Annotated in this window: 90 protein-coding genes and 1 pseudogene (1 of these 91 running past the window's edge); 46 read left to right on the top strand and 45 right to left on the bottom strand. The window is 69.9% G+C overall.

Translation table 11 applies throughout. The features are described from left to right. Positions 1-398: 398 nt before the first annotated feature. The gene (locus ACFLIM_RS18145) at positions 399-806 is read left to right on the top strand and encodes a winged helix-turn-helix transcriptional regulator (protein WP_393166798.1); all 408 of its coding nucleotides are present in this window, start codon (positions 399-401) and stop codon (positions 804-806) included. 198 nt (positions 807-1,004) lie between these two features. On the opposite strand, the gene ACFLIM_RS18140 is transcribed toward ACFLIM_RS18145, so the two are convergent. Then, positions 1,005-2,003: a helix-turn-helix transcriptional regulator gene (locus ACFLIM_RS18140; protein ID WP_393166796.1), complete on the bottom strand. Its 999-nt coding sequence runs from the start codon at positions 2,001-2,003 to the stop codon at positions 1,005-1,007. Positions 2,004-2,063: 60 nt separating this feature from the next. Between ACFLIM_RS18140 and ACFLIM_RS18135 the strand changes: the two genes are divergently transcribed. Continuing rightward, entirely contained in the window at positions 2,064-2,651 is a 588-nt protein-coding gene (locus ACFLIM_RS18135) for a DinB family protein (RefSeq protein ID WP_393166795.1), read from the top strand. Further along, positions 2,648-3,109 (top strand): VOC family protein, encoded by a 462-nt coding sequence (locus ACFLIM_RS18130; protein WP_393166793.1) that lies wholly within the window; start codon positions 2,648-2,650, stop codon positions 3,107-3,109. The genes ACFLIM_RS18135 and ACFLIM_RS18130 overlap by 4 nt, the downstream gene beginning before the upstream one ends. Before the next feature lie 348 nt (positions 3,110-3,457). Here ACFLIM_RS18130 and ACFLIM_RS18125 read toward each other — a convergent pair whose 3' ends face one another. After that, the gene (locus tag ACFLIM_RS18125) at positions 3,458-3,934 is read right to left on the bottom strand and encodes a MarR family winged helix-turn-helix transcriptional regulator (protein WP_393166791.1); all 477 of its coding nucleotides are present in this window, start codon (positions 3,932-3,934) and stop codon (positions 3,458-3,460) included. A gap of 313 nt (positions 3,935-4,247) precedes the next feature. Here ACFLIM_RS18125 and ACFLIM_RS18120 point away from each other — a divergent pair, with 313 nt between their 5' ends. The 4 genes from ACFLIM_RS18120 to ACFLIM_RS18105 all read left to right on the top strand — a co-directional run bounded on the left by ACFLIM_RS18120 (position 4,248) and on the right by ACFLIM_RS18105 (position 7,676). Beyond that, positions 4,248-4,907, top strand: a complete 660-nt coding sequence (locus tag ACFLIM_RS18120; protein WP_393166788.1) for an FMN-dependent NADH-azoreductase — start codon at positions 4,248-4,250, stop codon at positions 4,905-4,907. Between the two features lie 466 nt (positions 4,908-5,373). Then, on the top strand, positions 5,374-6,333 hold the full coding sequence (locus tag ACFLIM_RS18115; RefSeq protein WP_393166785.1) for a fibronectin type III domain-containing protein: 960 nt from the start codon (positions 5,374-5,376) through the stop codon (positions 6,331-6,333). Between the two features lie 202 nt (positions 6,334-6,535). Beyond that, positions 6,536-7,135, top strand: coding sequence for a hydrolase (locus ACFLIM_RS18110; protein ID WP_393166814.1), 600 nt, complete (start codon positions 6,536-6,538; stop codon positions 7,133-7,135). 13 nt (positions 7,136-7,148) lie between these two features. Then, positions 7,149-7,676, top strand: a complete 528-nt coding sequence (locus ACFLIM_RS18105; protein ID WP_393166783.1) for a hypothetical protein — start codon at positions 7,149-7,151, stop codon at positions 7,674-7,676. A gap of 54 nt (positions 7,677-7,730) precedes the next feature. On the opposite strand, the gene ACFLIM_RS18100 is transcribed toward ACFLIM_RS18105, so the two are convergent. From ACFLIM_RS18100 to ACFLIM_RS18085, 4 genes are all read right to left on the bottom strand, one after another. Next, complete coding sequence (locus tag ACFLIM_RS18100) at positions 7,731-8,582, bottom strand: helix-turn-helix domain-containing protein (RefSeq protein WP_393166781.1); 852 nt, start codon at positions 8,580-8,582, stop codon at positions 7,731-7,733. A 150-nt stretch (positions 8,583-8,732) separates the two neighbouring features. Next, positions 8,733-8,864, bottom strand: a complete 132-nt coding sequence (locus ACFLIM_RS18095) for a hypothetical protein (protein ID WP_393166779.1) — start codon at positions 8,862-8,864, stop codon at positions 8,733-8,735. Positions 8,865-8,924: 60 nt separating this feature from the next. Then, positions 8,925-9,467, bottom strand: a complete 543-nt coding sequence (locus ACFLIM_RS18090) for a DUF308 domain-containing protein (protein ID WP_393166777.1) — start codon at positions 9,465-9,467, stop codon at positions 8,925-8,927. A gap of 176 nt (positions 9,468-9,643) precedes the next feature. After that, complete coding sequence (locus ACFLIM_RS18085) at positions 9,644-11,248, bottom strand: tannase/feruloyl esterase family alpha/beta hydrolase (RefSeq protein ID WP_393166775.1); 1,605 nt, start codon at positions 11,246-11,248, stop codon at positions 9,644-9,646. Between the two features lie 324 nt (positions 11,249-11,572). Here ACFLIM_RS18085 and ACFLIM_RS18080 point away from each other — a divergent pair, with 324 nt between their 5' ends. From ACFLIM_RS18080 to ACFLIM_RS18065, 4 genes are all read left to right on the top strand, one after another. Then, entirely contained in the window at positions 11,573-14,296 is a 2,724-nt protein-coding gene (locus ACFLIM_RS18080; protein WP_393166773.1) for a helix-turn-helix transcriptional regulator, read from the top strand. A 104-nt stretch (positions 14,297-14,400) separates the two neighbouring features. Next, positions 14,401-14,847, top strand: coding sequence for a VOC family protein (locus tag ACFLIM_RS18075; RefSeq protein WP_393166770.1), 447 nt, complete (start codon positions 14,401-14,403; stop codon positions 14,845-14,847). A gap of 244 nt (positions 14,848-15,091) precedes the next feature. After that, the gene (locus ACFLIM_RS18070; protein ID WP_393166768.1) at positions 15,092-16,021 is read left to right on the top strand and encodes an alpha/beta fold hydrolase; all 930 of its coding nucleotides are present in this window, start codon (positions 15,092-15,094) and stop codon (positions 16,019-16,021) included. Between the two features lie 361 nt (positions 16,022-16,382). After that, entirely contained in the window at positions 16,383-18,269 is a 1,887-nt protein-coding gene (locus tag ACFLIM_RS18065; protein WP_393166767.1) for an adenylyl cyclase, read from the top strand. A gap of 102 nt (positions 18,270-18,371) precedes the next feature. Here the strand turns inward: ACFLIM_RS18065 and ACFLIM_RS18060 are convergent, their stop codons facing one another. Then, a complete protein-coding gene (locus ACFLIM_RS18060; protein ID WP_393166765.1) occupies positions 18,372-19,046 on the bottom strand; it encodes a TetR/AcrR family transcriptional regulator in 675 nt (224 codons plus the stop codon). Positions 19,047-19,073: 27 nt separating this feature from the next. Between ACFLIM_RS18060 and ACFLIM_RS18055 the strand changes: the two genes are divergently transcribed. After that, on the top strand, positions 19,074-19,493 hold the full coding sequence (locus ACFLIM_RS18055; RefSeq protein ID WP_393166763.1) for a hemerythrin domain-containing protein: 420 nt from the start codon (positions 19,074-19,076) through the stop codon (positions 19,491-19,493). Positions 19,494-19,631: 138 nt separating this feature from the next. Here the strand turns inward: ACFLIM_RS18055 and ACFLIM_RS18050 are convergent, their stop codons facing one another. Next, complete coding sequence (locus ACFLIM_RS18050) at positions 19,632-20,564, bottom strand: AraC family transcriptional regulator (RefSeq protein WP_393166761.1); 933 nt, start codon at positions 20,562-20,564, stop codon at positions 19,632-19,634. Positions 20,565-20,699: 135 nt separating this feature from the next. On the opposite strand from ACFLIM_RS18050, the gene ACFLIM_RS18045 reads away from it, so the two are divergent. From ACFLIM_RS18045 to ACFLIM_RS18020, 6 genes are all read left to right on the top strand, one after another. Then, positions 20,700-21,782 carry an aldo/keto reductase gene (locus ACFLIM_RS18045; protein ID WP_393166758.1) on the top strand — a complete coding sequence of 361 codons (1,083 nt, stop codon included), beginning with the start codon at positions 20,700-20,702 and terminating at the stop codon, positions 21,780-21,782. 498 nt (positions 21,783-22,280) lie between these two features. Then, a complete protein-coding gene (locus ACFLIM_RS18040) occupies positions 22,281-23,975 on the top strand; it encodes an ABC transporter family substrate-binding protein (protein ID WP_393166756.1) in 1,695 nt (564 codons plus the stop codon). Between the two features lie 93 nt (positions 23,976-24,068). Continuing rightward, positions 24,069-25,577 carry an ABC transporter permease gene (locus ACFLIM_RS18035; protein WP_393166754.1) on the top strand — a complete coding sequence of 503 codons (1,509 nt, stop codon included), beginning with the start codon at positions 24,069-24,071 and terminating at the stop codon, positions 25,575-25,577. A gap of 13 nt (positions 25,578-25,590) precedes the next feature. Further along, complete coding sequence (locus tag ACFLIM_RS18030) at positions 25,591-26,559, top strand: ABC transporter permease (RefSeq protein ID WP_393166752.1); 969 nt, start codon at positions 25,591-25,593, stop codon at positions 26,557-26,559. After that, entirely contained in the window at positions 26,559-27,596 is a 1,038-nt protein-coding gene (locus tag ACFLIM_RS18025) for an ABC transporter ATP-binding protein (RefSeq protein WP_393166750.1), read from the top strand. The genes ACFLIM_RS18030 and ACFLIM_RS18025 overlap by 1 nt, the downstream gene beginning before the upstream one ends. Then, complete coding sequence (locus ACFLIM_RS18020) at positions 27,593-28,591, top strand: ABC transporter ATP-binding protein (protein WP_393166749.1); 999 nt, start codon at positions 27,593-27,595, stop codon at positions 28,589-28,591. Before ACFLIM_RS18025 ends, ACFLIM_RS18020 begins: the two co-directional genes overlap by 4 nt. A gap of 26 nt (positions 28,592-28,617) precedes the next feature. Here the strand turns inward: ACFLIM_RS18020 and ACFLIM_RS18015 are convergent, their stop codons facing one another. Continuing rightward, positions 28,618-28,914 (bottom strand): hypothetical protein, encoded by a 297-nt coding sequence (locus ACFLIM_RS18015; protein ID WP_393166746.1) that lies wholly within the window; start codon positions 28,912-28,914, stop codon positions 28,618-28,620. Positions 28,915-29,127: 213 nt separating this feature from the next. Beyond that, complete coding sequence (locus tag ACFLIM_RS18010; protein ID WP_393166745.1) at positions 29,128-29,679, bottom strand: CGNR zinc finger domain-containing protein; 552 nt, start codon at positions 29,677-29,679, stop codon at positions 29,128-29,130. Positions 29,680-29,756: 77 nt separating this feature from the next. Here ACFLIM_RS18010 and ACFLIM_RS18005 point away from each other — a divergent pair, with 77 nt between their 5' ends. The 3 genes from ACFLIM_RS18005 (at position 29,757) to ACFLIM_RS17995 (ending at position 32,554) form a co-directional block, all read left to right on the top strand. Beyond that, the gene (locus ACFLIM_RS18005; protein ID WP_393166743.1) at positions 29,757-30,224 is read left to right on the top strand and encodes a mycothiol transferase; all 468 of its coding nucleotides are present in this window, start codon (positions 29,757-29,759) and stop codon (positions 30,222-30,224) included. Continuing rightward, on the top strand, positions 30,221-31,393 hold the full coding sequence (locus tag ACFLIM_RS18000; protein ID WP_393166741.1) for an aminotransferase class I/II-fold pyridoxal phosphate-dependent enzyme: 1,173 nt from the start codon (positions 30,221-30,223) through the stop codon (positions 31,391-31,393). The genes ACFLIM_RS18005 and ACFLIM_RS18000 overlap by 4 nt, the downstream gene beginning before the upstream one ends. A gap of 822 nt (positions 31,394-32,215) precedes the next feature. Then, positions 32,216-32,554 (top strand): histone-like nucleoid-structuring protein Lsr2, encoded by a 339-nt coding sequence (locus ACFLIM_RS17995; protein WP_393166739.1) that lies wholly within the window; start codon positions 32,216-32,218, stop codon positions 32,552-32,554. Between the two features lie 296 nt (positions 32,555-32,850). Here the strand turns inward: ACFLIM_RS17995 and ACFLIM_RS17990 are convergent, their stop codons facing one another. Both ACFLIM_RS17990 and ACFLIM_RS17985 read right to left on the bottom strand, forming a co-directional pair. After that, the gene (locus ACFLIM_RS17990; RefSeq protein WP_393166737.1) at positions 32,851-33,744 is read right to left on the bottom strand and encodes a sugar phosphate isomerase/epimerase family protein; all 894 of its coding nucleotides are present in this window, start codon (positions 33,742-33,744) and stop codon (positions 32,851-32,853) included. Positions 33,745-33,753: 9 nt separating this feature from the next. Further along, entirely contained in the window at positions 33,754-35,850 is a 2,097-nt protein-coding gene (locus ACFLIM_RS17985) for a PQQ-dependent sugar dehydrogenase (protein WP_393166735.1), read from the bottom strand. A gap of 324 nt (positions 35,851-36,174) precedes the next feature. Between ACFLIM_RS17985 and ACFLIM_RS17980 the strand changes: the two genes are divergently transcribed. From ACFLIM_RS17980 to ACFLIM_RS17945, 8 genes and pseudogenes are all read left to right on the top strand, one after another. Then, positions 36,175-36,327 (top strand): putative ATP-grasp target RiPP, encoded by a 153-nt coding sequence (locus tag ACFLIM_RS17980; RefSeq protein WP_393166733.1) that lies wholly within the window; start codon positions 36,175-36,177, stop codon positions 36,325-36,327. A 60-nt stretch (positions 36,328-36,387) separates the two neighbouring features. Then, positions 36,388-37,404, top strand: coding sequence for an MvdC/MvdD family ATP grasp protein (locus ACFLIM_RS17975; RefSeq protein ID WP_393166731.1), 1,017 nt, complete (start codon positions 36,388-36,390; stop codon positions 37,402-37,404). Next, positions 37,385-37,825, top strand: a pseudogene (locus ACFLIM_RS17970) (hypothetical protein); the annotation flags it as partial. The gene ACFLIM_RS17975 and the pseudogene ACFLIM_RS17970, both read left to right, overlap by 20 nt. 58 nt (positions 37,826-37,883) lie before the next feature. Further along, positions 37,884-38,948: a peptidase domain-containing ABC transporter gene (locus ACFLIM_RS17965; protein WP_393166729.1), complete on the top strand. Its 1,065-nt coding sequence runs from the start codon at positions 37,884-37,886 to the stop codon at positions 38,946-38,948. 225 nt (positions 38,949-39,173) lie between these two features. After that, positions 39,174-41,591, top strand: a complete 2,418-nt coding sequence (locus ACFLIM_RS17960; RefSeq protein WP_393166727.1) for a sensor histidine kinase — start codon at positions 39,174-39,176, stop codon at positions 41,589-41,591. Next, positions 41,572-41,997, top strand: a complete 426-nt coding sequence (locus ACFLIM_RS17955; RefSeq protein ID WP_393166725.1) for a roadblock/LC7 domain-containing protein — start codon at positions 41,572-41,574, stop codon at positions 41,995-41,997. Before ACFLIM_RS17960 ends, ACFLIM_RS17955 begins: the two co-directional genes overlap by 20 nt. Next, positions 41,994-42,353, top strand: coding sequence for a DUF742 domain-containing protein (locus ACFLIM_RS17950; RefSeq protein ID WP_393166723.1), 360 nt, complete (start codon positions 41,994-41,996; stop codon positions 42,351-42,353). The genes ACFLIM_RS17955 and ACFLIM_RS17950 overlap by 4 nt, the downstream gene beginning before the upstream one ends. Continuing rightward, entirely contained in the window at positions 42,334-42,915 is a 582-nt protein-coding gene (locus tag ACFLIM_RS17945) for a GTP-binding protein (RefSeq protein ID WP_393166721.1), read from the top strand. Before ACFLIM_RS17950 ends, ACFLIM_RS17945 begins: the two co-directional genes overlap by 20 nt. A gap of 18 nt (positions 42,916-42,933) precedes the next feature. Here the strand turns inward: ACFLIM_RS17945 and abc-f are convergent, their stop codons facing one another. The 4 genes from abc-f to ACFLIM_RS17925 all read right to left on the bottom strand — a co-directional run bounded on the left by abc-f (position 42,934) and on the right by ACFLIM_RS17925 (position 48,123). Beyond that, complete coding sequence (gene abc-f, locus ACFLIM_RS17940) at positions 42,934-44,571, bottom strand: ribosomal protection-like ABC-F family protein (protein WP_393166719.1); 1,638 nt, start codon at positions 44,569-44,571, stop codon at positions 42,934-42,936. Positions 44,572-44,910: 339 nt separating this feature from the next. After that, complete coding sequence (locus tag ACFLIM_RS17935; RefSeq protein ID WP_393166717.1) at positions 44,911-46,434, bottom strand: sensor histidine kinase; 1,524 nt, start codon at positions 46,432-46,434, stop codon at positions 44,911-44,913. Between the two features lie 88 nt (positions 46,435-46,522). Then, positions 46,523-47,335 carry a helix-turn-helix transcriptional regulator gene (locus tag ACFLIM_RS17930; protein WP_393166715.1) on the bottom strand — a complete coding sequence of 271 codons (813 nt, stop codon included), beginning with the start codon at positions 47,333-47,335 and terminating at the stop codon, positions 46,523-46,525. 98 nt (positions 47,336-47,433) lie between these two features. Further along, the gene (locus ACFLIM_RS17925) at positions 47,434-48,123 is read right to left on the bottom strand and encodes a TetR/AcrR family transcriptional regulator (protein ID WP_393166713.1); all 690 of its coding nucleotides are present in this window, start codon (positions 48,121-48,123) and stop codon (positions 47,434-47,436) included. 164 nt (positions 48,124-48,287) lie between these two features. On the opposite strand from ACFLIM_RS17925, the gene ACFLIM_RS17920 reads away from it, so the two are divergent. After that, on the top strand, positions 48,288-49,139 hold the full coding sequence (locus tag ACFLIM_RS17920) for a helix-turn-helix domain-containing protein (protein ID WP_393166711.1): 852 nt from the start codon (positions 48,288-48,290) through the stop codon (positions 49,137-49,139). 2 nt (positions 49,140-49,141) lie between these two features. On the opposite strand, the gene ACFLIM_RS17915 is transcribed toward ACFLIM_RS17920, so the two are convergent. From ACFLIM_RS17915 to ACFLIM_RS17865, 11 genes are all read right to left on the bottom strand, one after another. Further along, positions 49,142-49,927, bottom strand: coding sequence for an SDR family oxidoreductase (locus ACFLIM_RS17915; RefSeq protein ID WP_393166709.1), 786 nt, complete (start codon positions 49,925-49,927; stop codon positions 49,142-49,144). A 111-nt stretch (positions 49,928-50,038) separates the two neighbouring features. Next, positions 50,039-50,794: a sugar isomerase domain-containing protein gene (locus tag ACFLIM_RS17910; protein WP_393166707.1), complete on the bottom strand. Its 756-nt coding sequence runs from the start codon at positions 50,792-50,794 to the stop codon at positions 50,039-50,041. Beyond that, positions 50,791-52,068 (bottom strand): hypothetical protein, encoded by a 1,278-nt coding sequence (locus ACFLIM_RS17905; protein WP_393166706.1) that lies wholly within the window; start codon positions 52,066-52,068, stop codon positions 50,791-50,793. Before ACFLIM_RS17905 ends, ACFLIM_RS17910 begins: the two co-directional genes overlap by 4 nt. After that, positions 52,065-52,730, bottom strand: a complete 666-nt coding sequence (locus ACFLIM_RS17900; RefSeq protein WP_393166704.1) for an N-acetylmannosamine-6-phosphate 2-epimerase — start codon at positions 52,728-52,730, stop codon at positions 52,065-52,067. Before ACFLIM_RS17900 ends, ACFLIM_RS17905 begins: the two co-directional genes overlap by 4 nt. A 2-nt stretch (positions 52,731-52,732) precedes the next feature. Beyond that, positions 52,733-53,668 (bottom strand): N-acetylglucosamine kinase, encoded by a 936-nt coding sequence (locus ACFLIM_RS17895; protein ID WP_393166702.1) that lies wholly within the window; start codon positions 53,666-53,668, stop codon positions 52,733-52,735. Beyond that, the gene (locus tag ACFLIM_RS17890; protein WP_393166700.1) at positions 53,665-54,486 is read right to left on the bottom strand and encodes a carbohydrate ABC transporter permease; all 822 of its coding nucleotides are present in this window, start codon (positions 54,484-54,486) and stop codon (positions 53,665-53,667) included. The genes ACFLIM_RS17895 and ACFLIM_RS17890 overlap by 4 nt, the downstream gene beginning before the upstream one ends. Beyond that, entirely contained in the window at positions 54,483-55,379 is an 897-nt protein-coding gene (locus ACFLIM_RS17885; RefSeq protein WP_393166698.1) for a carbohydrate ABC transporter permease, read from the bottom strand. Before ACFLIM_RS17885 ends, ACFLIM_RS17890 begins: the two co-directional genes overlap by 4 nt. After that, complete coding sequence (locus ACFLIM_RS17880) at positions 55,376-56,674, bottom strand: extracellular solute-binding protein (protein ID WP_393166696.1); 1,299 nt, start codon at positions 56,672-56,674, stop codon at positions 55,376-55,378. Before ACFLIM_RS17880 ends, ACFLIM_RS17885 begins: the two co-directional genes overlap by 4 nt. Positions 56,675-56,712: 38 nt before the next feature. Beyond that, on the bottom strand, positions 56,713-57,426 hold the full coding sequence (locus tag ACFLIM_RS17875) for a GntR family transcriptional regulator (protein ID WP_393166694.1): 714 nt from the start codon (positions 57,424-57,426) through the stop codon (positions 56,713-56,715). Positions 57,427-57,600: 174 nt separating this feature from the next. After that, positions 57,601-57,876 (bottom strand): hypothetical protein, encoded by a 276-nt coding sequence (locus ACFLIM_RS17870; protein ID WP_393166692.1) that lies wholly within the window; start codon positions 57,874-57,876, stop codon positions 57,601-57,603. 18 nt (positions 57,877-57,894) lie between these two features. Then, positions 57,895-58,266: a hypothetical protein gene (locus tag ACFLIM_RS17865; RefSeq protein WP_393166691.1), complete on the bottom strand. Its 372-nt coding sequence runs from the start codon at positions 58,264-58,266 to the stop codon at positions 57,895-57,897. A 272-nt stretch (positions 58,267-58,538) separates the two neighbouring features. Here ACFLIM_RS17865 and ACFLIM_RS17860 point away from each other — a divergent pair, with 272 nt between their 5' ends. Then, positions 58,539-60,251, top strand: a complete 1,713-nt coding sequence (locus ACFLIM_RS17860) for an NAD-dependent malic enzyme (protein WP_393166689.1) — start codon at positions 58,539-58,541, stop codon at positions 60,249-60,251. Between the two features lie 2 nt (positions 60,252-60,253). Next, a complete protein-coding gene (gene fumC, locus ACFLIM_RS17855) occupies positions 60,254-61,720 on the top strand; it encodes a class II fumarate hydratase (protein WP_393166687.1) in 1,467 nt (488 codons plus the stop codon). A gap of 90 nt (positions 61,721-61,810) precedes the next feature. Here fumC and ACFLIM_RS17850 read toward each other — a convergent pair whose 3' ends face one another. Further along, positions 61,811-62,200, bottom strand: a complete 390-nt coding sequence (locus ACFLIM_RS17850; RefSeq protein ID WP_393166685.1) for a VOC family protein — start codon at positions 62,198-62,200, stop codon at positions 61,811-61,813. A 147-nt stretch (positions 62,201-62,347) separates the two neighbouring features. Between ACFLIM_RS17850 and ACFLIM_RS17845 the strand changes: the two genes are divergently transcribed. After that, positions 62,348-63,022, top strand: a complete 675-nt coding sequence (locus ACFLIM_RS17845) for a carbonic anhydrase (RefSeq protein ID WP_393166683.1) — start codon at positions 62,348-62,350, stop codon at positions 63,020-63,022. On the opposite strand, the gene ACFLIM_RS17840 is transcribed toward ACFLIM_RS17845, so the two are convergent. Beyond that, positions 63,019-64,044, bottom strand: coding sequence for an SDR family oxidoreductase (locus tag ACFLIM_RS17840; RefSeq protein WP_393166681.1), 1,026 nt, complete (start codon positions 64,042-64,044; stop codon positions 63,019-63,021). The genes ACFLIM_RS17845 and ACFLIM_RS17840 overlap by 4 nt on opposite strands. An 86-nt stretch (positions 64,045-64,130) precedes the next feature. Between ACFLIM_RS17840 and ACFLIM_RS17835 the strand changes: the two genes are divergently transcribed. Continuing rightward, entirely contained in the window at positions 64,131-64,727 is a 597-nt protein-coding gene (locus ACFLIM_RS17835) for a TetR/AcrR family transcriptional regulator (protein ID WP_393166679.1), read from the top strand. 14 nt (positions 64,728-64,741) lie between these two features. Here the strand turns inward: ACFLIM_RS17835 and ACFLIM_RS17830 are convergent, their stop codons facing one another. Beyond that, positions 64,742-65,962: a metal-dependent hydrolase family protein gene (locus ACFLIM_RS17830; RefSeq protein ID WP_393166677.1), complete on the bottom strand. Its 1,221-nt coding sequence runs from the start codon at positions 65,960-65,962 to the stop codon at positions 64,742-64,744. A gap of 223 nt (positions 65,963-66,185) precedes the next feature. Here ACFLIM_RS17830 and ACFLIM_RS17825 point away from each other — a divergent pair, with 223 nt between their 5' ends. From ACFLIM_RS17825 to ACFLIM_RS17805, 5 genes are all read left to right on the top strand, one after another. Further along, entirely contained in the window at positions 66,186-67,109 is a 924-nt protein-coding gene (locus tag ACFLIM_RS17825) for a hypothetical protein (protein WP_393166675.1), read from the top strand. Positions 67,110-67,136: 27 nt separating this feature from the next. After that, complete coding sequence (locus ACFLIM_RS17820; protein WP_393166673.1) at positions 67,137-71,501, top strand: cation-translocating P-type ATPase; 4,365 nt, start codon at positions 67,137-67,139, stop codon at positions 71,499-71,501. 101 nt (positions 71,502-71,602) lie between these two features. Beyond that, positions 71,603-71,728, top strand: a complete 126-nt coding sequence (locus ACFLIM_RS17815) for a hypothetical protein (RefSeq protein WP_393166671.1) — start codon at positions 71,603-71,605, stop codon at positions 71,726-71,728. Between the two features lie 76 nt (positions 71,729-71,804). Beyond that, positions 71,805-72,758, top strand: a complete 954-nt coding sequence (locus ACFLIM_RS17810; protein WP_393166668.1) for a metallophosphoesterase — start codon at positions 71,805-71,807, stop codon at positions 72,756-72,758. A 45-nt stretch (positions 72,759-72,803) separates the two neighbouring features. Continuing rightward, a complete protein-coding gene (locus tag ACFLIM_RS17805) occupies positions 72,804-73,736 on the top strand; it encodes a 2-dehydropantoate 2-reductase (protein WP_393166666.1) in 933 nt (310 codons plus the stop codon). 7 nt (positions 73,737-73,743) lie between these two features. Here the strand turns inward: ACFLIM_RS17805 and ACFLIM_RS17800 are convergent, their stop codons facing one another. The 8 genes from ACFLIM_RS17800 to ACFLIM_RS17765 all read right to left on the bottom strand — a co-directional run bounded on the left by ACFLIM_RS17800 (position 73,744) and on the right by ACFLIM_RS17765 (position 82,144). Beyond that, on the bottom strand, positions 73,744-74,475 hold the full coding sequence (locus tag ACFLIM_RS17800; RefSeq protein WP_393166664.1) for a class I SAM-dependent methyltransferase: 732 nt from the start codon (positions 74,473-74,475) through the stop codon (positions 73,744-73,746). Positions 74,476-74,501: 26 nt separating this feature from the next. Next, positions 74,502-75,434, bottom strand: coding sequence for a MerR family transcriptional regulator (locus ACFLIM_RS17795; RefSeq protein WP_393166663.1), 933 nt, complete (start codon positions 75,432-75,434; stop codon positions 74,502-74,504). A 100-nt stretch (positions 75,435-75,534) separates the two neighbouring features. Then, positions 75,535-76,938, bottom strand: a complete 1,404-nt coding sequence (locus ACFLIM_RS17790) for a multicopper oxidase family protein (RefSeq protein WP_393166660.1) — start codon at positions 76,936-76,938, stop codon at positions 75,535-75,537. A gap of 81 nt (positions 76,939-77,019) precedes the next feature. Next, on the bottom strand, positions 77,020-78,573 hold the full coding sequence (locus ACFLIM_RS17785) for a tripartite tricarboxylate transporter permease (protein ID WP_393166658.1): 1,554 nt from the start codon (positions 78,571-78,573) through the stop codon (positions 77,020-77,022). Positions 78,574-78,585: 12 nt separating this feature from the next. Next, on the bottom strand, positions 78,586-79,065 hold the full coding sequence (locus tag ACFLIM_RS17780; RefSeq protein WP_393166656.1) for a tripartite tricarboxylate transporter TctB family protein: 480 nt from the start codon (positions 79,063-79,065) through the stop codon (positions 78,586-78,588). Beyond that, positions 79,062-80,060 (bottom strand): Bug family tripartite tricarboxylate transporter substrate binding protein, encoded by a 999-nt coding sequence (locus ACFLIM_RS17775; protein ID WP_393166655.1) that lies wholly within the window; start codon positions 80,058-80,060, stop codon positions 79,062-79,064. The genes ACFLIM_RS17780 and ACFLIM_RS17775 overlap by 4 nt, the downstream gene beginning before the upstream one ends. Positions 80,061-80,132: 72 nt before the next feature. Continuing rightward, positions 80,133-80,909: an enoyl-CoA hydratase-related protein gene (locus ACFLIM_RS17770; RefSeq protein WP_393166653.1), complete on the bottom strand. Its 777-nt coding sequence runs from the start codon at positions 80,907-80,909 to the stop codon at positions 80,133-80,135. A gap of 5 nt (positions 80,910-80,914) precedes the next feature. Then, a complete protein-coding gene (locus tag ACFLIM_RS17765; RefSeq protein WP_393166651.1) occupies positions 80,915-82,144 on the bottom strand; it encodes a CaiB/BaiF CoA transferase family protein in 1,230 nt (409 codons plus the stop codon). A gap of 99 nt (positions 82,145-82,243) precedes the next feature. On the opposite strand from ACFLIM_RS17765, the gene ACFLIM_RS17760 reads away from it, so the two are divergent. Beyond that, positions 82,244-83,068: an IclR family transcriptional regulator gene (locus ACFLIM_RS17760; RefSeq protein ID WP_393166650.1), complete on the top strand. Its 825-nt coding sequence runs from the start codon at positions 82,244-82,246 to the stop codon at positions 83,066-83,068. Between the two features lie 116 nt (positions 83,069-83,184). On the opposite strand, the gene ACFLIM_RS17755 is transcribed toward ACFLIM_RS17760, so the two are convergent. The 4 genes from ACFLIM_RS17755 to ACFLIM_RS17740 all read right to left on the bottom strand — a co-directional run bounded on the left by ACFLIM_RS17755 (position 83,185) and on the right by ACFLIM_RS17740 (position 86,762). Continuing rightward, on the bottom strand, positions 83,185-83,541 hold the full coding sequence (locus ACFLIM_RS17755) for a hypothetical protein (RefSeq protein ID WP_393166649.1): 357 nt from the start codon (positions 83,539-83,541) through the stop codon (positions 83,185-83,187). Beyond that, positions 83,538-84,122, bottom strand: a complete 585-nt coding sequence (locus ACFLIM_RS17750) for a hypothetical protein (protein WP_393166647.1) — start codon at positions 84,120-84,122, stop codon at positions 83,538-83,540. Before ACFLIM_RS17750 ends, ACFLIM_RS17755 begins: the two co-directional genes overlap by 4 nt. Positions 84,123-84,143: 21 nt before the next feature. After that, on the bottom strand, positions 84,144-84,596 hold the full coding sequence (locus ACFLIM_RS17745) for an Hsp20/alpha crystallin family protein (protein ID WP_393166645.1): 453 nt from the start codon (positions 84,594-84,596) through the stop codon (positions 84,144-84,146). A 114-nt stretch (positions 84,597-84,710) separates the two neighbouring features. Further along, entirely contained in the window at positions 84,711-86,762 is a 2,052-nt protein-coding gene (locus ACFLIM_RS17740; protein ID WP_393166643.1) for an amylo-alpha-1,6-glucosidase, read from the bottom strand. A 121-nt stretch (positions 86,763-86,883) separates the two neighbouring features. On the opposite strand from ACFLIM_RS17740, the gene ACFLIM_RS17735 reads away from it, so the two are divergent. The 4 genes from ACFLIM_RS17735 to ACFLIM_RS17720 are packed head-to-tail and all read left to right on the top strand — an operon-like array spanning position 86,884 to position 91,028. Then, complete coding sequence (locus tag ACFLIM_RS17735; protein ID WP_393166641.1) at positions 86,884-87,867, top strand: LacI family DNA-binding transcriptional regulator; 984 nt, start codon at positions 86,884-86,886, stop codon at positions 87,865-87,867. A 35-nt stretch (positions 87,868-87,902) separates the two neighbouring features. Continuing rightward, positions 87,903-89,156, top strand: coding sequence for a sugar ABC transporter substrate-binding protein (locus ACFLIM_RS17730; protein ID WP_393166638.1), 1,254 nt, complete (start codon positions 87,903-87,905; stop codon positions 89,154-89,156). Further along, positions 89,153-90,184, top strand: coding sequence for a carbohydrate ABC transporter permease (locus ACFLIM_RS17725; RefSeq protein WP_393166636.1), 1,032 nt, complete (start codon positions 89,153-89,155; stop codon positions 90,182-90,184). Before ACFLIM_RS17730 ends, ACFLIM_RS17725 begins: the two co-directional genes overlap by 4 nt. Position 90,185: 1 nt before the next feature. After that, positions 90,186-91,028, top strand: a complete 843-nt coding sequence (locus ACFLIM_RS17720) for a carbohydrate ABC transporter permease (protein WP_393166634.1) — start codon at positions 90,186-90,188, stop codon at positions 91,026-91,028. A gap of 110 nt (positions 91,029-91,138) precedes the next feature. On the opposite strand, the gene ACFLIM_RS17715 is transcribed toward ACFLIM_RS17720, so the two are convergent. Further along, positions 91,139-91,387: a hypothetical protein gene (locus tag ACFLIM_RS17715; RefSeq protein ID WP_393166632.1), complete on the bottom strand. Its 249-nt coding sequence runs from the start codon at positions 91,385-91,387 to the stop codon at positions 91,139-91,141. Between the two features lie 291 nt (positions 91,388-91,678). Between ACFLIM_RS17715 and ACFLIM_RS17710 the strand changes: the two genes are divergently transcribed. Next, the gene (locus tag ACFLIM_RS17710) at positions 91,679-93,013 is read left to right on the top strand and encodes a hypothetical protein (protein ID WP_393166630.1); all 1,335 of its coding nucleotides are present in this window, start codon (positions 91,679-91,681) and stop codon (positions 93,011-93,013) included. A gap of 59 nt (positions 93,014-93,072) precedes the next feature. Here ACFLIM_RS17710 and ACFLIM_RS17705 read toward each other — a convergent pair whose 3' ends face one another. Then, entirely contained in the window at positions 93,073-94,509 is a 1,437-nt protein-coding gene (locus ACFLIM_RS17705) for a hypothetical protein (RefSeq protein ID WP_393166628.1), read from the bottom strand. 86 nt (positions 94,510-94,595) lie between these two features. Then, complete coding sequence (locus ACFLIM_RS17700) at positions 94,596-95,384, bottom strand: SAM-dependent methyltransferase (protein ID WP_393166626.1); 789 nt, start codon at positions 95,382-95,384, stop codon at positions 94,596-94,598. A 53-nt stretch (positions 95,385-95,437) separates the two neighbouring features. Between ACFLIM_RS17700 and ACFLIM_RS17695 the strand changes: the two genes are divergently transcribed. After that, positions 95,438-96,601 carry the 5' portion of a cytochrome P450 gene (locus ACFLIM_RS17695; RefSeq protein ID WP_393166624.1) on the top strand. 27 nt of this gene lie beyond the right edge of the window, so 1,164 of the gene's 1,191 nt are visible here — the first part of the coding sequence; the start codon lies at positions 95,438-95,440; its stop codon lies beyond the right edge, outside the window.

The following is a 96,601-nucleotide window of genomic DNA, read 5'->3' as shown; positions in this document are numbered from 1 at the left end:
GACAGGCCGCGACCCGCGCACGGCGGCCCTCCCACGCCCAAAACCAGGCTGCCAACTGCGGGAACGGCCCTCATCGAGGAATTGGACCCCAAAATGATCAACAGAATTCACGCCGTGGATCCAGGCTTAGACGGATGCCGCAACCAGCTCCGGCAATGGCAAAAATGGGCATGCGAGTGCTTTCTCTAAGTCTCTGAATCAGTTCGTTCTTGCTGTACGCCGCGTGGCGGCGCCGAGCCCGAAGGCGTGATCGCGTGATGTTCCCCGACGAAGATCGTTCGATGCCGATCCTTTAGCGGTTACCAACGGTTCCCTAGTATCTTGAGAGAACTCGGAGTCTGGGTCAATCAGGCACTTTTCAATGCCCCGGTTCCTCGGAGATAACCACGGAGATAACCATGACCGACGCGGCGTCCACCGCTCCCCCAACATCCCTGCCCAGTCAGTTCTCTGGTGGTCCCGGGTGCCGAGCGCGCGAGGTCTTGGATCTCGTCGCCAACAAGTGGTCACTCGGCGTCGTTGACACCCTCGGCGCGGGCCCAAAGCGGTTCACTGAGCTCAAACGCTCCATCGAGGGCATCAGCCAGCGGATGCTCACGGTCACTGTGCGCGCTTTGGAGCGCGACGGGATCCTCACCCGCACCGTCTACTCCGTCATGCCACCCAACGTCACCTACGAGCTCACCACCATGGGCAAGACGCTCCTCGATGCGACGCGCCCAGTCATCCAATGGAGTCTTGAGAACATCCCCGCGATCGATGCGGCTCGCACGGAGTTCGACAGCAGAGCGAATCGGACACCATAACCACATCATGGACTGACTGGCGCCAGACCACGCCGCGAACAGACGTTGGAGAAGTCCGAGCATGACCAATCGTGCCGTGGTCACGGCCCGCGTCCGCATCGCCCCGCGCCAAGGATCTCAACCAGCCCCTACCGTTTCAAAGGCGAGAATTGCTGATGATGGCTCGGAAGCGCTCCTCGGCGCTGGCGGGGTTGCGGCTCATGACTCCTCCATGTCCGGCACCGGTGAGATCGTCGCACCGGCCGACAGCAGTCTCTCCGCCAGCGCGCGACAGCGCCTCCCGAGCTCCGGAGGGTCGAGCACCTCGAAGTCGTGCCCCAGCAGGAGCACGTGCATGAGCACGAAGTCGAGGCTGCCGGCGCCACTGAGCACCTCGCAGAGCTCGCTCCCTCGCCGTCGTACGACGGCCGCCGACGCTGGAATCTGCGCGCGTACCGTGTCGGCCGACGCGTGCACGAGGAAGCGCGCCTGGTGCGGGTAGACCCGACTCGCCACACTCTCCTGCACGTACGTCGCCGCGTCGGGCGCCGCGCGCGGGCGGAAGCGCCAGGTCCGTGCGGACACATCGGTCATCCGGTCGACGCGGAAGCTGCGCCAGTCGTCGCGATCGAGGTCATAAGCGAGGAGGTACCAGCGCCGGTCGGAGGCGACCAGGCGGTAGGGCTCGACCCGCCGCCGTCGCACCTCGCTCCCGGACGGGTAGTCGAAGCCGGCCTCGACCTCGTCGCGGCAGGCTCTGGCCAGCGTCATGAGCACCTCGGGGTCGACCGGCGTGCGGCCTCCGCCGAAGGACTCCACCGAGCCGGAGAGCGCGCGCACCTCGTGCCGCAGCCGGGTGGGCAGCACCTGGTCGAGCTTGGTCAGCGCCCGGAGTGCGGCGTCGCCGGCGCCGGCGACCGCGCCACCCGCGCCGGCGAGCAGCGAGACCACGGTGGCGATCGCCTCCTCGTCGTCGAGAAGCAGCGGCGGCAGGTCCTGCCCCGGGCCGAGCTGGTAGCCGCCGCCGACACCCTGGCTGGCATGCACCCGATAGCCGAGCGTGCGCAGCCGCTCGACATCACGCCGTACCGTGCGCGGCGTGACCCCGAGCCGATCGGCGAGCTCGGAGCCGGTCCAGACCTGGCGCTGCTGCAGCAGCCCGAGCAGGGTGAGCACCCGCTCCGTCGTACTCCGCTCGTCACCGCTTGCCACGTCCATGTCGCCCACCCTGCCAGATAGCGGACCCATCCTGTCCGCTAGAGGCGTCAGGGTGGCTCCATGGATGCAGACGAACTCGACTGGAACCGGACGCTGCGCGAGCAGTGGGAGTTCCACTGGAACCATCAGCTCCGAGCCCGGCTCGACGGCCTCACCGACGAGGAGTACTTCTGGTCGCCGGTGCCGGACGCCTGGAGCGTGCGGCCGCGCGGCAGCTCGACGGCGCCCGTGCAGGTAGGTGCCGGGGACTTCACGATGGACTACGCCTTCCCCAAGCCGGTCCCCGCGGCCTTCACCACGATCGCCTGGCGACTCGGTCACGTCATCGTCGGCGTGCTCGCCGCGCGCAACGCGGCGCACTTCGGCGCGCCGGCGGCGTCGTACGAGACCTGGGAGTACGCCGCCGGCGCGGCCACCGCGCTCGACCAGCTCGAGGCCCAGCTCGACCTCTGGCTGGCCGGGGTGCGCGGCCTCGGCGAGGCCGGGCTCCGGGTCCCGATGGGCGCGAAGGAGCCCTTCCCCGAGGCGCCCATGGCCGATCTGGTGCTGCACATCCACCGCGAGCTGATCCACCACCTGTCCGAGGTCTGCCTGCTGCGCGACCTCTACCTGCACACGAAACCCGCTATGAACGGAGCAACCCGATGAGCCGCCACATCCAGGTCACCTTCGACGCCCACGACCCGCGGGCGCTGTCGTCCTTCTGGCGCGACGTACTGGGCTACGTCCACCCCGGCCCGCCCGGAGTCGACCTGCCCGAGGACGCCGACCCGCTGGCCGCGTGGGACGACTTCCTCGCGCAGGTCGGCGTACCGGAGGAGCAGCGCAACACGAGATCGGCCATCGAGGACCCGCACGGGCACGGCCCACGGCTGTTCTTCCAGCAGGTGCCGGAGGACAAGGTCGCCAAGAACCGCGTCCACCTCGACGTCCGTGCGGCTCCCGGACTGCAGGGAGAGGAGCGGATGGCGGCGCTGGAGGTCGAGTGCGACCGGCTCGTCGCGCTGGGAGCGACGCGGGTACGTCGCTACGAGCCCGCTCCCCCGATGAGCGCCGGCTTCATCGTGATGACCGACCCCGAGGGCAACGAGTTCTGCCTGGACTGACGCAGCTCAGCTGTAGTCGCGGCCGGTCTTGCGGCCGAGGTAGCCGGCGGTGACGAGCTGCTCCAGCAGCGCGTTGACGACGAAGCCGGAGCGGTCGTCGCCACCTTGCCGAGTTCACCTCGCGACTCGGCATGGTCTCGCCGTCGAGGATGCGCTCGGCGCGGGCGCGTTGGTTCAGCTCGATGACTGCCTGGGTCGCGTGCTCGAGGTTGGGGAGCATGTCGCGGGCCGCGGGTCGTGGCACGAACGGGGACCGTCTTCGCACCGACCGGCAAGGACGGGCACGTCGGCGCTTGTCACAAGAAGACATCGCCGGATGACGGGCGCGGGGCCCCAGGGGCAGAGGTCTCAGGTGTGCAGGTCGAGGGACTCGACGACCTGGCAGGCGCTCTCGGGGGCCTTGGGATTCGCGAGAGCTTGTGCGGCCAGGCCGAGCGTGATGCGCAGTTGCTCTGCCTGCGCGTCCCCTAGGCTGGCGAGGAGATGCTGCTCGACCTGGCGGACCTGCTCGGTGAGCTGGTTGAGAAGCTTCTTGCCCTTGGGTGTCAGGACGACACGTCGTGAGCGCCGGTCAACGGGGTCGGGATGGCGAAACAGAAGCCTCAGCGCCTCGAGGTCGTCGAGGAGGTAGGTCATCGCGGTTCGGTCAATGCCGAGCAGGTCGGCCATCTGCGCCTGGTTTTGACATGAGCCGGCCTCGGCGAACGCGAGAACCTGGTAGGCGCGTGGACCTCCAGGCAGTTCGGCGACCACGTCACCGACTCCCTTGAGATAGGCGCGCAACAACATCCCGAGTGCCCATCCCAAATCCTGGTCCGAACCCACGGGTGTCTGCGTGCCGTCTGTCTCAGCTGCCATCTCCTAGAAGTCTAGCTTCATATGTCCGGGGCATGCTCTGGCTACCTGATGGTCGTGCACGGAGACGGTCTCTCGTGTCGAGTCTCACCCAGGTATGCGCCTGATCGCGCCGATGCCCTCGTACACGATCTGTTGGATAGTCTGATAGTCAGACTATCTGGCATCAAGATGCTCTGCAACTCCACCCTCCTCTACCTTCCTCTTATGGTCTGTGCTTAAGATGCTATGAAAATCAGACCATCGGATCTGAACATCATCTTGATTAACGAGGGGAACACAGATGAGCATCATCTACCGGCTCGACGCGAGCATCCGGGACGAGGCGTCCGGATCGGTGACGAGGGCGGTCACCTCTACGTTGGAGACCGCGTTGACCGCGCAGCAGGGCGGCGTGACCGTCGTCCGCCGCGAGATCGGCCTGACCCCGCTGCCCTCGACGGCGTGGGCAGCCAGCGCGTTCGCCGGATTCGTCGCACCCGAGCAGCGCAGCGCCACCCAGCGTGAAGCGGTCGCGCTAGCGACCACGCTGGCCGACGAGCTGATCGCGGCGGACGCGTACCTGTTCGCCGTGCCGTTCTACAACTACGGCGTATCCCAGCACTTCAAGACCTGGGTCGATCTCGTGGTGACCGACCCACGATTCGCGCCGGGCACGACGCCCCTCGCGGGACGTCTGGCATACCTCGTGATCGCCCGCGGTGGCGGCTATGGTCCCGGCACTCCGCGTGAAGGCTGGGACCACGCCACCGCGTGGCTGCTTCGGATCCTCACCGATCTGTGGGGCCTGGACGTGGAGGTGATCGAAAGCGAACTGACCCTGGCGCCTGTGACCCCAGGGATGGAGGACCTGCGCGAGCTCGCGGCGAAGAACCTCCGCAACGCGCACGACGCCGCCGAAGGACACGGCCGCGACCTCGCCAGGAAGCTCCCCGTGGGATGAGCTCTGCCGTGCGGGGGCGCGATGGCAGGTGAGTGCTTCCAGATCGTCAAGGGCGCCTTGCGTATGACGAGACGGGATACGTAGCCCGCCTACAGATCAATCACGATAATCTGTCGGCCCTCCACGGCTGATGCTTAACATACGGCGACACTTCCCGGCTGGAGCCAGCCCTTGCTGTCAAACAACCTCGGGGCCGGCTCATCGCAGAAGGAACTCGCATGGCGACGTCTACTGCCCCCGCCCTTGCTGGGACGCGGGGGCGGATCTCGTCAGGGTTCGGCCAGTCGGGCAGCCGCAGGTATCCACTGCCCCGGGTGAGCCTGCGCCAAGTGATCAATTCCATCAATTCTTCCTTGGGTGAGTCCTCCTGCCACACGGTCGTGGCCCCGGTTCGGCACGGTGGAATCCATGACGCGTTGCAGGGAGGCATTAATCCGGGAAGCGTCGCCCAAGAAGGGAAGCGGAGATGAGCAAGCGCCTCCATAGGATCGCCACCGTTCTTACGGTGGTGGCAGTGACTGCGGTGTTATTACCCTCTCCGGCTACGGCTGCTGCCCTGTCGGCGCCGGAGCGGCTGCGCGTCACCAACGTCACCGCAACCCAGATCTCCTTCGCCTGGTCGCAGAACACCAGCGGAAGCGTCGGTATCCTCCGCGCCCGGGTCTACCAGAATGGGGCACTGGCCACGACCACACGATTGGTGCGCCACACCGCCTCCGGAGTCGTTCCGGGAGCGAGCTATTCCTTCCACGTCGTCGCCGTCGATGACGCCGGCAACACCTCACCGCCAAGCCGAACCATCGCGGTCACCACCCGCGGTCCGGGGGTGGTTCCGCCCGGACCAGCGAACCTGCGCGCCACCGAGGTGTCTCCCACCCGGGTTGACCTCGCCTTCGATCAACCCGACGACAGCTGGGACATCGATCACTACGAGTTCTTCGACGGAGCGGCAGTGGTCGCCTCAATCCCCGCCTATGCCTGGTCCAGCATTCCGACTGTGACGCTGCCGTTGCGGGAACTCATGCCGCAGTCGTCGCATTCGTATTCGGTGCAGGCTGTTCGCCAGGCGCTCGGCGCTTCGCCCTCGTCCAACACCGTGACGCTCAGCACACCCCCGCGGACAGACCTGCAAGCACCGTCGGTTCCCGCCGGACTTACGGCAAGGAAGGGGTATGCCTGCTTCTCCGTCGCGCTGACCTGGGCTCAATCGAGTGACAACAACGATCCCCAGTCCGCGATCGACTACGAGATCCTCGTCAACGGCATGCGCGAATATTGGGTGCGCGGCGTCGGGACCGCCAGCATCAACACGGTACCCGTCGGCAGCAACACCATCGCAGTCCGGGCGGTGGACAGCTCCGGCAACGCCTCCGACACCGCCACGACCACGTTCCTTCGCAAGCCTACTTGCACTGACGACGCCTGACCGCGCCAAGCTCTTCAGATCCGATTCGTCCCCCAGGGCGTCGGCTTTCGTGATTGATCCCCGTGAGGTCTGCGCGTCGGACACCGAGCGCGAGGCCGTCGTCGAACAGTTCCGTGTCGCCTCGGTCGAGGGCGGCTCACCCTCGCTGAGCTGACGGACCGCGCGGAGGCCGCGTACACCGCGCCCCCACGCCGGGCAGGTCCTGCTCAGCCAGGACCTGCTCATCGACCACCAGCCGCAGATGATCTTCGGGGCTCGCAGCGCCGACCCGCAGACCTTGGTCAACAACGTGACCGCCCTGGCCAAACTGGCCAAGGTGTTCAACCTGCCCACCGTGCTCACCTCCATCGCCGCCGGCACCTTCGCCGGCCCGCTGATCCGGGAGATCACCCGCACTTTCCCGGACATCGAGGTCATCGACCGCTCCCACATCAACGCCTGGCATGACGGAGCCTTCCGGACCGCGGTCGAGGCCACCGGCCGACGCCGCCTGCTCATCGTCGGCCTGTGGACCGAGGTCTGCCTGACCTTCCCCGCGCTGTCCGCGACCGAGGCGGGTTACGAGGTCTTCGCCGTCATCGACGCCTCCGCGGGGTCCAGCACCGCCGCCCACGACGCCGCGATCATACGGATGACCCAGAAGGGCATCGTTCCCGTCAGCACCGCGAGCGTACTGTCCGAACTGCAGCGCGACTGGGCGCGCGTGGAAACCTACGACGCCGTCAACGAGATCGTCGTTGACCACATGGGCGCCTGGGGACAGGGCGTCAACTACGTTCGCGCGGGGTTCGCCAGGAAGTGACCTGGGGCGTCGGGTGATCAGCCTCGACACCATGATCACGTTCTCCGCCCGCTCGAACTGCCGCCAGGTGCAGCCGGTGGTGGCCACGAACACGATCGCCGCCAAGATCAGGCAGTCATCGGCCCGCCGCCGGCCCGCCGCCCCTGCGACCGCATCGGCGACGGCGGTGCCTTCGACAATGCTCCATAGCATGCTGTGGAACTTGGCGTGTTCGGACGTGGGGATGGCGGCGAGGCGTTCGTTGATGGCCGCGGAGGTCGGCGAGCCCCGCCGCACGCGACACCTTGTTGAAGGCTTCTTTGAGTGCCTCGGCCGCGCGATGGGCCAGCCAGGTGAGGTCTTCGGCCGCAACGCGGCGATCACTTTCTCGGGGCACGAGCACAACTTCTACCTGCTGCGCGGTTCGTACACCACCCACATGCTCCGCACCCCGGACGGCTGGCGCATCGAGCGCATGATCCAGCACGTCGGCTGGTCCGACGGCAACAACAACGCGGTCGCGGAAGCCGTGGCCCGAACCCGGGCGAAGAGTCAAAGCTGACAGGCGGTGGCGACGCCTGCTACTCATCCAGAGGCCCGGCGCTCATTTCCCGCGTCACGGCACGGGTCGCTCCCGGCAGAGCTCGGCCAGTGCGTGTGCGGAGGGGCTGCCGGGCGTGGCCTGGACGGTGACCAGTTGCTGCCCGGGCGCGCCGACGACGGAGAACAGGTCGCAGTTGACCGCCAGCTCCCCGACGAGGTTATGGCGAAAGCTTCTGGTGTGGCTGCTTTCGGTCTGTACGTCGTACCGGGCCCACACGCGGCGGAACTCGCGGCTCTGGTCGTACAGTTCGTCCACCAGCTCGGTCAGGCGGGGGGCGTCGAGATCCCTGCCGACGGTGGCGCGAAAGTGAGCGACTCTGTTGTGCACGGTGGGCTCCCAGTCGCGGTAGAACTCCTGCGCGGCGGGATTGAGGAAGATCGTGCGCAACAAGTTGTCGCCCGCCTTCAGCTCCACGTGCAGCCCTTGCCTGTAGAAGGCCACGGCCATCGGGTTGATGGCCAGCAGGTCCATGCATCGGGTCATCACGAAGGCCGGCGTACCGTGCCGGCCGTGCATCAGCCGGAGCAGGGGCGGGCTGACCTGTGCCATGGAGTCGGCCGGAATGCGCGGCCCCTGGCGGGCACGCGCGTCCGTGCGCGCCAACGCGTGAAGGTACGCCGTGGCGTCCGCGCCGAGGCCGAAGGCACCCGCCAGGGCGCGGATCACCTGATCGGATGGGTGGCGTTCGCGTCCCTGTTCCAGACGGATGTAGTAGTCGGTGCTGACACCGGCCAGCATCGCGACCTCCTCCCGTCGCAGGCCCGGCGTCCGGCGGAGTCCGACATCCAGCAGTGCGACCTGGGCAGGAGTGGTGACCGCGCGCCGGGCGCGAAGAAACTCGCCGAGCAGCCTGTCACTTGACATAAATGAACCATATGCCCCGTTATGTCGGATTTGACTGGGTGTGCCATTGCCAGTCAAGCCTATGGTCGCCGATCCCACGCACACGGGCGTCTCGCTGCCAAGTCGCTGCGTCGAAGGCCGCCGACGTGTCTGTCCGGCTCTGCTGGAAGTTCAGGTACATGCGGGGCGTAGGTCGGCGGCGAGTGACCAGCACCTGCGTGCCTGGTCGTAGTCGTCGTCGCCAGGCAGGTGAACGGCCTTGGCGACGTTCCGCAGCGCCGCTGTCGTACTCTGAGCGCTCATCTCACTATGTCCCTTAAAATGATCGTTTGTGGGTCACGTTTTGACACTGGTGGCGGCGGGTTAGGCCGGGACGTTACGCATCCGGCGTTGCCGCCAGGCGAGCGCCGCGGACTGGAGGACGAAGAACGTGCCGCCCGCGGCCGTGTAGGTGATCAGGGCGTTGAGGTTCGGGTGCTCGCCCACCGCCTGGACGAGGTACGTCGCACCCGCGATCACCGACAGTGCGCCGGCGATCAGCATCGGCCACTGCCGGCCCAGTTCGGGGCCGCGGCGCCGCACGGCGACCGTGAACTGCGCCGCCCCGGAGACGATGGCCCAGACGCCGAACGCGAACAGCACCGCCGCGGCGCCGCTGACAGCCGTGAGGCCCAGGGCGACGGCCGCCAGGGCACTGAGCGCGGTGTTGAACACCTGGAGCGTCCGGGCCGCAGTACCGGGACTCTCCCGGGCGTCGAGCAGTGAGGCCACCACGTCGATCAGCGGATACGCGATGAGCAGGACGACCGACACGGCGGAGAGCGAGTCGTGCACGGCCGAGAAGCCCACGGCCCAGGCGATCGCGACGAGGCCACGGACGAGGTAGATGCGCAGCAGGATGGACATGAGGGTGCCAGCTTTCTTCCAGGTTCGGGTACCCGGATCACTCTCGTCGGCCAGGCCGCCCGTAGACCCCAGGGGAAGACACTGGCTGGAGCCCTGGTTCGACGGAGGTCCAAGACCGCCGGAAACACGGCGGTCTCGGGATTTCTCCCGGGACCGCCGCTACCAGTTGGTATTGATCAGACGGTCGCGCAGCGGTAGCTGGAGGCCATCGCCGGGTCGCCGTGCCCGGTGTAGCGGGCCACTTGCGGGTACCGGCACACGTTGCGGGTGATGGTCTTGCCGTTGGCCGTGGTTGCCGCGGCGAGGGTGGCCGGCGCCTGGCCCTTCTCCACCCACTCCACGAGCGCGCCCAGGTCGTCGGTCGGCTGCGGGCCGGGGCCGCCGCTGCAGTGGGCCACGCCCGGGAGCAGGAAGAGCCGGTAGAAGTCGTCGACCTTCTTGTCACCGCCCATGAGCCGGTTGACGCGTTCGCGGTAGTCCACACTGCCCTGGGTGGGAATCAGGTGGTCGGCCTGGCCGTGCCAGCTCAGCAGCTTGCCGCCGGCCTTGCGGAACGCGGACAAGTTCGGGTCGTCGGTGCCGATGATGCCGTTGAAGTCCTGCTGGGACTGCCGGAAGATCTGGGCGAACTGCTGGTAGGTCAGCTTGGTCGTGTCGAACTGCGGGTCTTTCTTCACGAAGTACTTGACCCAGCTGTCCGCCACGAAGAACGGCGCGCCGACCTTGGCCAGATAGCTGAAGCTCGCGCCCCTGTTCGGGCCGTACCAGAGCTTCTTGCCATCAGGCGAGACCGGGCCCGCCCAGATCTTGTTGACCACGTCGGCGACGGCGGCGGAGATGGTGATCTCCTTGCCGTCGCATAGGACCTTGGTGCCGATCAGGCGCCGCGCATCCCAGCGGCAGTCCTGCGGGTTGTCGATGACACCGTCCTTGACGCGGTCGAGGGTGTCACAGGCCTTGACCGCGGCGGTGTTGAACGCCTCGAGCTCGCACTGGGTCGGGTAGGTCTTCTCCTCGTTGAAGACCACCTGCGGCCAGAGCGTGGCGACCGCGAACCGGTCCCAGCTGGTCGCCGGCGCGGGGGCCAGGATGCCCTGGAAATCGTGCGGATAGTCCTGCGCCTCTGCGAAGCCCTGACGGCCGCCGGTTGAGCAGCCGTTCCAGTACGCGTATCGCACTGGGCTGCCGTAGAACTTCAACGCCACTTCCTTGCCGACGACCGCCATGTCGTGCAGCGACCGCGAGGCGAAATTCTTGAGCAGCGGGGTGTTGACCTTGCCATCGGCGGTCAGCGCCCACCCGCTCACGTCGATCGGCGACTGGCCGATGCCGGCGTCGGTGGCCGCCGCCACATACCCGGCCTTGACCGCGGTGACCAGCGGGGCGCCGCCGAAGTCACCGGCCAGATACGCGCTGCCGCCGGTGGCCTGGAACCGCCCGGTCCACTTACGCCGGTCCTGGGGCAGCGAGATCTTGACCTTGACGTGGTCGTTCACCCCAGGATGGGTCAGTGTGACCGTGACGTCGCACCAGGCCGGGACATCGGTGATCGGCGCCGGGGTGGGCAGCGGAGGCGCATCGGGGAATGTGACCGTTCCTCCGGCGTGCGCGGCCGCCGTCACGGACTCCACCTTGGCGCCGGACGGCGCGGAGACGGGAATTGTGGCGCACACCGTTGCGGCGTTGTTGCCGCTGTGGTGGGTGGCGGCGCCGGCGGCTGTTGGCGCCAGCGCCGCCGACAGCGGCACCACCGCCGCGATCAGCATGATCAGACGTTTCATGCCGGCCACTGTCGCGCGGCGGGCACCGGCGTCGCCCCAGGGAGGCACCCTGGGGTTGGTCCCCCAGGGTTCCTGGTCCGGGCCGGCGCCGCGCCCTAGTGAGCTGCGTCTACGGGGTCGCGGCCGTGGTGGCACGCATCAACCTCAACGTGCCGTCGGCGCGGCGAGCGGTCGAGCGGCAACCATGGCGGCCGTTGTCGAGGCCTGGCTGACCTGCGGCGCACAAACCTTGTCATGTTACCCTCCGTGTTGGTGACCCGCCACCAGTTGTTCACGGTAGAGACAATCCAGCTGGGTGTACCGTCCTGGCGGGGGGAGGGTGAGGTGCTGAGTAACACCCAGGGTTCGCGGCTGTGCGGCCGGCAGCGCGAGCGGGACACGATCGACCGACTGCTGCGCGACGTCCGCGACGGCCAGAGCCGCGTGCTGGTTCTGCGTGGTGAGCCGGGCGCCGGCAAGACCGCTCTGCTCGACTATCTGATCGAGCGTGCGTCGGCCGGCCGAGTGACCCGCACGGCCGGGGTCGAGCCGGAGTCCGAGATCGCGTACTCGGCGCTGCAGCAGCTCTGCGCGCCGCTGATCGGCCAACTCGACCGGTTGCCCGAGCCGCAGCGGGCCGCGCTCGCCACCGCCTTCGGGCTGACCCCCGGCGACCCGCCGGAGGGTCTGCTCATCGGGCTGGCCGTGCTCGGCCTGTTCGCCGAGGCCGCGTCGCAGCAGCCGCTGGTCTGCGTGGTGGACGACGTGCAGTGGATCGACCGGATGTCCGAGGTGATCCTCACCTTTGTGGCCCGCCGGCTGGATGCGGAGTCGGTCGCACTGGTGTTCGCCTCGCGCAGCCCGGGAGACGAGCAGGTGCTCAGCGGCCTGCCGGAGCTGCGCGTCGACGGGCTCCCCGACGCGGACGCGCGGGCGCTGCTGGACTCGGTGCTCACCGGCCCGGTCGATGCGCGCGTACGCGATCGAATCGTCGCCGAGACGCGCGGCAACCCGCTGGCACTCCTCGAACTGCCCCGGGGCCTCACGTCGGCTGAGCTGGCGTTCGGGTTCGGCGCGCGAAGCGCGACGCCCCTGGTGAGCCGCGTCGAGGAGGGCTTCCAGCGACGCATCGCGGCGCTGCCCGCGGACACCCGCCGCCTGCTGCTCACCGCCGCCGTCGAGCCGGTCGGCGACGTGACCCTGTTGTGGCGTGCGCTCGAGCGGCTGGGCATCGGGCCGGCCGCCGTCGCGCCCGCAGAGGGCGCCGGACTGGTCGAGCTCGGCACCCGGGTTCGGTTCCGGCACCCGCTGGTGCGCTCGGCCGCGTGGCGGTCGGCCGAGGCGGCCGAGCTGCGCGAGGTGCACCGCGCGCTCGCCGAGGTGACCGACCCGCGGCAGGATCCCGACCGGCGCGCCTGGCATCGGGCGCACGCCGCGGTGGGACCGGACGAGGAGGTCGCAAGCGAACTGGAACGCTCGGCCGACCGGGCACTGGCTCGCGGCGGCCGAGCGGCGGCGGCGTCCTTCCTCGAGCGTGCCACCGAGTTGACCGCGGACCCCAAACGACGGGCGACGCTGGCTCTGGCCGCCGCGCATGCCCGGTTCGCCGCCGGTGCCCCCGCCCTGGTGCCGGACCTGCTGGCCGCCGCCGAGCTGGGCCCGCTCGACCTGCTGCAGCGGGCCGGCGTGGAGCGCCTGCGGGCCCACGTCGCCTTCGCGCTCAACCCCGGCCGGACGGCCGGCCCGCCGCTGCTCGCGGCCGCCCGCCGGCTCGAGACGCTGGACCCCGCCGCAGCGCGGGAAACCTATCTCTCGGCGCTGGGCGCAGCCGTGCACGCCGGTCGGCTCGGCGGAGACGACCGGCGACGGGCGGCCGAGGCCGCCCGAGCTGTCCCGGTTGGCGAGGACCCGGCCGGTCTCCTGCTGGCCGGTCTTACGGCGTGGAGCCTGGACGGGTACGCGCCTGCCGCGCCGCTGCTGCGCCGGGCGCTGGACGCGGTCACCACGAACGAGGATCCGGGCCTGCTGTGGCTGGCCGGACCCGTCGCGCACGAGGTGTGGCAGGACGAGACCTGGCACCGCCTCACCGCGCAGGCGGTCGGCTTCGCCCGCGCCACCGGGGCGCTCTCACTGCTGCCCACCGCGCTGGTCTTCCGCGCCGGCGCGCTGCTGTTCGAGGGCCGGTTCGCAGACGCGTCGGATCTGCTCGACGAGGCCGGCGCCCTCGGACGGGCCACCGGCCTGGCCGCGCATCCGTCTGCCGCACTCACCCTGGCCGCCCACCGTGGCCAGGAACTCCTCGCGGTGGAGTTGATCGAGGCCACGGCCAAGGACGCCGACGCACGCGGTGAAGGCCGGCTGCTCGGCCTGGCCGGCTACGCCAAGGCAGCGCTCTGCAACGGGCTCGGCAGCTATCCGGCAGCCCTGGCGGCCGCCCGGCAGGCCGCCGAGTACGAGGACCTCGCCGTGTTCAACTGGACGCTCGGTGAGCTGATCGAGGCGGCGGTGCGGAGCGGCGAGCCGACGGTCGCGTCGCAGGCGCGCGAGCGGCTTGCGCAACGGACCGCAGCCGCAGGGACGGACTGGGCCCTCGGCGTCCAAGCCGTCGCCGACGCGCTGGCCGGTCCGCCAGGACGGGCCGAGGAGCACTACCGCGAGGCCATCGAGCGGCTGTCCACCACTCGGATGGGGCTGCCACTGGCCCGGGCCCGCCTGCTTTACGGCGAGTGGCTGCGCCGGGAGAACCGCCGTGGTGACGCCCGGGCCCAGCTGCGCACCGCCCACGACGCGTTCACCACCATGGGCGCGGAGGGCTTCGCTGAACGAGCCGGCCGGGAACTGGTCGCCACCGGCGAGACCGTCCGCAAACGGACCCCGGGAGCGCGCGAGGACCTCACCTCACAGGAGGCACAGATCGCCCGCCTGGCCGTGTCAGGCCGGACCAATCCCGAGATCGGCGCCGTGCTGTTCCTCAGCCCGCGAACGGTCGAGTGGCATTTGCGCAAGGTCTTCATCAAGCTGGGCATCGGATCACGCCGCGAACTAGCCGCGGCGCTGCGTGACCGGTGACCCCAGGGCCGGCCCCAGGGAGTCTCCCTGGGGCGAGGTACCGCTTCGGCAGCGATCGTAGATGCCGGATGCCGACCGGCGTCCGATATCGCTGAGGAGCGGACATGGTGGAGTACAAGCTTGAGGTGATTGTCCTGCCGGTCGCGGATGTCGACCGGGCCAAGGACTTCTACCAGCGGATCGGTTTCCGGGAGGACCTCGACTACGTGGACGGTGCCGACTTCCGGGTCGTGCACTTCACCCCGCCGAGCTCCCAGTGCTCGATCATCGTCGGCACTGGGATCAGCACGGCCCAGCCGGGCTCCGTGCAGAACCTGCACCTCATCGTGGACGACATCGAAAAGGCGCGGGCCGAGCTGATCAGCCGCGGCGTCGAGGTGAGCGAGATCTTCCACGACGAGGGGGGCGTCTTCCATCACGCGGGGACCGAGAAGCGGGTGCCAGGCCTCTACCCCGGCCGGCGCTCGTACGGCTCGTTCGCCTCGTTCAGCGATCCCGACGGTAACGGCTTCGTGCTGCAGGAAATCACCGAGCGCCACCCTGGTCGTTGAGCGAAGAGCCGGCATGGAGATAAAAGCAAGCCACCTCCATGAGCAAGACCACGTCACCCAAGACCATCGTCATCACCGGGGCCGGCAACGGCATCGGCGCACACACGAGCACGAAAAGGTCAAGACCATTAACAGGCGCACATTCTCCAAGATTTTCACCGTCGGGGCGGCAGCGGCTGTGCTGCCCGCGCTTTCGGCGTCATCAGCCGCAGCGGCCGCACCAGGAGGTGAGAAGCCATCGGCTTTGCCGACCGTCAAGCCGGGGACGCACACGGCCTTCGCATCGCTCAAGCACACCAAAGCCGGCGTCCTGGACATCGGTTACGCCGAGGACGGTCCCGCTGACGGTCCCGTGGTCATCCTCCTGCACGGCTTTCCGTACGACATTCACAGCTACATCGACGTGGCGCCGCTGCTGGCGGGCGCCGGCTACCGGGTGATCGTCCCGTACCTGCGCGGTCACGGCACGACGCGCTTCCTGTCGGACAAGGCATTCAGGAACGCCCAGCAGTCGGTGGTCGCTCTCGATGTCATCGCGTTGATGGACGCCCTGAAGATCCGCAAGGCGATCCTCGCCGGTTTCGACTGGGGATCGCGAACGGCCGACATCATCGCGGCTCTCTGGCCGGACCGCTGCAAGGCCCTGGTTTCGGTGAGCGGTTATCTGATCACCAACCGGGAGGCCCAGAAGACGCCGTTGCCGCCGAAGGCCGAGCTGGCCTGGTGGTACCAGTACTACTTCGCCACGGACCGTGGTGTGGCAGGACTCAAGGAGTACGGCCCCGACTTCGCGAGGCTCATCTGGGAGAACGTCTCCCCGACCTGGGCCTTCGACGACGCCACGTTCGAGCGCACCGCCGCATCCTTCAAGAATCCGGACTGGGTCCCCATCGTCATCCACAACTACCGCTGGCGGCTGGGCCTGGCCAAGGGCGACCCGCGCTACGACCGGCTCGAGGACCGGCTCGCCGACCGGCCCAAGATCGCGCTACCGACCGTCACCCTCGACGCCGAACTGGATCCCTTCACACCTGCCCCTGGGGACGGGTCGTCGTACCGGGACCGGTTCCTGGGCCCCTATACGCACCGGACGCTGAAGGGCATCGGCCACAACGTGCCACAGGAGGCGCCGGAGGAGTTCGCCCAGGCCGTCGTCGACGTCGACCGATTCTGACGACCGGCGGCGGTCCGTACACGCGTCGCGGACAGCCGCGGACCGAAGACTGAGGTGAGCTCCTGGTTGAGTGCGGCCAGGTTGCCCGCGGCGTACCGTGCTTCCGGCCAACCCCGATTTCTGCGGGGAGACATCGCCCGACACGACCGGCTACCAGCAGACGCAGTCCGTGCACTTGTGATTCGACCGGTCACGCGATAGAAACGTCCGAAACATCCTTCAAACCTTGATACAAGCCTCGCACCGCGAGAGAGCGCTCTCTCAGGGTGCAGTGGTCTCCGGCTGCCCGTCGAAGGGTCGCATCCACCCCGATGTCCTCTGTCCGTGGAGCGCTGCACCTGCAGCGGAAAGGACGAACCGTATGACGACCCAGCCTTCCGGCAACGGGAGTCTCACGAGGCGGCGCCTCGGCCGCTTACAGATCGGCCGGGCGTTCACGTTCGGTCTCGTGCTGGCGACCGCCGTCATGACGGCGGGAACGGCCGCGACCGCCGCGTCGCCGGCCCCCGGCGCCCCTGATCTCGGGCCGAACGTCACCGTCTTCGATCCGAGCATGCCGGTCAGCGAAATCCAGGCGACCCTCGACGCGGCGCATGCCGCTCAGGTCGACAACGAGATGGGCAGCACGCGCCACGCCTACCTCTTCAAGCCCGGCACGTACGGCACCGCGGAGCACCCGCTCCAGATCAAGGTCGGCTACTACACCGAGATCGCCGGCCTGGGCGCCTCGCCCACCGACGTCGTCATCAACGGCAAGGTCGAGGTCTACAACCGCTGCCTGGCGGACGGCGGGACCAGCAACTGCCTCGCACTCGTCAACTTCTGGCGCACCCTGTCCAACCTGTCGATCAACGTCAACGCGGCCGGCCAGGACGGCTGCCGGGCGTCGGCGAACTTCTGGGCCGTCTCCCAGGCGGTGTCCCTGCGCCGTCTCAACATCAGCGGCGGCAACCTGTCGCTGATGGACTACTGCACCGCCGGCCCGCAGTTCGCCAGCGGGGGCTTCATCGCCGACTCCAAGCTGCCGTCCGTCACGAACGGATCGCAACAGCAGTGGCTGACCCGCAACAGCGAGGTCGCCGGTTGGTCGAACGGCGTGTGGAACCAGGTCTTCTCGGGCGTCGTCGGCGCACCGGACGAGGCCGGGTTCCCGAGTCCGCCGTACACCACCCTCGACGCCACTCCCGTCAGCCGCGAGAAGCCCTACCTGTACGCCGACGCGCAGGGCAGGTACAACGTCCGCGTGCCAGCCGCCCGGAAAGGCACGCGTGGCATCTCGTGGGCCACCGGCATGACGCCGGGCCGTACGCTGCCGATCACCGACTTCTTCATCGCGAAGCCGTCGGATTCGGTGCAGGTCATCAACAACCAGCTCGCACGCGGCAAGAACCTGCTGCTCACGCCCGGCGTGTACGACATCGCGCGGAGCATCGAGGTCAAGCGCCCGAACACGGTCGTCCTCGGTCTCGGGCACGCCACCCTCACCGCCGTCCACGGCTCGACCCCGCTCGACGTCGCCGACGTCCCCGGCGTCGTCGTCGCAGGCGTGACCATCGACGCGGGTCTCAAGACGTCGCCGGTTCTGCTGAGGGTGGGCAAGAAGCACGGGGAGCGCCGGAGCTCGGCGAACAACCCCACCACTCTGTCCGACGTGTACTTCCGCGTCGGCGGACCGCACGTCGGTAAGACCGACATCGCGCTCGAGGTGAACAGCGACAACGTGCTCATCGACCACACCTGGGTGTGGCGCGCCGACCACGGCGTCGAGGGCTTCACCGACACCCAGCGCTGGAACACCAACACCGGCCGCACCGGCGCCGTCATCAACGGCGACCACGTGACCGCGACCGGCCTGTTCGTCGAGCACTTCCAGCAGTACAACACCGTCTGGAACGGCGACGACGGCACGACGATCCTGTACCAGAACGAGCTGCCGTACGACCCGCCGACCCAGGCCGACTGGATGAACGGCGACGTCGAGGGCTGGGCCGGCTACAAGGTCGGCAACCACGTGAAGACGCACAGCCTCTACGGCGCTGGTGTCTACGTCTTCAACCAGAACAACCCGCAGATCCACACCGAGAACGGCTTCGAGGTTCCGGAGACCCCGGGCGTCAAGCTGCACCACATCATGACCGTCAACCTCAGCGCCGGAACGATCGACCACGTCGTCAACGGCGTGGGCGATGCGGCCGACACGACCAAGGTCGGTGCGCCGGTGTACGTCGCGGAGTACCCGGCCCCGTAGGGCCGCCTGTCCTGGTGGGCCGGAGTCTCCGTGCCCCGGCCCACCGGCACGCTTTGGACCTGTGGGGTGTGGATGACAGGCACTTCACTGTCCTGACGCGTCCTACGTCGCGGACTCGGACGAGCGGCCCGAACAGCGGCAGTCGACCGATGGGACGAAAGGCGTATGCAGCAGGGCCTGCTGGGCTGCACCGGCCATCCAGGCCTCGGCCCGGTCGAAGTCCCAGCCTCGCTCCCCCACGAGGGTCATCCAGGCGGACTCGCCGAGAAAGAACCAGAGCAGGTCGAAGGCGCCGGCGTGGTCCAGCTCGGGTCTCAGCGCGTTCAGGACCGTAAGCCGGTCGGCCACTGCCGTGAGTGCGCCGACGTAGGCCGCTGTGATCGCCTCCATGACGGCCGCGGCGGAAGGCTCCGCAAGGTTGCGGTGGATCAGGCCCCAGTTGGTTTCCCAGTGCCGCTCATGCGCCTGCCGGGTGCCGGCCGCGGTGATCGCGATGACCGCGCGCGGGTCTTCTGTCCGCGTGATCGCGGTGAGGGTCTGCTCGACGGAGGGGTCCTCGACCGCCGGAGCCACCAGGGCCGACAGAATCGCCGCCTTGCCGCCGGTGCTGGCGTACACGGTCTGGACGGCCACCCGCGCCGCCGAGGCGATGTCCGCGACGGTCACGTCGGCGTAGCCGTCGGCGAGGAACAGTCTGCGTGCGCTCTCCAGGATCGCCGCGCGTGTGGAGAGCGCCGCGTCCGCGACTTCCTCGTCGCGCACCTGCACCACCACCACGAGTCGGAGGACGACATCCTCTGGCCGATGATCCTCGCCAAAGCCCCTGAGGCCGTTGACCCGCTCGGCGGCCTCAGCGATGAGCACGACCGGCTGGACGCGGCACTCGATGCGCTTGCCGCGGCTCCGATAGACGGCGAACGCGTCGCGCTCATCGAAGCGGCGATCGCCGTACGCGACCTGGTCCATCTACATCTGGAACACGAGGAACCGGCCCTCTTCCCAGCCCTGCGTGATCATGTCTCCGAGGACGCCTGGGCGGACTTCTCCCAGCGGGTCATCGCGACGACGCCCCCGGTGGGAATGCACCTCCTGGTGGGTTTCCTGGAGCAGGTGGGCACCCCGGAGGAAGTAGAGATCATCCTCGGCGACATGCCCGCGCCCGTGCGCACGGCCCTGCGCGAGCATGCGCAGGCCACCTTCGACATGTTGAACGCGGCCGGCTGACGCGCGCCGGGAGACCATCGCTGCCGGCGGCGCATGGCCTGGACCTTCGGCGGGCCTGATGTCCTGCCTCTTCGAGCGCGGGCCGCACGCGATCCCAGCTCCCCGGCCGGGTAGGGCCATCCCCGTTTTCAACGCGCCTCAGGGCAGGTGGCGGATGCTGTACGGGTCGGCGGCCGCGCGCAGGCGCGCCGCGTCCTGGCCGGGTGGGGCACCGAAGAGGCGTCGGTATTCGCGGTTGAACTGTGAGGGGCTGTCGTAGCCGACGAGATGTCCGACGCCGGCGACGTCGTCGGGACGGGCGATCAGCAGCGTGCGGGCTTCTTGGAGCCGGATGCGTTTCTGGAACTGCAACGGGCTCATCGCGGTGACCGCGCGGAAGTGCCGGTGGAACGCGGACGGGCTCATGCCGGCCAGCCGGGCGAGCTCCTCGATCCGCATCGGTTCGGCGTAGTTGTCGCGGATCCAGCTGATCACCCGGTTGACGTGAGTCAGGCTGCTGTCGGCCAGGCCGATCTGGCGGAGCATGCCGCCGTACGAGCCGGTGAGCAATCGCCAGAGGATCTCCCGCTCGACCAGCGGGGCGAGCACGGGCGCGTCGGTGGGGTGGTCGAGCAGGCGCACAAACCGTGTCACGGCGTCGAGCAACGCGGGGCCGGCCTCGCCGGTCGCGATCGCGGGCAGCCCGGTCGTGGTGCGGGACCACCGCGCGACCGGGGCCTCCAGCAGTAGCGGGGCGATGGCGGCAGGGCGCAGCACCAGCCCCATGGCCAGTGACGGGGTCTGTGGGGTGGCGTCGATGAAGTGACCGGTGACGGGCAGGTCGGCGGTGACCACGAGACACTGCCCCGCCCGGTACTCGTACACCCGGTCGCCGAGCAGGAGGCGTTTGCCGCCCTGGGCCATGACGACCAGCAGCGGCTCGGTCAATGAATGGTCCGGCATCGACGTCTGCACCTGCGACAACAGCAGCGTGCCGATCGACGTCCGCAGGTCCGCTCGGGCATGGGCAGCGATCAGGCCGCGAAGCTCCTGGAGGTACTGGGAGGTGGTGCGCACACTCCACGGAAGCATCCGCGAACTCGCTGAGGCAAGCCCGATCCAGGCGAAATCGAGAGGATTGTGCAACCCCCGGCGCGGATCGGTCTACCGCCGACCACGCCGATCGCGCTTGCATGGTGGGGACATTCCGACACACAGGAGGCGTTCATGCCGCTTGATCACTACGTCACCCTCGGCAGGTCGGGGCTGCGGGTCAGCCCGTTCGCGCTCGGCGCCATGACCTTCGGGGAGGATCCGGGGGGTGCTGGGTGCAGCGTCGAGGAGTCGGAGAAGATCTTGGCGACCTACCTCGATCTGGGTGGGAACTTCATCGACACCGCCAACTTCTACACCAACGGCCACTCCGAGAAGATCCTCGGGGACTGGTTCGCCGCCCACCCCGGCCGGCGTGAGCGGGTGGTGCTGGCCTCGAAATTCTTCGCCAACCTCTTCCCCTGCGACCCCAACGGCGGCGGTGCGGGCCGCTCTTCGATCATTGCCCAGCTCGACGAGACCCTGCGCCGCCTGCGCACCGACTACGTAGACCTGTACTGGCTGCACAACTGGGACCGGCACACTCCGATCGAGGAGACGTTGCGCACCCTCGACGACCTGGTCCGGGCCGGAAAGATCCGCTACATCGGGTTCTCCAACACCCCGGGCTGGGTCACCGCACAGGCCCAGACGACGGCGCTGCTGAAGGGCTGGACGCCGCTGATCGCGCTGCAGGTCGAGTACTCGCTGCTGGCCCGCACCGTCGAGGGCGAACTCGCGCCACTCGCGCTCGACCAGGGCATGGCGCTGGTTCCCTGGAGCCCGCTGAAGAACGGTTTCCTGTCAGGTAAGTACCGGCGCGACACCCAGGTCACCGACTCCGCCCGCACGGCCTTCGTCGGCGGCCCCAGCGAGGACGAGTTCACGGTCATCGACGCCGTCGCCGCGGTCGCCGGCGAGCTCGGGACCACGTCCGCGGCGGTGGCGCTGGCCTGGCTGCTCGCCCGTGCGGGCACCGTCGTGCCCATCCTCGGCGCCAGGCGCGTGGAACATCTCCAGGACAACCTCACCGCCCTGGAAGTGACCCTCAGCCCGGAGCACCTCCGGGTCCTGGATGAGGTGTCGGCCCCGACCCTGAACTACCCGGCACCGATGCACGGCGCGTTGCGTGCGATGTTGCAGTTCGCCGGAGCCACGGTGGACGGCGAACCATCGACCGTCTACCCGCCGCTGGTGCAGAGCCCCGTCCGCTACTGAGTGTCCGCGCCGCGCACAGTGCAACTCCTGCCGGCCGGTGGCGTTTTGAAGGGGGTACGCACGGACCTCGGGTGGGCGTGCGCTGGCATCAGTGAACGGAGGGGAAAGGCTCGCCAAACTCGTAAATGCCTGATCGCATTGACACATGGCGGGAAGGCCGCCTTATCGAAGGTGCAAAAGGCCGTTTTTCGCAGCAGCCGTTTTCAGGGCACAAAAGCGCACCCTCCGGGTTTCGGTCGCCCGACGGCTGTCGCGCAAAACCCTCGCACAGACCACCCCCTCCTGTCTACGGGGGCCTTCGACCTGCTGATTTCGCTAACGCAGGATTACAGATCGGGCAGCTACAGATCACAAATCTGCAACATTATGGACTTGGCTATTTGTCCGAAACATGGGTCAATGATCCTGTTACGCACTAACTAGCAGCGCTGACGTTAGTTCGGACAAAGGAGAGCTGTCGTGGCCCATAGGCGGAGACTTGGGAGATTCCTCACGGCGGTGGCAGGAGGCGCGCTTCTGCTGTCCGCCTGCGGGCAGAGCAGCGACGAGGCGAGCAAACCCTCGGCGTCGGCGTCGGCCGGTGCGGCGCAGACCATCACCTACGCCGGCGAGCAGGAGTTCAACTCCTACAACAGCACCGCGGTGAACAACCTCGTCAACAGCACGGCCATGCAGCGGGTGCTGGCCGGCTTCTGGTACTACGGCGAGAACGGCGTGGTGACTCCGGACAAGGACTTCGGTACGTACACGAAGTCCTCCGACGATCCGCTGACCGTGAACTACGAGTTCAACGCCAGTGCCGTCTGGTCCGACGGCACCCCCATCGACTGTGACGACGCCCTGCTGTTCTGGGCGGCCAAGTCCGGCAAGGTCAAGGGCTTCCAGATCGACGGCAGCAGCGGCGTCGAGCTCACCAAGGCCCCGGACTGCAAGGCGGGCGACAAGAAGTTCACCTTCGAGTACTCGGAGCCGTTCGCCGACTGGGAGAGCAACGGCCCGGGCGCCGCGGACCTGCTGCCCGCCCACGTGGCCTACAAGGCCGCGGGCATGAGTGAGGCGGACTTCATCGCCGCGGTGCAGGCGGAGGACGCCAAGAAGCTCGAGGGGGTGATCAAGTTCTACAACGAGGGCTGGGTCATCGAGGGCGGCATCAAGGACCTGTCTCTCTTCCCCGCCTCCGGCCCCTACAAGATCTCCGCCATGGAGGCAGGCCAGTCGCTGACCCTCACCGCCAACGACAAGTGGTGGGGCCCCAAGCCCGCGACCCCGACCATCGTCATGCGGGTCATCTCGCAGGAGGAGCAGGCCCAGGCGCTGCAGAACCGCGAGGTCAACCTGATCGAGCCGCAGCCCAACCCCGACCTGCTGGCCCAGCTCGAAGGCATGCAGGGCATCACCGTGAAGACCGGCGACGCGTACACCTACGAGCACCTGGACTTCAACTTCGACTCCAGCGCGTTCAAGGACAAGACGCTGCGCGAGGCGTTCGCCAAGTGCGTGCCCCGGCAGCTCATCGTGGACAACCTGATCAAGCCGCTCGCGCCGCAGGCCCAGGTGCTGCAGGTTCGCACCAAGCTGCCGTTCGAGGCGGACTATGCCACCGTCGCCCAGGGAAGCGGCTCGGAGAGCTACGGCCAGCCCGACATCGAGGGCGCCAAGGCGCTGCTGGAGAAGGCCGGCAAGGCCGGGATGGAAGTGAAGATCGGCCACAACCTGCCCAACCCGCGCCGTACCCAGGAAGTGCAGCTGATCTCGGACTCCTGCGGCAAGGCCGGCTTCAAGATCGTTGACGTTGGTGACGAGAAGTTCTTCGAGGCCGGCGGTCCGCTGGCCACGAACAGCTATGACGTGGCGTTGTTCGCGTGGAGCGGCTCGGCCGAGGTCAGCGGCTGGAGCTCGGAGTTCACCACGGCCAAGGAGTGCAGCGAGGCCGGCAAGGAGAACAACAACGGTTGCTACTCCAGCAAGGAAGTCGACGCGCTCATCAAGAAGCTCAACGGTGAGGTCGACAAGACCAAGCACCCCGCCATGATCGCCGAGATCGAGAAGGCCCTCTGGACGGACCTCGCCACGATCCCGCTGTTCGCCCACCCGAACATGCTCGCGTGGGACGAGAAGCTGCAGGGCATCGTGCCGAACCCGGCGCAGTCGTCGATGACCTGGAACATGGACAAGTGGAGCCTGGCATCGTAGCCGTCCGATCACTCTGAAACACCAGCGCGAGCCGAGGACCCGCGGGTCCTCGGCTCCGCGCCAGGACCACTCATGAACCAAGGGGGGTAGCGAGTGATCGCCTTCATCGCACGAAGACTGATCATCTCCTTCTTCGTCCTCCTGGCGGCCACCATGGTCATCTACGGGCTGACGGCGCTCGCGGGCGACCCGCTGGCGGACCTCCGGGAGCTCCCGGGTCCGGACCGGGAAAGGAAGATCGCCGACCGCACCGAGCGGATGAACCTCGACGTTCCCCTCCCGCTCAGGTACCTGACCTGGCTCGGCCATCTGTTCCGCGGTGACCTCGGCGTCAACCGCGACGGCCAGGATGTCGCCGTGCTGCTCGGCCACGCCCTGTCGGCCACGCTCCAGCTCGTCGTGGCCGCCACCGTGCTCGCGGTCGTCATCGGCGTGATCGTGGGCATCGTCTCGGCGCTGCGGCAGTACAGCGCCTTCGACTACTCGGTCACCTTCGCCGCCTTCGTCTGCTTCTCGCTCCCGCTCTTCTGGGTCGCGGTGATGCTCAAGCAGTACATCGCCATCGAGTTCAACGACTGGCTGCGCGATCCCGCCATCTCTCCTGCCGTCATCGGTGCGGCGGCCCTGGTCGGAGGGCTGATCTGGGCCGCGCTCGTCGTCGGCGAACGACGCGTCCGGCTCGCCGCGTTCGGTGCCGGCGCCGCCGCCACGGCCGTGACGCTGACGCTGCTCTCGGCGACTCGCTGGTTCGCCGACCCGGGCATCGGCCTCATCGCCCTGGCGGCCCTCGCGGGCGGCACGGCGATCGGCGTCACCATGCTGATCTCCGGACTGCGGTATCGCGGCCCCCTCTATGCCGCCCTCTCGGCCGCGGGGATCGGCGTGCTCCTGTCCGAGGTCCTGGATCCCGTCCTCGCCGATCCGAGCTGGCTGGGGATCTTCGGCCTCGCGGTCGTGACGGTGGCCGTCTGCGTGGGACTCGGCTACGGCCTCGGCGGGCTGCTCCGCCGCCAGGCGGTCATCGGCTCCGTCCTGACGGGCCTGATCACCGGCGGGCTGATCTTCCTCGATCGGATGCTGCGCGGTTTCGCCGCCTACAGCGATCGGGTCCGCGGCCGCCCGATCGCCACGATCGGTTCGAGCACCCCGAACTTCACCGGCGACTTCTGGCAGACCAACCTGGACGTGGCGGGTCACCTCCTGCTGCCGACCATGGCGCTGATCCTGATCTCGCTGGCCACCTACACGCGCTACAGCCGCTCCAGCATGCTCGAGGTGATGAATCTCGACTACGTACGCACCGCACGGGCCAAGGGACTGCCCGAGCGCACGGTGGTCACCAAGCACGCCTTCCGTAACGGGATGATCCCGATCACCACGTTGATGGCCTTCGACTTCGCGGGCGTGATCGGCGGTGCCATCGTGACCGAGAACGTCTTCGGCTGGCAGGGCATGGGGAGCCTGTTCCTCAAGGGGCTCGAACAGGTGGATCCGGCTCCGGTCATGGCGTTCTTCATCGTCTCCGGGAGCGCGATCGTGCTCTTCAACATGCTGGCCGACATCGTCTACGCCTACCTCGACCCGCGGATCAGGCTGTCATGAAGGAGAACCACTCATGACGATCAGCGCGCAGGCTCCAGGGGCCGCGCAGGGCATGACCGTCGTCGCACGTACCCAGAGTCAGATGGTCCGTCGCCGGTTCTTCCGGCATCGTGCGGCGCTCGCCGGCATGGTGGTCTTCGGCTCCGTCGTCCTGCTCGCGTTCACCTCCATCGGGTTCGGGCCCGTGCCCGGCTGGTGGGACAAGACCTATCTGGCCACCGGATCGCTGGTCAACCAGGGCAGGCCCACGCTCAGCCTGGTGCCGGAGTTCCTCGGCGGCGCGGGCATCCGCTGGGGTGAGCATCCGTTCGGCCAGGACAACATCGGAATCGACTACTTCGCGCTGGCCATGCGCGGCACCCAGCAGTCGATCATCGTCGCGTTCATCGTCGGCTTCGTCGCCACGACGGTCGGAACGCTGGCAGGCGCCTTCGCCGGATATTTCAGGAAAAAGACGGAATCGATCATCATGCGGCTCACCGACGTGATGATCACCATTCCGGTCCTGATCATCGCGGCCATCGTCGGGCGGTCGTTCGGCGACTCGGGCATCGTGATCCTGGCCATCTGCATCGGCCTGGTGACCTGGCCCACGCTGGGCCGGTTGATCCGCGGCGAGTTCCTGTCGCTGCGGGAGAAGGAGTTCGTCGAGGCGGCGCGAGCGTTGGGAACCTCGGCCGGCCGCATCATCTTCCGGCACATCCTGCCGAACACGGTCGGAGTCATCATCGTCAGCGCGACCCTGGCCGTCGCCAACGCGGTGCTGCTGGAATCGGCGCTGTCCTTCCTCGGTGTCGGCGTGCAACCGCCCGATGTCTCCCTCGGCCAGCTCATCGACACCTACCGCAGCGCGATGACCACTCGCCCGTGGCTGTTCTGGTGGCCGGGCGTCTTCATCATCGCGATCGCGCTGTCCGTCAACTTCATCGGCGACGGCCTGCGCGACGCGTTCGACCCTCGACAGACCCGGGTGCGTGCCTGATGATTAGTCCCCCTGACGAGATCCTCCGCGTACAAGACCTGACCGTCGAGTTCCCCACCGAGGACGGCGTCGTCCACGCGGTCCGCGGAGTCTCCTACTCGCTGCACGAGCGGGAGGTGCTCGGAATCGTCGGCGAGTCCGGCTCGGGCAAGTCGGTCTCGTCCCTGGCCGTGATGGGGCTGCTCCCTCGCGGCGCTCGCGTACGGGGCAGGATCCTGTACCGCGGCGACGACCTGCTGACGCTGTCCACCCGCAGGCGGCGCGGCCTGCGCGGGCGCAACATCGCCATGGTCTTCCAGGACCCGATGTCGGCGCTGAACCCCGTGCACCCGATCGGCGACCAGCTCGCCGAGGCGGTGCTCGCACACGGCCTCGTGCCGCGGAAACAGGCGCTCGCCCGGGCCAAGGAGATGCTCGACCTGGTCGGCATCCCGCAGGCCGAGGCGCGGTTGCGCAGCTATCCGCACGAGTTCTCCGGCGGCATGCGGCAGCGCGCGATGATCGCCATGGCGGTCATCAACAACCCGGACGTCATCATCGCCGACGAGCCGACCACGGCTCTCGACGTGACCGTCCAGGCGCAGATCCTGGAGAAGCTCCTGGAGGTCAAGGACGCCGTCAACGCCGCGATCGTGCTGATCACGCATGACCTCGGCGTCGTCGCGGGCATCGCGCACCGGGTGCTCGTCATGTACGCCGGCAAGCCGGTCGAGATCGGCGACACCGACACGATCTTCTACCGGCCGCGCATGCCGTACACCGCGGGGCTGCTCGGCTCGATGCCGTCCCTGGAGACCTCGGGCGGAGGGCGGCTGCGTCCGATCGGGGGCGCTCCGCCGTCCTTGATCAACCTGCCTCCTGGCTGCCCGTTCTCGCCGCGCTGCCCGCTGGCCGACGGCGCGTGCCACAGCGAGGAGCCCGGCCTCGCGGAGGCCGGCGAAGGCGGGCACTACACCGCCTGCCATCACTGGGACCAACTGGCCGCGGTGGCGGATCCCACCGCGCTCTTCCGTACCGAGAGCGAGGGGGTCAGATGACCGTGCAGGCGCACCTGCTGGAGGTGAAGGACCTGGTGATGAGCTTCCCCGTGCACGGCGCCGGGTTCCTGCGCAAGGTGGCGGGCCACGTCCAGGCGGTGAGCGGTGTCTCCATGCACGTCGACCCGGGCGAGACCCTCGGCGTGGTAGGCGAGTCGGGGTGCGGCAAGTCGACCACGGGCCGGGCCATCCTCCAGCTCCACAAGCCCACGTCGGGCTCGGTGCGCTTCGAAGGCATGGAGCTGACGACCTTGACCGCCAGGCGGTTGCGGGCGGTACGGCGGGACATCCAGATCGTTTTCCAGGACCCCTACGCCTCGCTCAACCCGAAACTTCCGGTCAACGACATCATCGCGGAGCCGCTGAAGGTCCACGACCGATGGCGGGACGGCGGCCCGGCCAGGGTGTCCGAGCTGCTCGAACTGGTCGGTCTCAACCCCGAGCACGGAAACCGGTACCCGCACGAGTTCTCCGGCGGCCAGCGCCAGCGCGTCGGCATCGCCCGTGCACTCGCACTGGAGCCCAAGCTGCTCGTGCTGGACGAGCCGGTGTCGGCACTGGACGTGTCGGTGCAGGCGGGAGTGGTCAACCTGCTCGAAGATCTGCAGGACGCGTTCGGGCTGTCATACATCTTCATCGCGCACGACCTTTCGGTGGTCAGGCACATCTCCGACCGCGTCGCGGTGATGTACCTCGGCAAGATCGTCGAGACCGGGCCGCGTGACGACGTCTACGACCGGCCGGTCCACCCCTACACCCAGGCCCTGCTGTCCGCGGCGCCGACGGCCAATCCGGATGAGGAGCGCCGCAGGCAGCGGATCATCCTCACCGGCGAGGTGCCGAGCCCGCTGGATCCGCCGAGCGGGTGCAGGTTCCGCACCCGCTGCTGGAAGGCCCAGGAGATCTGCGCCGCCGAGGAGCCCGCCCTGGTCGACCGTGGAACCGGACACCCTGCCGCGTGCCACTTCCCGGAGGTGAACACCAAGGTGGTGTGAGGTGGGCGGGACCGGCCGACCCGCGGCTACCGTACGGGGACGGCGAGCTCGCGGCCGCGATAGAAGCCTTCCCGCTCCTCGATGACGTAAGGGGCCATGACCTCACGTCGGCGGGTCTCAGCCTCGGAGGTTCGCCAGGAGTCGCAGGCCTCCTTCGTATCCCAGAACGACACCCCGATGATCTCCTGCTCGTCCTCGGACCAGTACGCGTAAGCGTGGCGCAGGCCCTGCGGGTACGGGTCCGGGCGCCATGCCCTTTCGAACTCCTCCAACGTGCCCGGCTTGATGCGGCGCGTCGTCACCCAGATGAAGTGCTCCCTCATCGCAGCCTCCTCCCGAACGCCTGTTCGGTTTGATGGCCCCTCTCCCTCCACCATAGGTCCATGGCGCCGGCCCTCGATCCCCGGGTCTGGCCGTTCGCCGCCACAGCGCAGGTACCGCTTCGTCGCCACCTCGCCGGAGAGCCTCTCCGACACCAGGACGGCGCTGGACCGCCTGCTGGAGTCGCTGCGTACGCGATGAATCGCCGGTGCTCGTCAGCTGCGGGCGGCGGCCCTGCTCTTGCGGGAGCGGTAGTTCGCCACCTTGACGCGGTTGCCGCATTCCTCCATCCCGCACCATTGGCGGTTGCCGCCCCGGGAGCGGTCGATGAAGATACGCGTGCAATCCTCCAGGGCGCACTCCCGGATGCGCAGCTCGCCCAGCTCGCCGAGCAGCTCGGCCGCGGAATGGGCCACGCCGGCGGCGACCGCCCCCGCGTCTCCGGAACGAACGAGCCCCTTGGAGGTCAGTCTCACCCGCGGCGGCGCCCCGGCCGCCTCCTCGTTGACGATGCGCAGGTCGTCCTCGGGCCAGGGACGGCCTTCCATGGCCTGGGTCACGAGGCGGTAGACGGCCTCCCGCAACGTACGCAGCCGCCGTAGGTCGGCGGCGCCGACGGCCGGCTCCTCGGTCGTCACCCCGGCCTCGACGGCCCATCGGCCGAGGTCAGCGGGAGTGGCGAGGAGCTCCTCCGGTTCGCTGCGCCGCCACTTGAGCGTGCCGATGAAGTCGAGGGCGAGGTTGCCGCTGACGAAGACGAAGCTCACGACACCATCTTGACAGGTTACATAAGGCTGCCGCAATGTTGCGTACACCTGCTGAGCCGGTTACACGGGAGCCCCATGTGATCACCGATGACGACTACCTCTATTACGTCGACCGTGCCCTCGATGGGATGGCCGGCATCGTCGCCGACCTCGGGGACCGGCTGGCCAACGCCCGGCCGCCGTTGCCCGGCGCCAACTCGCCGTACGCACTGCTCACCCACTGCTTGGGAGTGGTGTCGTACTGGGCCGGGGAGCTCGTGGCGGGACGCGAGGTCGTCCGCGACCGCGACGCTGAGTTCGCCGGCGCCGGCCCCGTCGGCCCGCTGCTTGACAGGGTGGCCGCGGTACGGGCCCGGCTCGCCGAGGACGTGCACGCGGCCGTTCCCGCCGGGCAACTCCGAGGTACGCCGTCCGCGGCCTTCCTCGGCCCCGACCGCGAGCTGACCCAGGGGGCGGCGCTGCTGCACGTCTACGAGGAGCTCGCGCAGCACCACGGCCAGATGGAGATCCTGCGCGACGCCATCCTCGCCGGGGTGACGCCGTGAAGCCCGCGTTCGAGGCCATCGACGTCGAACGGCTGCGCTCGGGGCACGGCGTCAAGTGGGGGTCCCTGCCCGCGGACACCATCGGAGCCTGGGTCGCCGACATGGACTTCGGCGTCCCGCCCGCCGTACGCGAGAGCATCCTGCAGGTCACGCAGCGGGCGGACTTCGGCTACCCGTACTGGCCGGGCGAGGACCCGGTGATCGAGGCGTTCGAGGAACGCATGGTCGCCCGCCACGGGTGGCGGCCGGAGCCCGGGCGGGCGCGAGTGTTCACCGACCTGCTGCAGGTTCTCCAGGTCATGATCGAGTACGCCACGGAGCCGGGTGACGGCGTCGCGATCCACGTCCCCGCGTACCCGCCGTTCCTGGCGAGCATCGCCCGCGCGGGCCGGCGGATCGTGCCGCTGCCCATGACGCGAGGCGAGACGGGATGGCAGGCCCCGGCCGGCGGGCTCGCCGGGCACCTACGGGAGCAGGGCTGCCGCCTGCTCGTGGTCGTCAACCCGCAGAACCCGACCGGCCGCGTCTTCACCCCCGCCGAACTGCTCGACCTCGCCGCGGCGGCCGAGGAGCTGGACCTGGTGGTGCTGGCCGACGAGATCCATGCCGATCTGGTGTTCGCGCCGCACCGGCACGTGCCGTTCGCCTCGGTCGGTACGGCCGCCGCGCGGACGGTCACCACCACCTCGGCGACGAAAGCGTTCAACATCGCCGGGCTCCGCTGCGCCGTCGCGCACATCGGCCCGGACCGGCTGCGTGCCGCGCTGGACAGGGCCCCGCTCGACTTCTTCGGTACGCCGAGCACCCTCAGCCGGGTCGCCACCGTGGCCGCCTGGCGGCGATCCGAGGCCTGGCTGGCGGCCCTGATGGGGACCCTGGAGTGCAACCGGCGCCTGGTCGAGGAGTGGGCGGCGGGACTGCCGTGGGATCCGCGCTACCACTCGCCGCAGGGCACGTACCTGAGCTGGCTCGACTTCACCGGCAGCCCGATCGGGGCGGCCGCGCCCGCCGAACGCCTCGAACGCCTGGCGCGGGTCAAGCTCAGCGAAGGGGCCGAGTTCTCCCAGCACACCATGGTCGACACCGCCGCGTTCGCCCGCCTCAACTTCGCGACCAGCACGTCCAACCTCTTGGAGATCCTCGACCGCGTCACCGCCGTCCAGACGTGAGACGGCCGGGCCGGGTCGCCTCCCCGCCGCTACCGGTCAGCGGGATGTGTCACGCGCCGGGAAACGACCTCGGCGGCGCCGAAGGCGATCCAACAGCGGACCGGTTACCCCGTGCACCGTTCCCGTGCGCCACGAGGCAGCGGGCAGCAGGGTCCGGCTCCGATGGGCAACTGGCACGAGGGCGTTGAACAGGCACGCGAGGTTGCGGGTAACATTCCTCCACCAAGGGCGTGACATTTCGTTCCATGGCTCCCGCGTGAGCGCGCGCTCCCGCTTCGGTAACAGCACTCGGCCAATACTTACACCGCGGGGCGAACTTTGAATTCGACTTCAACACGGTTGATCGAATCGCCATTGACTGCGGGACGGATACCCGTTCGACTGCAATCCCGAGACGGGGAGTTGGACCGAAGGATCAGCGTGGACGCGCGTGACCGCTACAAGCGCCTCCCACACCGGCCCGGGCACGCCTCGGAGCTGGATGCGGGATGATCTCAGCTATCGAGATGCATGGCGTCTACCCGCGGTGATGTCCTCGACTGTCGATGGGCCATGACTGGTGAGGAGGTCAAAAGTGGAACTCGTGCCGGTCTGGGAGCCGCGACGCCTGTGAGTCAGGGCTTGAGATGCCCCTGCCCGGTCACGGGTCGAGCAGTTCGCCATGAATGCCAAGCTCGAGAACTGCGACGCATGGGTGACGGACTTCGTAGTCCAAGATCAGTTCATGGAGTTCAATTTCGAGGGCAGAGAACCCCTACAGGATGCATAGGGTGCTGAAGAGCGATACAGTACCTGCAACCATAACGCAATTGGAGCACCATCATGGCGAAGCGCATCGTTGAATCCTTTATCGATGACATCGACGGCAGTGACGCCGAGGGAACCACAACATTCGCCCTCGACGGCGCCAACTACGAGATCGACCTGTCGAGCGGGAACAGGGAGAAGTTGGAGAAGGCCCTTGCCCCCTTCATCACCAAGGCTCGCGCGGTCCGCGCCGAGAGGGGCGTCCGTGGCCGGCGCGCAGCCGCTACCTCGACTCGGGCCATCCGGGAGAAGTCCACTGAGATCAGGCGGTGGGCCAAGGCCCACGGCCTGCCGGTGAGCGAGCGAGGCCGCATCGCCGCTTCCGTCGTGCAGCAGTACGAGGCAGCCCACTAAACGAACCTGAATCATCAGGTACTCATACGACAGACGGTTGCGGTTGGTCGCCGATCTATTGACCGGTGCGGACGATGACGGCTGTAGTGCCGCTCATATCCACCGCGATCGAGGGGGACAGGTATTAGCCGCCGTCCGCCAGTGCCGCCGCGATGAAGGGCTCCACCTGACGGAGGAATTGCTCTGGCGCGGAAAGCGGCGCTGATCGAACTCGACGCAGGCGGGCCGAGGCCCACCACCCGCGCCGCCGAGCCTGGCCCGCGATGTCGGCCGGGCCGGGCTCGGCGTGATGATCCCTAGAATCTCACCTTCCGCAGGTAGCTGTATCCGACTTCCGAGGTACGCCGGGGAGTCACGTCAGGCGTGTCGTTCTCCACGATGTACTCCAGCACGCGGTGCTTGTCGAAGATCCGCCGGAAGTCGATGGTCCCGGTGCCGAGGTCGGCCATGTCCCCGTCGAGGTGCCGGTCTTTGACGTGGAACTGCAGCACGCGTTGCGGCGCCCTGCGGATGACGTCGAGCGTGAAGCGGACCGGGTCGGCGACGCCACGCCCGATGCCGCCGGTGACCGCCCAGTAGATGTCGATCTCCAGATGGACCAGGCGCGGATCGAGCTCGGAGGTGAGCACGTCCCACGGCGTCTTCCCGCCTCCGAGGTCGGTCGTGAACTCGTGGGCGTGGTTGTGGTAGCCGTACCTGAGCCCGGCGGAGCGGGCGGCCGCCGCCTCGACGTTCATGCGCTCGGCCCACCCCTTCCACTCGTCCTCGCTGGTGGAACTCAGGAAGGGGACGACGATGAAGGACTGGCCGAGGGTCAGCGCGTTGGCGATCTTCGTGTCCAGCGCGGCCTGGTCGGCGGTGAGGCCGTCGTGGCTGGAGCTGGCACGGATGCCGAGCCCGTCAAGGAATTCGCGGAGCTGCTGGGCCGTACGACCGAAGTAGCCGAGCGCGAGCTCGACCTTCGGGTAGCCGATCTCGGCCAGGTAGGCGAGGGTGGTGTCGTAGTTCTGGGCGAGGTCGTCGCGTACCGTCCAGAGCTGGATGCTGATCTGGCCGGGCGGGACGCGGTGCGCGCCGGTCTGGTGCGGCGTCGCCGCGGCGGCGGGGGAAGCGGCGGCGAGGGCGGCCGTCCCGAGTCCGAGGCCTGCGGCGAGCAGGGAGCGCCTGCTCGGGCCGTAGCCGTAACACATGGGGATCTCCTAACGTGTGGGCTGGAGTACGACCTCGTCACTGCCGGTCAGCGGGGGCAGGTCGGCGCCGCCCGGGTCGGTGTAGCTGGCGACGAAGACGCCGGTGAGGTGGTCGGTCTCCGGGTCGTGCCCGCTCGGCTCGGTGGTCTGGATGGAGCCAGTGCAGCCGCGGGCCGTGGTCTGCGGGTGGCCGTGATCGTCATGGCCGAGGATGTAGTCCACGGTCACGTTGGCGCAGTCCACCGGCTGGTCGTCGGTGACCCGTACCTCGAACTCGACGACGTCGCCGAAGGTGAACGCCGCCCCGTCGACGGGCCGGACCAGCTCCACGACCGGTGTGGCGTTGCCGACCACGATCCGTACCGACGTCGCCGCGGACATGCCGCCGTCGTCGCTGACTCTCAGCGTGGCGTTGTAGAGGCCGTTCTGCTCGAACGTGTACGACGCCTCGGGGCTGCGGGAGTCGACGGTGCCGTCGGCGTTGAAGTCCCACGCGTAGCGGAGCCTGTCGCCGTCGGGGTCGGTCGTTCCGGCGCTGGTGAAGCGGACGGTGAGCGGCGCGTGGCCGGAGGTCACCGACGCCGCGGCGGCCGGGATGGGAGTGTGGTTGCCGGTGTAGCCGATGTAGTCGAACCGGGCGAGCTGGGCGTCCGGGTTCTCCTGGAAGAAGCCGTCGCCGTACTCCAGCACGTAGAGCGCGCCGTCGGGGCCGAACTCCATGTCCATCGGGTTGTCGAAGACGAACGAGGGCAGCACGTCCTCGATCCGCCCGTCACGGTGGAACGCCTTGACGTAGTCGCGGGTCCATTCGTAGAAGAGCGGAACACCGTCGTAGTACTTCGGCCAGGCCACGGGAGCGCGGCCACTCGTGTTACGCGGGTCGAAGTGGTACGCCGGGCCGGCCATCGGGCCGATACCTCCGGTACCCAGCTGTGGGAACTCCTGCGACGGCCCGTAGGAATACCACACCACCGGCTGAACGACCGGCGGCAGCGCGCGCCGGCCGGTGTTCCGCGGCGACTCGTTGACGGGAGCGGCACAGTTGAACTGCTCGCCTGACGCACCGGTCGCGAAGTCGTAGTCCACGTACGGGAGCCGCGCCGTCGCGCAGTAGGGCCAGCCGTAGTTGCCGGCCTTGCGGATCGTCGTCCACTTACCGGTCCCCGCCGGGCCGCGCTGGGGATCGGCCTCCTGCGCGTCGGGCGAGTAGTCGCCGACGTAGAGATCCCCGGTGGACCGGTTGAGCTCGATGCGGAAGGGATTGCGCAGGCCCATCGCATAGATCTCCGGCCGGGTGCTCGCCGTGCCGGGCGGGAAGAGGTTGCCGCGGGGGATCGTGTAGGAGCCGTCCGTACGGACCTTGACGCGCAGGATCTTGCCGCGCAGGTCGTTGGTGTTGCCGGCGCTGCGCTGGGCGTCGAAGGCCGGGTTCCGGTCGGTCTGCTCGTCGATCGGGGCGTAACCGTCGGAGAAGAACGGGTTCGTGTCGTCGCCGGTCGACAGGTAGAGGTTGCCGTCGGCGTCGAAGACGATGTCCCCGCCGACGTGGCAGCAGATGCCCCGGTCCACCGGCACGTCGAGGATGCGCTGCTCGGTGCGCAGGTCGATGGTGGCACCGGTGAAGCGGAACCGGGACAGCCGGATCAGCCCTTTGAAGGGCGCGAAGTCCGCCGGTGTGCCGGTGAACGGGGCGTCGCCTTCGTTGACGTCGGGCGTCGCCGGGTCGTCGATCGGGGTGTTCAGCGGCGGGGAGTAGTACAGGTAGACCCAGTCGTCCGTCTTGGAGCCCGTGCCGAAGCCGGGGCTGAGGGCGATGCTCTGCAGCCCCTCCTCGTCATGCCGGTAGACGTCGAGCCGGGCGGCCTGCGTGTTGAGGCCGGTCTTCGGATCGTGTAACCAGACCACGCCGGTCCTGGTGGTGTGCAGGACCCTCGAATCCGGTAACACCGCCAGGTCCATCGGCTCGCCTGGGCTGTCGTTGAGGGTCACCTTCTGGAAGTCGTCGTCGGGCGGCGGGGCACCGGCGCTCCCGGAGGCGTGTACGGCGGCGGCCGGCATGAGGATCGCCGCAGCAGTCATCGCCGCGATTGCGGTTCTCGCTCTCATGCCTCTCCCTTCGGTCTACTCGGGGGATAAGAGAGGGCAAATTAACGTGAATGTAACCCGAGTTACGCCGATCGAGGAGGGCCTAATCACGCTCGATCGAGCGACTTTCGCGTTCCATTGGACTAAGTGGCGACAAAGCGGGCTCATGGGCGACTTGGCGCTGACTTGTGGCCGACCTGGTGAGAAGGGCCTGGCCCGGTCCAAGACGCGGCGAAGTCGACGTTAAGCCGTGGCCCCTAACGTTCTCCGTGGTTGCCCGACCGGGCAGCCGGAACCCCGGTTCGGCGCCTCGCCGTACCGGACGGGGACATGAAAGGGAACACAGTGTCCAAGATCAAGATTGACGACATCGCGGCCGCCGGGGCGGAGCTCAACGAGGGCGACCTCCGGCTGGTCAACGGCGGCATCAGGCCGGAACTGTCCAGCGTCAAGATCGTTGTCTCGACCGGCGCCACCACGCGCGACGAGGACTTCTAGCCGGTCGGGCGACGCGGGGCGCCGGACGGCGCCCCGCGTCCTACTGCGGGAGAGCGAGAGATGGCGGGCGAGATACTCATCCTCACAGTCGACGACGATCCCCACGCGGAGCACGTGGCCGGACTGCTGGCCGCGCGGGGGGCGCAAGCGGTCGTCTTCGACCCGGCGGACTATCCGGTCCGCGCGGTGCTCGACGCGGCCTACAGCCGCGACGGCCAGGTACGGCGGCGCCTGCGCACCGGAACGGCCGACGTCGACCTCGACCACCTGACGGCGGTGTGGTTCCGCCGTCCCCAGCCACCCGTGGCGCATGCCGAGATCGTGGACGCGGCGGCACGGGCCCACATCGAGCAGGAGTGCGCGGCGTTCGCCGGGGACCTGTGGGAGCAACTCGACTGCCGGATGGTCCCCGCGCCGAGAGAGCAGGTGAAGCTCGCCCAGCGCAAGTCGTCCCAGCTGGGGCTGGCCGGCCGGCTCGGGTTCGAGCTGCCCGACACGTTGATCACCAACGATCCCGGGGAGTTCCTGGACTTCTACGACCGGCACGAGGGCCGGATCATCACCAAGACCCTGGGCACTCCCGTGACGCCCCGTCCTGACGGGGAGAACGTCGGCCGGCTGTCGGAGCCGGTGTCCACCCGGGACGTGGCCTACGCGGACGCGATCAGGTTCGGCCCGGTCATCATCCAGGAGTACGTGGCCAAACGGGTCGAGCTACGCGTGACCGTCGTCGGCCGGGCGGTCTTCGCCGCGGAGATCCACTCCCAGGAGAGCAACCACGCCCGCTTCGACTGGCGGCGCTACGACCTGGGGAGCACCCGCCATGAGGTGCACCGGCTCCCGGCCGGCGTGGCCGGCCGCTGTGTCGAGATCGTCGAGCGGCTCGGGCTGCGTTACGGCGCGATCGACCTGATCCTGACCCCCGAAGGACGCTACGTCTTCCTGGAGGTCAACCCGACCGGCCAGTGGCTCTGGATCGAGCGGGCCACCGGTCTGCCGATCGGAGAGGCGCTCTGCGACCTGTTGCTGTACGGCGAAGTCAAAGAGGAGACCAGGCATGTTGTCCGATGCGCTTGACACCCTGCGCGACCTGGCCGGTCTTGACCCCGATGAGGCCCGGGAACGGGTGCGGGACCTGCGGGAGCGCCATCCGGACGTACGCTTCCGGCTGCTGCGGCAGCGCGAGGAGTACGACGACTCGCTCCACTACGACCTGCTGATCAAGCAAGCGGACAATGGGACGATCTCGTTGTCCTGGTGCCCGGACCGGGCGCTGCCGTGGCCGTTGCGGAGCGTGCACCGGGCCGGCGAGATGCTCCTGCTGCGGATCGACGGGGTCGGCGTGCAGGTGGCCGACGCGGTGGCCCGGCTCGACTTCCTGTGGAACGAGGCCCGGCTGGTGGACCGGATCGTCACCGCCGCCCTGCTGCAGGTGGAGCTGGAGGAGTCGCCCGTCGAGCTCACCGACGGCGAACTCCAGGAGGCGGTGGACGCCTTCCGGCGCGCCAGGGGACTGCTCACCACCGAGCGGACGCGCGAATGGATGGACCGGCGCGATGAAGCGCTGGTCGGAGCTGTTCGCCGTCCAGCTGGACGCCGACGTGCGAGGTGGCCTCGTCAAGGGCCTGGTCGACTCGGCACTCGCGGCGATCCGCTACCTGGCGCCCCTCGGGCTGCTGTGGGTCGGCACGTGGCGCGTACTCGACGGGTCGCTCAGCCTCGGAACGCTGCTCGCGCTCAATTCCATCGCGGCCGCCGCGCTCACCCCGCTCGGCTCGCTGATGACCGCCCTGCAGAACCTCCAGCAGGCGGGGGCCCACTTCGACCGGCTGTCGGACATCCTGGCCGCCGAACCCGAGCCGTCCGAGGGCATCGAGGTGCTCCGCCTGCGCGGCGCGATCGAGCTGCGCCGCGTGAGCTTCCGCCACGGCCCCAACGCCCCGTGGGTCCTGCGCGACGTCTCCCTGACCGTACGGCCCGGCCAGAAGGTCGCGCTGGTGGGCGCCTCCGGCTCGGGAAAGAGCACCCTGGCCCGGCTGCTGCTCGCCCTCCACCCCCCGACCGAGGGCGAGCTCCGGTACGACGGCGTACCCGCACCCGAGCTCAACCCGCACTCACTGCGCCGCCAGTTCGGGGTCGTGACCCAGCAGCCGTCCCTGTTCACCGGGACGATCAGGGAGAACATCGCCCTCAACGACCCGGAGGCGCCCCTGGCGCGGATCGCCGCGGCGGCCGGGCTCGCCTGCCTGCACGACGAGGTCGTCGAGATGCCGATGGGGTACGAGACGATCCTCGTCGAGGGCGGCGGGCTGTCCGGGGGACAGCGCCAGCGCCTCGCCCTCGCCCGCGCGCTGCTGCCCCGCCCCAGGGTGCTCCTGCTGGACGAGGCCACAAGCCAGCTCGACAGCGCGACCGAGGCGGAGATCGAGGCCCGCCTGGCCGGCCTGACGCAGACCCGCGTCGTCATCGCGCACCGGCTCAGCACGATCAAGGACGCCGACCTCATCCTGGTCCTGCACCAGGGGCACGTGGTCGAGCAGGGCACCCACGCGGAGCTCCTCGCTCTCGGCGGGCGCTACGCCCACCTCGTCGCCACCCAGCTGGCCGGCGTGCACGGATAGCCTGCGAGCCGTCAGCGGCCGCTCGACCGTCACTGTATGTGAGACGCCAACGGTTACCGTCACGAATCGTGTGCTGACAAAGAGTCAACCCACCTTTCGAGATGATTCTTCGCATCCGTAGCTTGAAGTACATCTGCCCCATAGGCATAGTGGACGGACCACCTCGGGGGCCGGTACCCGTTCACGACTGCCAGCGGCGCATCATCACGCGCGGAATTGGACATCATGGATAGCTCGCCCCTGCCGCTCCGCACCAAGCTGCTCAGGATCCTGCTGCTTCCGCTGGTCTCCATGGTCGTCCTGTGGGGGTTCATCGCCTACTCCAGCGTGGCGGAGATCGTCACGGTCTCCCAGGCGCAGGACCGCTGGGAGGCCATCGGGTCGCCGGTGCTGCAGCTGATCGTCGAGCTGCAGCGGGAGCGCCAGCTCTCGGCGGAGGCGCCGCGCAGCACCGCGGCGTACGCGCCGCTGGCCGAGCAGCGGCGGATCACCGACGGCAAGGCCGAGCGGCTGCGCGAGGTCATCGGATCCGTTGACGCCACCCCGGAGGGCGCCGACACGCCGGCCCAGGTGCGGGCGCTGGTGCAGGCGCTCGACGGGCTGCAGTCGCTGCGCGCCTCCGCCGACGGCGGCGTGCTGGCCCCACCGCTGACGATCATCCAGGCGTACGACAACCTGATCAGCGTGGTCAACCGGCAGTTCACCGACCGCGACGCGCTGAGCGACGTCTCGTCCTTCCGCTCGGTACGCGGCATGGCGGCGTACAGCGCCACGGCCGAGTACCTGGGCCGGGAGCACGCCGTGCTCACCAGCACGCTCGTGCACCGCAAGATGTCCCCCACCGACCGGGCCGCGTTCGTCGCCGCGTCCACCAGCCGCCGGATCGTCTTCGCCAACGCCGAGCGCGACGTGGGCCCCGACCTGCGGGTGAACTTCGACAAGCTGGTCGGCGGCGCCCCGTACAAACGGCTGCTGGAGGCGGAGGACGAGCTGTTCTCGTGGGACACCAGCGGCGGCGCGCCGCCGCTGGACCCCGCCGTGTGGAAGAGCGACGCCGACGCCATCCTCGGCGCGATCAACCGCGACACGCAGGCGGAGCTGGGCCGCGCCGCGGTGGAGGCCGAGGGGCAGAAGAGCGGGGCGTACTGGCGGATCGGGCTGGTCCTGCTCCTGGGCCTGGCGGTGGTCGTCGTGTCGGTGGCGCTGTCGTACCGGTTCGGCCGCTCGCTGATCGCCGAGCTCAGCCGGCTGCAGGCGTCGGCGGTGGAGCTGGCCGAGGAGCGGCTGCCCCGGCTGGTCGAGCGGCTGCGCCGCGGCGACGACGTGGACCCGGCCACCGAGGCCCCCGGCCTCGACCCGGCCGACACCGCCGAGGTCGATCGCGTGGTGAACGCGTTCTCCGCGGTACGCCGCACTGCGGTCGAGGCCGCGGTGGGCCAGGCGACCCTGCGCAAGGGCGTCGGTCAGGTCTTCCTCAACCTGGCCTGGCGCAACCAGACGCTCCTCCACCGCCAGCTCGCGCTGCTCGACACCATGGAGCGCCGGATCGACGAGCCGGAGGTCCTGGAGGACCTGTTCAAGCTCGACCACCTGACCACCCGCATGCGGCGGCACGCGGAGAACCTGATCATCCTGTCCGGCTCCGCCCCCGCGCGCCGCTGGCGCGACCCGGTGCCGCTGTTCGACGTCGTCCGCGCGGCGGCGCTGGAGGTCGAGGACTACACCCGCGTCGCCGTCGCGCCGATGCCGAACGCCCCGCTGCTGCTCGGGGCCGCGGTCACCGACGTGATCCACCTGGTCGCCGAGCTGGTCGAGAACGCCACCGTCTTCTCCCCGCCCGACACGAGCGTGCACATCCGCGGCATCACGGCGGCCAACGGGTTCGCGCTCGAGGTGGAGGACCGGGGCCTGGGGCTGAGCCAGGTCATCCTCGACGAGCTCAACGCCCGGCTGGCCGACCCGCCGGAGTTCGACCTGGCCGACAGCGACCGGCTCGGCCTGTTCGTGGTGTCCAGGCTCGCGGCCCGGCACGGCATCAAGATCGTGCTGCGCCGGTCGCCGTACGACGGGACGACCGCGATCGTCCTGGTGCCCTCCGCCCTGCTCGCCGGCTCCGAGACCCCGGCCGTCGCCGCGGCGGAGCACGCGGCCGCCCGCGCGGGCCGGCCCATGCGCGCGCTCGGGGCGGCGCCTGCCGAGGCAGGACGCCACGCGGTGGCCGTGGCTCCCTTCCCGCCTGTCGGGCCGGACGTGCCCGTCCGCGCCCCGGAGCCCGAGCGGCCGACCTGGTTCGAGGCCCGCCTCGCACCGAGGCCGGAAACCGGGCCTGTTTCGAGTCCGGTTGCCGACTCTGCCACGCCCCCGGGTCCGTCCGTCGAGTGGAGCGTGACCGTACCGGCGGAGGAGGCGGACGAGGATCTCGACGGTCTGCCGATGCGGGTACCGCAGGCCAACCTGGCTCCCCAGCTACGTGACACCACGCGCGCCGAACCGCGTACGGTCTCGGAGCGCTCCCCCGAGGAGCTCGCACAACTCATGTCGTCCATGCAACGTGGCTGGCAGCAGGGCCGCCGGCAGACGGAGCAGGGACAAGACGTGTGGAACCGAAAGGACGACCATCCCGATGCCCGACCCCAGAAGTGAACTGAGCTGGCTCCTCAACGACCTCACCCAGCGCGTCCCCGGCATCCGGCACGCCATCGTGCTGTCCGCCGACGGGCTGGCCATGGGCGGTTCCCGGGAGCTGACCCGGGAGGACACCGAGCACCTGTCCGCCATCTCCGCCGGCAGCCACAGCCTCGCCATGGGCGCGGGACGGCACTTCGGGATGGGCGGCGTCCGGCAGACGATCATCGAGATGGACGGCGGGTTCCTGTTCGTCACCGCGGCCGGCCAGGGTGCCCGGCTGGCGGTGCTCGCCTCGGGCGACGCCGAGCTGGGCATGGTCACGTACGAGATGGCGCTCATGGTCAAGCGGGTCGGCGAGCACCTCTCCGCGCAGCCGAGGGGAGCGGCACCGGCACCCGCCTGGAACGGTACGAGACCGTGACCGGGGAGGATCCCGGGCCGCTGATCCGGCTGTTCGGGCTGACCGGGGGCCGGGCGCGCCCGCAGGGCGAAGCGTTCGACCTGGTGGCCATCGTGACGACGGTCGGCGCGGGCTCCGGCTCCCACGAGCCTCCGGACCTGATCCCGGAGCATCGCGAAGTGTTGTCGCTGTGCCGCGCGCCCACGCCGGTGGCGGATGTCGCGGCGCACCTCAGGCTGCCGCTCAACATCACTCGGGTGATCCTGGGCGACCTGCGGCGAGAGGGCCTGATCACCATCGAGCGCCCGCGCCCCGCGGCGCAGACGATCGACGAACGCATCTACAGGGAAGTGCTGCATGGACTCCGCAGCCTCTGAGCCGGGGACGACCGCGGTCGTCTCGGCCTTGGCCATCAAGATCCTCATCGCCGGCGGCTTCGGCGTCGGCAAGACGACCATGGTCGGCACGATCAGCGAGATCCGGCCACTGCACACCGAGGAGCTGCTGAGCGAGCCAGGCATCGGGGTGGACGACACCTCAGGCGTGGAGTCCAAGACCACCACCACTGTGGCGCTGGATTTCGGCCGCATCACCATCCGCGAGGGGCTGTGGCTGTACCTGTTCGGCACGCCCGGGCAGGACCGGTTCTGGTTTATGTGGGACGAATTGGCCCTGGGCGCGCTCGGCGCCGTCGTGCTGGCCGACACCCGCCGCCTGCAGGACTCCTTCCCGGCGGTGGACTACTTCGAGCAGCGCGGCATCCCGTTCGTGGTCGGCGTGAACTGCTTCGACGGCGCCCGCCGCCACGACCCGGCCAAGGTACGGCGGGCGCTCGGGCTGAACGAGGCCATCCCGATCGTGCTGTGCGACGTGCGCGAGCGCGAGTCGGTCAAGAATGTGCTCACGACGCTGGTCACGTACGCGGTGGAGGGCGCCTGACCGGCGTCCGTATGTGCTTCAGGCACGGTCGGGGCCCCCGGTCTCCAGCAGGCGGCCGTCGGACAGCGCCAGCCAGCGATCCACCTTGATCTCCGCGAGGAACCGCTCGTCGTGGCTGACCACCACGAACGCGCCCTCGTACGCGCTGAGCGCGCTCTCCAACTGCCCGATGCTGACCAGGTCGAGGTTGTTGGTGGGCTCATCCAGCAGCAACAGCTGGGGTGCCGGTTCGGCGCACAGGACGCAGGCCAGGGTGGCGCGCAGCCGTTCGCCGCCGGACAGCACCCCGACCGGGAGCTGCGTGCGGGAGCCCCGGAACAGGAAGCGGGCGAGCAGGTTCATCCGCTGCGCCTCCGGCATCGCGGGGGCGAACGCGGCCAGGTTCTCCGCCACGGTGCGGTCGAGGTCCAGCAGGTCCAGCCGTTGGGACAGGTACGCGACCCGGCCGTCCGCCCGCTTGATCAGGCCACCCTCCGGCTCCAACTCGCCGTTGATCAGGCGCAGCAGGCTTGACTTGCCGACGCCGTTGGGGCCGGTCAGCGCGATCCGCTCGGGTCCCCGGATCGTCAGGTCGACGCCCGCCCCGGCGAACAACGCCCGCTCACCGTGCCGGACCTGCAGGCGTTCACCGAGGAAGACCGTGCGTCCGGCGGGGACGTTCGTACCGGGCAGTTCCAGCACGATCTTCTGATCGTCGCGCAGAGCACGGCCCGCCTCGTCGAGCCGGGCCTTGGCGTCGCTGACCCGCGCGCCGTGCGTCTGGCTCGCCTTGCCCGCCGACTCCTGGGCGCCCCGCTTCATGTTCCCGGCGAAAATTCTGGGCAGGCCGGCGTTCTTGAGGTTGCGGGCGGCGTTGCTCGCCCGCCGCTCGGCCCGCTCGCGAGCCTGCTGCAGCTCCCGCTTCTCACGCTTCAGCTCCTGCTCGGCGCTGCGGATGTTCTTCTCGGCGACCTCCCGCTCGGCCCGCACGGCCTCCTCGTACGCGGTGAAGTTCCCCCCGTGGAACCTGACCTCGCCCTGGTCGAGTTCGGCGATGCGGTCCATGCGGTCGAGCAGCGCCCGGTCGTGGCTGACCAGCAGCAGGCAGCCGTTCCAGTCCGCGAGCACGTCGTAGAGCTTGCGGCGCGCGGCAAGGTCGAGGTTGTTGGTCGGCTCGTCGAGCAGCAGCACGTCGGGCCGCTTCAGCAGCTGCGCCGCCAGCCCGAGCGAGACGACCTGGCCACCGCTGAGGGTGTGCAGGCGCCGGGCGAAGCCGACCTCGGCGAGGCCGAGCCGGTCCAACTGGGCACGGGTACGCTCCTCGATGTCCCAGTCGTTGCCGATCGTGGTGAAGTGCTCCTCGCTGGCGTCTCCGGACTCGATGGCGTCCAGTGCGCGGATCACCGGAGCGATCCCCAGGACCTCGGCCACCGTCAGGTCACCGACGAGCGGCAGAGTCTGCGGCAGGTAGCCGAGCACTCCCTGGACGGACACCGCCCCGCCGCCGGGCCGGTACTCGCCGGCGATCAGCTTGAGCAGCGTGCTCTTACCGGCGCCGTTCGGGGCGACGAGGCCCGTACGGCCGCCGCCCACTGTGAAAGACAGGTCCTGGAAGACAGATGTGTCGTCGGGCCAGGAAAAGGACAGGTTGGAGCAGATGATGAATGCGTCGGACATGCGAGAGACCTCGTACGTGATCCGGGCGCGCGCCGCGGCCGCCCGGCGATGGGACAGGGATTCGTGAAACGACGACGACGGCCGCGACGGCGGCGTGTCGTGCACGCCTGCCCGGGCCGATCAATTTCCGGTATCACCCGGAAATGTCGTCGTCACCTGCCACGTCTGTCTCCCTAGCTTCCGCTCACAAGCGTTCTCCACCATAGCAGCGCAGGCCCCGTGCCTGGCTCTGCGGGCGTGCGGCCCGGATCAGCGTTCCCGCGCAGTTTCAGGGTCACCAGTACGTCGGAGCGGCGCGAATGGCGGATCGCCAGATCGACGTGTCACCTCGTACGGCGGTCACGCGGCGCCCCTTGCGCTCTGCGCGCTGTTCCGCATGAGCTCCTTGGATTTCCTCGCGGCGGGTGGCGCTGGTTCGGCGATGGCTCGCGGCGGTTGGGGTTGAGGGATGGCCGAGGAGTCGAGTTGCGGGATGCGCAGGACGAAGCGGGCGCCTCCGGGTGAGTCTTCGAGGGTGAGGGTGCCGCGGTGGTGGTGGGCGATGTCGCGGGTGATGGCCAGGCCGAGGCCGCTGCCGCCGGTGTCGAGGCGGCGGCCGTCGTCGAGGCGGGTGAAGCGTTCGAAGACGCGCTGACGGTCGGCGGGTGGGATGCCGGGGCCGTCGTCGGTGACGGCGATCACGGCTTGGCCGTCGACAGAGGTGAGGGTGATGTCGACGGCGGTGGTGGCGTGGCGGCGGGCGTTGCTGACCAGGTTGGCCAGGGCGCGGATGAGCTGGATGCGCGATCCGCAGATCCACACGTCGCCATGCGTGTGCAGCCGGACCGGGACGGCCTTTTGCGGTCCGTGGTGGGTACCGGTGGTCTTGATGCCGGTGGCCTCTTTGAGGCTGTTGCCGGTGGCGTAGGTGGTGGCGCTCTTCGTACGGGTGGCGATCCTGGTGGGTTGGCTGTAGGCGCCGTTGGGCTGGGTTGTTTCCTGGGTGACGAGTTGGGTGAGATTGATGAGTTCGTGGGAGGTGGTGGCGTGCAGGCGGGCCTGGGCGAGCAGGTCGGTGACGATGGCGTCGAGGCGGTCGGTGGTGGTCAGGGCGCTTTGCAGGGTGTCGTGGGTGTCGGTGTCCTCGGGGTGTTCCAGGGCGTCCTCCAACTGGGCACGCAGGCCCGCGATGGGGTTGCGGAGTTCGTGGCTGGTGTTGCTGGCGAAGCGGCGTTGCTGGGCGACGGCTTCGTCCAGGCGGGCGAGGGTGTGGTCGGCGGTACGCGCGAGTTCGGCGATCTCGCCGTCGCCGGGTGGGACGGGCATGCGGCGGCTCAGGTCGTTCAGGGTGATCTGGGCCATGTGGGTGCGCAGGGCTTGGACGGGGCGCAGGGCGCGGCCGACGGCGGTCCAGGTGATGGCGCCGGCGCCGGCGACCAGGGCGAGGGCCAGGGCGGCCAGCAGGAATTCGAGGTTGTGTCCGCGGAGCACGGCAGGGATGCTCCGGCCGGCCACCACGACCGGGGCGGCGGCGGCGAGGCTGGTGCGGATGGCGACGATCACGTGCCGGCCGTCGGACAGGCGGGCCACCGGGTCGTCGGGAGTGGGGCGGGTGTGGGTGAGCGGGGGTCTCCCGCGGGCGGCGTGGCTGGCGGCCAGTACGGCACCGCGGGAGTCGACGATCTGGATCAGGTCGACGTCGCCGGAGGCGGGCAGGGGGTCGAGCAGCGCGTTGGGCGGGATGGTACGCGCGGCGGTGGTCCACTGGCCGGCCACGTCTTCGGCCTGGTCGTAGATGTGCTCGCTTTGGGAATAGCGGAGGGCCAGGCCGGTGGTGGCGGCGAGCGCACCCAGGATGATCAGTGCCAGCAGCGACGCTGCCATGGTGGAACGCCCACGGAGGGATCGGGGATAGCGGATCACAGTCACGGTCTTCCTCTCGGGAAGGGAGTTATGGGGTAAGAGGCACCGCTCAGACCGTCGTGACGGCGAGGCTGCCCAGGAGCGCGAGCGCGTGCTCGGTAGGGCTGTCGGGTTCGGCGTGGAAGACGACGAGATGCTGGCCCGGGACGTGGTCGATGTCGAACAGGTCGCAGATGAGGGTGAGGTTGCCGACCTCGCGGTGGCGCAGGCGCTTGACCTTGTGCGCGTCGGTGACCAGATCGTGCCCGGCCCACAGCCGGCGGAAGTCGCGGCTCTGCTCGGAGAGTTCGCCGACCAGCGCGGTCACGTGGGGGTCTTCGAGCTGGCCCCGGACAGTGTGCAGGGACTCCGTCGCGGCGCCGGCGATGTGCTGCCATTCCTGGAAGAAGTCGGGTGCCGCCGGGTCCAGGAACACCAGCCTGAACAGGTTGTCGGCGTGCCCCAGCCCGTCCAGGAGCGCGGTGCCCAGGCAGTTCGCGGCTCGCACGTTCATCAGGCGGTCGCAGAGGAGGGTGGGTGTGTCGGCACAGGTGTCGACCAGCCGTCGCAGGCGCGGGCTGATCCGCTCGCGCTCCCCCGTCTCTGGCCGGGGGCGCAACAGCGGGTGGGCGAGCTCCCACAGCCGCGCCGTCGCAGGGCGATTCAGGTCCAGGACCCGCACCAGGGAGCCGAGCACCCGCTCGGACGGGTGACGCTCGGTCCCGTCCTCCAGGCGGACGTAGGAGGCGGTGCTGATCCCGGTCAGCAGGGCGATCTCTTCCCTGCTCAGTCCCAACGTCTCGCGAGGGCCGATGACCTGGCCGGCCGCCAGGGCCTCGCGCCGGGTCCGGAGGAAGTCACCGAGAAGCTGACTGTTGTCCATTTCGTCACCGTACGTCGGAATCTCTCCGCCAAGGTGACCGTGCGACACCTAGGCAAGCCGGACCCTGTATCCGCACGTCAACGGGCATGCGAGGACGTCTAAGTGGCGTTCGCGATGCGGTCGAGCCACTCCGCGAGGAGCGAGCTTTCGGCGGGCGTCAGCGGGACGGCGCCGTTCTGGCGGAGCGCCTCGCGCAGGGCGACGGCGCGGGCGGCGGCCGGCGCGGCGGGGGCGGGCGCGTCGCCGGTGGTGATCGCGCGCAGGACGTGCTCGCGGGCCACCGCCGGTAGTTCCGGGTCGCGCTCGTCGGGCGGGAGCGCCAGCAGGGACAGTACGACGCCGATCGCGGTGGCGTGTACCAGGCGGGTGGCGCGTTCGACGCTCATGCGCAGCAGGCCCGCCTTGCCCAGTCGCGCGAGGAGGCCCTGCAACATGGTGACGGTGTCGCGGCCCGCTCTGGACTCCTCTCCGGTGCGGGCCTCGCCGTACATCAGGATGTAGAACTCCGGCTTGGACAGGCCGAAGCCCATATGCAGGTCCCAGGCCCGGCGCAGGTCGGCCACCGGATCCTCGCTCTGGGCCAGCGCCTGCTTGTCGGCCAGGTAGTCCTGGAAGCCGTAGGTGGCGACCGCGTCGAGCAGGCGTTCCTTGTCGCCGAACAGCCGGTACAGCGTCGGCGGCTGCACACCCGCCGCCGCGCTCACCGCCCGGGTGGACACCGCCTCCCGGCCGCCGCTGGCCAGCAGGTTCGCCGCCGCGGCCAGCACCCGGTCTCTTGTGGTCGTCATGGTTCCAACGATAACTAATCTTTAATATCAACGATGTATATCAATGCTACGGTGATTGTTTTATCGGCGGAAACGCGACACGCGGCCTGTAATCCGCGAATCACGTTTGAGGCGGTGGACGCCTACCAGTTCCCGAGGAGTACTGACCGATATACGGAGATGACATGGACAGCGACAAGCTGCTCGGCGAATTCCTGCGCGCCCGGCGCGCGGTCACCACTCCGGCACAAGCAGGTTTCCTGCACGCCGGCTCCCGCCGAACACCAGGGCTGCGGCGGGAGGAGGTGGCGATGCTCGCCGGAGTCAGCACCTCGTACTACATCCGGCTGGAACAGGGACGCGAACGCCGCCCCTCCTACCAGGTGCTGGGCGCCCTCGCACGAGTGTTGTGCCTGGACGCCGACGCCGTCGACTACCTCTACACGCTCGCCCATCCCTGGGCGCAGGCCCGCGTGCCGTCCGCACAGGTGGAGCAGGTCAGCCCGAGCCTGCTGCAGCTCCTCAACCGCTGGCGCCACATCCCCGCGCTGGTGATCGGCCGGCGGCTGGACGTGCTGGCCACCAACCCCCTCATCGAGGCCGTGTACGAGGGCATGACCCACCTCGACAACTGCCTGCGCATGATCTACCTCTGCCCGGGGGCGGCCGACTACTACCCCGACTGGGAGAAGGCCGCCCACTCCAAGACAGCGCAGCTCCGCGCCGCCCTCGCGACCGACCCCCACGACCCGTACCTGCACGGGCTCGTGGAGGAGCTCTCCACCCACAGCGAGGAGTTCCGCCGCGCCTGGGCCCGGCACGACGTGCAGATCCGCAGCAACGAGGTCAAGGAGTTCCGCCATCCGAAGCTCGGCGACCTCACCTTCACCTGGGAGGTGCTGACCGTCAGCGGCACCTCCCAGCAGCTCGTCGTCCTGGCATCCGAGCCCGGCAGCCCCTCCGAGGCGGCCATGAGAACGCTGGCCGACACCGTCACCAGGGACAACTCGCACCGGGTGAGCCCGGTCCATTCGTGAGCTCAGAGGTCCGGGATCCCGAGGTCTAGGTTGGGCCGGTCGATGCCGCCGTCCACCTCCAGCACCTTGCCCGTCACGTAGCGGCTCGCCGGGGACACCAGGTAGAGCACCGCGGCCGCCACGTCCTCCGGCTCCCCGATCCGATGCAGCGGCGTGGCCTGCTCCATCTGAGTACGCATGCCCTCGTCGTTCATGACGATGTCGAGGGCGGAGGTGGCGCACGCGCCGACGGCGACCGCGTTCACCCGCACCTTGGGGGCCAGGTCGAGCGCGGCCAGCCGCGTGTAGTGCGCGAGCGCCGCCTTGGCGGTGCCGTACGCCAGGTAGCCCCGGCCCGGCACGCGGCCCACGGCGGAGGAGACGTTCACGACCGCGCCACCCGTTTCGAGCAGGTACGGCACCGCCGCCAGGGTCAGCTCGTGCGCCACACCGACGTTGAACTGGAACGCGTTCTCAAGATGCCGCCGGGTGGTGTCTAGGAAGGGCCGGGGAAGGGCACCACCCACGTTGTTGACGACCACGTCGAGCCGGCCGAACGCGTCCGCGGCCCGCTCCGCCAGCGTCTCGGCCGCGCCCGGCCGGCGCAGGTCGGCCGGGACGATCAACGCCCGCCGGCCTGCCTTCTCCACCTGGACCGCGACCTCGCGTAGCTGCTCTTCCGTACGGGCGCAGATCGCCACGTCCGCGCCCGCCTGGGCCAGGGCGATCGCGGTCGCGGCGCCGATGCCCCTGCCCGCGCCGGTGACGACGGCGGCGGCGCCGGCGATCTGGAAACGGTCCAGGATCATGCCCGCAGCCTACGAACGAACTGCAACAGGTTTCAATACCGCGCCCAGTATCCAAGGATGACGGCCTGCGCGCCGGCGCCGAGCATTGATCATCGCGACCCCGGCTGGGGCTCAGGGTTCGCTGGTGCGGATCCTGGTCCCGTAGTGGGCGCGGAGGCGCTCGTTGTGGGCGTCGCCGCCGTCGATGTTCGCCGACACGTAGATCGGCGGCTCGATGCCGCGGTCGAGCAGGTCGGCGCAGACGGCGGCGTTGATGAGCTGCGCGACCAGCACGCCGGTCATGGTCGAGGTCGGTACGATCGTGGCTCCCGTCGCCAGTTCGTAGGCCGCGTCGCCGGGTACGCCGCAATTGTCGATCACGACGTCGGCCGCCTCGAACAACCGCCGCCCGGACGGGTGCCTGGAGGCCGCCGACGTGCTGTGGGCCAGCGAGGTGACCGCGACGACCGGGTTGCCGTTGGCGCGGGCCAGTTCGGCCATCTCGACGACGGCGCCGTTGATGCCGGAGTTCGAGGCGATCAGGAACACGTCGTCCGCGCGCACGTCGTGCAGCGCCCACACGCGGTGCGCGAGGGCCGGATCACGTTCGCAGGCCGGGTCGAGGATCTCCACCGGGTCGGCTCCGCCGTACATGACGAGGTCCTTGACGCTCAGCTGGTTGGTGGGGATGAGGCCGCCGGCGCGGCCGGCGATCTCCATGGCGAACGAGCGGGAGTGCCCGGTGCCGAAGACCTGCACGATCCCGTCGGCGGCGAGCGCGTCCGCGCACAGGCGCGCCGCCTGGCCGATCGCCGGTAGCTGGGTGGCGATGACCCGGTCCACGGCCTCCTGCAACACCTGCAGGGCGATCGGGCGGTCGAGGGTCACGAGTGCTCCTTCCCTATCAGTTCAGTGGCCTGGGCCAGGACGTGTTCCGCGCCGCCGGGGGCCACCTGTGAGCGGAGCACCTCGTACTCGGGGTGCCGGTAGGCCTCGCGTACCGGCAGGTATCCGAGGTAGCCGTTGGTGTAGCCGACCAGGACGGCGGGTCCCTCGACCGCGCGGTCGAGCCGCGCGGCCAGGTCCAGGTACGGCTCCGCACCCAGGGCCACGAGTGACAGCGGGCCGATCCTGGCGACCGACACGGCGCAGGTCGGGTCGGCGGGAGGCGGTTGTCCGGTGGCCAGGCGGGCGGCCTGGAGCGCGGTCCAGGCTGTGCGGATCACGGCCGGGTCGCCGCCCCGCTCCGCCTCGCGCAGCCGCTCCTCCAGGCGGTCGACCGCGGGTTCGCCCGGTGGCTTGGGCGGCAGCGGCACCTGTACGCGTCGCACCTGTACGGCCGCGTGGGCGGGAATGATCGACCTGGCGGGTTTGCGCAGGCAGCGCAGGATGGAGTCGGCCACCAGGGTGCCCAGGCGCTCGCACTCCTCGGGCGTCTGGGCACGGCGGTGCGGGCGGGTGCTGACGTCGCCGGCCGCGCCGGTGGCGACCACGACCCACGGACCGCCGAGCCGCTCGGCCAGTGCCCGCCGGACCGCGCCGGCCAAATCCGTGCTGACGAGCAGGTTGTCCGCGCCGAGCACGGTCGGATGGACCGGCAACACGACCAGCACGCCGCACGGCGCACCGCCGGACGTGCTGGACGCGTCGCCGGGCACGCCCTCGGACGCGGCGGCGGGCGGGGCGGGCGTGGTGAACGACAGCACGTCCACCGGCACCGTGCGCAGCGGGCGGACGCCGGAGCGCTGGCCGCCGACGCCGGACAGCCGCTGCCTGCGCACGCTCAGCTCGACGTCCCGCTCCCCCGCCACCGCCGCGCGAGCCGCGACGGCCGCCGCGGCGGGGACCTCCGCCAGCCACCGGGCCGGTGTCCTGGACGTGTCAGCGGAGCAGGACGTCTCAGGGCCCGAGTGGGTGTGCGTGGCCGACACCCACACGTCCCGGCCGGTCGCCACCTCCAGGACGGCCAGGCGGACCGCTTCGGCCAGGTCGGTGTGGACATAGGGCAGGTCGGCCACCACCCAGACGAGCCGCCCCACGGTGACCACGGACACCTCCAGCTCGTCGAGCACGCCCGTGGCGGTGCCGGTGCGGGCCGCGTACCCGCCCAGCGGGGTGCCGGGAGGCGTGGGGAGTGTGCTCCGGCCGTACCCGGATCTCATGCCACCGCCCGCAGGAAGCGCTGGGTGATCGCGCCCGGGTTGGTGATCGCGGTGCCGATGACGGCGGCGTAGGCGCCGGCGTCGAGTGCCGCGCGGAACAGCTCGGGCGTCGTGTAGCGGCCTTCGGCGATCACCGGGCAGCCGAGCGTCGCGGCCAGCTTGGCCACCAGTTCCACGTCGGGTTCGTCGGGGACGGGACCCGGGCCGGTGTAGCCGGACAGCGTGGTGGCCACCAGGTCGGCACCGGACTCGCGGGCGGCGATGCCCGCCTCGTAGCCGTCGACGTCGGCCATGACCTGCACGCCGTACTCGTCGTGGATCGCGGAGATCTGCTCCGCGAGCGTCAGGCCGTCCGGGCGGGGGCGCGTGGTGCCGTCGAGGGCGACCAGGGCGGCTCCCGCGCGGATCACCTCGGCGGCGGCGGCGAGCGTCGGGGTGATGTAGACGCCGTCGCGGTCACCTGTCTTGTTGATCCCGATGATCGGCAACTGGACGGCGCGGGCGATGGCCGCGACGTCGGCCGGGCCGTTGGCGCGGATCGCGACGGCTCCGGCCAGTTCGGCGGCCCTGGCCATCATCGCCATCGGGCCCGGGCCGTGCAGGGGACTGGTCGCGGTGGCCTGGCAGGAGACGACCAGCGATCGTGCGGGAAAGGGCAACATGGTCACAGACCTCGATAAATGTGCAGGCGGGAGCGGTAGGGGGCGGGGTCGGAGGTGGTGGCCAGGCGGCACGCGCCGTCCAGAGCGGTGCCCGCCGCCCGTACGGGCCTGGCCCTCGAACAGGTGGCGGCCAGCTCGGCCAGGAACGTCTCGACGAGCCGCCCGCCCGACTCGACGAGCCGCCCGGTTTGAGCGACCGGGACCGGCGCGTCACCGGACACCGTGCGTACCGCCGTGGCCGCGGTGTGGGCCAGCTCGCGCCCGGCGGCCGCCACGATGGCCCCGGCGGCCGAGTCCCCGAGGCCGGCGGCCGCGACGACGTCGGGTGCGAACCTGGCGGTGCCGTCGACCGTGGCGCCGGACGTGTAGAGGAGGGCCGGCATCTCCCTGGCCGGTCCGTACCGGCGGCGGGCCAGTTCTGACAACTCGGTGCGCGGGCCGCGGCCGTCGAGCGCGCGCAGCACCGCCGCGATCCCCGCCCGGCCGATGGCGAAGGCGCTGCCGTCGTCGCCGAACAGGTGGCCCCAGCCGTCGACCCGGCTGCTCGTGCCGGTGGCGGAGTCGACGGCCAGGCACCCGACTCCGGTGCCGATCGTCAGCACCACGCCGTGCCCCCCGGGCAGGGCGCCGGCGTGCGCGGTGACGTTGTCGGCGCACAGGACGACCTCTTCGGCGCGCAGCACGGACGCGATCTTCCCGGCGAGCAGCTCACGCTGCTCCGGCCTGGCGGGCAGGCCGGTGAGCCCGAGCACGGCCCGCGTGACCGGTCCGGGGCGGTCCACCGCGGCCCAGGCCTGGCGTACGGTCTCGCACATGGCGGACACCGGATCCGGGTTGGGATAGGTGAAACCGGGTGCCTCGTGGACGACGCCGCTGTCGGCGACCGTCAGCCGCAAGGTGGACTGGCCGCCGTCCACGCCCACGTACCGGCCGCTCATCTGAGCCCCGCGCTCATCGCCACGCCCTCGACGAACCGCCGCTGCAGGGACAGGAACAGCGCGACCGTGGGCGCCATGGCCAGGACCGCCGCCGCCATCATCATCGGCACCCCGGCGGCGCCCAGATTGTTGGCCTGCATCGCGGCCAGGCCGACGGGCAGCGTCCGGTGGTCGTCGTCGGCCGCCACCAGCAGCGGCCAGAGGTGGCTGTCCCAGTTCATCATGAAGATGAACAGCGCCAGGGCCGCCATGGGACCCCGTACCAGCGGGATGACGATGCGGGCCAGGCTGACGAAGACGCCGGCGCCGTCCAGCCTGGCGGCCTCCAGCAGCTCGTCGGGTACGGCGTCGATGCTCTGCCGCATGAGGAAGATGCCGAACGCGCTGGTGCCCGCCGGAACGATGAGCCCGGCGAAGCTGTTGACCCAGCCCAGGTCGTAGATCAGCGAGTACAGCGGCACGTAGATGACCTCGAGCGGCACCATCAGCGTGGCCAGCACGACCACGAAGGCGACGTTGCGCCCCGGGTAGCTGAACTTGGAGAAGCTGTAGCCGGCGAGCGTGCAGGTGAGGACGTTCAGGAGGGTCACGGTGACGCCGACGACCACGCTGTTGGCGTAGTAGCGGGCGAAGGGCGTCTCCAGGAACGGCCGGGCGAAGTTGTGCCAGTCCACCTGGCTGGGCCACCACCGCAGCGGCACCGACAGCACCTCGCCGGGCGGTTTCAGCGCCGAGACCACGGCGTAGGCCAGCACCGCCGCGAAGGCGACGCCGCCGGCCGCCACCACGAGGAGGAGCACCCAGGACCTGGCTCTCATCTGTCCTCCCTGCGGAAGGCGCGCAGTTGCAGCAGGGTCACGGCGACCAGGACGAGGAACATGAACACGGCCACCGCGCTGGCCCGTCCCATGCGGGCGTTCTCGAAGGCGGTCTTGTAGACGAACAGGTTGACCACTTCGGTGCCGAAGGCCCCGTCCGTCAGCACCACCTGCGGGCTGAACGCCTGCAACCCCCTGATGACGCCCATCACCGAGCAGATCGCGGTGATGGGCTTGAGCAGCGGGAAGGTGATCCGCCAGAAGCTCTGCCAGGCGTTCGCGCCGTCCACCCTGGCGGCCTCGTACACCTCGGGAGGAAGGCGGGACAACCCGGCGAGGAACAGGATGAGGAAGAACCCCGTCTCCTTCCAGATCCCCATGATCACCAGTGCCCATTTGGCGGCCGCCGAGCTGGTCAGCCAGCTCACGTCCAGTCCGAGCGTCTGGTTCAGCAGGCCGTCCTGGTGCAGCACCAGCCGCCAGACCACCGAGATGGCCACCCAGCTGGTCGCCACCGGCAGGAAGTACAGAAGCCTGACCCAGCCGGCGCCCATCATCCGCCGCGACAACGCCAGCGCCAGCACGAGCGCCAGGGCCAGCGCGGGCAGGTACGTCCCCACGGTGTAGATCAGCGAGTTGAGCAGCGCCTCGTGGAAGCGCGGGTCCTCGGCCAGGAACGTGAAGTTCGCCAGCCCGACGAACGTCGGCGGGGCGGTCAGGCTGTAGTCGAACAGGCTCAGGTAGAACACCCGCAGCCCGGGATAGATCGCGAAGGCCGCGAACAACGCCAGCGCGGGCCACGAGAGCATCGCACCGAGCAGGTTCCTGCCGTTCACCCGGGGCCTGGTCGGGGACGGCCGGCGGGTGGTCGGCGGTGCGGCGGTGACGGTCAACTGAGGCTCCGCCGCACCGCCTGGTCGGCCTCGCCCAGCACGGTGTCCACCGGTTTGCCGTCGAAGACGGCCTCGTCGACGGCCTTGCGCAGGATGTCCTGCACCTCGCTCCAGTGCGGTCCGACCTGGTCGTAGCGGCCCTGACCGTACGCGGCCGCGATCACGTCGATGAACGGGATCTTCTTGGCCGGCGCGCTGTCCTGCCAGCCGGTCACCGGCTGGACGAAGTTGACGTCGCTGAGCCACCGATCGTGCTGGCTCGCCAGGTAGGAGATGAAGCGCCAGGCTTCGGCCTGCTGCTTGCTCGCCTTGTTGACGGCCCAGAAGTAGCCGTAGATCCGGCTCACCGGCTTGGCCGGGTTCGCCTGCGGCAGCGGCACCACGGCCAGGTCCTGGTAGGTGTCGGGATTGGACTGGCGGATCTGCTCCATCGCCCAGGGGTAGACGACGGCCATGGACTGCGTGCCGCTGGCCAGGTCCTGGAACGGCACGGTCGCGTCCCGCGAGGACGTCTTCGGGTCGGCGATGCCCGAGGTCCTGGCCAGCTCCACCCACAGGTTGAGCGCCTGCTTGGTGCCGGGCGACAGGAGCGCGGGCGTCTTGCCGTCCGGCGACAGGATCGCCCCGCCGGTCTGGTTGGCCAGGGTCTGGAACCACTGGCTGTACCAGCCGGAGTGCAGGTAGAGGAAGTTGAACGCCTGCTTGTGCCCGGCCTTGTTGAGCGCCCGGCCGGCCTCGATGACCTCCTGCCACGTCTTCGGCGGCTTGGCCGGGTCGAGGCCGGCGTCCTTGAAGTGCTTGGTGTTGATCGCGAAGGCGGTGCCGTTGAACTCGCTCGGCACGCCGTACAGGGTGCCCTTGGCGTCCTTGGCCCCGTCGAGGGTGCCGGGCACGTAGCCGCTCTCCAACTCGGCGGCCGACGACTTGCCGAGGGCTTTCGGGTCGACCGGCGCGACCAGGTTCTTGGGGATGTACTCGCCGCGCAGGGCGTTGTCGTCCATGTTGATGATGTCCGGGCCGGCGCCGGTGCTGAGCGAGGTGAGCATCTTGGTGCCGAACTCGGTGTTGGGGATGGTCTGGTACTCGATCTTGACCTTGGGGTTCTTGGCCTCGTACTCGGCGATGAGTTTCTTGTTCAGGTCGATCATCGGGGGGTGGGTGTGGGTCCAGAAGGTCAGCGTGACCGTTCCGTCGCCGGAGCCGCCGCCGCTGCCACAGGCCGCGACCCCGCTGGCGGTGGAAATAAGGACGGCCGTAATTGCGAGTAGACGCCGATGCTTACGGTACCTGGGCATGGTTTCCTCCAGGTCGTGCGGAGTGGGGGTGTGCGGTGCTAGGTCGGCATGAGTTCGACGGTGATCGTGTAGTAGTCGCCCCGGCAGACCGACTCGCCGTACTCGACGACCCTGCCCCTGCGGTCCCTGACGACCGTGCGGATCCGGAAGCACGGCTCGCCGGCGGTGATGCCCAGCAGCTCGGCCGTGCGCTCGTCGGGGAGGGCCGGCTGGACCTCCGCGGTGCCCGCGCTGATGTCCACGCCGTACTTCTCGGCCATCACCGCGTACCAGGAGCCGTCCAGGTCGGCCTCGGTCAGGTCCTGGAACAGCCTGGCGGGCACGTAGTTCGTCTCGATCGCCACCGGCTCGCCGTCGCCCTGACGTAGGCGGGTGAAACGGATGACCGATTCTCCCTCGGGCACCCTCAGGCGCCTGGCCACCTCGGTGGTCGCGCGGATCCGCCGCATGGCCAGGGTCTTGCTGCTGGCTTCGATGCCGCGCCGGGTCATCTCCTCGGTGAAGGAGGAGATCGTGAGCTGGCGTCGCACCCTCGGGCGGCAGGTGTAGGTGCCGCGCCGGTGCCGCCGTTCGAGCAGGCTCTCCAGTACGAGCCGGTCGATCGCCTTGCGCAGAGTCATCCGGGCCACGCCCCAGCGCTCGGCGAGGTCGCGTTCCGATGGGATGCGTTCTCCCGGCGGGAGCGAGTGGATCAGGTCAAGGAGACGTGCGCGCGTCTCGCCCGTACGATCTGCCGACCTTCCGAGCGACACGGCCCTCACCTCCCTGTCCAGCACGCTAGGCCCGGGTTGGGGGCGGGACCAGACCACGGGGCGGATCCGTTTAGACCAGAACCTAACGAACGTTGTCCAAAGAGCTGGTCAAATCGGGTGTCCGGCCGGCAGAGACGGATCTGTGGTCTAAACGCGCTCGCTACCAGTGAGGTGTCAACGCCCTCGCTTGACGAAGCCCCTGCGCTCGTTGATGAGCTGGGGTCCGTTGGCGAAGTTCGCGCCGCTGTGGGTGTTGTCGCTGTTCACGGTGCCGTTGTTGTTGTCGAAGTTGCCGCTGTTCACCAGGCGGCCCTTACCCCGGAAGTTGCCGCTGTTCCAGGTGTTCCCGCTGTCCTTGGGAGCTCCGTGCATCGCGGCGGCGAAGGCAGGTTCGGTCGCAGTCGTCAGCATCAGCCCGAGCTGCGCCGCGACCACTCCGATCGTCCGCATCAAGCCCCTCATCACCGGTCACCAAGCCGGGGAGATGGACTGGGTTCCGTTGGCGGTGTTGCCGCCGTTGATGGTGTTGCTGCTGTCATTGGAACCGTTGGTGTTGGAGAAGTTGCCGCTGTTGATGGGATCTCCTTCACTCCAGTAGTTTCCGCTGTTGGTGGAGTTTCCGCTGTTCTCCGCGCCGTTGACGCACTTCGTGGGCGAATTGGGCGACGGCGAGTTGTAGCTGATCAGGCGATTGCCGCAGAAAATGCCGGGTAGCGCCTCGATCAGGGTGCCGAGGTCCGCGCCGACCAACCGGGTGAGCGCGGAGCCTTCGGGAGGCGGTTCGGCCGCGGACGCGCCGCTCGGGGCCATCAGCATGCCGCAGCCCACTACGACCATCATCACAACAATCCGTACGAGTGCCCTCAACGCGCCCCCAGCCATCCTCTCCATGGTTCACCGACGATAGCATCGAGTAATTGAGAATCACGGAAAGTAATGGGCTGCGGTAATTCCAGATTTATTCGAGCCGCCGTAGTAGGCGGGCGTTCAGTAACCCGATAAGCGGATATTTCCGGCAAACCTCTCTTTGTCGCCCCTTTGTTGCCCGTGAAACACGGTCCGGGCAGCCTGGCAAGGGAATCCCCACCCATCTTCCAGGAGAAGCGATGTCGATGAGCAAGCACTCGAACGGAAGGCACCGCGGATACGTGGAGGATGCCGAGGGTGGCTACGTCACCTCTGGGGGCGGTCTGGCGGTCCTGGACAATCCGCTGCTGAACAAGGACACGGCCTTCAGCCGGGAGGAGCGTACCGAACTCGGTCTGGACGGGCTGATCCCGCCGGTGGTCGAGACGCTCGAGGAGCAGGCGGGCCGCGCGTACACGCAGTACCTGGCGCAACCCACCGATCTGCTCAAGAACGTGTTCCTGACGGCGCTGCAGGACCGCAACGAGGTGCTGTTCTACCGGCTGCTGGCCGATCACCTGCGCGAGATGTTGCCGATCGTGTACGACCCCACGGTCGCCCAGGCGATCAAGACCTACAGCCACGAATACCGCCGCCCGCGCGGCGTGTACCTGTCCATCGACGACCTGGGCGGCATCGAGCAGGCCTTCCGCAACTTCGGCCTCGAGTCCGGCGACGTGGACCTGATCGTCGCCTCCGACGCCGAGCAGATCCTGGGCATCGGCGACTGGGGAGTGGGCGGCGGGGCCGGGATCGCCGTCGGCAAGCTGGCCGTCTACACCGCCGCCGCCGGCATCGACCCCGCCCGGGTCATCCCGGTCGCCCTCGACGTCGGCACCGACAACGAGGCGCTGCTCAACGATCCCTTCTACGTCGGCGAGCGGCACTCACGGGTACGCGGCCGGCGATACGACGACTTCATCGACGCGTACGTCACGGTGGCCACCCGCCTGTTCCCCGACGCGATGCTGCACTGGGAGGACTTCGGCCCGTCCAACGCCCGCCGCATCCTGGAGAAGTACACGGGCCAGATCGCCACCTTCAACGACGATATGCAGGGCACCGGCGCCATCGTCCTGGCCGCCATGCTCGGCGCCACCCGCGTCACCGGCACGCCGATGCGCGAACAACGGATCGTCATCTTCGGCTCCGGTACGGCCGGCATCGGCATCGCCGACCAGCTACGTGACGCGATGGTCCGCGACGGCCTGGACGAGGAGGCGGCCACCCGCCGGATCTGGCCGATCGACAAGCAGGGCCTGCTCACCGATGACATGTCCGACCTGCGCGACTTCCAGCGCCCCTACGCCCGGCCGGCCGCCGAGGTCGCCGACGTCGAGGGCGGCATCGGGCTCGCCCAGGTCGTCGAGCGGGTCAAGCCGACCATGCTGCTGGGCACCTCCACCATGCACGGCGCGTTCACCGAGCCGATCGTGCGAGCCATGGCCGCCGGCGTCGACCGGCCGATCATCTTCCCGATCTCCAACCCGACCGACCGGATCGAGGCCATGCCGGAGGACCTCATCCGCTGGACCGGCGGCCGGGCCCTGATCGCCACCGGCATCCCGATCAACCCCATCACCTACCACGGCGTCACCTACGCCATCGCCCAGGCCAACAACGCCCTGCTGTATCCCGGGCTCGGGCTGGGCGTGGTCGTGTCGCGGGCGCGGCGGGTCAGCAAGCGCATGCTGCAGGCCGCCGCCGACGCGGTCGGCGGCCTGGTGGACGTCTCGACCCCGGGCGCGTCGCTGCTGCCGCAGGTGGAGAACCTCCGGGAGGTCTCGGCCACCGTCGCCGTCGCGGTCGCGAAGCAGGCGGCCGAGGAGGGCCTGGCCCGCACCGACCTGCGCGATCCCGTCCAGCAGGTCCAGGACGCGATGTGGCAGCCGCGCTACCGTCCGGTCAGGGGGGAATGAGCATGCGTCTCCGGAGCAGAGCGCGCAGGGCCGCGCCGCGGATTCATAACGTGCCGATCGGGCTCAAGGCCGCCGGCACCCGTACCGAGAGTGATTCCCTGGGCGAGGTCCGGGTGCCGGCCGACCACTACTGGGGCGCGCAGACCCAGCGCTCGCTGATCCACTTCAGCATCGGTGACGACCGGATGCCCAAGGCCGTCTACCACGCCTACGGCTACATCAAGAAGAGCGCGGCGATCGTCAACGGCCGCGCGGGCCGCCTGCCCCAGTGGCAGGCCGATCTGATCAGCCGGGTCGCCGACGAGGTCATCCGCGGCGCCCTGGACAGCGAGTTCCCGCTGTACGTCTGGCAGACCGGCTCGGGCACCCAGTCGAACATGAACGTCAACGAGGTGATCTCCAACCGGGCGATCCAGTTGCTCGGCGGCCGGCTGGGCAGCAAGGACCCCATCCACCCGAACGACCAAGTGAACATGGGGCAGTCGTCCAACGACACCTTCATCACCGCCATGCACATCGCCGCGGTCCGGGCCATCCGGGAGCAGGTGCTGCCGGCGCTCGACCGGCTACGCGACAGCACCGCCGCCAAGAGCCGCCAATGGGAGCACGCCGTCAAGATCGGCCGTACCCACCTGGAAGACGCCACCCCGCTGACCGTCGGGCAGGAGTGGTCCGGCTACGTCGCCCAGCTCGACGACGCCACCGATCACCTCGAACACACCCTCACCGGGTTGTACCGGCTGGCGATCGGCGGCACGGCGGTCGGCACCGGGCTGAACGCGCCGCCCGGGTTCGCCGACGAGGTCACCACGCAGCTCGCCGAGCTCACCGGGTATCCCTTCGTCAGCGCGCCCAACAAGTTCGCCGCGCAGTCCTCGTGCGACGCGCTGGTGCGCGTCTCGACGGCGCTGCGCGTACTGGCGGTGTCGCTGTTCAAGTTCGCGAACGACCTGCGCTGGCTCGGCTCGGGGCCCCGTACCGGGCTGCACGAGCTGATCCTGCCGGCCAATGAGCCGGGTTCCTCGATCATGCCGGGCAAGGTCAACCCGACCCAGGCCGAGGCCATGCTGATGGTCGCCATCCAGGTGATCGGCGACGACAGCGCCGTCTCGATGGCCGGCGCCGAGGGCAACTTCGAGCTGAACGCCTTCCGGCCGGTGATCATCAACAACGTCCTGCACTCGGCGCGGATCCTGGCGGACATGATGGATCACTTCCGCGCCTACCTCGTCGAGGGCGCGCACCTCGACACGGCGAGGCTGAAGGAGAACGTCGATCGGTCCGTCATGATGGTGACCGCGCTCAGCCCGGTCATCGGCTACGACCAGGCGGCGCGGATCGCGCACCGGGCGCTGGAGGAGAACCTCACGCTCAAGGACGCGGCACTCAGATCCGGCGTCAGCCCGGCCCTCTACGACAGGGTGGTCGATCCGGAACGCCTGACCGAGCCCGGCGTCGCCCGCCGCTGAGACCGTTGATCAGGTTACGGCGTGCAGGGCCGCGACAGGCCAAGGAGTATCGACAACACGATGGTCACAGCGTTCTCCATGAGACGCGTTTCACCGTGGGTCGCGGCGCAGGGGATGGCCGGGCGGAACCTCCACCAGCACGATGTGATGACCGTCGGGATCGGCTATCCACATCTCGATCAGGCCCCAGGGCTCCAGCCGAGCCTCCCGCAGCACCGTGACGCCCTCCTGCCGCAGCCGCTCCTCCTCGCGCCGGAGATCGCGCACCTGCAGCCAGATCGACAACCGTTCCGCGGCCGCCGGGGCGTCGGACCGCCCGGAGACCTCCAGGAACCCCTGCCCCAGGAAGAACACCACGCCCGGCTGATCCTCCGGGCCGAACTCCCGGTATACGGCCAGGCCGAGCGTGTGGGCGTAGAAGTGGCGGCTGCGTCCGGGATCGCTGGGCCGCAGCAGCAGGCGACTGCTCAGCACGTCCATGCCGGCCCCGTACACGACTGGAGATCCACGAGCCCATCGTATGCCTCCTCGCGTCGGCGATTCGAGAACGCGACACCCGAGCCGGGACGGGTGTTATATGTCAGGATTGCCGCTCCAATTGGCTTTTGCATACTGCATACTGGATCCATGCATGCGAAGATCGTTAACCGTCGCGCAATCCTCCGCACCGCCGGCCTGCTCGCCGGCGGCCTGCTGTTAGACAGCGGGACAGCTCACGGCCTCGCCCGCGCCACCCCCGACGAGGCCTGGGCGACGCTCAGGGAAGGCAACCGGCGCTGGGCCGCCGACGCCGCGATCCATCCGCACCAGGACCTCGCCAGGCGGGCCGAGGTCGCCGCGAAGCAGGAGCCCTACGCGGTGGTCGTGTCGTGCATCGACTCCCGCGTGCCTCCGGAGATCGTCTTCGACGCCGGCCTCGGCGACCTGCTCAGCGTGCGGAGCGCCGCCCAGACGATCGATCCGCTCGTGTCGGCGGCCATCGAGTACGGCCCCGCCGAACTGGGCGCCCCCTTGATCGTGGTGCTCGGCCACCAGCGCTGCGGAGCGGTGACGGCCGCCGCGCACGCGCTGCACGAAGGCACCACGCTCCCCGGCAAGCTCCAGCACATCGTCGAGGAGCTGCGCCCGGCCTACAAACGCGCCCACGGCAACGTGGAAAAGATGATCAGGATCAACACCGCCGAGGTCGTGGCCGAACTGAAGGCCGACAAACTGCTCGCCCGGCGCATCGCCGGCAAACAGCTCAAGATCGTAGGCGGCTACTACTCCCTCGACACCGGCGAGGTCACCCGGCTCGTCTAGGCGGCCACCGGCGTCGCGGCGACCAGGCTTTCTGCGCAGTCGACGACGGTCGTCGTCGCGGGGCGCGGCGCGAAACCGAGCATCCGCCGCGCCTTCGCCGAGCTGAAGACTCGCTTCTGCCCGAGCAGCGGGGTGATGGACCGCAGCATGGGGGCGACGAGGGCGATCGTCCTGACCGCGACATCCGGCAGGTTCCGGGTCGGAACCTTGCTCGCCCGCTCACCGAGCCTGGCGCGCAGCGTCCGCGCGATGTCTCGCATCCACATGAAGTCGCCGGTCGCGATGAACCGCTCGCCCTCGGCCTCGGGGGCGGTCATGGCGCGGATGTGCAGGTCGGCGAGGTCGCGTACGTCGATGACGCAGAAGCCGACGCGGGGCGTGCCGGGCAGGCGGCCGTCCAGCAGGCTCTTGACGAGTCCGACCGAGCCGAGGTTCGCCGTGGTGAGCACCGGGCCAAACACGGCGCCGGGAAGGACGGTCGTCAACGTGGTCGATCCGGGGTGGCCGGCCATGAAGTCCCAGGCCGCCCGCTCCGCGAGGATCTTGGATTTGCGGTAGGCGTTGACGCCCCGGCCGGCCGGGTCGGTCCACACGCTCTCGTCGCCGACGGTGCCCGTACCGGCCGGCGGCGGGGTGCAGGCGGCGGTGGAGGAGGTCATCACCACCCGCTTGACACCGGCGTTCGCCGCGGCGCGCAGCACCCTCAGGGTGCCCTCCCGGGCGGGTACGACCAGCGCGTCCGGGTCCCCGCTCGCCTCGCCGCCGAGCGGGGAGGCGACGTGCAGCACGTAGTCGCAGCCGGCCATCGCGGCGTCCCAGCCCTCGTCCCGGGTGAGGTCGGCGGTCCAGAAGGTCAGCCGGTCGCCGGCGGCCACGGCGGTCGCGACGGCGGCCCGCACGGCCGGCCCCTTGGCGGTGTCGCGTACGGTGGCGCGCACCGTGTAGCCGCGCCGCAGCAACTCGACGATGCACCAGCCGGCGACGAACCCGGTTCCGCCGGTCACGAGGACTGTCTCGCTCATGTGAGCCTCCACCAAATTTTGTATACAGCCGTAGACTAAGGCACGAATCGAAAGAAGTCTACGACTGTATACTTGGAGTGCTGACGGTGACGGACGAGCCCACTGCCCCACGACGCCGCAATGCCGCCGCCACCCGCGCGGCGATCCTCGCCTCGGCGCGGCACGCCTTCGCCCGCGCGGGCTACGACGGGGCCGGGGTACGCGAGATCGCCAAGGGCGCCGGCGTGACCGCCATGCTGGTCAATCGCTACTTCGGTTCGAAGGAGCAACTGTTCGCCGAGGTCATCGCCAACATCATGACGACACCGGACATCTTCACCGAGGAGATACTCAACTCACCCCACCCCGGCGCGGACATGGCCGCCGTGCTCGTGGAGATCACCAAGGCCGGCGCCACCCCGCTCGACGGCTTCCTGATCATGTTGCACTCCTCGTCCAGCGAACGTGCCGCGGAGATCGGCCGCGAGCAGATCGAGGACCACTATCACCGGACCTTGACCGCCGCCCTGAGCGGAGACCACGCACCGCAACGCGCCGCGCTGGTGCTCGCCCTGGTCGCGGGCGTCCAGGCCATGCGGCAGATGATCGGCCTTACCGCGCTGACGGACGCCGACCCGGCCGCACTCGTTCAACTGCTGACCCCGGTGTTCCAGCACCTCATCGACGCCCGTACCGAATCCTGAGGCCTGGAGGACGCTCAGCGGCGGTCCTTGACCACGCGACCGTGCTGGATGACGAGGGCGACGCGGTCGCGGTCGGCGAAGAGCTTGGGGTCGTCCAGCGGGTTTCCGGCGAAACCGACGAGGTCGGCGTGCTTGCCCACCTCGATGGTGCCGGTCTCGTCCTCGATGCCGAGGATGCCGGCGTTCACCCGGGTGGCCGAGACCAGCGCGGTCATCGGGTCCTCCACCTGCGAGCGCAGCACGAGTTCGTGGCCGCGGCCGTCCTGGCGGGGCCCGATGAGGTCGGAACCCGAACCGACCCGCACCCCCGCCTCCCGCCCAGCGTGAATGGCGTCGATCTGGCCCTGCCAGACGCCCTCGGCCCGCACGGCGATCTCCGCCGGCAGCCCGGCGGCGGTGGCGTCGTCGAGCAGCGCGCGTACCACCGCCAGGGTGGGCACGTGCGCGACGTCGTGCTCGGCCATCAGCGCCGCCGTCTCGGCGTCGATCTGCGAGCCGTGCTCGACGCAGCGCACGCCCGCGGCGACGGCGTTGCGGATCCCGGCGTTGTTGTGCGCGTGCACGGTCACGTACGTGCCGCGCGCCGCCGCCTCCCGCACGGCCACCGCGATCTCCTCGACCGAGAACTGCGTGTCGGAGAGCTTGTCGTGCCACGACACGACGCCACCGGTGACGCACAGCTTGAGGAATCCGGCTCCGCGCCGGAACGCCTCCCTGGCGTTCTTGCGCATCTCGTCGGGCCCGTCGCACAGCAGCGACAACGACCGCAGCCCGAGGATCTCGTGCCGATCCCACACGGCCGACGGTTCCCACTCGGGTGCCAGGTACCCGTGGCCGCCGGTCTGGCACAGGAGCGGCCCGCAGTGCAGGATCCGCGGCCCCGGGATCTTCCCGCTCGCCACCACCCCCGCCAGCCCGGCGTCGATGCCACCCGTGTCGCGTACCGTCGTGAAGCCCGCGTCCAGCGTCCGCGCGCAGTTGGCGAACATGTCGGCGGCCAGCTCCGCCACCGGCACCCTCCCGGCCAGGCTGGCCTCGATCGAGCTGGACATGCCCAGGTGCACGTGAGCGTCGATGAGGCCGGGCGTCAACGTCATTCCCGAGCAGTCCAGCACGTCCGCCCCCGCCGGAGGCGCGCCGCCGACCCGGGTGATCAGCCCGTCCTCGACCTGTACGGCCGCCTCCACAGGGTCACGGCCGGATCCGTCGACGACGATCGCGCCGGCAAGCCACATGTTTCTCTCCTTCATCGTCCGAACCCCGTTCTACCCCATCACGGTGCCGGTGCTGTCGGCGTTGACCTGCCGGGCGAGGTAGTCGACCGGACCGCCGCCGAGAGCGCTGGAGTCAAGGACGGATATAGGACCGCAAAAATCACCAAATCTCCCCTGTCCGGAATAAAGGCCCTGGTGGTGGAAAGGGACACAGGAGAGATTTCCTCGTCCTGGAGGAGGGATCATGGCCGAAACCCGGCCGCGAACTCGCACCACCGCCGCACCCAATGGGAAAGAGGCCAAGCGGTTCACGCTGGATCTGCCCATGCTCAGCATCGAGGTCCGCCAACCCGAGATGCGGATGCCGCACATCGGAATGCCGCATATCGGAATGCCGCACGTCGAGATGCCGCACGTCAGCATGCAGGAGGTCGGCCACTACGTCGACGTGGCCCGGACGTTCCTCCCGTCGCCCGACCGCATGGCCTACTACGGGGCGCTCGGCGCGCTCGCGGCCTTCGGGGTGCTCGACTGGCCCGTCGCGGCAGCCATCGGTGCCGGTACGGTCATCGCGCAGCGGCGACAGCGTCAGGAGGCGCCGGCGTTCGGCAAGCCGCGCGAGACTCCGGCACCGGCTAAGGCGCCCGCGCCGACCAAGCGGGCCACGACCGCCGGCGCCACGAAGCGCAGGACCGCCACCACCACGGGGACCACCACCAGGCGCAGGACCACCACGACCGCCGGCACCACCACCGGGCGCAAGCCCGCCACCACGACCGGCACCACCACCAGGCGCAAGCCCACCACCGCCGCCGCCACCACCACCAGGCGCAGGACCGCCACCACGGCCGGCGCCACCACGACGCGCAAACCCGCCACCACGACCGATACCACCACCAAGCGCAAGCCCACCACCACGCGCAAGCCCGCCGCCACCACCACGCGCAAACCCTCCACCGCCAGCACCACCACCAGGCGCAGGACCACCACCACGCGCAAACCCGCCACCACGCGCAAGCCCGCCACCACGGCCAGCACCACCACCATGGGCAAGCCCGCCACCACGGCCGGCGCTACCACCATGGGCAAGCCCGCCACCACCAGGGACACGACCACCTCGACCGCAAGTTCCACCGGCATGCGGACGAACATTTCGCCGAGCGGTTGATCCGCGACGCCTTAGACGGGAGGCCACATGGCGGTGTTCGCCCCGCTTAACGCTGGCATGCTGCTGAACCTGCTCCCCGAACCGATGAGGAGCATCCTCCCGCGCTCCCGCCGGGTGCAACCGTGCCCTGGCGGAGTCCGCATCGAGCTACGAAACATCGGCGGGCCACGCACCGAGCCGCTCGCCCGCGCTCTCGAAGAACGGCTGCGCGCGGTCGGCATGCCGCGCGCGGAGGTGAACGGGGCGCTCGGCTGCGTGTTCGTGGCCTGCGATGTCTCGACCGACGACATGGACAAGCTCGTGGCCATCGTCGAGGAGTTCGACGAGCCCGACGAGGAACTCGAAGAGAGCGGCGAGACGCCGGACGAGGAGCCCGGCGAGGACGGGGCGACGTCCGGCCCTGAGCGCGTGATCGACGGCGCGGAGCAGCAGGCCCGCGCCGCGATCAGCCTCGGGCTGCACCTCGCCGGCGCCGGGCTGGCCGCGGCCGGTTGGCTGGCCCGGGTGCCGAGACTGTCCACGGCGGTGCCCAGCTTCTTCGCGCTGGCCGAGCACACCCCGCGGATCCGCAGGGAGCTGGAGCAGCGCATCGGCAAGCCGGGCACGGACGCGGTACTGGCGATGACCCGGATCGTCTCGCACACGCTGGCCATGCGGCCCATGTCGCTGCTGGTCGACTCCGTCGCCGCGGCCGGCCGGTACGTCGACTCGCGGGCCGGGTGCCGGGCGTGGGAAAGACGTGAGGCGGAGTTCGCCGCCGAGGAGGGGGCGTACCGCCACACCAGGACCGCCGCGCCGCCGCGCCCTGCCCCGCTGCCCCGCGGGCCGGTGGAACGCTACGCCGACGCGGCCAGTACGGCGACGCTGGCCGGGTACGGCCTGACCACGGTCATCAGCCGTAATCGCCAGCGGGGTCTTTCCATGCTGATCACGGGCATCCCCAAGGCCGCGAACCTCGGCCGGGACGCCTTCACCAGCGCCGCCGCCCGCCGCCTCGCCGAGCGTGGCACGATCGTGCTCGACCGCGGTGCCCTGTGCCGCATGGACCGCATCGACACCGTCGTCCTCGACGCCGCCCTGCTCACCACGGGCGCGTGGGCGATCGACAGCGTCGTCCCGCTCGCCCCCGACGTGGATCGGGACGAACTGCACGCCCGGCTGTATTCGCTGCTCGACCTCACCGACCCCGCGGCCCGGCGGGAGCGCGACGGGTGGAGCGCGGCGCCCTATGCGGGAGATGCTCTGCCCGAGGAGTGGCGCGAGCTGGGGGTTCGGCCTGTCGCGGTGGCGCGGGAGGGGATCCCGATCGCGCTGGTCGGCCTGGCCCGCGAGCTGCATCCCCTCGCCGAGGCCATGGTCGCGGCACCGAAGAAGACGTGCGAGGTGGTCCTGGCCGGTGGGGCGCCCGGCCTGGCCCGGCGGCTGGGCGTGGACCAGGTGGTCGAGGCCGGGCCCCGGCTGGCCACGTCGGTGCGGGCGCTGCAGTCCGAGGGGCACGGCGTGGCCGTGGTGTCGCGGCATGGGCGGCGCGGGTTGCGGCAGGCCGACCTGGGCATCGGCGTGCTCGACGAGGCGCGGCGGGTCCCGTGGGACGCAGATGTGATCGGCGACCTGGACGGCGTGCACCTGCTGCTCCAGTGCCTGCCGTCGGCCAGGAAAGCGAGCCTGCGAGGGGTCTACGTGGCGGCCGCCGGTTCGATCGCCGGGACCGGGCTGGCCCTGCTCGGCCCGGCCGCGACCTCGGTCCGGCGGGCCTCCCTGGTACGCGACTGCACGTCGCTGGCCGCCCTCGCGACCGGGGAGTGGGCGGGACGGGGCGTCGGGCGGAAAGCCGCGCCGGTCCGCGCCGACCACACGCCGTGGCACGCCATGGCGTCCCGTGACGTGCTGGACCGGCTGCGTACCTCGCCGAGCGGGCTGGCCGAGGACGAAGCCGAACGCCGCAGGACGGCCCCGGCGCATCCGGTGGTCAGCGGACCGGAGTCCCTGGTCAGCGCGTCCGTGCACGAGCTCGCCAACCCGCTGACCCCGGTGCTGGGCGCGGGGGCGGGCGTGTCGGCCGCGGTCGGCTCGATGCTCGACGCCGTGCTGATCGGCGGCGTGATGGTGGTGGACGCCCTGCTCGGCGGCGCTCAGCGGCGCAGCGCCGGCCGGGCGCTGCACGACCTCACCGAGACCACCGCCGTCCGGGTACGGATCCGCCGCCCCGCAGGCGGTGTGTCGGGCTACGCCGATGTCCTGGTGCCGGGGGACGTGATCGAACTCCGGGCCGGCGACGCCGTACCGGCTGACGGGAGGCTGATCCTGGCGGCCGGGCTGGAGATCGACGAGTCCACCCTCACCGGCGAGTCGCAGCTCGTCACCAAGACCGCCGAGCCGACCGCGGCGCCCGCCATCGCGGATCGGGCCTCCATGGTGTGGGAGGGCACGACCGTCGCGGCGGGCCACGGGCTCGCCGTGGTCGTGGCCACCGGGGAGGCGACCGAGGCGGGCAGGACCGCCAGGCTGGCCCAGGAAAAACCGCCGCCGAGCGGGGTGGAGCTGCGGCTGCGCGAGCTGAGCCGCAAGATCCTGCCGGCCGCCCTCGGCTCCGGCGCGCTCCTGATGGTCGTCGAGCTGCTCCGCGGCTCACCGCTGTCGCAGGCGCTCGCCCCGGCGGTGAGCATGACGGTGGCAGCGGTCCCGGAAGGGTTGCCGTTCGTCGCCACCGTGGCCGAGCTGGCCTCGGCCAAGCGGCTGTCGACCCGGAACACGCTGGTTCGCAATCCGTCCACGATCGAGGCCCTGGGCCGGGTGGACGTGCTCTGCTTCGACAAGACGGGAACCCTCACAGAGGGCCACATCAGCCTGCGGCGGGTGTCGGACGGCCAGGTCGAGCAGCCCGTTGAGGAGGCCACGCCCGAGCTGAGGGCGATCGTGGGCGCGGCGTTGCGCGCGGGGCCCAGGTTCGAGGGCGGGCGCGCCATTCCACACCCCACCGACCGCGCGATCGTGGATGGCGCCGAGGCGCTCGGCGTCACCCCCGACGAGGGGCTCGGGACGTGGCAACGGGTGGACGAGCTGCCCTTCGAACCGGCCCGCGGCTACCACGCCGTGCTCGGCCGGTCCGAATCGGGACAACTGCTGAGCGTGAAGGGCGCTCCCGAAATCGTGCTCACCCGGTCCACGAGCCTCGTCGTGGACGGGCAGACCGTCCCGATGGACGATCGGACCAGGCGGAAGCTGGAGCAGCAGGTGGAGCGGCTCGCCATGCGGGGCTACCGGGTGCTCGCCGTCGCCGAGCGCCGCGCCTCCAGCCGCGCCGACCTCGACGAGTCCCGCATCGAGAGCCTGCGCTTCCTCGGGTTCCTCGGCCTGGCCGATCCGGTACGCCCGACCGCGAAGCGCAGCGTGGAGGGGCTCATGCGGGCCGGCGTCCAGGTCGTCATGATCACCGGCGATCACCCGAGCACGGCGGAGGCCATCGCCGCGGAGACCGGCGCGCTGAACGGCATGCGCGTGATGACCGGCCCCGAGCTCGACGAGCTGGACGACGACACTCTGACCGCGGCGCTGCCAGGGGTGGCGGTCTTCGCCCGGGTCACGCCCGAGCACAAGGCGCGGATCGTGAAGAGCCTGCGGAAGGCGGGCCGGGTCGTGGCCGTCACCGGCGACGGCGCCAACGACGTGCCCGCGATCCGGCTCGCCGACGTGGGCGTCGCCCTCGGGTCGCGCGCCGCACCCGCCGCCAGGGCCGCCGCCGACATCGTCGTGGTCGACGACCGCATCGAGACGATCATCGATGCGATCGTCGAGGGCCGGGCCATGTGGGCCTCCGTCCGGGACGCGCTGGGCATCCTGCTCGGCGGCAACGTCGGAGAGATCGCCTTCACGCTCGGCTCCAGCCTGCTCACCGGCCGCAGCGCGCTGAACGCCCGCCAGCTCCTGCTGGTCAACCTGCTCACCGACATGCTGCCCGCCATGGCGGTGGCCATCCGGCCGCCCAGCGCCGCCAGCCCCGAGAGGCTGCTGGCCGAAGGACCGGAGGCCTCGCTCGGCGAAGCCCTGAACCGGAACATCTACCTGCGCGCCGTCACCACGGCCGCGGCGGCGACCGCGGCGTGGCTGCTCGCGCGGATGACCGGCACCCGCGGGCGGGCGGACACCGTCGGGCTCATCGGGCTCGTGGCGGCCCAGCTGGTGCAGACTCTGATGCTGGGCAAGCGGGATCGCACGGTGGTGCTCGCGGCGGTGTCGTCCCTGGCCGCGCTGGGCGTGATCGTCACGGTGCCCGGCCTCAGCCAGCTCTTCGGCAGCCGTCCGGTGGGCCCGTTCGGCTGGGGGATCGGCCTCGGTTGTGCCGCCGCCGCGGCCGTGCTGGCCGCCATGATCGAACGACCGGCTTCGGAGTAGTCACCGACTGTTCACCGAATCGATATATTATCAGGTCCCGTATAGACACCTTTGTACCGAAATATGACCTTAAATGTCGTTTCGCCCCGTGAGGTAGACAGTTGTCTGAATTCCTGGCCTCTCTGCTTGCCAAGGCCGCCATGATGCTCCTCGAGGCCCTGATCATGCGCTTCATCCAGAGCCTCGCCACGTCGATGATGCGGCCCGCCGGTCTCCGGCTCGCCTAACGCCCGTCTGTCAGGGTTTGCCGGGCCGTCGGCTCGCTGTCATCGGCTGGTGTCCGGCGCCTGCTGAGAATCGGTCATGCGCAAATATCTGCTCATGGCCGCCCTCATCGCCTCGGCGCTGGTCGTACCGTCAGGTCCGGCGTCCGCCGCTTCCGGCGGGCCCGCCGTCACCTTCGCCCTGATCGGCGACACGCCGTACGGCGACGCCCAGCAGGCCGCGTTCCCGCGCCTGGTCGAGTCCATCGACGCCGACTCCGGCGTACGTTTCGTCCTGCACGCGGGTGACGTCAAGAACGGCTCCACCACCTGCGACGACGCCCGCTTCAACACGCTGGCCGGGTTGCTCAGCACGTTCGACGACCCGTTCGTGCTGACACCCGGTGACAACGAGTGGACCGACTGTCACCGCACCGCCGCCGGCGGCTACCTTCCCACCGAGCGGCTGGCAGCGGTCCGCCGGGTCTTCTATCCCGTCGCGGGACGTACGCTCGGCGAGCACCCCATGGGCGTGCGGACCCAGGCCCGCGATCGACGCCACCGCGACTACCGGGAGAACGTGCTGTTCACCCGGGCACGTGTGGTCTTCGCCACAGTGCACGTGGTCGGCAGCCAGAACGACCTGGCCCCGTGGAACGAACTGCCCGGCGGCGACCGTCCCCAGGCACGGCAGGCCGAGTTCGAGGCGCGCAAGTCCGCCGCGCTGGACTGGATCGACAACGCCTTCGCCGTCGCCCGCCGTACCCACGCGCCGGGCGTGCTGCTGATGATGCAGGCCGAGCCCACCGACACCCCCGGATTCGCCGAGATCAGGGCCCGCATCGTGGAACAGACCCGGGCCTACGGCAAGCCGGTCCTCCTGGTGCACGGCGACGAGCACGTCTACGAGGTGGAGCCCGGCTACGCCGGGGTGTCCAACCTGACCCGCCTGGAAACGTACGGCGACACCGCCACCCAATGGCTGCGCGTCACCGCCGACCCGAAGGCACCCGCCGTCTTCTCCTGGCAGCCGCAGACAGTACCAGCGGGCTGAGGATAAGCTTGCCAGTTGCAAGCCAGCTCTAGGGAAGGGGCGGTCGTGGACCTCGAAGCGAGAATCCTGGTGGTCGGCGCCGGCGCGACCGGGGGGTTCTTCGGTGCCCGCCTAGTCCAGGCCGGTCGGGACGTCACCTTCCTGGTACGCCCCCAGCGCGCCGCCGCCCTGCGCGAGCGAGGGCTGCGGATCACCGGCCTGGACGAGCGGACGGTGATCGAACCCCGGTTGATCACCGCCGAAGAGATCACCGGCGCCTACGACGTCGTCCTCGTGTCGGTGAAGGCCACCGGGCTGACGCAGGCGATCGACGACATCGCACCCGCGGTCGGCCCGGACACCACGATCGTGCCCTTCCTCAACGGCGTGGCCCACCTTGACCCGCTCAACGCCCGGTACGGCACGAAGTCCGTGCTGGGCGGCGTGGTCAAGGTCGCCACCACGGTCGACCAGGACGGCGACATCGTCCGCCTCGCCCCGATGGCGGAGTTGGTCATCGGCGAGCAGGACGGCCGGCCCACCCCGCGCGTGCGGGAGCTGTGCGAGCTGCTGTCCGGCGCGGGCTTCGGCACCGCCGTCGCGCCGGACATCGTCGCGGCCATGTGGCACAAGTGGGTCTTCATCACCACCGTCGGCGCGTTGACCTGCCTGGCCCGCGGCTCGGTCGGGGACATCGTCGCGGTCCCCGGCGGCCGGGAACTGGGCGCCGCCGTCCTCGCCGAGGCGGCGGCGGTGTCGGCCGCCGCCGGCCACCCCGTCCCGGCGGACGAGCTCGCCTGGATCACCGGTACGGTGTCGCAGGCGGGCTCCGGCTTCACCCCGTCGATGTACCGCGATGTGGTGGCCGGTCTGCCCACGGAGGCCGAGCATGTGTTCGGCGACCTCGTGCGGCGTGCCCGCACCCTGTCGGTGCCCACACCGCTGCTCGACCTGGCCACCCTGCAACTACGCGTGCACCAGCACCGGACCACTTCGTGAAGCCGTCTCACGCGTCCGGCCGCTGCGCGAAGAACACGAACTCCCGGCCGGGCCGGTCGGGCGCGTCGCGGACCTCCTTCACCGCATAGCCCTGCGCGATCAGCGCCGCCTCGACCTCGTCACGCTCGCGGAAGCGCAGCGTGGAGTCCGAGGTCAACACCTGCCCGTCCGCCGCGAACACCCAGGTCCCGCGGAACGTCACCAGCGGCCCGCTGACGTCGATCAGGTCGTACCAGGTCTCGACCGCGCCGACCCCCTCGATCTCGGCGATCGTGTACGACTCCTCGCGATTCCACCCCAGCCAGGCCCGTTTCGCCGGATCGCGGGTTTCGAACACGAGATGCCCGCCACGCCCCAACGCGTCGTGGATCCCGCGCAACGTACCGTCCCAGTCCTCCGGATCGACGATCGCCTGAGTGACGTTCGCCGTCATGGTCGCCAGGTCCACCCGCATCGAGGGCAGGCTCGTCGCGTCACCGTGGATCCAGCGCACCCGCTCGCCACCCGGCTTGGCCCGCGCGACGTCGAGCGAGCCACCGGCCGGGTCGACGCCTGTCACCTCGGCACCGCGGCCGGCCAGGAGCAGCGCGAACGTCCCCGTACCGCATCCGACGTCCAGCACGCTCCGCGCACCGAGCTCCTCGGCGACGGCTACATAGACGTCCAGGTCGCCGCGGTCGGGGTCGAGTGCGTCATAGATCGCGGCCAGACGCGGATGTTCGAAGATGTCATCAGCCATGCGGAAAACGTATGCCTGGCTGGGTGCTACTCGGGTGTCCGGGCTCGCAAAGCCTCGATGAACCAGTCGAGTGCCGGGGCCAGGCTCTCCGGCGCCGGCCAGCCGTTGATCACGGCGAGCAGCCGGAGGTAGCGCTCCCTGCGGGGGTCGTTCGCGGTCTCCAGCCGGGTCAGCAGCCGGCGTCGCAGGTCGGCGTCGTCGGGACGGCCCAGATCCCGCGCGTACCGGGTGGTGACCGCCGCGACCACCGGATCGGCCCGGGGCGAGGCGGGTGCGACGCCCGCCGCCAGGACCGGGCCGGCCGGGCCGCGGACCATCGCGGCGGCGTCGGGGCGCGCGAGCGTGGCATCGCCCTCGGCCCGATCGGCCGCGTGTTGCTCGGCCAGGCGCCGCAGGCCGGCCCGGAAATCCGGATCCTGGCACAACTCGGCCACCTCCACCCATGCCTCGACCTGCTCCAGCTCGGGGTTGTCGGGCAGTTCCGGGGTCAGCGACCGCCTGATCCCCGTGAAGTCGGCGTCCAGGCCGCCGAAGGCGGCGTCGAGGAAGTCGTCGACCAGGCGGCGGCGCTCGTACTCGGATAGTTTGGCCAGTTTGTGCATGAGATCCAGCTCCTCCGGGGTGGACCCGCGCCTGGCCACCGCCGTCAGCACCGCGCGCCGCAGGCGCAGCGTACCGATCTGTACCGCCAGCGCTTCGGCGTGCGCCGCGGCGACCTCTTGGAGTGAGAGCTCCCGGTCCACGACCTTCCGGATCGTGGGCAGGTCCACTCCCAGGTCGCGCAGCGTTCGCACGAGGTCCAGGCGGGCCACGGCATCGCGGTCGTAGCGGCGGTAGCCGGCCGGGCTGCGGTCGGCCGGCGGCACGAGCCCGCGATCGGAGTAGAACCTGATGGCCTTGACCGTCAGCCCGGTCCGCCGAGCCAGCTCACCGATCGAGTAGAGCGTGTCGCCGTTCATACCTCCACTCTCCCGTCTCCCCTTAGAGGAGACTCAAGCGCCGTGACCAGGGCCAGGATCCGGTCGGCCCGCGACAGCACCGGGCCGGCACGTCAGGGAGTCAGCGGACGACGTCGATGTTCGCCATCATGCCGCGGTCCTCGTGGTTGAGGATGTGGCAGTGGAAGGGATATTTGCCGAGGAAATCGCGGAATCTCATCCTGATGACCACTTCGCCGCGGGTGGGCAGTTGCACCGTGTCCTGCCAGCCGCGGGAGTCGTACGGCCGGCCGTTCACGCTGATCACCTGGAAATCGTTGACGTGCACGTGGAAGGTGTGCTGCTCGTTGGAGACGTTGCGCACCCGCCACTCCTCGGTGGTGTTCAGCTTCGCCCGCACGTCGATCCGGTCCGGATCGAACAACTTGCCGTCGATGAAGAACTGGTTGGTGCTGTCGTTCTCGGAGAACGTGATGGTGCGCCGCTGGGCGACGCGGTCTTTCCGCAGGTCGTCGAACGGGGCAAAGCTCGTGGGCAGGCGGGTGGGCGGCATGGCGCGCCCGCCTGACACCAGGGTGGCCAGGGTCGCCTCCGGATAGGAATCGCCGTCCGGACCCGTGTTGTAGGGCGTGGTCACCAGCCGGGTTCGACCGGCCGGCGGCCCCTGGACGAGCACGTCGAACCGGCTGCCCGGGGGCATGAGCAGCGTGTCGGAGCTCCAAACCGTGGAGACGGGGTTGGCGTCCTGCGCCAGCACGTGGAAGCGCGCACCCTGAAGCCGCACGTTGTAGTCGATGTCGGCCCCGATGTTGGCCAGCCGCCACAGCTGCGTCTCGCCGGGACGGATGTCGATGGCCGGATCCACCAGCCCGTTCACGGTACGGGTGGTGGGCGCGTTACTGTCGATGTTGGCCGTCGGGATGGCCCCGGCGTGCAGTTGGAAGTCCTTCAGCGCGATGAGCCGCTCGGTGACGTGCCGCAGGTCGCGCGGCAGGTACCGGTCCAGCCCGTCGATCACGATCGCGCCGGACAGGCCCGCGAACACCTGCGGCTCGGAGATCGGGTGCGCGTGGGAGTGGTACCAGTAGGTGCCCGGTGCCAGGTCCTTGGGCAGCCGGTAGGTGTAGTGGTAGCTCTCCCCCGGCATGATGTGCAGGTAGATGTTGTCGGAGCTGTCGCCCGGGGAGACGTGCCAGCCGTGCGTGTGCAGGTTCGTGTGCTCCCCCAGCCGGTTCACCAGGGTCAGATCGAGCCGGTCGCCGGGGCGCAGGCGGATCGTCGGCGGCATGTAGTCGCCGTCGTACGTCAGCGCCCGGACCTCCTGGCCGGCCAGCCGGACCACCCGCGACTCGACGACCAGCCGTACCTTCAGCTCGCCGTTCTTGCTCACCAGCTCACGCGGCTGGCGGAACGCCGGCTGCGCGGGCGCGACGCCGGCACCGTGATGGTCGGTCGTGACGCTGCCGCAACCCGTCATCGCCGCGATGACCAGCCCCAATGAGGCGATGAATCTCGACAGGGGCATGGCGCTCCTCGGGCACGACGCAGGCGGCCACGCGTGCATGCCCGGTTTCGGCCCATCCACAACCCAAGCGGACCTGCGTTTTCAACCACGGACCTCGGCCTCCACCTTGCCGTCCGGCCCGGGAGACTGCGGCGGCTTCCCGCGGCCGCGGGCGGCCCTGACGACGAGCGGCAACACCAGCAGCCCGCCCACCACGCAGAGCAACACGATCGAGGTCGGCCGCTGTACGAAGATGCCGAAGCTGCCGCCGGAGATGATGAGCGTCTGCCGCAGGGTCTCCTCCGCCAGCGGCCCGAGGACCAGGGCGATCACGACAGCCGCGGGCACCAGCCCGAACCTGCGCATGAAGAACCCCAGCACGCCGCAGACCAGCATGACGCCGACCTCGACGATGCTGCTGTTGACGGCGAACGTCCCGAGCACGCACATCACGATGATCACCGGCGCGAGGACGTGGAACGGCACCCGCGCGACCCGGGCGAAGACCGGGATGCAGAACACGTTGAGGGCCAGCAACACCACGTTGCCGAGATACATGCTGCCGATCAACCCCCAGGCGAACTCCGGGTTCTGCTCCATCAGCAGGGGTCCCGGCTGCAGGCCCCACATCAGGAACCCGGCGAGCAGCACGGCGGTGGCCGACGAGCCCGGCAGGCCCAGCGTGAGCAGCGGCACCATCGCGCCGGAGGTGGCGGCGTTGTTGGCCGCCTCCGGGCCGACCAGCCCCGGCATGGCCCCCTTGCCGAACCGCTCGGGCTTCCTGGAGACCGAGCGTTCGACGCTGTAGGACATCAGCGAGGCGACGGTGGCCCCCGCGCCGGGCGCGCAGCCGACGAAGAAGCCGAGTAACGAGCCGCGCACCATCGCCCAGCGCGACTCCACCCAGTCCTGCGCGGTGGGCCAGAACCCGCCGCCGCGGGCGCGCACGTCGAAGTAGCGCAGGCGCTCCAGGTGCCCGCCGTGGTACAGGGTCCACAACACCTCGCCCACGCCGAACAGGCCGATGGCGACGGGGACGAAGTCGATGCCGTTGATCAGCTCGGTGGAGCCGAACGTGTACCGCTGCTCCCCTCCGCCGACGTCGATGCCCACCGTGGCCAGGCAGAACCCGAGCAGCGCCGAGACGGCGCCGAGCAGCTTGTTCTTCCCCACGATCACGATGAGCGCGAGCAGGCCGGCCATCACCACCAGGAACAGCTCGGGCGGGCCGAAGCTGCTCGCCACGGCCGCGGTGGCGGGCGCGGCCACGCTCAGCAGCAGGGTGCCGACGGTGCCCGCGACGAACGACGCCAGCGCCGCCATGACCAGCGCGGGCCCCGCCCTGCCCTGCTTGGCCAGCGGGTAACCGTCGAAGGTGCTGGCCACCGTCGCGGACTCGCCCGGGGTGTTGATGAGCACCGACGTGATCGTCCCGCCGTACATGGCGCCGTAGTAGACGGCGGCCAGCATCACGATCGCGCCGCCCGGGTCCATGCCGAAGGTCAGCGGCAGCAGGATGGCCAGGCCGGCCGACGGGCCGAGGCCCGGCATCACGCCGACCACCATGCCCATCAGCACGCCCGCGCCGAGCAGGAGCAGGTTGACCGGGGACAGGGCGTGGCCCAGGCCGTCGATCAGGTTGCCGAGAATGTCCATGGGGGCCTCCGGTCAGGGGAGGGGAAGCAAGCCCTGCGGCAGGCCGGCGTCGAGCCCGATCTCGAACAGCAGGTACAGGGCCAGCGGGACCAGCAGGCTGAGCACCAGGTCGGCGACCACGGTGCGCCGGCCGAGCAGCCGCGACAGAACGAAGATGAACAGCGCGGAGGCGAGCACCGCCCCGAGCGGCACCAGCAGCACGAGGAACCCGGCCAGCGCCGCGCACGCGAGCGCGAGCAGCCCCGGATGCCGGCTGTCCGAGGATCCCTCCTCAGCGCGTACGCGCAGCGAACGCACGATCGCCACGCCGCAGAACACCATGCCCGCGATCCCGATGATGCGCGGGAAGAAGCCGGGCCCGATCCGCCCCGCCATGGTCCGCCACTCCATGCCCATCGCGAGCTGCGTGTAGACCGCGAAGACCACCAGGAGCACGCAGAGGAACGCGGTGAGGGACGTCGCCCGGAACGTCACCGCACGCGAGCCGGTCATTTGATCGCTCCGTGCTCCCGCAGCACGCTCTCCAGCTCGCTCGCCGTCTGCTGCAGGTAGGTCTGGAAGTCCTGGCCCCAGCGCAGGTCCTCGGTGAGCTGGTTCGTGGCCAGGTACCTCTTCCACTCCGGGCTCACCACCACCTTCTTGATCGTCGCGATCCACCAGTCCTGGGCGTACTTGGGCGCGTCAGGGGCGAGGATCAGGCCGCGCGGCATCGAGGGCAGGTCCTGGTAGCCGAGGGACTCCCCGGTGGGGACGGCGGGCAGCGAGGCGAGCGGCTGCTTGCCGGTGAACAGCAGGCCGGTCATCTTGCCCGCCTGCACCTGGCCGACGATCTCGGCCGGGTTGGACATCGCGGCGTCCAACGCGCCCGACAGCAGCGAGGTCTGCAACTGCCCCTCGTCGTTGAACGGCACGTAGTCGATCTGGTAGCCGGCCCGCTCGGCGAGGATCGCGTGCAGGATGAAGTCGACGTTGACGGTGCCGATGCCGCCGACGGCGACCTTGCCCTTGGTCTTGGCGTGCTGCACCCACTGTTGCCACGATGTGATCTTGCTGGTGGAGTTCACCACGAACAGCGCGTTGTCGGTGGCGAGCAGGCCCACCGGCACGAAGTCCTTGTGCGTCCACCCGGTGCTGGCCTGCAGCGGGGTGGTGATGAACGAGCCGGACGTGGTGGAGATGCCGTACGGGTCACCGCGGTGGCTGAACAGGTAGCCCCACCCGGTCGCCCCGCTGCCGCCCTCGCGGTTCTCCACCCGGATGTTGCGCGGGTACAACTGCTGCTTGTTGAGCAGGTCGATCAGCTTGCGGGCCATGATGTCGTTGCCGCCGCCGGGACCGAACGCGATCGTCCAGTCCATGTCCTTGCTGGGGTAGTCCTCCGCCTTCTCGGCGCCCGTGGCGGCGCCGCAGGCGGTGAGCGCCACGGCGGTCAACGCCGCCGTGATCATCGAGGTGACGCGTCGTTTCAGTGTCGCTTTCTCTCGCACGTGGGCCTCCTAACTGCGTGCCCCCGATGCTTGTCGCTGTACGTGCTCTGGTGGCGTGCGCGGCCGGCCGCCTCACGCGAACGAGGGCGGCCGCTTGGCCAGGAAGGCCCGCACGCCCTCGGCGTAGTCGTCGGTGTCGAAGGAGGAGTTGCGCAGCGCGGTGGTCGCCTCGTCGTCCTCGGCCTGCCCGGCCACGATCCGCCCGATGATCTCCTTGGCGGCCCTGACGCTGTACTGGGCGCGCGTGGTGAGCAGCTCGGCGAACTCGTACGTGTGCCGCTCCAGCTCCTCCGGCGCGATGACCTCGTCCACCAGGCCGACCCGCAGCGCCAGCGCGGCGTCGAGCTGCGAGCCCGACATCAGCATCCACTTGGCCCGGGACGGCCCCACCAGGTCCACCAGCCGCTTGGTGGACTCCAGGCTGTAGACCAGACCCAGCTTGGCCGGGGTGATGGCCAGCCTCGCGCGCTCGTCGGCGAACCTGAGGTCGCAGGCCAGGGCCAGCCCGCAACCGCCGCCGATGCAGTAGCCGTGCACCATCGCGATGGTCGGCTTGGCCAGCCCGGCCAGCGCCCGCTCGGTCGCGGCCACCCGCTCGTTGTACGACCTGGCGCTCTTCGCGTCGCCGCGCACCTCCTGGAACTCGCTGATGTCGGCCCCCGAGGCGAACGCCCTCGTCCCCGCGCCCCGCACGACCAGGACCTTCACGTCCGGGTCCGCCGCGACGCCGTCGAGCACGCGCGGCAGCTCCTCGTACATCCCGAGCCGGATCGCGTTGTGGCTCCCCGGGCGGTTGAGCACCAGCGTGGCGACCGCCCCGGAGCGCTCCAGCAGTAGATCGTCGGACATGGTGGTCACTCCTCGTGCAGGTCCTGGTGCTGGTCGAACGCCACGCCGTCGGCGTACAGGCGCTCGATGTCGTCCTCGGCGCAGCCGAGCTCGCGCAGGATCTCCGTGGTGTGCTGCCCCAGCCACGGCGCCGGACCCTTGACGCGGTACGGCATCGCGCTGAACTTGGACGGCGGCGAGATCGTCCGCATCGGCCCGATGATCGGGTGCGTCACCTCGGTGACCATCTCCCTGGCGGCCGTGTGCGGGTCGTCGAGCGCCTGGTCATAGGTGAGCACGGGCCCACCGGGCACGCCTGCCTGGTCCAGCGCCTTGATCCACTCCGCGGTGGTCCTGGTGGTCGTGATGGCCTCGATCTCGCGCTCCAACTCGTCGATGACCGCCATCCGGTCGCCCAGGGTGCGGAACCGGGGATCGTCCAGCCAGCCGGGCCGGTCCAGGACGTCGAGCACCAGCCGCCGCCACAGGCGGTCGTTGTTGGCGCCGATGGTCACGAACCCGTCGGCCGTCCGGTACGCCTGATAGGGCGTCGACCTGCGGTGGCGGGTCCCGGTGGCCTGCGGCACCTCGCCGTCGGCGAAGTAGGCGCCCGACTCCCAGACCGTCCAGGCCAGCGCCGCGTCCACCAGGGACACGTCGATGAACTGGCCCTCTCCGGTGACGCGGCGGCCCAGCTCTGCGGCCAGGATGGAGTAGATCGCGGTGGCGCCCGCGGCGATGTCGGTGACCGCGATGCCGACCTTGGCCGGACGCCCGCCGGGGTGCCCGGTCATCCGCATCAGCCCGGTGGAGCCCTGCGCCATGATGTCGAAACCCGGCCGGTCGCGGTAGGGGCCGGTCTGGCCGAACCCGCTGATGGAGCAGTAGATGATCCCGGGGCGCAGCGCACGCACTTTGTCGTAGTCGATCCCGAGCCGCTGCACCACGCCCGGCCGGAAGTTCTCGATGATCAGGTCGGCCCCCCTGGCCATCCGCATGAACAGCTCGCGGCCGCGCTCGTCCTTGAGGTCCAGTGACACGCTGCGCTTGCTGCGGTTGGGCATGCCGAACGGGTAGCTCTCGCCGTTGATCTTGGGCGCCAGGCGGCGGGAGTCGTCGCCGGTGCCGGGTTGCTCGATCTTGATCACGTCGGCGCCCAGCTCCGCGAGCACCATCGTGCAGTACGGCCCCGACAGGAAGCGTGTGAGGTCGAGGACTCTGAAACCGTCCAGGGGCAACACAGGAACACTCACCATCCCGCAATGTGGGATAACATTCCGTATTACAGGAAACCTAAACGTAACATGCTTGAAGGTCAATGCCCAGGAGGCGAAAATGCGCACGGGAGGTGAGCGGTGACGACATCTGAGGACGCGCCGCCGGAGCAGGCCGCGCGCTCGGCCGTACAGGCGATCGACCGGGCGGTCGCGATCCTGCGCTGCTTCAGCTCGCGCTCGCCCGAGCTGGGCATCAGCGAGATCTCCCGGGCGACCGGGCTGTCCACCAGCACCGCCCACCGGCTGCTCACCGCGATGCTGCACAACCGGCTGGTCAGGCAGACCGCGCACCGCCGCTACGCGCTGGGACCGCTGCTGATCCAGCTCGCCCGCAGCGGCGCCGTGCCGACCACGCTGCGCGACATCGCGCTCGGGCCGATGCACGAGTTGCGCGACCTCACCGACGAGACGGTGGGCCTGCACGAGTTGCTGCCCTCGTTCGAGCGGGCGGTCGTCGACCAGGTGGAGAGCCGCCAGCCGCTGCGCCGCACGTACACCGAGATGGGCGAGGCCATCCCCCTGGTGTACGGCGCGCCCGGCAAGGCCATGCTCGCCTTCGTGCCCGACGCCACCCGCGAGAAGCTGCTCGCGACGCCAATCAGGAGCGTGACCCCGGCGACCATCACCGACCCCCGGTTACTGCGCGCCCAGCTCGACGAGGTGCGCGAGCGCGGCTTCGCCACCTCCTACGCCGAGCGCACCCCCGGCATCAGGACCGTCGCCGCGCCGATCTTCGACCACACCGGGAAGGTCATCGGCTGCCTCAGCATCAGCGGCCCTGAGACCCGCATGCCGCACGAACGGATGACCGAGCTGGCGCCCCTGGTGACGAGCGCCGCCTGGACGATCTCCGAAGCCCTCGGCGCCTCCCTGCCCGAGCCGGAGAAGTTGCCGGGGCCGTAGGGCGGTGACCCCCCGTCAGGCGGCACGCGGGAGGGAGCTGGAGTCGATGACCGGCCAGATCTCGGCCACCTTGCCGTCCTCCATCCGGAAGACGACGCAGGCGCGGACACCGACCCTCATCCGAAGGTCGGCGGGCCGCCGTCGGAGCGGGAGCGCCGTACCGCGAACACCACCAGGTACGCGGCCGCCGCCAGCGCCATGGCCGCGGGCGGGATCGCCAGCGGGGGCTGCCCGGCCAGCAGCGCCAGCACGGCCAGGACCACGCCCACGAGCAGCGCGAGCGCGGCCGCCAGCAGGCGGAGGCTGAGGGCGGTGGACGGAGCCGGCTTCGGCCACTGCCCGTGCCCGCCGCCCGGCACGTCGGGCACGCCGGTGTCGCTCACCACGCCCGAGCGGGACACCTCCTCGGGGGGCGGCGGCTCGCGCAACACGGGAGCGAAGAACTCGTCGTCGGAGTCGTCTCGCCTGTTCATCGCACCCCCGTGCGTTCGGCGCGGTCGAGCTCGCGCAGGAAGGGGATGACCAGGGTGTTGAGCTCGGCCACGAGAGCTTCGAGGGACGCCTGGGCGTCGTCCAGGTTGGGCAGCCCGTCGGCGCGCGCCCGGGTGGGCGTGGGCAGGCGCTCCTCCGCCAGCGGCACGCGCAGCTCCAGCGTGCTCAGCGCGGTCCGCCTCTCGTAGGGCGGCGCCGCGTACACCGGCTCGCCCCCGTCCTGGAGCTGCCAGCCCGACCAGCCGCCGGGGAGCGGCACGGGGGGCGGGGTGGCGAGTTCGACGACGGCCAGCGGGCCGTGCGTCTCCTCCGGCCGGTGGCAGGTCGCGTCCAGGATCCGGGGATGGCTGCGTACATATGGGGGTTCGGCCATCGGGCGGGTGGCCACCTCCCATGCGCCGAGCGCGAAGTGCAGCGGATCCAGCGTGACGCCGCCCGCGGCCGGCTCCCCCTCGCCGGCCGCGAACGCGTGCCTCCACCTGCGCAGCTGCTCCCCGTAACGGGCCTGCGTGCCCTCGTGCGCGGCGTCGATCCAGAACGCCTGCGCTCCGGTGCCGGCCATGTGCCACCCCCGCGCGCCAGGTCAGCCCTTGATCGGGATGCGGCGGGAACGGCCCTGCTCGGTCTTGGGCACCCGCACGGTCAGGATGCCATCGTGCAACTCTCCCCCGATGTGCTCGGTGTCGGCGTCACTGGGCAGGATCGTCCGGTAGACGAACTTCCCGGTACGCCGCCGCAGCGTGTGCCGTTCCTTCTCCTCCTCGTCGATCTCCCCGGAGACGCACAGCTGGTTCCCGTCGACGTCGACGTGGATGTCGTCCCTCTTGAGCCCGGGCAGCTCGGCGCGTACGACGTAGGCGTCCGGCATCTCCTCGGTCTCGGCCAGCGGACGCCAGGCGGCCACCTCGGTCTCGCCGCCCTGCTCGAAGAGCCGGCCCATCTGATCCCACAGCTGCTGGAACTCGGTGAACGGGTCCCACGCGCCCGGCCGCTGCATCGGTACCCGATCACGATTACGCCTGATGGGCAGAGCCATCGCCACTCACCTCCGTACCACGAGGGACGTGTCCCCCTTACCATTCGTCCCGCCCCTTTTACCCCTGCCTCCGGCCGCAAACGCGACGACGCGCGCTCCCGTTGCGGCAAGGGCCTACCGCTCGTGGACGAGTCTCAGGCCGCTCGGCAGTCCCGTGACCGTGGCAGTGCCATCATGGGCGACGCTCACCTCGACGTCGCCGCCCGCCACCCGCAGGCCGCCGACCGTCAGCGCGCCCAGGGGGGCGCCGGCCAGCGGGCGCAGCAGCGTTCGTCCGGCCGGCACGTCCGGGTAGAGCCCGAGCGCCACGTGGGCGATGGTGACCGCGGCGGCGGCGGACCAGGCCTGGGGGCGGCAGGCCGCGGGGTAGGCCACCGGCCGGCCCACCTGGTGGCGGGCGTCGCCCCCGTACAGCTCGGGGAGCCGGTAGTCGAAGGACTCGGCCGCCGCCAGCAGTCCCTCGGCGAGCGTGGCCGCCTGCTCGTCGAACCCCTCGCCGGCCAGGGCGGCGATCACGATGGCGGTGTCGTGCGGCCAGATCGAGCCGCAGTGGTAGGACAGCGGGCTGAACCCCTCCTCGCAGGAGGACATCGTGCGCAGCCCGAACCCCTCCGCCATGCTCGGCTCGGCCAGCAGGGCGGCGACCTGGGCCGACTCCTCCTTCGTCAGCAGCCCGGTGCCGAGGAGGTGGCCGATGTTGCTGGTGAGGGCGTTCACGGGACGCTTGTCGCGGTCCAGGGCCAGGGCCGGGAAGGGGCCCTGGGCGCCGTCCACCCAGAAGGCGGCGCGGAAGCGCACGGCCAGCGCGGCGGCGTACTCGCGCCAGCGGTCGGCGCCCGGGCGGCCGAAGGCGTCCAGGAGCGCGGCCCCGTGCAGGGCGGCCTGGTGGGCGTAGCCCTGGACCTCGGCCAGCGCGATCGGCGGCTCGGCCAGGCGGCCGTCGTGAAAGCGGATCGAGTCGCCGGAGTCCTTCCAGCCCTGGTTGGCCAGGCCGCGGCCGCTGGCGTCGATGTACTCGAGGAATCCGTCGCCGTCGGGGTCGGCGTGCTCGGCGAGCCAGCCCAGCGCGGCCCCCAGGTGCGGAAGCAGCGCTTCGACCTCCTCCTCGGGCATGCCCCAGCGCCACGCGTCGTGCAGCAGGCTGATCCACAGGGGCGTCGCGTCGATGGTGCCGTAGTAGGCGGCGAGCACCCGCTTGCCCTCCTGGGGCAGCGCGAACGCGTTCCTGCGCAGCTCGTGCATGATCTTGCCGGGGGCCTCGCCCGAGTCCCGGTCGAGGCGTTCGCCCTGGCGGCGGGCCAGCACGCGCAGGGTCCCCGCGGCCAGTTCGGTGCCCAGCGGGAGCAACATCCTGGCGGCCCAGATGCTGTCCCGGCCGAACAAGGTCAGGAACCAGGGCACGCCCGCCCCGAGAAAGGTGTCGCCCGGCGCGGCCGGTTCGGCCAGGCGGAGCGAGCTCAGGTCGGCCAGCGACTGGTCGAGGAGCCGGGTGATGCGCCGGTCGGCGGCGGCGGCACGCGGCGGGCTCCATTCCAGCGACCCGGTGGCGGGCACGACGGCGGCGTCGGGGTCCTCGACGGCGAGCTGCCAGGCCAGGGTCGTCCTGGCGCGCGGAGCCAGGCTGATCTCCCAGCTCAGGCGGGGTTCATCGCCCGGACGCGCCTGGGCCCCGGCTCCCGTGACGGTGACCTGGGTGTCCGCGGAGCGCCAGCTCAGCCGGCCCTGACCGTCGAGCGCGGCCGGGACCGGGAGGTCGGTGGCGCGGCCCGACTTGACCGCGTCCGTGGCGGCGAAGTCGCAGGCCAGCTCGACCGTCACGGTGGCCGTCACCGGCACGGACGCGGTGGAGACGATCTCCACGCGCTCGCTCATCCCGTGAGGCGAAACCTCCCGCACCCGGTCCAGCCGCACCGTGGGATCGGGCCCGGGGTCGCCGAGCCGCCGGGCCAGGGACACGAACCTGGTACGGCCGGGTCCCGCGGGGGCGTGCCCGACGGCCTCCGGCTCGAACCCGTCGATGAGCAGCCGGGCCTGCGACAACACCCTGCGGTCCGCGCGGAAGAGCCCCTGCACGCCGGAGGGGCGGATCTGACCGTCGGCTCCGCTCAGCGCGCTGGCCGGCGCCATGACCGTACTGACCAGGTCGTGCAGCAGCGGCTGAAGCACTACGACTCCCTCTTGACAGATGCATGTCGGGGGTGCAAATTACGAAACACCCCGCTAATTTGAACGATCAAATCATGCCTTAACGTACTTTGATCGTTCAACCCCCCAGGAAAGGCGCTCGATGGCGGACAAGGTGACGATCACGGACGTGGCCCGGGTGGCAGGCGTGTCCCGGCAGACGGTGTCGAACACGCTCAACAGCCCCGAGGTCGTCCGTGAGGCTACCCGCCGTCACGTCCTGGAGGTCATCGAGCAGCTCGGCTACCGCGCCAACCAGGCCGCCCGCCAGATGCGCACCGGCCGCTCCCGCCTGATCGCCATCCGCATCGACCCGGGCGGCGACGGCATCGCCGGCTCGGTGCTCGACCGCTTCCTGCACGGTCTCACCGAGTCGGCGGCCCAGGCCGGCTACCGGATCCTGCTCTACACCGCCCCGGACGACCACTCCGAGATCGCGACCTTCGAGGACCTGCTCGGCTCGTACGAGCCGGACGCCTTCGTGCTGACCGGCACGCACCATGGCGACGTGCGTACCTCCTGGCTGCTGGAACGCCGGCTGCCGTTCGTCGCGTTCGGCCGCCCGTGGAGCGAGATGCCCGACGCGCGCCATCCGTGGGTGGACGTGGACGGAGCCGCGGGCACCGAGGCGGCCACCCGACGTCTGCTGGCCGCCGGGCACCGGCGCGTCGGCTTCATCGGCTGGCCGCCCGGCTCGGGCGTGGGAGACGACCGGCGCGCGGGATGGGCGCGCACGCTCGCGGAGCACGGCATGGACGCCGGCGGCCTGAGCCGGGCGGGCGAGGACGCCATCGCCAACGGGGAGAGCGCGGCCCGCGACCTGCTCGCCGACGGAGTGACCGCCCTGGTGTGCGCGAGCGACTCGCTCGCCCTGGGCGCGCTGAACGTCGCGGGCCCAGACGTCGCCGTGGTCGGCTTCGACGACACCCCCGTGGCCGGGGCGGTCGGCCTGACCAGCGTGCACCAGCCGCTCGGCCAGGCCGCGGCCGCCTGCGTCAAGCTGCTCGCCCGTGCCCTGGACAGCACCGAGCCGCCGACCACACACGTTCTGCTCCAGCCCTCGCTGACCGTCAGGCGGTCGGCATGAAGTCCCACCCCCCATCGCGAGAACAGGATCCCCCGATGACGCCCATCCACCGCCGAGCCGCGGCGCTCACCAGCCTCGCCTGCGCCACCACGCTCCTGTCGGCCGCCTGCGGCAGCGGCTTCGACGACAACCCCGCCGAGCCCGCCCAGCAGACCAGCGGCCCCGTCACCCTGCAGGTCCTCATCGGCTCCTCCGGCGAGGCGGAGACCGCCGCCGTCAAGCAGGCCGCCCAGACCTGGGCCACGTCGGCCGGGGCCGGGGCGACGGTGACGCCCGCGCAGGACCTGACGCAGCAGCTCGGCCAGGCCTTCGCCGGTGACAACCCGCCGGACGTGTTCTACGTGGACGCCATCCGCTTCGCCGACTACGCCAGCGTCGGCGCGCTCGAACCGTACGCCGACAAGATCAGCCAGCCGGACGACTTCTACCCGACCCTGCGCACGGCCTTCACCTACGACGGGAAGTTCTACTGCGCGCCCAAGGACTTCTCCACCCTGGCCCTGGTCGTCAACCAGGACCTGTGGACCAAGGCCGGGCTGGGCGACTCCGACGTGCCGACGACCTGGGAGCAGCTGACCTCGGTCAGCGAGAAGCTCAAGGCCGGGGGCGTCACCCCGCTGGCGATCGGCGACACGCGCGACCGCATCGGCGCGTTCATGGTCCAGGCCGGCGGCTGGATCACCAGCCCTGACAGCAAGCAGGCCACCGCCGACAGCCCGCAGAACATCGAGGCCCTCGACTACGTACGCAAGCTGCTGGCGGACAAGCTGGCCCAGTTCCCCAGCCAGCTGGACGCGGGCTGGGGCGGCGAGGCGTTGGGCAAGGGCAAGGCCGCGATGACCATCGAGGGCAACTGGATCAAGGGAGGGCTCAAGGCCGACTTCCCGGACGTCAAGTACTCCGTGCACGAGCTGCCCGCCGGCCCCAAGGGCAAGGGCACGTTGTCGTTCACCACCTGCTGGGGCATCTCGGCCAAGAGCAAGCACAAGCAGCAGGCCATCTCGTTCGTCGAGGCGATGACCAAGGCGGACCAGCAGATGGCCTTCGCCAGGGCGTTCGGCGTCATGCCCTCGCGGCAGTCCGTCAAGACCGCCTACACCGGCGAGTTCCCCGCCGACGCGCCCTTCGTCAACGGCGCCGACTACGCCCAGGGGCCGGTCAACGCACCCAAGATGGACAGCGTGCTGGCCGACTTCGACACCGGGCTGCAGAAACTGACCTCCACCGCGCCGAAGACGCTGCTGCAGCGCGTACAGAAGAACACGCAAGCGGCGCTCGGCACGTCATGAGGCAGCGCCGGCCCGGCGCCGCGCGGGAGAACCTCGCGGGCTGGTTGTTCGTGGCGCCCGTCGTGGTCATCCTGACCCTGTTCATGCTGGCGCCGATCCTCATGGCGATGTGGGTGAGCCTGACCGACTGGAACGGGCAGGGCAGCCCGTTCCGGGCCAGTGTCCCGTTCGTGGGCTTCGACAACTACACCCGCCTGTTCACCGAGGAGGGGCTGGCCCGGCAGGACTTCATGACGAGCGTGCGCAACAACATCTACTACGTGGCCATCGTGGTGCCCGCCCAGACCGTACTGGCCCTCGGCCTGGCCCTGGTCGTCAACAACCGGCTGCTGAGGGGCCGGACGTTCTTCCGCGCCGCCTTCTTCTTCCCGTCGGTCACCAGCTCGGTCGCGATCAGCGTGGTGTTCCTGTTCGTGTTCGCCAACTCGGGGACCCTCAACGGCCTGCTGAGCCTGTTCGGCATCGACGGTCCCCAGTGGTTCGCCGACTCGCGCGGCGTGCTGCACCTGCTGCTGGGCGGGGTCGGGCTGGTCGATCCGGACGCCCCGCCGGAGGCGCTGACCTCCGGCGGGCCGTTCGGGCTCTCGTGGTGGGAATGGTTGTCCGGGCCGAGCGTGGCGATGATGACCATCATCGTGCTGGTCGTCTGGACCACCTCGGGAACGTTCATGCTCATGTTCCTGGCCGCCCTGCAGGACATCCCCGTGACGCTGGAGGAGGCCGCCATGCTGGACGGGGCGGGCCGCCGCGGGGTCTTCAGGCACGTGACATTGCCGCTGCTCAAGCCCACCCTCTTCCTGGTGCTCACGCTCGGGCTGATCGCGACGTGGCAGGTGTTCGACCAGGTCTACGTGATGAGCCAGGGCAATCCCGCCAAGACCACGCTCACCCCGGCCTTCCTGTCGTACCGGGAGGCCTTCCGCGGTTTCGAGTACGGCACCGGCACCGCGATCTCCTTCGTGCTCTTCTTCATCATCGTGGTGCTGACCCTGCTCCAACGCTGGGTCATGCGGGACCGGAGGTCCTGATATGCCGGATAAAAGGCGATCGCTGGCCTCCACCTTCACCGGCTACTGCGTGCTGATCTTCTTCGCGCTCGTCTTCCTGTACCCGTTCGTCGTCCAGATCGCCACCTCCTTCAAGACCGAGCCCGACGCGGCGGCCCATGCTCTGTCGCCCATCCCCGACCCGCTGACCACCGGCGGCTACGAGCAGGTGTTCGTCAACACCGACCTGCCGCTGTGGCTGGGCAACTCGCTGCTGGTGACCGTGGTCGTCACGGTCGGGCGCGTGTTCCTGGACTCCATGGCCGGCTACGCGCTCGCCCGGCTGCGCTTCGCCGGGCGGCGGGCGCTCTTCTCGGCGATCGTCGCGGTGATCGCGGTGCCGGGCGTGGTGCTGTTCATCCCGAAGTTCCTGGTGCTGAACCAGCTCGGCATCTACGACAGCTACACCGCGCTCATCCTGCCGGTGATCGCGGACGCCGCCGGGGTGTTCATCATGAAACAGTTCTTCGAGTCCATCCCGGTCACCGTCGAGGAGGCCGCCCGGGTCGACGGGGCCGGCGTGTTCCGTACGTTCTGGTCGATCGTGTTGCCGATGGCCAGGCCCGCGCTGCTCACGCTCACGATCATCTCCTTCCAGGGCACGTGGAACGAGTTCCCGCACAGCCTGGTCGCCGTGCAGGATCCCGCCCTGTTCACGCTGCCGCGCGGGCTGGCCGACCTCGTGTCGGGATCGCTGGGCAAGGGCACGCAGTACCCGCTCAAGCTGGGCGCGGCGCTGCTGGCCACGATCCCGGTGGCCATCGTGTTCGTGGTGTTCCAGCGGTACTTCGTCCGCGGCGCGAACGAGGGGGCAGAGAAGGGTTAGCTCCCGGCGCGGTCGGCCACGGCCGTCGGAACCGGAGCGCATCCAGTCGCACGAGCCACAACACGGGACGCTTCACGCGGGAGCGGGACGACTGGCCGTCGCTCCCTTTGTCAGGCGCCCAGGTCCCGGACGACGTTGTCCAGCCGATGCGCCAGGCCGTCCAGGGTCGCGTCGGTCAGGGGGCCGGCCGGGACGTGGGCCGCGACGTCGTCGCGACGCGCGATGACGAGCCCCTTGTGCGCGTCGTCCACCTCCGCGCCGGGAACGACGACGCAGTCACCCCGTACGAAGACCAGCGTGGCATCGGCGTGTCGCGACTGCAGCAGTTCGCGGACGCATTCTCGATCGATGAGTGACATCGCGGCTCCTAGCCTCACGGGCCGTTGTCGCCCGGCTTCCCCGGTGCCCGGCGGAGCACCCTTCAGCAAGCCGCTTACCCGCCTGGAAGCCCTGAAACCCCTCAGCTCCGGCCGCCCGCCCGGGACTGCCGCGCGCGTGCCGCCGCGCTGAGCAGCACGGCGGAGGGCACGCACGACCAGCACTTTCAGCAGATCCGCGCCACTACTTTTTGTGCTCGATCTAACACTGACCGTGATCGTAAGGTGTTGTCAGTGGCCCCAGTGGCCCCTCAGCGAGCGAGAGGATCGAGCATGGCGCAGGAACCGAGAATAGACGTCGAGACCAAGGCCCAGGGAGTCGCGCGCAGCCTGACAAAGGAGCAGGTCCAGCGGATCGCGGACGCGCTCGGGCAGCAGGGCGTGTGGTTCGCGACCCCGCCCGCCCGCGCGGGCCGGGCGCCCAGACCCGACCACGTCTGGGATCTGGTGGGGGACAAACCTCACCAGGGATACACGGCCACCGGCCGGGCCCACGTCTACCTGGCGGAGGGGCACTCCGCGCTGACCCGGCCGCTGATCTTCGCCGACGGCTTCAACTACGGGCCGAGCGACCTGGACGCGTTGTGGACGCACTTCAACGTCCTGTACCAGAAGGGCACGCCCGGCTTCTTCGACCAGCTGCGGTCGATGGGCATCGACGTCGTGCTGCTGGGCTTCCACCAGCGGCAGACGTACATCCAGGCCAACGCGGCGGTGGCGGTCAACTGCATACAGCGGGTCATCGAGGAGCGGCAGGGCGACAACCAGCTGGTCGTCGGCGGGGTCAGCATGGGTGGGATGATCACCCGGTACGCGCTGGCCCGCCTGGAGAACGAGCGCTTCGACCACCAGACGGACAAGTACTTCTCCTACGACACCCCGCACCTCGGCGCCTGGATCCCGCTGGTGCTCCAGCAGCTGGCGTACCTGCACGAGTCACTCCAGCCGCGGTCCGACGGGCCGGGGCAGGCCGAGCTGATCCGCAGCCCGGCCGCGCAGCAACTCCTGTGGGGCTGGGTGGAGAACGAGGGTTACTCGGGTCCGGTGACCACCGCCAGCGAGCTGCGCAAGGACTTCCTGGACGACCTGCGCAGGGTCGGCTGGTTCCCGATGCGCCCGTACAAGCTGGGCCTGGCCAACGGTGTCGGCACCGGCACGGGGCCCGACCTGCCTCCCGGCACGCCGGTCTTCGACCTGAGCGCCGACCCGCTGCAGCTCACCGCCCGGATCCAGCCGGACCTGGGCGAGCTGCAGAACGTCGGCACGATCCGCTTCGGCTCGCCGGTGTGGACGAGCGCCACCTCGCACGTGGCCGCGTTCGACGGGGCGCCCGGCGGCACGCTCGACTCGTGGGGCAAGATCGCCGACGCGATGGGACTGCCGATCCAGGACCGGTTCCGCAGCAGCTGCTTCGTGCCCGCGGTCAGCGCGATCGCCCTGGCCAGGGATCCGTTCCAGTGGCAGTCGGACCTGTATCTCGACCTCGGCGACCTGCCGAAGGATGAGACGTTCCTGGACGCGTTCTGCTGCGACATCAGCAACTCCGCGCACGGCGGCGTCTCCAAGGCGCTGATCGAGTGGTTCCTCGAGCAGCTCGCCGGGTGGTGATCCCTGCGCTGACAGACGGTCAGGTGCCGGCTCGCCCGCGAGCCGGCACCTGACGTCTTTCAGCGGCCGCCCCGATACACGCACAGGAGCTGGTCGCGGGTGGCGTTCTTGTCGCGGAAGGCGATGACGGCCGGGCCCTCGCCGCTGACGTGGCCGGGCAGCTTCTCGTCGACGGTCCAGGTGGTGCCGTTGAAGCTGGTCCACCACAGGCTCTGGTCGGAGCCGCCGCGGTGGACGCAGTAGAGCCGGTCCTTGTAGACGGTCAGCGCCGGGCCTTCAGCGGCGTAGTGGTCGGGCAACTTCTGGTCGGGGCTCCAGTTCGAGCCGTCCCAGCGCGTCCACCACAGCGCGGTGTCCCCATCGTTCCCGCGGTGCACGCAGTAGAGGTGCCCCTTGTACGCCGCCAGCGCCGGGTTGGAGCGGCTGGAGTGGTTCGGGAACTTCTGGTCGGGGCTCCAGCTTGACCCGTTCCAGCGGGTCCACCACAGGGAGTCGTCGTCACCGTTGCCGCGGTGCACACAGTAGAGCTCCCCGTCATAGGCGGCCAGGGCCGGAGCGGCGGAGCTGGAGTGCTTGGGCAGCTTGGCGTCCGGGGTCCACTTCGCGCCGTCCCAGCGGGTCCACCACAACGCGCCGTCGTCGCGGTTGCCGCGGTGCACGCAGTAGAGCTGCCCGTCGTACGCGGCCACGGCCGGGCCTACCGTGCTGAAGTGCTTGGGGAACTTCTGGTCCTCGCTCCACCCCTCCTCGGCGTCGTAGACGGTCCACCACAGGCTGGAGTCGTCGAGCGCTGCGACGTTGCCGCGGTGGGCGACGTAGAGCCGGTCCCGGTACTCCGCGACGGCCGGGCCCGACACGCTGAAGTGGTCGACGAACCGCTGGTCCTCGCTCCACCCCTCGCCCGGCTCGTAGACCGACCAGTACAGCTTGGAGTCGCCCACCGGCGCGCCGGCCTCGCGGGCCGGGACGAGCATGGCGGGCGCGACCCAGGGGGAGACCAGCTTGACGCCGTACGGCTTGGCGATCGAGGTGATCCAGCCGGACTTGGCGCGTACCGACCGCTCGACGATCGGGGTGAGCCAGGCGCCCAGCACGGTGCCCGCGGCCTCCGCGATGAGCTGCGAGATCTCGGCAGACAGCAGGGCGGCGCTCTCGTTCAGGTGGATCTCGAACCCCCACCACCTGGCGACCGGCCAGACGTCGGCGCCCTTGGCGCGCAGCCGCTGCTGGAGCTTGTGTACGCGGTCCAGGCCCTTGGAGTCGAGCTCGGCGATCTGGCGCTCGCTCTCCCGTTTGGCCGCCAGCCACTCCGACTCGGCGGCCGCGCGGGTCGAGAGGTCGTCGTCGATCTCCAGCAGCTCGGTCTCGACGGCCACGTCGACCGCGGCGGCGGCCACCGGGTCGTCCTGGGCGTGCAGCAGCGCGGCCTCGGCCCCCACCGCGGTTTCCTCTGCCGAGGCGAGTTCTGTCTTGTCGGCCCTGGTCTCGTCAGTCATTTCCAGCCCCCCTGGAATGCCGCATGATGCGGACACGCACGAACCTGGCCATAGTAACCCTAGGTAGTTGAACGACTACTTCGGGGTCACGCCTTCTTCGCGGCGCCCGCCAGCAGGTAGCCCGGCAGGGGCTCGTCGCCGATCACCCCGGGATGGTCGGGCCGCCAGTCCGCGACGTGCACGAGCCCCGGCTCCACCAGCTCGAAGTCGCCGAAGAACGCGCGGACCTCCGCCAGGCTGCGTCCCGCGGCGCCGCCGGTGGAGGACCCCCGGTAGACCTTCTTGGCGCTTTCCTCCGCCTGCTCCCTGCCCAGCGTCTCGACGGCGTGGGTGAGCACCAGGTAACTGCCGGGCGCCACCGCGTCGCGCAGCACCTTCACCATGCCCGCCGGGTCGGCGGCGTCCTGGATGAAGTGCAGGATCGACACCAGCAGCACGCCGACGGGCTCGCTCAGGTCGAGAAAGTCCGTGACCTCGGGCGTGGCCAGCAGCTCGGCCGGCCGCAGCAGGTCGGCCTGTACGAAGACGACCTTCCCCTGCTCCTCCAGCAGCGCCCTGGCGTGGGCGGCGACGACCGGGTCGTGGTCGACGTAGACCACCTTGGCGTCGGGGGACACCTCGCGGACGACCTCGTGCACGTTCCCCTGCGTGGGCAGGCCGCTGCCCAGGTCGAGGAACTGCCGGACGCCGGCGCCCGCCAGGTGGCGCACGGCGCGCTGCAGGAAGGCGCGGTTGGCCCTGGCCAGCGGCACGGCCGCGGGAATGTGCTCGACGAGCCGGTCGATGGCCGCGCGGTCCACGGTGAGGTTGTCCTTGCCGCCGAGCATGTAGTCGTACATGCGGGCGAGATTTGGCGTATTGGGGTCGAAGGACACGGTGTGATCTTAGGGTCTATCGAGTTTTCACATCACTGGTTACCGTGCAATTCATGGGCGTATTTGAGCATTACCCGTTCATGCCCGGCCCGCGGGGAGTTCCCGCCGGGGCCTACGCCGATCGCCGCGACCGGGAGCCGCTCGGAAAGGTGCTGCTGCCCAGCGGTGACACGGTCTACCTCACCACGACGTACGAGGACGCGGTCGTCGTGCTGAGCGACCCCCGTTTCAGCCGCGAACTCGGTTATCCGGGCGCGCCGAGGATGTTCTCCGGATTCACCATCGCCGAGGCCCCGGGAATTCTCACCAGTATGGATCCACCGGAGCACACACGGTTACGCAGGCTGCTTTCCGGGGTTTTCACGCCGCGCCAGGTCAACGGCTGGCGGCCCGGATTACGCGCGCTCACGAGTGAGCTGATCGACACGCTGCCCGAAGAATTCGATTTCCTGCACGATTTCGCCTTCCCGTTGCCGGTGCGGGTGATCTGCGACGTGATGGGCGTGCCGGGGATCGACGCGGTACGCGTGCGGGTCTGGTCGGACGCGATGTTGTCCACCTCCAGCCTGTCGGAGGAGGACAAGCTGGCCGCGGCCATGGAGTTCTACGCGTACATCGCCGAGGTGATCGCCGCGCACCGGGAGAACCCGGGCGACGGCCTGCTGGCCTCGATGATCCACGCCCGCGACGGCGCGGACCGGCTGAGCGAGGACGAGCTCGTACGCAACACGCTCGGCCTGTTCCTGGCCGGGCACGAGACGACCGGATCGGTGCTGGCCAGGTCGATACTCAGGCTGCTCGACCCGCCCGAGGGCTACGACCGGCTGGCCGCCGAGCCGGCGCTGGTCCCGAGCGCGGTGGAGGAGCTGCTCAGGCTGGAGCAGCCGGGCGACAGCCCGCTGATCCGGGTGGCCACCGAGGACGTGGACCTGCCCTCGGGCACGGTACGCAAGGGCGAAGGCGTGATCGCGTCCTTCGCCGGGGCCAACTTCGACCCGTCGATCTTCCCCGATCCGCACGCCATGGACCCGCACCGGGAGGCGACGCATCTGGCGTTCGGCCGCGGCCCGCACTACTGCCTGGGCGCGAACCTGGCCAGGATGGAGCTCCAGGAGATCCTCGGCGTGCTCGTGCGAAGGCTCCCCCGGCTGACGCTGTCGGGGTTGTCCGGGGAGGTGGAGTGGACGGCGGGCAGCATCATGATCCGCCCGACGCGG

The organism is Nonomuraea marmarensis (genome assembly GCF_043197025.1).
Classification (GTDB): domain Bacteria; phylum Actinomycetota; class Actinomycetes; order Streptosporangiales; family Streptosporangiaceae; genus Nonomuraea; species Nonomuraea marmarensis.
This window is presented reverse-complemented; position numbering and strand designations above follow the sequence as displayed.

What these genes read in the sequence shown, in the direction of transcription:
- ACFLIM_RS17735 (WP_393166641.1), top strand. Translation starts at nt 86,884, where the DNA reads ATGGCGGACAAGGTGACGATCACGGACGTGGCCCGGGTGGCAGGCGTG.
- ACFLIM_RS18135 (WP_393166795.1), top strand. Translation starts at nt 2,064, where the DNA reads ATGGATGCAGACGAACTCGACTGGAACCGGACGCTGCGCGAGCAGTGG.
- ACFLIM_RS17960 (WP_393166727.1), top strand. Translation starts at nt 39,174, where the DNA reads ATGGATAGCTCGCCCCTGCCGCTCCGCACCAAGCTGCTCAGGATCCTG.
- ACFLIM_RS17895 (WP_393166702.1), bottom strand. Translation starts at nt 53,668, where the DNA reads ATGAGCGGCCGGTACGTGGGCGTGGACGGCGGCCAGTCCACCTTGCGG.
- ACFLIM_RS17870 (WP_393166692.1), bottom strand. Translation starts at nt 57,876, where the DNA reads ATGCGGACGATCGGAGTGGTCGCGGCGCAGCTCGGGCTGATGCTGACG.
- ACFLIM_RS18025 (WP_393166750.1), top strand. Translation starts at nt 26,559, where the DNA reads ATGATTAGTCCCCCTGACGAGATCCTCCGCGTACAAGACCTGACCGTC.
- ACFLIM_RS17710 (WP_393166630.1), top strand. Translation starts at nt 91,679, where the DNA reads ATGGCGCAGGAACCGAGAATAGACGTCGAGACCAAGGCCCAGGGAGTC.
- ACFLIM_RS17745 (WP_393166645.1), bottom strand. Translation starts at nt 84,596, where the DNA reads ATGGCTCTGCCCATCAGGCGTAATCGTGATCGGGTACCGATGCAGCGG.
- ACFLIM_RS17750 (WP_393166647.1), bottom strand. Translation starts at nt 84,122, where the DNA reads ATGGCCGGCACCGGAGCGCAGGCGTTCTGGATCGACGCCGCGCACGAG.
- ACFLIM_RS18045 (WP_393166758.1), top strand. Translation starts at nt 20,700, where the DNA reads ATGCCGCTTGATCACTACGTCACCCTCGGCAGGTCGGGGCTGCGGGTC.
- ACFLIM_RS18115 (WP_393166785.1), top strand. Translation starts at nt 5,374, where the DNA reads ATGAGCAAGCGCCTCCATAGGATCGCCACCGTTCTTACGGTGGTGGCA.
- ACFLIM_RS17890 (WP_393166700.1), bottom strand. Translation starts at nt 54,486, where the DNA reads ATGAGAGCCAGGTCCTGGGTGCTCCTCCTCGTGGTGGCGGCCGGCGGC.
- ACFLIM_RS18145 (WP_393166798.1), top strand. Translation starts at nt 399, where the DNA reads ATGACCGACGCGGCGTCCACCGCTCCCCCAACATCCCTGCCCAGTCAG.
- ACFLIM_RS18050 (WP_393166761.1), bottom strand. Translation starts at nt 20,564, where the DNA reads ATGCTTCCGTGGAGTGTGCGCACCACCTCCCAGTACCTCCAGGAGCTT.
- ACFLIM_RS17915 (WP_393166709.1), bottom strand. Translation starts at nt 49,927, where the DNA reads ATGATCCTGGACCGTTTCCAGATCGCCGGCGCCGCCGCCGTCGTCACC.
- ACFLIM_RS17865 (WP_393166691.1), bottom strand. Translation starts at nt 58,266, where the DNA reads ATGATGGTCGTAGTGGGCTGCGGCATGCTGATGGCCCCGAGCGGCGCG.
- ACFLIM_RS17765 (WP_393166651.1), bottom strand. Translation starts at nt 82,144, where the DNA reads ATGGTGAGTGTTCCTGTGTTGCCCCTGGACGGTTTCAGAGTCCTCGAC.
- ACFLIM_RS17820 (WP_393166673.1), top strand. Translation starts at nt 67,137, where the DNA reads ATGGCGGTGTTCGCCCCGCTTAACGCTGGCATGCTGCTGAACCTGCTC.
- ACFLIM_RS17770 (WP_393166653.1), bottom strand. Translation starts at nt 80,909, where the DNA reads ATGTCCGACGATCTACTGCTGGAGCGCTCCGGGGCGGTCGCCACGCTG.
- ACFLIM_RS18020 (WP_393166749.1), top strand. Translation starts at nt 27,593, where the DNA reads ATGACCGTGCAGGCGCACCTGCTGGAGGTGAAGGACCTGGTGATGAGC.
- ACFLIM_RS18075 (WP_393166770.1), top strand. Translation starts at nt 14,401, where the DNA reads ATGGTGGAGTACAAGCTTGAGGTGATTGTCCTGCCGGTCGCGGATGTC.
- ACFLIM_RS17930 (WP_393166715.1), bottom strand. Translation starts at nt 47,335, where the DNA reads ATGGACAACAGTCAGCTTCTCGGTGACTTCCTCCGGACCCGGCGCGAG.
- abc-f (WP_393166719.1), bottom strand. Translation starts at nt 44,571, where the DNA reads ATGTCCGACGCATTCATCATCTGCTCCAACCTGTCCTTTTCCTGGCCC.
- ACFLIM_RS17725 (WP_393166636.1), top strand. Translation starts at nt 89,153, where the DNA reads ATGAGGCAGCGCCGGCCCGGCGCCGCGCGGGAGAACCTCGCGGGCTGG.
- ACFLIM_RS18015 (WP_393166746.1), bottom strand. Translation starts at nt 28,914, where the DNA reads ATGAGGGAGCACTTCATCTGGGTGACGACGCGCCGCATCAAGCCGGGC.
- ACFLIM_RS17830 (WP_393166677.1), bottom strand. Translation starts at nt 65,962, where the DNA reads ATGTGGCTTGCCGGCGCGATCGTCGTCGACGGATCCGGCCGTGACCCT.
- ACFLIM_RS17925 (WP_393166713.1), bottom strand. Translation starts at nt 48,123, where the DNA reads ATGACGACCACAAGAGACCGGGTGCTGGCCGCGGCGGCGAACCTGCTG.
- ACFLIM_RS17810 (WP_393166668.1), top strand. Translation starts at nt 71,805, where the DNA reads ATGCGCAAATATCTGCTCATGGCCGCCCTCATCGCCTCGGCGCTGGTC.
- ACFLIM_RS18095 (WP_393166779.1), bottom strand. Translation starts at nt 8,864, where the DNA reads ATGAGCGCTCAGAGTACGACAGCGGCGCTGCGGAACGTCGCCAAGGCC.
- ACFLIM_RS17850 (WP_393166685.1), bottom strand. Translation starts at nt 62,200, where the DNA reads ATGGACGTGCTGAGCAGTCGCCTGCTGCTGCGGCCCAGCGATCCCGGA.
- ACFLIM_RS17905 (WP_393166706.1), bottom strand. Translation starts at nt 52,068, where the DNA reads ATGAGATCCGGGTACGGCCGGAGCACACTCCCCACGCCTCCCGGCACC.
- ACFLIM_RS18120 (WP_393166788.1), top strand. Translation starts at nt 4,248, where the DNA reads ATGAGCATCATCTACCGGCTCGACGCGAGCATCCGGGACGAGGCGTCC.
- ACFLIM_RS17955 (WP_393166725.1), top strand. Translation starts at nt 41,572, where the DNA reads ATGCCCGACCCCAGAAGTGAACTGAGCTGGCTCCTCAACGACCTCACC.
- ACFLIM_RS17900 (WP_393166704.1), bottom strand. Translation starts at nt 52,730, where the DNA reads ATGTTGCCCTTTCCCGCACGATCGCTGGTCGTCTCCTGCCAGGCCACC.
- ACFLIM_RS17860 (WP_393166689.1), top strand. Translation starts at nt 58,539, where the DNA reads ATGAGCAAGCACTCGAACGGAAGGCACCGCGGATACGTGGAGGATGCC.
- ACFLIM_RS17755 (WP_393166649.1), bottom strand. Translation starts at nt 83,541, where the DNA reads ATGAACAGGCGAGACGACTCCGACGACGAGTTCTTCGCTCCCGTGTTG.
- ACFLIM_RS18100 (WP_393166781.1), bottom strand. Translation starts at nt 8,582, where the DNA reads ATGTCAAGTGACAGGCTGCTCGGCGAGTTTCTTCGCGCCCGGCGCGCG.
- ACFLIM_RS17800 (WP_393166664.1), bottom strand. Translation starts at nt 74,475, where the DNA reads ATGGCTGATGACATCTTCGAACATCCGCGTCTGGCCGCGATCTATGAC.
- ACFLIM_RS17995 (WP_393166739.1), top strand. Translation starts at nt 32,216, where the DNA reads ATGGCGAAGCGCATCGTTGAATCCTTTATCGATGACATCGACGGCAGT.
- ACFLIM_RS18085 (WP_393166775.1), bottom strand. Translation starts at nt 11,248, where the DNA reads ATGAAACGTCTGATCATGCTGATCGCGGCGGTGGTGCCGCTGTCGGCG.
- ACFLIM_RS18090 (WP_393166777.1), bottom strand. Translation starts at nt 9,467, where the DNA reads ATGTCCATCCTGCTGCGCATCTACCTCGTCCGTGGCCTCGTCGCGATC.
- ACFLIM_RS17785 (WP_393166658.1), bottom strand. Translation starts at nt 78,573, where the DNA reads ATGGACATTCTCGGCAACCTGATCGACGGCCTGGGCCACGCCCTGTCC.
- ACFLIM_RS17845 (WP_393166683.1), top strand. Translation starts at nt 62,348, where the DNA reads ATGCATGCGAAGATCGTTAACCGTCGCGCAATCCTCCGCACCGCCGGC.
- ACFLIM_RS18065 (WP_393166767.1), top strand. Translation starts at nt 16,383, where the DNA reads ATGACGACCCAGCCTTCCGGCAACGGGAGTCTCACGAGGCGGCGCCTC.
- ACFLIM_RS17825 (WP_393166675.1), top strand. Translation starts at nt 66,186, where the DNA reads ATGGCCGAAACCCGGCCGCGAACTCGCACCACCGCCGCACCCAATGGG.
- ACFLIM_RS17935 (WP_393166717.1), bottom strand. Translation starts at nt 46,434, where the DNA reads ATGGCAGCGTCGCTGCTGGCACTGATCATCCTGGGTGCGCTCGCCGCC.
- ACFLIM_RS17990 (WP_393166737.1), bottom strand. Translation starts at nt 33,744, where the DNA reads ATGTGTTACGGCTACGGCCCGAGCAGGCGCTCCCTGCTCGCCGCAGGC.
- ACFLIM_RS17780 (WP_393166656.1), bottom strand. Translation starts at nt 79,065, where the DNA reads ATGACCGGCTCGCGTGCGGTGACGTTCCGGGCGACGTCCCTCACCGCG.
- ACFLIM_RS17715 (WP_393166632.1), bottom strand. Translation starts at nt 91,387, where the DNA reads ATGTCACTCATCGATCGAGAATGCGTCCGCGAACTGCTGCAGTCGCGA.
- ACFLIM_RS17985 (WP_393166735.1), bottom strand. Translation starts at nt 35,850, where the DNA reads ATGAGAGCGAGAACCGCAATCGCGGCGATGACTGCTGCGGCGATCCTC.
- ACFLIM_RS18140 (WP_393166796.1), bottom strand. Translation starts at nt 2,003, where the DNA reads ATGGACGTGGCAAGCGGTGACGAGCGGAGTACGACGGAGCGGGTGCTC.
- ACFLIM_RS17720 (WP_393166634.1), top strand. Translation starts at nt 90,186, where the DNA reads ATGCCGGATAAAAGGCGATCGCTGGCCTCCACCTTCACCGGCTACTGC.
- ACFLIM_RS17840 (WP_393166681.1), bottom strand. Translation starts at nt 64,044, where the DNA reads ATGAGCGAGACAGTCCTCGTGACCGGCGGAACCGGGTTCGTCGCCGGC.
- fumC (WP_393166687.1), top strand. Translation starts at nt 60,254, where the DNA reads ATGCGTCTCCGGAGCAGAGCGCGCAGGGCCGCGCCGCGGATTCATAAC.
- ACFLIM_RS17730 (WP_393166638.1), top strand. Translation starts at nt 87,903, where the DNA reads ATGACGCCCATCCACCGCCGAGCCGCGGCGCTCACCAGCCTCGCCTGC.
- ACFLIM_RS17795 (WP_393166663.1), bottom strand. Translation starts at nt 75,434, where the DNA reads ATGAACGGCGACACGCTCTACTCGATCGGTGAGCTGGCTCGGCGGACC.
- ACFLIM_RS18130 (WP_393166793.1), top strand. Translation starts at nt 2,648, where the DNA reads ATGAGCCGCCACATCCAGGTCACCTTCGACGCCCACGACCCGCGGGCG.
- ACFLIM_RS17920 (WP_393166711.1), top strand. Translation starts at nt 48,288, where the DNA reads ATGGACAGCGACAAGCTGCTCGGCGAATTCCTGCGCGCCCGGCGCGCG.
- ACFLIM_RS17790 (WP_393166660.1), bottom strand. Translation starts at nt 76,938, where the DNA reads ATGCCCCTGTCGAGATTCATCGCCTCATTGGGGCTGGTCATCGCGGCG.
- ACFLIM_RS17880 (WP_393166696.1), bottom strand. Translation starts at nt 56,674, where the DNA reads ATGCCCAGGTACCGTAAGCATCGGCGTCTACTCGCAATTACGGCCGTC.
- ACFLIM_RS17705 (WP_393166628.1), bottom strand. Translation starts at nt 94,509, where the DNA reads ATGACTGACGAGACCAGGGCCGACAAGACAGAACTCGCCTCGGCAGAG.
- ACFLIM_RS17965 (WP_393166729.1), top strand. Translation starts at nt 37,884, where the DNA reads ATGAAGCGCTGGTCGGAGCTGTTCGCCGTCCAGCTGGACGCCGACGTG.
- ACFLIM_RS17975 (WP_393166731.1), top strand. Translation starts at nt 36,388, where the DNA reads ATGGCGGGCGAGATACTCATCCTCACAGTCGACGACGATCCCCACGCG.
- ACFLIM_RS17945 (WP_393166721.1), top strand. Translation starts at nt 42,334, where the DNA reads ATGGACTCCGCAGCCTCTGAGCCGGGGACGACCGCGGTCGTCTCGGCC.
- ACFLIM_RS18030 (WP_393166752.1), top strand. Translation starts at nt 25,591, where the DNA reads ATGACGATCAGCGCGCAGGCTCCAGGGGCCGCGCAGGGCATGACCGTC.
- ACFLIM_RS18055 (WP_393166763.1), top strand. Translation starts at nt 19,074, where the DNA reads ATGATCCTCGCCAAAGCCCCTGAGGCCGTTGACCCGCTCGGCGGCCTC.